The sequence below is a fragment of the Streptomyces sp. NPDC001502 genome, from assembly GCF_042894785.1.
Taxonomy (GTDB): domain Bacteria; phylum Actinomycetota; class Actinomycetes; order Streptomycetales; family Streptomycetaceae; genus Streptomyces; species Streptomyces kutzneri.
The window spans coordinates 1-112,475 of the sequence record NZ_JBIAVW010000008.1 but is presented as its reverse complement, the minus strand read 5'-3'; the positions used below and the strand labels follow the sequence as shown (position 1 = coordinate 112,475).

Annotated in this window: 101 protein-coding genes, 1 tRNA gene, 3 pseudogenes and 1 riboswitch (1 of these 106 running past the window's edge); of the genes and pseudogenes, 49 read left to right on the top strand and 56 right to left on the bottom strand. The window is 72.4% G+C overall.

The genetic code is table 11. From position 1 onward, the window contains the following. On the bottom strand, window positions 1-495 hold the 5' end (the start) of the coding sequence (locus ACFY0D_RS16035; RefSeq protein WP_390798907.1) for a glycosyltransferase family 2 protein. 525 nt of this gene lie to the left of the window's left edge; 495 of the gene's 1,020 nt are visible here — the first part of the coding sequence; the start codon lies at window positions 493-495; the stop codon falls past the left edge of the window. Between the two features lie 276 nt (window positions 496-771). Here ACFY0D_RS16035 and ACFY0D_RS16030 point away from each other — a divergent pair, with 276 nt between their 5' ends. Further along, window positions 772-1,272 (top strand): NUDIX domain-containing protein, encoded by a 501-nt coding sequence (locus ACFY0D_RS16030; RefSeq protein ID WP_390798906.1) that lies wholly within the window; start codon window positions 772-774, stop codon window positions 1,270-1,272. A gap of 50 nt (window positions 1,273-1,322) precedes the next feature. Beyond that, on the top strand, window positions 1,323-1,751 hold the full coding sequence (locus tag ACFY0D_RS16025) for a hypothetical protein (protein WP_390798905.1): 429 nt from the start codon (window positions 1,323-1,325) through the stop codon (window positions 1,749-1,751). A gap of 15 nt (window positions 1,752-1,766) precedes the next feature. Here the strand turns inward: ACFY0D_RS16025 and ACFY0D_RS16020 are convergent, their stop codons facing one another. The 12 genes from ACFY0D_RS16020 to ACFY0D_RS15965 all read right to left on the bottom strand — a co-directional run bounded on the left by ACFY0D_RS16020 (window position 1,767) and on the right by ACFY0D_RS15965 (window position 15,899). Continuing rightward, window positions 1,767-2,153: an SHOCT domain-containing protein gene (locus ACFY0D_RS16020; protein ID WP_390798904.1), complete on the bottom strand. Its 387-nt coding sequence runs from the start codon at window positions 2,151-2,153 to the stop codon at window positions 1,767-1,769. A 113-nt stretch (window positions 2,154-2,266) separates the two neighbouring features. After that, complete coding sequence (locus ACFY0D_RS16015; protein ID WP_390798903.1) at window positions 2,267-2,776, bottom strand: methylated-DNA--[protein]-cysteine S-methyltransferase; 510 nt, start codon at window positions 2,774-2,776, stop codon at window positions 2,267-2,269. A 12-nt stretch (window positions 2,777-2,788) separates the two neighbouring features. Next, window positions 2,789-4,273, bottom strand: a complete 1,485-nt coding sequence (locus tag ACFY0D_RS16010; RefSeq protein ID WP_390798902.1) for an AlkA N-terminal domain-containing protein — start codon at window positions 4,271-4,273, stop codon at window positions 2,789-2,791. Between the two features lie 586 nt (window positions 4,274-4,859). Then, a complete protein-coding gene (gene pssA, locus ACFY0D_RS16005) occupies window positions 4,860-5,720 on the bottom strand; it encodes a CDP-diacylglycerol--serine O-phosphatidyltransferase (protein ID WP_301364983.1) in 861 nt (286 codons plus the stop codon). Beyond that, window positions 5,707-6,363: a phosphatidylserine decarboxylase gene (locus ACFY0D_RS16000; protein WP_030010161.1), complete on the bottom strand. Its 657-nt coding sequence runs from the start codon at window positions 6,361-6,363 to the stop codon at window positions 5,707-5,709. Before ACFY0D_RS16000 ends, pssA begins: the two co-directional genes overlap by 14 nt. 186 nt (window positions 6,364-6,549) lie before the next feature. Further along, window positions 6,550-7,755: an acyl-CoA dehydrogenase family protein gene (locus ACFY0D_RS15995; RefSeq protein ID WP_189967951.1), complete on the bottom strand. Its 1,206-nt coding sequence runs from the start codon at window positions 7,753-7,755 to the stop codon at window positions 6,550-6,552. 2 nt (window positions 7,756-7,757) lie between these two features. Continuing rightward, a complete protein-coding gene (locus ACFY0D_RS15990; RefSeq protein ID WP_030010163.1) occupies window positions 7,758-8,270 on the bottom strand; it encodes a MaoC family dehydratase in 513 nt (170 codons plus the stop codon). Between the two features lie 16 nt (window positions 8,271-8,286). Then, window positions 8,287-9,261, bottom strand: a complete 975-nt coding sequence (locus tag ACFY0D_RS15985) for an HpcH/HpaI aldolase/citrate lyase family protein (RefSeq protein WP_390798901.1) — start codon at window positions 9,259-9,261, stop codon at window positions 8,287-8,289. Continuing rightward, on the bottom strand, window positions 9,258-11,339 hold the full coding sequence (locus tag ACFY0D_RS15980) for a protein meaA (RefSeq protein ID WP_390798900.1): 2,082 nt from the start codon (window positions 11,337-11,339) through the stop codon (window positions 9,258-9,260). Before ACFY0D_RS15980 ends, ACFY0D_RS15985 begins: the two co-directional genes overlap by 4 nt. A 31-nt stretch (window positions 11,340-11,370) precedes the next feature. After that, the gene (gene ccrA, locus ACFY0D_RS15975) at window positions 11,371-12,708 is read right to left on the bottom strand and encodes a crotonyl-CoA carboxylase/reductase (protein WP_053169246.1); all 1,338 of its coding nucleotides are present in this window, start codon (window positions 12,706-12,708) and stop codon (window positions 11,371-11,373) included. A 415-nt stretch (window positions 12,709-13,123) separates the two neighbouring features. After that, window positions 13,124-13,936: a TetR family transcriptional regulator gene (locus ACFY0D_RS15970; protein WP_301364974.1), complete on the bottom strand. Its 813-nt coding sequence runs from the start codon at window positions 13,934-13,936 to the stop codon at window positions 13,124-13,126. A 163-nt stretch (window positions 13,937-14,099) separates the two neighbouring features. Next, window positions 14,100-15,899: a 3-hydroxyacyl-CoA dehydrogenase family protein gene (locus tag ACFY0D_RS15965; protein ID WP_382541337.1), complete on the bottom strand. Its 1,800-nt coding sequence runs from the start codon at window positions 15,897-15,899 to the stop codon at window positions 14,100-14,102. A 394-nt stretch (window positions 15,900-16,293) separates the two neighbouring features. Between ACFY0D_RS15965 and ACFY0D_RS15960 the strand changes: the two genes are divergently transcribed. After that, window positions 16,294-16,848, top strand: a complete 555-nt coding sequence (locus ACFY0D_RS15960) for an adenylosuccinate lyase (RefSeq protein WP_390798899.1) — start codon at window positions 16,294-16,296, stop codon at window positions 16,846-16,848. A 10-nt stretch (window positions 16,849-16,858) separates the two neighbouring features. Here ACFY0D_RS15960 and ACFY0D_RS15955 read toward each other — a convergent pair whose 3' ends face one another. From ACFY0D_RS15955 to ACFY0D_RS15945, 3 genes are all read right to left on the bottom strand, one after another. Beyond that, window positions 16,859-17,278, bottom strand: a complete 420-nt coding sequence (locus ACFY0D_RS15955) for a RidA family protein (RefSeq protein WP_390798898.1) — start codon at window positions 17,276-17,278, stop codon at window positions 16,859-16,861. Window positions 17,279-17,324: 46 nt separating this feature from the next. Further along, complete coding sequence (locus ACFY0D_RS15950) at window positions 17,325-18,917, bottom strand: alpha/beta hydrolase (protein WP_390798897.1); 1,593 nt, start codon at window positions 18,915-18,917, stop codon at window positions 17,325-17,327. Between the two features lie 112 nt (window positions 18,918-19,029). Beyond that, window positions 19,030-20,061 carry an Rv2578c family radical SAM protein gene (locus ACFY0D_RS15945; RefSeq protein WP_390798896.1) on the bottom strand — a complete coding sequence of 344 codons (1,032 nt, stop codon included), beginning with the start codon at window positions 20,059-20,061 and terminating at the stop codon, window positions 19,030-19,032. 640 nt (window positions 20,062-20,701) lie between these two features. Here ACFY0D_RS15945 and ACFY0D_RS15940 point away from each other — a divergent pair. The 5 genes from ACFY0D_RS15940 (at window position 20,702) to ACFY0D_RS15920 (ending at window position 26,144) form a co-directional block, all read left to right on the top strand. Next, complete coding sequence (locus ACFY0D_RS15940; RefSeq protein WP_390798895.1) at window positions 20,702-20,983, top strand: hypothetical protein; 282 nt, start codon at window positions 20,702-20,704, stop codon at window positions 20,981-20,983. A gap of 75 nt (window positions 20,984-21,058) precedes the next feature. Further along, window positions 21,059-21,502 carry an SRPBCC family protein gene (locus ACFY0D_RS15935; RefSeq protein ID WP_030729835.1) on the top strand — a complete coding sequence of 148 codons (444 nt, stop codon included), beginning with the start codon at window positions 21,059-21,061 and terminating at the stop codon, window positions 21,500-21,502. A gap of 344 nt (window positions 21,503-21,846) precedes the next feature. Next, the gene (locus ACFY0D_RS15930; protein WP_390798894.1) at window positions 21,847-22,680 is read left to right on the top strand and encodes a M55 family metallopeptidase; all 834 of its coding nucleotides are present in this window, start codon (window positions 21,847-21,849) and stop codon (window positions 22,678-22,680) included. Window position 22,681: 1 nt separating this feature from the next. Further along, on the top strand, window positions 22,682-24,109 hold the full coding sequence (locus ACFY0D_RS15925; protein ID WP_390798893.1) for a M20/M25/M40 family metallo-hydrolase: 1,428 nt from the start codon (window positions 22,682-22,684) through the stop codon (window positions 24,107-24,109). 13 nt (window positions 24,110-24,122) lie between these two features. After that, complete coding sequence (locus ACFY0D_RS15920) at window positions 24,123-26,144, top strand: prolyl oligopeptidase family serine peptidase (RefSeq protein ID WP_390798892.1); 2,022 nt, start codon at window positions 24,123-24,125, stop codon at window positions 26,142-26,144. Here ACFY0D_RS15920 and ACFY0D_RS15915 read toward each other — a convergent pair. Beyond that, entirely contained in the window at window positions 26,141-26,689 is a 549-nt protein-coding gene (locus ACFY0D_RS15915; protein WP_390798891.1) for a hypothetical protein, read from the bottom strand. The two genes, ACFY0D_RS15920 and ACFY0D_RS15915, sit on opposite strands and share 4 nt — an antisense overlap. A gap of 24 nt (window positions 26,690-26,713) precedes the next feature. Next, window positions 26,714-27,433, bottom strand: coding sequence for a hypothetical protein (locus ACFY0D_RS15910; RefSeq protein ID WP_390798890.1), 720 nt, complete (start codon window positions 27,431-27,433; stop codon window positions 26,714-26,716). 113 nt (window positions 27,434-27,546) lie between these two features. On the opposite strand from ACFY0D_RS15910, the gene ACFY0D_RS15905 reads away from it, so the two are divergent. The 4 genes from ACFY0D_RS15905 to ACFY0D_RS15890 all read left to right on the top strand — a co-directional run bounded on the left by ACFY0D_RS15905 (window position 27,547) and on the right by ACFY0D_RS15890 (window position 31,704). Then, a complete protein-coding gene (locus ACFY0D_RS15905; protein WP_390798889.1) occupies window positions 27,547-28,101 on the top strand; it encodes an Imm50 family immunity protein in 555 nt (184 codons plus the stop codon). Between the two features lie 3 nt (window positions 28,102-28,104). Next, entirely contained in the window at window positions 28,105-28,500 is a 396-nt protein-coding gene (locus tag ACFY0D_RS15900; RefSeq protein ID WP_390798888.1) for an Imm50 family immunity protein, read from the top strand. 265 nt (window positions 28,501-28,765) lie between these two features. Beyond that, window positions 28,766-29,665, top strand: coding sequence for an arginase family protein (locus tag ACFY0D_RS15895; RefSeq protein ID WP_390798887.1), 900 nt, complete (start codon window positions 28,766-28,768; stop codon window positions 29,663-29,665). A 65-nt stretch (window positions 29,666-29,730) separates the two neighbouring features. Further along, entirely contained in the window at window positions 29,731-31,704 is a 1,974-nt protein-coding gene (locus ACFY0D_RS15890) for a DUF5107 domain-containing protein (RefSeq protein ID WP_390798886.1), read from the top strand. On the opposite strand, the gene ACFY0D_RS15885 is transcribed toward ACFY0D_RS15890, so the two are convergent. Together ACFY0D_RS15885 and ACFY0D_RS15880 are read right to left on the bottom strand one after the other, a co-directional pair. After that, complete coding sequence (locus ACFY0D_RS15885; protein ID WP_390798885.1) at window positions 31,691-32,125, bottom strand: hypothetical protein; 435 nt, start codon at window positions 32,123-32,125, stop codon at window positions 31,691-31,693. The genes ACFY0D_RS15890 and ACFY0D_RS15885 overlap by 14 nt on opposite strands. Before the next feature lie 89 nt (window positions 32,126-32,214). Next, window positions 32,215-33,066 carry a methyltransferase domain-containing protein gene (locus ACFY0D_RS15880; RefSeq protein WP_390798884.1) on the bottom strand — a complete coding sequence of 284 codons (852 nt, stop codon included), beginning with the start codon at window positions 33,064-33,066 and terminating at the stop codon, window positions 32,215-32,217. A 200-nt stretch (window positions 33,067-33,266) separates the two neighbouring features. Here ACFY0D_RS15880 and ACFY0D_RS15875 point away from each other — a divergent pair, with 200 nt between their 5' ends. The 3 genes from ACFY0D_RS15875 to ACFY0D_RS15865 all read left to right on the top strand — a co-directional run bounded on the left by ACFY0D_RS15875 (window position 33,267) and on the right by ACFY0D_RS15865 (window position 36,419). Further along, on the top strand, window positions 33,267-33,839 hold the full coding sequence (locus ACFY0D_RS15875; RefSeq protein ID WP_390798883.1) for a TIGR03086 family metal-binding protein: 573 nt from the start codon (window positions 33,267-33,269) through the stop codon (window positions 33,837-33,839). Between the two features lie 194 nt (window positions 33,840-34,033). After that, window positions 34,034-35,251 (top strand): aminotransferase class I/II-fold pyridoxal phosphate-dependent enzyme, encoded by a 1,218-nt coding sequence (locus ACFY0D_RS15870; RefSeq protein ID WP_390799092.1) that lies wholly within the window; start codon window positions 34,034-34,036, stop codon window positions 35,249-35,251. Window positions 35,252-35,282: 31 nt separating this feature from the next. Continuing rightward, window positions 35,283-36,419: an MBL fold metallo-hydrolase gene (locus ACFY0D_RS15865; protein ID WP_390798882.1), complete on the top strand. Its 1,137-nt coding sequence runs from the start codon at window positions 35,283-35,285 to the stop codon at window positions 36,417-36,419. A gap of 16 nt (window positions 36,420-36,435) precedes the next feature. Here the strand turns inward: ACFY0D_RS15865 and ACFY0D_RS15860 are convergent, their stop codons facing one another. After that, window positions 36,436-36,897, bottom strand: coding sequence for a MarR family transcriptional regulator (locus ACFY0D_RS15860; protein WP_390798881.1), 462 nt, complete (start codon window positions 36,895-36,897; stop codon window positions 36,436-36,438). Window positions 36,898-37,320: 423 nt separating this feature from the next. Here ACFY0D_RS15860 and ACFY0D_RS15855 point away from each other — a divergent pair, with 423 nt between their 5' ends. Together ACFY0D_RS15855 and ACFY0D_RS15850 are read left to right on the top strand one after the other, a co-directional pair. Beyond that, window positions 37,321-38,256: an SMP-30/gluconolactonase/LRE family protein gene (locus ACFY0D_RS15855; protein ID WP_390799091.1), complete on the top strand. Its 936-nt coding sequence runs from the start codon at window positions 37,321-37,323 to the stop codon at window positions 38,254-38,256. Between the two features lie 167 nt (window positions 38,257-38,423). Beyond that, entirely contained in the window at window positions 38,424-38,855 is a 432-nt protein-coding gene (locus ACFY0D_RS15850) for a hypothetical protein (protein ID WP_390798880.1), read from the top strand. Between the two features lie 8 nt (window positions 38,856-38,863). Here the strand turns inward: ACFY0D_RS15850 and ACFY0D_RS15845 are convergent, their stop codons facing one another. Together ACFY0D_RS15845 and ACFY0D_RS15840 are read right to left on the bottom strand one after the other, a co-directional pair. Next, entirely contained in the window at window positions 38,864-39,493 is a 630-nt protein-coding gene (locus tag ACFY0D_RS15845) for a DedA family protein (RefSeq protein WP_373041630.1), read from the bottom strand. Further along, window positions 39,490-40,266: an MBL fold metallo-hydrolase gene (locus ACFY0D_RS15840; protein ID WP_390798879.1), complete on the bottom strand. Its 777-nt coding sequence runs from the start codon at window positions 40,264-40,266 to the stop codon at window positions 39,490-39,492. The genes ACFY0D_RS15845 and ACFY0D_RS15840 overlap by 4 nt, the downstream gene beginning before the upstream one ends. Window positions 40,267-40,389: 123 nt before the next feature. Between ACFY0D_RS15840 and ACFY0D_RS15835 the strand changes: the two genes are divergently transcribed. The 6 genes from ACFY0D_RS15835 (at window position 40,390) to ACFY0D_RS15810 (ending at window position 48,011) form a co-directional block, all read left to right on the top strand. Further along, window positions 40,390-40,794 carry a hypothetical protein gene (locus tag ACFY0D_RS15835; protein ID WP_314246320.1) on the top strand — a complete coding sequence of 135 codons (405 nt, stop codon included), beginning with the start codon at window positions 40,390-40,392 and terminating at the stop codon, window positions 40,792-40,794. A gap of 169 nt (window positions 40,795-40,963) precedes the next feature. Further along, on the top strand, window positions 40,964-43,093 hold the full coding sequence (locus tag ACFY0D_RS15830) for a phage holin family protein (RefSeq protein ID WP_390798878.1): 2,130 nt from the start codon (window positions 40,964-40,966) through the stop codon (window positions 43,091-43,093). Between the two features lie 75 nt (window positions 43,094-43,168). Further along, complete coding sequence (locus tag ACFY0D_RS15825; RefSeq protein WP_390798877.1) at window positions 43,169-44,554, top strand: amino acid permease; 1,386 nt, start codon at window positions 43,169-43,171, stop codon at window positions 44,552-44,554. 41 nt (window positions 44,555-44,595) lie between these two features. Further along, entirely contained in the window at window positions 44,596-45,036 is a 441-nt protein-coding gene (locus ACFY0D_RS15820; RefSeq protein WP_266377403.1) for an SRPBCC family protein, read from the top strand. A gap of 99 nt (window positions 45,037-45,135) precedes the next feature. Then, complete coding sequence (locus ACFY0D_RS15815) at window positions 45,136-46,197, top strand: MoxR family ATPase (protein WP_314246328.1); 1,062 nt, start codon at window positions 45,136-45,138, stop codon at window positions 46,195-46,197. Window positions 46,198-46,199: 2 nt separating this feature from the next. Then, on the top strand, window positions 46,200-48,011 hold the full coding sequence (locus tag ACFY0D_RS15810) for a hypothetical protein (protein WP_390799090.1): 1,812 nt from the start codon (window positions 46,200-46,202) through the stop codon (window positions 48,009-48,011). A 115-nt stretch (window positions 48,012-48,126) separates the two neighbouring features. Here the strand turns inward: ACFY0D_RS15810 and ACFY0D_RS15805 are convergent, their stop codons facing one another. Then, window positions 48,127-49,722 carry an RNA polymerase sigma factor gene (locus tag ACFY0D_RS15805; RefSeq protein ID WP_390798876.1) on the bottom strand — a complete coding sequence of 532 codons (1,596 nt, stop codon included), beginning with the start codon at window positions 49,720-49,722 and terminating at the stop codon, window positions 48,127-48,129. A gap of 215 nt (window positions 49,723-49,937) precedes the next feature. Next, window positions 49,938-50,699 carry a class I SAM-dependent methyltransferase gene (locus ACFY0D_RS15800; RefSeq protein WP_390798875.1) on the bottom strand — a complete coding sequence of 254 codons (762 nt, stop codon included), beginning with the start codon at window positions 50,697-50,699 and terminating at the stop codon, window positions 49,938-49,940. 57 nt (window positions 50,700-50,756) lie between these two features. Beyond that, a riboswitch (ZMP/ZTP riboswitch) is annotated at window positions 50,757-50,859 on the top strand. Window positions 50,860-50,943: 84 nt separating this feature from the next. On the opposite strand from ACFY0D_RS15800, the gene ACFY0D_RS15795 reads away from it, so the two are divergent. Continuing rightward, a complete protein-coding gene (locus ACFY0D_RS15795) occupies window positions 50,944-51,789 on the top strand; it encodes a bifunctional 5,10-methylenetetrahydrofolate dehydrogenase/5,10-methenyltetrahydrofolate cyclohydrolase (RefSeq protein ID WP_327388424.1) in 846 nt (281 codons plus the stop codon). A gap of 138 nt (window positions 51,790-51,927) precedes the next feature. Here the strand turns inward: ACFY0D_RS15795 and ACFY0D_RS15790 are convergent, their stop codons facing one another. From ACFY0D_RS15790 to ACFY0D_RS15775, 4 genes are read right to left on the bottom strand one after another with little or no spacing between them, the layout of a single operon-like run. Then, a complete protein-coding gene (locus tag ACFY0D_RS15790; RefSeq protein ID WP_390798874.1) occupies window positions 51,928-53,136 on the bottom strand; it encodes an MAB_1171c family putative transporter in 1,209 nt (402 codons plus the stop codon). Then, window positions 53,133-54,659 (bottom strand): NAD(P)/FAD-dependent oxidoreductase, encoded by a 1,527-nt coding sequence (locus tag ACFY0D_RS15785; RefSeq protein ID WP_390798873.1) that lies wholly within the window; start codon window positions 54,657-54,659, stop codon window positions 53,133-53,135. The genes ACFY0D_RS15790 and ACFY0D_RS15785 overlap by 4 nt, the downstream gene beginning before the upstream one ends. A gap of 16 nt (window positions 54,660-54,675) precedes the next feature. Next, on the bottom strand, window positions 54,676-55,311 hold the full coding sequence (locus ACFY0D_RS15780) for a toxin-antitoxin system, toxin component (RefSeq protein WP_390798872.1): 636 nt from the start codon (window positions 55,309-55,311) through the stop codon (window positions 54,676-54,678). Then, window positions 55,308-56,333, bottom strand: coding sequence for a hypothetical protein (locus ACFY0D_RS15775; RefSeq protein WP_390798871.1), 1,026 nt, complete (start codon window positions 56,331-56,333; stop codon window positions 55,308-55,310). Before ACFY0D_RS15775 ends, ACFY0D_RS15780 begins: the two co-directional genes overlap by 4 nt. Before the next feature lie 252 nt (window positions 56,334-56,585). Here ACFY0D_RS15775 and ACFY0D_RS15770 point away from each other — a divergent pair, with 252 nt between their 5' ends. After that, the gene (locus tag ACFY0D_RS15770) at window positions 56,586-57,032 is read left to right on the top strand and encodes a hypothetical protein (RefSeq protein ID WP_390798870.1); all 447 of its coding nucleotides are present in this window, start codon (window positions 56,586-56,588) and stop codon (window positions 57,030-57,032) included. 139 nt (window positions 57,033-57,171) lie between these two features. Further along, window positions 57,172-57,594: a hypothetical protein gene (locus ACFY0D_RS15765; RefSeq protein ID WP_390798869.1), complete on the top strand. Its 423-nt coding sequence runs from the start codon at window positions 57,172-57,174 to the stop codon at window positions 57,592-57,594. On the opposite strand, the gene ACFY0D_RS15760 is transcribed toward ACFY0D_RS15765, so the two are convergent. After that, window positions 57,580-58,368: a helix-turn-helix domain-containing protein gene (locus tag ACFY0D_RS15760; RefSeq protein ID WP_390798868.1), complete on the bottom strand. Its 789-nt coding sequence runs from the start codon at window positions 58,366-58,368 to the stop codon at window positions 57,580-57,582. The two genes, ACFY0D_RS15765 and ACFY0D_RS15760, sit on opposite strands and share 15 nt — an antisense overlap. Before the next feature lie 24 nt (window positions 58,369-58,392). Next, a complete protein-coding gene (locus ACFY0D_RS15755) occupies window positions 58,393-60,174 on the bottom strand; it encodes an FAD-dependent oxidoreductase (protein WP_390798867.1) in 1,782 nt (593 codons plus the stop codon). A 174-nt stretch (window positions 60,175-60,348) separates the two neighbouring features. Between ACFY0D_RS15755 and ACFY0D_RS15750 the strand changes: the two genes are divergently transcribed. Together ACFY0D_RS15750 and ACFY0D_RS15745 are read left to right on the top strand one after the other, a co-directional pair. Then, window positions 60,349-60,654: a 4a-hydroxytetrahydrobiopterin dehydratase gene (locus ACFY0D_RS15750; RefSeq protein ID WP_301364906.1), complete on the top strand. Its 306-nt coding sequence runs from the start codon at window positions 60,349-60,351 to the stop codon at window positions 60,652-60,654. Continuing rightward, window positions 60,654-61,418 carry a class I SAM-dependent methyltransferase gene (locus ACFY0D_RS15745; protein ID WP_390798866.1) on the top strand — a complete coding sequence of 255 codons (765 nt, stop codon included), beginning with the start codon at window positions 60,654-60,656 and terminating at the stop codon, window positions 61,416-61,418. Before ACFY0D_RS15750 ends, ACFY0D_RS15745 begins: the two co-directional genes overlap by 1 nt. Before the next feature lie 106 nt (window positions 61,419-61,524). On the opposite strand, the gene ACFY0D_RS15740 is transcribed toward ACFY0D_RS15745, so the two are convergent. The 6 genes from ACFY0D_RS15740 to ACFY0D_RS15715 form a co-directional block, all read right to left on the bottom strand. Continuing rightward, entirely contained in the window at window positions 61,525-62,373 is an 849-nt protein-coding gene (locus ACFY0D_RS15740) for an aldo/keto reductase (protein WP_390798865.1), read from the bottom strand. Window positions 62,374-62,501: 128 nt separating this feature from the next. Next, window positions 62,502-63,278: an ABC transporter ATP-binding protein gene (locus ACFY0D_RS15735; RefSeq protein ID WP_390798864.1), complete on the bottom strand. Its 777-nt coding sequence runs from the start codon at window positions 63,276-63,278 to the stop codon at window positions 62,502-62,504. Next, window positions 63,275-65,956, bottom strand: a complete 2,682-nt coding sequence (locus ACFY0D_RS15730) for an ATP-binding cassette domain-containing protein (protein WP_390798863.1) — start codon at window positions 65,954-65,956, stop codon at window positions 63,275-63,277. The genes ACFY0D_RS15735 and ACFY0D_RS15730 overlap by 4 nt, the downstream gene beginning before the upstream one ends. Window positions 65,957-65,965: 9 nt before the next feature. Beyond that, the gene (locus tag ACFY0D_RS15725; RefSeq protein WP_390798862.1) at window positions 65,966-67,234 is read right to left on the bottom strand and encodes an ABC transporter substrate-binding protein; all 1,269 of its coding nucleotides are present in this window, start codon (window positions 67,232-67,234) and stop codon (window positions 65,966-65,968) included. A gap of 159 nt (window positions 67,235-67,393) precedes the next feature. Further along, on the bottom strand, window positions 67,394-69,217 hold the full coding sequence (locus ACFY0D_RS15720; RefSeq protein ID WP_390798861.1) for an AMP-dependent synthetase/ligase: 1,824 nt from the start codon (window positions 69,215-69,217) through the stop codon (window positions 67,394-67,396). Window positions 69,218-69,320: 103 nt separating this feature from the next. Further along, window positions 69,321-70,178, bottom strand: coding sequence for a LysR substrate-binding domain-containing protein (locus ACFY0D_RS15715; protein WP_390798860.1), 858 nt, complete (start codon window positions 70,176-70,178; stop codon window positions 69,321-69,323). 126 nt (window positions 70,179-70,304) lie between these two features. Between ACFY0D_RS15715 and ACFY0D_RS15710 the strand changes: the two genes are divergently transcribed. From ACFY0D_RS15710 to ACFY0D_RS15700, 3 genes are read left to right on the top strand one after another with little or no spacing between them, the layout of a single operon-like run. Next, a complete protein-coding gene (locus ACFY0D_RS15710) occupies window positions 70,305-71,345 on the top strand; it encodes a bile acid:sodium symporter family protein (protein WP_390798859.1) in 1,041 nt (346 codons plus the stop codon). Window positions 71,346-71,354: 9 nt separating this feature from the next. Then, window positions 71,355-71,783: a (2Fe-2S) ferredoxin domain-containing protein gene (locus ACFY0D_RS15705; RefSeq protein ID WP_390798858.1), complete on the top strand. Its 429-nt coding sequence runs from the start codon at window positions 71,355-71,357 to the stop codon at window positions 71,781-71,783. Between the two features lies 1 nt (window position 71,784). Beyond that, a complete protein-coding gene (locus tag ACFY0D_RS15700) occupies window positions 71,785-72,261 on the top strand; it encodes a hypothetical protein (protein WP_390798857.1) in 477 nt (158 codons plus the stop codon). Here ACFY0D_RS15700 and fdhD read toward each other — a convergent pair. Beyond that, window positions 72,251-73,105, bottom strand: a complete 855-nt coding sequence (gene fdhD, locus ACFY0D_RS15695; RefSeq protein ID WP_390798856.1) for a formate dehydrogenase accessory sulfurtransferase FdhD — start codon at window positions 73,103-73,105, stop codon at window positions 72,251-72,253. The genes ACFY0D_RS15700 and fdhD overlap by 11 nt on opposite strands. A 217-nt stretch (window positions 73,106-73,322) precedes the next feature. Here fdhD and ACFY0D_RS15690 point away from each other — a divergent pair, with 217 nt between their 5' ends. Further along, window positions 73,323-74,264, top strand: coding sequence for a beta-ketoacyl-ACP synthase III (locus ACFY0D_RS15690; protein ID WP_327412547.1), 942 nt, complete (start codon window positions 73,323-73,325; stop codon window positions 74,262-74,264). Here ACFY0D_RS15690 and ACFY0D_RS15685 read toward each other — a convergent pair. Further along, window positions 74,248-75,438, bottom strand: coding sequence for a low temperature requirement protein A (locus ACFY0D_RS15685; protein ID WP_390798855.1), 1,191 nt, complete (start codon window positions 75,436-75,438; stop codon window positions 74,248-74,250). The two genes, ACFY0D_RS15690 and ACFY0D_RS15685, sit on opposite strands and share 17 nt — an antisense overlap. Window positions 75,439-75,729: 291 nt before the next feature. On the opposite strand from ACFY0D_RS15685, the gene ACFY0D_RS15680 reads away from it, so the two are divergent. Further along, window positions 75,730-75,814: transfer RNA gene (locus tag ACFY0D_RS15680), tRNA-Leu, on the top strand. 414 nt (window positions 75,815-76,228) lie between these two features. Here the strand turns inward: ACFY0D_RS15680 and ACFY0D_RS15675 are convergent. Both ACFY0D_RS15675 and ACFY0D_RS15670 read right to left on the bottom strand, forming a co-directional pair. Then, window positions 76,229-76,948, bottom strand: a pseudogene (locus ACFY0D_RS15675) (IclR family transcriptional regulator C-terminal domain-containing protein); the annotation flags it as partial. A gap of 812 nt (window positions 76,949-77,760) precedes the next feature. After that, window positions 77,761-78,327 (bottom strand): sigma factor-like helix-turn-helix DNA-binding protein, encoded by a 567-nt coding sequence (locus tag ACFY0D_RS15670; protein WP_390798854.1) that lies wholly within the window; start codon window positions 78,325-78,327, stop codon window positions 77,761-77,763. Between the two features lie 508 nt (window positions 78,328-78,835). Between ACFY0D_RS15670 and metG the strand changes: the two genes are divergently transcribed. From metG to ACFY0D_RS15655, 3 genes are all read left to right on the top strand, one after another. Continuing rightward, entirely contained in the window at window positions 78,836-80,551 is a 1,716-nt protein-coding gene (gene metG, locus ACFY0D_RS15665; RefSeq protein WP_390798853.1) for a methionine--tRNA ligase, read from the top strand. Window positions 80,552-80,746: 195 nt separating this feature from the next. Continuing rightward, window positions 80,747-82,039, top strand: coding sequence for a glycosyltransferase 87 family protein (locus ACFY0D_RS15660; protein ID WP_390798852.1), 1,293 nt, complete (start codon window positions 80,747-80,749; stop codon window positions 82,037-82,039). Window positions 82,040-82,079: 40 nt separating this feature from the next. After that, a complete protein-coding gene (locus tag ACFY0D_RS15655) occupies window positions 82,080-84,677 on the top strand; it encodes an MFS transporter (RefSeq protein ID WP_390798851.1) in 2,598 nt (865 codons plus the stop codon). Window positions 84,678-84,719: 42 nt separating this feature from the next. Here the strand turns inward: ACFY0D_RS15655 and ACFY0D_RS15650 are convergent, their stop codons facing one another. The 4 genes from ACFY0D_RS15650 to ACFY0D_RS15635 all read right to left on the bottom strand — a co-directional run bounded on the left by ACFY0D_RS15650 (window position 84,720) and on the right by ACFY0D_RS15635 (window position 90,200). Next, window positions 84,720-85,388, bottom strand: coding sequence for a response regulator (locus ACFY0D_RS15650; RefSeq protein ID WP_390798850.1), 669 nt, complete (start codon window positions 85,386-85,388; stop codon window positions 84,720-84,722). Then, a complete protein-coding gene (locus ACFY0D_RS15645) occupies window positions 85,376-86,686 on the bottom strand; it encodes a sensor histidine kinase (RefSeq protein WP_390798849.1) in 1,311 nt (436 codons plus the stop codon). The genes ACFY0D_RS15650 and ACFY0D_RS15645 overlap by 13 nt, the downstream gene beginning before the upstream one ends. A gap of 61 nt (window positions 86,687-86,747) precedes the next feature. After that, entirely contained in the window at window positions 86,748-88,355 is a 1,608-nt protein-coding gene (locus tag ACFY0D_RS15640) for a YfcC family protein (protein ID WP_390798848.1), read from the bottom strand. Between the two features lie 105 nt (window positions 88,356-88,460). Next, entirely contained in the window at window positions 88,461-90,200 is a 1,740-nt protein-coding gene (locus ACFY0D_RS15635) for a protein kinase (protein WP_390798847.1), read from the bottom strand. A 112-nt stretch (window positions 90,201-90,312) separates the two neighbouring features. Between ACFY0D_RS15635 and ACFY0D_RS15630 the strand changes: the two genes are divergently transcribed. Next, window positions 90,313-90,909, top strand: coding sequence for a hypothetical protein (locus ACFY0D_RS15630; RefSeq protein WP_390798846.1), 597 nt, complete (start codon window positions 90,313-90,315; stop codon window positions 90,907-90,909). A 70-nt stretch (window positions 90,910-90,979) separates the two neighbouring features. After that, on the top strand, window positions 90,980-91,762 hold the full coding sequence (locus tag ACFY0D_RS15625; RefSeq protein WP_301364873.1) for a DUF4239 domain-containing protein: 783 nt from the start codon (window positions 90,980-90,982) through the stop codon (window positions 91,760-91,762). Between the two features lie 75 nt (window positions 91,763-91,837). Here ACFY0D_RS15625 and ACFY0D_RS15620 read toward each other — a convergent pair whose 3' ends face one another. From ACFY0D_RS15620 to ACFY0D_RS15610, 3 genes are all read right to left on the bottom strand, one after another. After that, the gene (locus ACFY0D_RS15620) at window positions 91,838-93,007 is read right to left on the bottom strand and encodes an MAB_1171c family putative transporter (RefSeq protein WP_390798845.1); all 1,170 of its coding nucleotides are present in this window, start codon (window positions 93,005-93,007) and stop codon (window positions 91,838-91,840) included. Beyond that, window positions 93,004-93,561 carry a toxin-antitoxin system, toxin component gene (locus ACFY0D_RS15615; RefSeq protein WP_390798844.1) on the bottom strand — a complete coding sequence of 186 codons (558 nt, stop codon included), beginning with the start codon at window positions 93,559-93,561 and terminating at the stop codon, window positions 93,004-93,006. Before ACFY0D_RS15615 ends, ACFY0D_RS15620 begins: the two co-directional genes overlap by 4 nt. Before the next feature lie 64 nt (window positions 93,562-93,625). After that, window positions 93,626-94,294: a helix-turn-helix transcriptional regulator gene (locus ACFY0D_RS15610; RefSeq protein ID WP_030010986.1), complete on the bottom strand. Its 669-nt coding sequence runs from the start codon at window positions 94,292-94,294 to the stop codon at window positions 93,626-93,628. A gap of 217 nt (window positions 94,295-94,511) precedes the next feature. Here ACFY0D_RS15610 and ACFY0D_RS15605 point away from each other — a divergent pair, with 217 nt between their 5' ends. The 4 genes from ACFY0D_RS15605 to ACFY0D_RS15590 all read left to right on the top strand — a co-directional run bounded on the left by ACFY0D_RS15605 (window position 94,512) and on the right by ACFY0D_RS15590 (window position 99,944). Then, window positions 94,512-95,501 (top strand): helix-turn-helix domain-containing protein, encoded by a 990-nt coding sequence (locus tag ACFY0D_RS15605; RefSeq protein ID WP_390798843.1) that lies wholly within the window; start codon window positions 94,512-94,514, stop codon window positions 95,499-95,501. A 133-nt stretch (window positions 95,502-95,634) separates the two neighbouring features. After that, a complete protein-coding gene (locus ACFY0D_RS15600) occupies window positions 95,635-97,002 on the top strand; it encodes a 6-phospho-beta-glucosidase (RefSeq protein ID WP_390798842.1) in 1,368 nt (455 codons plus the stop codon). A gap of 198 nt (window positions 97,003-97,200) precedes the next feature. Further along, the gene (locus ACFY0D_RS15595; RefSeq protein WP_390799089.1) at window positions 97,201-99,183 is read left to right on the top strand and encodes an MDR family MFS transporter; all 1,983 of its coding nucleotides are present in this window, start codon (window positions 97,201-97,203) and stop codon (window positions 99,181-99,183) included. A 98-nt stretch (window positions 99,184-99,281) separates the two neighbouring features. Next, entirely contained in the window at window positions 99,282-99,944 is a 663-nt protein-coding gene (locus ACFY0D_RS15590; RefSeq protein ID WP_390798841.1) for a GPP34 family phosphoprotein, read from the top strand. A 64-nt stretch (window positions 99,945-100,008) separates the two neighbouring features. On the opposite strand, the gene ACFY0D_RS15585 is transcribed toward ACFY0D_RS15590, so the two are convergent. Beyond that, window positions 100,009-100,500: an NUDIX hydrolase gene (locus ACFY0D_RS15585; protein ID WP_390798840.1), complete on the bottom strand. Its 492-nt coding sequence runs from the start codon at window positions 100,498-100,500 to the stop codon at window positions 100,009-100,011. Then, the gene (locus tag ACFY0D_RS15580) at window positions 100,497-101,114 is read right to left on the bottom strand and encodes a helix-turn-helix domain-containing protein (protein WP_390798839.1); all 618 of its coding nucleotides are present in this window, start codon (window positions 101,112-101,114) and stop codon (window positions 100,497-100,499) included. The genes ACFY0D_RS15585 and ACFY0D_RS15580 overlap by 4 nt, the downstream gene beginning before the upstream one ends. Window positions 101,115-101,180: 66 nt before the next feature. On the opposite strand from ACFY0D_RS15580, the gene ACFY0D_RS15575 reads away from it, so the two are divergent. Both ACFY0D_RS15575 and ACFY0D_RS15570 read left to right on the top strand, forming a co-directional pair. After that, window positions 101,181-102,158, top strand: coding sequence for an NAD(P)/FAD-dependent oxidoreductase (locus ACFY0D_RS15575; protein ID WP_390798838.1), 978 nt, complete (start codon window positions 101,181-101,183; stop codon window positions 102,156-102,158). Window positions 102,159-102,370: 212 nt separating this feature from the next. Beyond that, on the top strand, window positions 102,371-103,771 hold the full coding sequence (locus ACFY0D_RS15570; RefSeq protein ID WP_390798837.1) for an FAD-dependent oxidoreductase: 1,401 nt from the start codon (window positions 102,371-102,373) through the stop codon (window positions 103,769-103,771). 56 nt (window positions 103,772-103,827) lie between these two features. Here the strand turns inward: ACFY0D_RS15570 and ACFY0D_RS15565 are convergent, their stop codons facing one another. After that, window positions 103,828-104,934, bottom strand: a complete 1,107-nt coding sequence (locus ACFY0D_RS15565; protein WP_390798836.1) for an ATP-dependent DNA ligase — start codon at window positions 104,932-104,934, stop codon at window positions 103,828-103,830. A gap of 75 nt (window positions 104,935-105,009) precedes the next feature. Between ACFY0D_RS15565 and ligD the strand changes: the two genes are divergently transcribed. Continuing rightward, window positions 105,010-106,029 carry a non-homologous end-joining DNA ligase gene (ligD, locus tag ACFY0D_RS15560; RefSeq protein ID WP_301364855.1) on the top strand — a complete coding sequence of 340 codons (1,020 nt, stop codon included), beginning with the start codon at window positions 105,010-105,012 and terminating at the stop codon, window positions 106,027-106,029. A 13-nt stretch (window positions 106,030-106,042) separates the two neighbouring features. Here ligD and ACFY0D_RS15555 read toward each other — a convergent pair whose 3' ends face one another. Genes ACFY0D_RS15555 through ACFY0D_RS15545 form a run of 3 tightly spaced genes read right to left on the bottom strand, consistent with a single transcriptional unit; the run spans window position 106,043 to window position 107,162 of the window. Next, a complete protein-coding gene (locus tag ACFY0D_RS15555; RefSeq protein WP_390798835.1) occupies window positions 106,043-106,450 on the bottom strand; it encodes a hypothetical protein in 408 nt (135 codons plus the stop codon). Continuing rightward, window positions 106,447-106,881, bottom strand: a complete 435-nt coding sequence (locus ACFY0D_RS15550; protein WP_390798834.1) for a MarR family winged helix-turn-helix transcriptional regulator — start codon at window positions 106,879-106,881, stop codon at window positions 106,447-106,449. Before ACFY0D_RS15550 ends, ACFY0D_RS15555 begins: the two co-directional genes overlap by 4 nt. 53 nt (window positions 106,882-106,934) lie before the next feature. Then, window positions 106,935-107,162: a hypothetical protein gene (locus ACFY0D_RS15545; RefSeq protein WP_390798833.1), complete on the bottom strand. Its 228-nt coding sequence runs from the start codon at window positions 107,160-107,162 to the stop codon at window positions 106,935-106,937. Between the two features lie 354 nt (window positions 107,163-107,516). Between ACFY0D_RS15545 and ACFY0D_RS15540 the strand changes: the two are divergent. Beyond that, window positions 107,517-108,134 (top strand): annotated as a pseudogene (locus tag ACFY0D_RS15540) (transposase family protein); the annotation flags it as partial. Window positions 108,135-108,210: 76 nt separating this feature from the next. Here the strand turns inward: ACFY0D_RS15540 and ACFY0D_RS15535 are convergent. Continuing rightward, complete coding sequence (locus ACFY0D_RS15535; protein WP_390798832.1) at window positions 108,211-109,356, bottom strand: SMI1/KNR4 family protein; 1,146 nt, start codon at window positions 109,354-109,356, stop codon at window positions 108,211-108,213. Between the two features lie 631 nt (window positions 109,357-109,987). Between ACFY0D_RS15535 and ACFY0D_RS15530 the strand changes: the two genes are divergently transcribed. The 3 genes and pseudogenes from ACFY0D_RS15530 (at window position 109,988) to ACFY0D_RS15520 (ending at window position 111,861) form a co-directional block, all read left to right on the top strand. Then, entirely contained in the window at window positions 109,988-110,353 is a 366-nt protein-coding gene (locus tag ACFY0D_RS15530; RefSeq protein ID WP_390798831.1) for a hypothetical protein, read from the top strand. Window positions 110,354-110,775: 422 nt separating this feature from the next. Continuing rightward, window positions 110,776-111,416 (top strand): annotated as a pseudogene (locus ACFY0D_RS15525) (IS256 family transposase); the annotation flags it as partial. Between the two features lie 79 nt (window positions 111,417-111,495). Next, window positions 111,496-111,861 (top strand): DUF4288 domain-containing protein, encoded by a 366-nt coding sequence (locus tag ACFY0D_RS15520; protein WP_390798830.1) that lies wholly within the window; start codon window positions 111,496-111,498, stop codon window positions 111,859-111,861. Window positions 111,862-111,952: 91 nt separating this feature from the next. Here the strand turns inward: ACFY0D_RS15520 and ACFY0D_RS15515 are convergent. Beyond that, the coding region (locus tag ACFY0D_RS15515; protein ID WP_390798829.1) for a hypothetical protein at window positions 111,953-112,475 on the bottom strand (523 nt) is incomplete at its 5' end.

The window sequence follows — 112,475 nt, the reverse complement described above, 5'->3', positions numbered from 1 at the left end:
GTTCTTGCCGACGAGCTTGCGCATCAGCCAGTAGTAGACGCCGGCCGTGCGCCGCTTGAAGAAGGTGTCGGTGCCACGGTCGCCGCGGACGCCGTAGACGATGTCCAGGTTCTTCTCGCGGGCCAGCTCGTACATCTCGACGATCTTCTCCGGCGGGTCCTGGAGGTCGGCGTCGATGCTCACGACGTACGCGCCGTAGGCCCGGTGGATGCCCGCGGTCAGCGCGGCCTGGTGCCCGGAGTTGCGGGCGAAGCGCACGATGCGCAGCTCGGGCCACTCCTGGCGGATCTTCTGCATGATCATCGGAGTGGCATCGGTGCTGCCGTCGTCGATGCCGACCACCTCGTAGCTGATCCCCATGCCGTCCAGGATCGGGCGCAGACGCGCCACGGTCAGGGGCAGGGCCTCCTGCTCGTTGTAGATCGGGATCACGACGGACAGCACGGGTGCCGACCGGTCGGCTGCGTCGCGTGCCGGGGCTGCTGCGTTCTGCATGGAGGGGCTTGTCTTCAATCTCCGAGTGCGGAAGACCGCCGGCGGGTGCCTGACGATCTGACCTGCCGAGAGCAGGACGTCGGCAGTGGACACCAGGCCGACGACGCGGAGGCGCACCAGCTACCGGAGCCCTTGGTGCCACAGGGCAGAAGCAAGTGACCCGGGCGAGCGGCAACAATATCATCAGTAAAGCAATCATCATTTGGCCATCTTCGGTCCCCGAGGGGACCGAACACCCCGCACCGCCCGGCCACGACGCCTCGGTAGGGTTGCGGCGTGACCACCGCAGATGACTACGCCACGTACATCGCGAGCCTGCCCCGGGTGCTGGCCGGCGCGGCCGCCCTCTACCGGGACGCCGAGGGCCGGGTCCTGCTCGTCGAGCCCAATTACCGCGAGGGCTGGGCCCTGCCGGGCGGCACCGTCGAATCGGACCAGGACGAGTCGCCGCGCACCGCGGCCCGGCGCGAGAGCGCCGAGGAGATCGGCCTCGACCTCCCCCTCGGCCGTCTCCTCGCCGTCGACTGGGTGCTGGGCCCCGGCCGCCCGCCGCTGGTCGCCTACGTCTACGACGGCGGCGTACTCGACGAGGCCCAGCTCGCCTCCGTCACGCTGCAGGAGGAGGAACTGATCTCCTGGCGGCTGGTCGAGCCCGCCGAACTCACCGCCTACCTGCCCGAATCGCTCGGACTGCGCGTCCAGGAGGCGTACCGGACCGTGCAGTCGGGCGAGGGCACCGCGGAGCTGGAGAACGGCCGGCGCCCGGTCACCTCGTGACCGGGCGTGCCGTAACACCGGACTTACCCCGACCAGGACAGAATCAGCAGATGATCACGATGTACGCCTGGCCCAGCACCGCCGACGGGCCCGACGCCCTTCCCATGGTGCACTTCACCACCGACCAGCAGGCCGGTGGTGAGGTCACTCCGGAGGGGACCCCGGTCTGGCTCTTCGACACCGCGATACGCGAGGGCGGCTGGGCACAGTTCACCGATTTCGAGGGCTGGTCCGTCCCGGCCGCCGGCTGGCAGGCCTTCTACCGCCGCGAGGACGACCTCCTCGCCGTCACCGGACCCGGCTCCTGCGAGGGCTGGTACCAGGGCAACCTCGGCGCCGACGCCGACTGGGTGGCGGCCGCCACCACCCAGCAGAGCGTGGTCCTGCTCGCCGCCCCGGTCCAGCACCCCTCGCTGTACGGCTACGCCGTGGAGGCCGGAGCCGCCTTCGCGCTGCTCGTTCCGCTCCTCGTCGTCTGAGCCGGCCGGGTCGGGTCAGGCCAGGAGCTTGGCCTTGGCGCGGTCGAACTCCTCCTGCGTGATGTCGCCCTTGTCCTTGAGCGCGGAGAGCTTGTGCAGCTCGTCCGCGCTGCCGCCGGAGCCCGCTGTCTTCTGGACGTAGTCCCGGAAGGCGGCCTCGTTCTCCTGGACCTGCTTCAGGTCGCGCTCGCCCATGCTCTTGCCCCGTGCGATGAGGTAGACGAACACGCCCAGGAAGGGCAGCAGGAGTACGAAGATCAGCCATCCCGCCTTCCCCCAGCCGCCGAGGCTGTGGTCACGGAAGATATCCGTGATGATCTTGAAGAGCAGGAAGAACCACATGATCCACAGGAACAGGTACAGCATCGTCCAGAAGATGTTGAGAAGCGGATAGTCGTCCATGCCCGACTCCGATCATGTAGCGGTATTCCATTCATACAACCGCTTCAAAAACTCCGCATTTCGGAATGGGGCAGGGCCGGACCGGCCTTCGGGACCGTCCTTCAGGACAGAACTCAGGCCTGTTCTCCGGACTCGAAGGCCAGCAGCCGGACCTTGCGGTCGAGCCCGCCGCCGTAGCCGGTCATCCCGCCCGACGCGCCGATCACCCGGTGGCAGGGCACGATGATGCCGACCGGGTTCTTCCCGTTCGCCAGGCCCACCGCGCGCGAGGCGTTGGGCTTGCCCAGCCTCGCCGCGAGCTCCCCGTACGACCACGTCTCGCCGTACGGGATCCGCGCGAGCTGGCCCCAGACGCTGCGCTGGAAATCGGTGCCCTCCAGTCGCAGCGGGAGGTCGAACTCCGTGAGCTCCCCGGCGAAGTACGCGGTCAGCTGTCGCGCCACCTCGGGGAAGGGCTCCTCGGCGGCGGCCACCCGCTCCCCGAAGGACTCCTCGGCCGGCCGGTGGCGCTGCCCGGTCATGTAGAGGCCGCTGAGGACCCCGTCCGTGGCGACCAGGGTCAGCGGGCCGTAGGGGCTGTCGACGACGGTGTGCGTCTTGGTGCTGTTCATGGTGGATCGCATCGCTGGTGCTCCTCAGGCGGGCAGGTGGTTGATGGGGTGGGCGTCGGTGGCCCACAGGTACTGGACGGCGTACGCGCGCCAGGGCCGCCATGAGGCCGCCCGCGCGGTGAGCGCCGAGGGGGTGGACGGCAGCCCGAGCCCCTGCGCCGCCCGCCGGATCCCCAGATCGGACGGCAGGAAGGCGTCCGGGTCGCCGAGCGCCCGCATCGCGATCACCTCGGTGGTCCACGGGCCGAAGCCGGGCAGCGCCGCCAGCTGGGCCCGCGCCGCCTCCCAGTCGCTGTCGAGGCCGAGCGCCAGCGAGCCGTCGGCGAGCGCCGAGACCAGGGTGGTCAGCGTGGCGCGCCGGCTGCGCGGCAGGGCCAGCGCCTCCGGGTCCAGCCCGGCGAGCGCCTGCGGGGAGGGGAACAGGTGGGTCAGCCCGCCCAGCGGGTCCTCGACCGGCTCCCCGTGCGCGGCGACCAGCCGGGCCGCGTGCGTGCGCGCCGCCGCGGTGGAGACCTGCTGGCCCAGCACCGCCCGTACGGCGAACTCCGGCGCGTCGACCGTACGGGGCACCCGGCGCCCGGGGGCCTTGTCCACGAGCGGGGCCAGCAGCGGATCGGAGCGCAGCTGCTCGTCGACCGCCTCGGGGTCGGCGTCCAGGTCGAGCATCCAGCGGCAGCGGCTGATGGCGATGGTGAGGTCGCGCAGGTCGGTCAGGGCCAGCCGGCAGCCGATGTGGTCGGGCTGCGGGGTCAGGGCGACGACACCGGTGCCGTAGGGCAGGCGCAGGGTGCGGCGGTAGGCGCCGTCGCGCCACTCCTCGACCCCGGGGACGGCGGTCGCGGCGAGGTGCCCGAAGAGGTTGTCGGGGTTCAGCGGGGCCCGGAACGGCAGCCGCAGACTGATCGTCCCCGGGATCCGGGGCGGGGCGTTCCTGCTGCGGCCGGCCTTGACGGCCCGCTCCCGCAGCTCGCTCGGGGACAGGGCGAAGACCTCGCGGACCGTGTCGTTGAAGGTCCGGATGGAGGAGAACCCTGCGGCGAAGGCCACATCGCCCATCGGGAGCTCGGAGGTCTCGATGAGCAGCCGGGCGGTCTGGGCGCGCTGGGCCCGGGCCAGGGCCAGCGGACCGGCCCCGAGCTCGGCGTTCAGCTGCCGCTCGACCTGGCGGGCGGAGTAGCCCAGCCGCGTGGCCAGGCCCGGCACGCCCTCCCGGTCCACGACCCCGTCCTGGATCAGCCGCATCGCGCGCGCGACGGCGTCGGCGCGGGCGTTCCACTCGGGGGAACCGGGACTCGTATCGGGCCGGCAGCGCTTGCACGCACGGAACCCGGCCTGCTGGCAGGCGGCCGCGCTGGGCAGGAAGGTCATGTTCTCGACCTTCGGCGGCACGGCGGGGCAGCTGGGCCTGCAGTAGATCCGGGTGGTCAGGACGGCGGTGAAGAACCAGCCGTCGAAGCGGGCGTCCTTCGACTGCACGGCCCTTACGCAGCGCTCGGTGTCGGTGTGCATGGCTCTAGGATCCGGTGTCGCGGAACCGCCGGCTGGCGGTTTTCCGACATCAAGGCTAGCCGTGTCCCTGGCCGTGTCCCTGGCCGGGGGCTCGGCGGCGGGCCGGGCGGGGCCGGGTCCGGCGGCGGGGCGGGGGTCGTCCGGGGTAGGCATGATTTATGGCCCCACAGCGGAACGAGAACGTGCCCGGCGGTCCGGGCCAACAAATCACGTTTCACACCCCGGACAACCCCCACCCCACCACCGGCCCCGCCCCCGCCCTCGGGGGGCGGTACGGAGCCAGGAGCCGGGAACTGCAGGAGGGGGCGGCGGCGGGGCGGGGAGTGTCCGGGGTGTAAAACGTGATTTGTGGCCCATGCTCCGAGTCCTGTGCAACTCGCCCCGGGGGCCATAAATCATGCCTACCCCGGACACTCCCCGCCCCGCCGCCGACCCCGGCCCCACCCCGACCCCGGCCCCACCCCGACCCCGGCCCAGAACACGCCAGGCACGGCAGAAGGCCCCCCAGAACGGCAGAGGCCCCGGCCCCGGAAACGGCAGAAGGCCCCCGGATGCCGATGGCATCCGGGGGCCTTCTCCGGTACAGCTAGCGCAGCGTCGTGGCGCGGGCCTCGCGGCGGTTGTGCCGGAAGGTGTTGGCCTTCCGGGTCGTCGCGAAGAGCGGAATGGTCGCCGCCATCGCGATCTGCAGGGCGCAGCCGGTCTGGAGCAGCAGCTGACCGCCCGGGGCGTCGAACGCCCAGGCCGCCAGCAGCCCCATCGCGCTGACGATCCAGCAGAGCATCGCCACGGCGAGAACGCCCCGCGGCTTGGGGTACTCGACCCGGCTCACCATCAGCCAGGCCACCCCGATGATCGCCAGCAGCGTCGGGACGAACGGCAGCTCCAGCAGCACGATCGAGACGACCGTGAGCGCGCCGAAGGGGCTCGGCATGCCCTGGAACATGCCGTCCTTCATCGTCACGCAGCTGAATCTCGCGAGTCTGAGCACCACGGCGAGCAGCACGACGATCGCGGCCAGCGCCGACATCTTCTGGTGCGCGTCGACGGCGACCATGCCGTAGACGAGCACGAAGTAGGCCGGCGCGAGGCCGAAGCTGATCAGGTCGGACAGGTTGTCCAGCTCGGCACCCATCGGCGAGCTGCGCAGCTTGCGGGCCACGATGCCGTCGAAGAGGTCGAAGACCGCGGCGAGCAGCATCAGTATCACCGCCGTCGCGGCACTGTTACGGGCCATGCCCGACTCGCCACTGCCGGTGAGGTGCGGGATGAGGATTCCGGTGGTGGTGAAGTACACCGCCATGAATCCGCACGTCGCGTTACCGAGCGTGAGGGTGTCCGCTATCGACAGCCGCAGCGAGAGCGGCATGTCGTCCTCGGCGGACTCCTCCTCGGCAGGTTCGGGAACCCAGCCGGCGGCCGGAGTCTCAGGGTCAGTCACGGTCAATTCGTGTCACCCCCGCGGTGGTGGCCTGACCGACCTCGACCGCGACCTCGACGCCCTCGGGGAGGTAGATGTCGACGCGGGAGCCGAAGCGGATCAGACCGATGCGTTCGCCCTGCTCCACCTTGGTTCCGGCCGGCAGGTACGGGACGATGCGACGGGCGACGGCGCCGGCGATCTGCACCATCTCGATGTCACCGAGTTCGGTGTCGAAGTGCCAGACAACGCGCTCGTTGTTCTCGCTCTCCTTGTTGAACGCCGGGACGAATCCGCCGGGGATGTGCTCCACGGACGTCACCGTGCCCGCGAGGGGCGCGCGGTTGACGTGGACGTTCAGCGGGCTCATGAAGATCGCGACCCGGGTCCGTCCGTCCTTCCACGGCATGATGCTCTGCACCACACCGTCGGCGGGCGAGATGACACGGCCCTGAGCGATCTCACGCTCGGGGTCGCGGAAGAACCACAGCATGCCCGCGGCGAGCGCGGTGGCGGGCACGGCCGCCGCGGCCCAGCGTCCGGACTTGCGGGCCCGGGTGAGGCTGAGCGCCGCGGTGGCGACGGTCGGCAGAAGCCACGGCGATGCTCCGCGCGCGAGGCGTACGCCAAGGAGGCTGTCGCGAGGTGCAGAGGTTTGGCTGTGGGGCATGGATGACCTTCGTAGCGGGTGATTGCCGCGCCGTAAACGGGGGGACGGGACGGCGGCTTTACTGGAATGCTATCGGTTGCGCGCAACAACTGGGCAAGCCAGAAGCCGAGTCGATGACGGTCAGCCAGTTACTGCCAGTGATCCTTTCGCAACGAACCCATGGATGATTCGCTGCAAAAGGGACTTTCAGCCCTGAAGCCGGTACTCCTCAAGCAGGCGTCGCCCGATGATCATTTTCTGGATCTCGGCGGTACCTTCACCGATCAGCAGCATCGGGGCCTCCCGGTAGAGACGCTCGATCTCGTACTCCTTCGAGAACCCGTATCCACCGTGGATACGGAAGGCGTCCTCGACGACCTCCTTGCAGTACTCGGAGGCGAGGTACTTCGCCATCCCTGCTTCGAGGTCGTTTCGTTCCCCGGAGTCCTTTTTGCGTGCTGCATTCACCATCATCGCATGGGCGGCTTCGACCTTGGTAGCCATCTCGGCCAGCTTGAACTGAATCGCCTGGTGTTCTGCGATCGGCTTGCCGAAAGTGTGACGTTGCTGGGCATAGGAGACACCCAGCTCGAAAGCACGCTGAGCGACGCCGCAGCCACGCGCCGCCACGTTGACGCGGCCGACCTCGACCCCGTCCATCATTTGGTAAAACCCTCGGCCCGTCTGACCGCCGAGTACCCGATTGGCCGGAATGCGCAGTCCGTCCATGATGAGCTCGGTCGTGTCGACGCCCTTGTAGCCCATCTTGTCGATCTTGCCGGGGATGGTCAGGCCGGGGCGGACCTCACCGAAGCCGGGCTCCTTCTCGACGAGGAAGGTCGTCATCGACTTGTGGGGCGCGGTGCCCTCGGGGTGTCCTTCGTCACTCCGGACGAGAACGGCCACCAGGGTGGAGCTGCCGCCGTTCGTCAGCCACATCTTCTGGCCGTTCAGGACGTACTCGTCGCCGTCCTTCACCGCCTTGGAGGAGATGGCCGACACGTCGGAGCCCAGCGCCGGCTCGGACATCGAGAACGCGCCGCGCACCTCGCCCAGGGCCATGCGGGGGAGGAAGTGGTCCTTCTGCTCCTGCGTGCCGTGCTGCTTGAGCATGTACGCCACGATGAAGTGGGTGTTGATGATGCCCGAGACGGACATCCAGCCACGGGCGATCTCCTCGACGCACAGGGCGTAGGTGAGGAGCGACTCACCCAGGCCGCCGTACTCCTCCGGGATCATCAGGCCGAAGAGGCCGAGTTCCTTGAGGCCGTCGACGATCTGCTGCGGGTACTCGTCACGGTGTTCGAGCTCGGTCGCGACCGGGATGATCTCCTTGTCGACGAACTCCCGGACGGTCTTGAGGATCTCCCGCTGGACGTCGGTCAGCCCGGCGGTCTGGGCGAGTCGGGCCATGGCTACTTCCCCTGTTCCTTCAGCGTGGGGCGGCCGGGCTGCTCGCCGCCGCGCTCCTTGATGTACGTCTCGGTCGGGACCATCACCTTGCGCCGGAAGACGCAGACGAGGGTGCCGTCCTGCTTGTAGCCCTTGGTCTCCACGTAGACGATCCCGCGGTCGTTCTTCGACTTCGACGGGGTCTTGTCGAGGACCGTGGTCTCGCCGTAGATCGTGTCGCCGTGGAAGGTCGGCGCCACGTGCCGCAGGGACTCGATCTCCAGGTTGGCGATGGCCTTCCCGGAGACGTCCGGCACGGACATGCCGAGCAGCAGCGAGTAGATGTAGTTGCCCACGACCACGTTCTTGCCGAAGTCGGTCGTGTTCTCCGCGTAATTGCTGTCCATGTGGAGCGGGTGGTGATTCATGGTCAGCAGACAGAAGAGGTGGTCGTCGTACTCGGTGACCGTTTTTCCGGGCCAGTGCTTGTAGACCGCCCCGACCTCGAACTCTTCGTACGTGCGTCCGAACTGCATCGGGATCAGGGCCTTTCTAGTTGACGGGGGTCTCGAACTTGGTGGTGCGCTCCATGCCTGCGGCCCGGCCCTTGCCGGCGATGACCAGGGCCATCTTGCGGCTGGCCTCGTCGATCATCTCGTCGCCGAGCATCGCGGAGCCCTTCTTGCCGCCGGCCTCCGAGGTGCACCAGTCGTACGCGTCGAGGATCAGCTCGGCGTGGTCGTAGTCCTCCTGCGAGGGGGAGAAGACCTCGTTGGCCGCGTCGACCTGGCCCGGGTGCAGCACCCACTTGCCGTCGAAGCCCAGCGCGGCGGCCCGGCCGGCCACCTCGCGGTAGGCGTCCACGTCGCGGATCTGGAGGAAGGGACCGTCGATCGCCTGCAGGTTGTGCATGCGGGCCGCCATCAGGATCCGCATCAGGATGTAGTGGTAGGCGTCCGCCGGGTAGCCGGGCGGCTGCATGCCCACGACCAGGGACTTCATGTTGATCGAGGCCATGAAGTCGGCCGGGCCGAAGATGATGGTCTCCAGCCGCGGCGAGGCGGCGGCGATCTCGTCGACGTTCACCAGGCCCTTGGCGTTCTCGATCTGCGCCTCGATGCCGATCTTGCCGACCTCGAAGCCCATGGTCTTCTCGATCTGGGTCAGCAGCAGGTCCAGGGCCACGACCTGCTGGGCGTCCTGGACCTTCGGCAGCATGATGCAGTCGAGGTTCTGGCCGGCGCCCTCGACCACCGTGACGACGTCGCGGTAGGTCCAGTGCGTGGTCCAGTCGTTGACGCGCACGACACGGGTCTTGCCGGTCCAGTCGCCGTTGTTCAGCGCGTCCACGATGGTGTGGCGGGCGCCTTCCTTGGCGAGCGGCGCGCAGGCGTCCTCCAGGTCCAGGAAGACCTGGTCGGCCGGCAGGCCCTGGGCCTTCTCCAGGAACCGCGGGTTCGAGCCGGGCACCGCGAGGCAGGAGCGACGCGGGCGAAGGCGGTTCACCGGGTGGACAGGCGTGGTCATGCGGGGACCTCCGTGCTTGCAACGAATTCGTTGTCGATGTCGAGGGGGGCGAGCTTGTTTGCCTTGCGGATCTCGTCGACGATACGGCCGATGATCTCCGTGATGCCGAAGTCCTTGGGCGTGAAGACCGCGGCGACACCCGCGGCCTTCAGGGTCACGGCGTCGGCGTTGGGAATGATGCCCCCGACGATGACGGGGATGTCACCCGCCCCCGCCAGTCGCAGCCGTTCCAGGACGTCCGGGACCAGAGCGCTGTGCGAGCCGGACAGGATGGACAGTCCCACGCAGTGCACGTCCTCGGCCAGCGCCGCGGAGGAGATCTCCTCCGGCGTCAGCCTGATGCCCTGGTAGACCACCTCGAAGCCGGCGTCGCGGGCCCGGACGGCGATCTGCTCGGCGCCGTTGGAGTGCCCGTCCAGGCCGGGCTTGCCGACCAGCAGGCGCAGCCGGCCCGAGCCGAGCTCGTCGGCCGTACGGGACACCTTCTCGCGGACCTCGTGCATCGGCGTACCGGGCTCCGCGGTGACCGCGACCGGGGCCGAGGAGACTCCGGTGGGGGCGCGGAACTCGCCGAACACCTCGCGCAGGGCGCCGGCCCACTCGCCGGTGGTGACACCGGCGCGGGCGCACTCCAGCGTGGCCTCCATCAGGTTCTCGGTGCCCGCCGCGGCCTCCTTGAGGCGCTCCAGCGCCTGCTGGGTGGTGGGGAAGACGAAGGGATCGCCGTTCCCCTGGCGGTCCGAGGACTCCTGACGCTCCGCCCGCCAGCGGCCGATGCGCTCGACGGTCAGCGCCTCCGTTGCCGGGTCGACCGTCATGATGGCGCCGTCCAGGTCGGAGGTGAGCGGGTTCTCCTCGGTCTGCTGGAAGCAGTTGACACCGACGATCTTGTCCTCGCCGGCCTCGATCCGCGCCCGCCGCTCAGCGTGCGAGGAGACCAGCTCGCCCTTCAGGTACCCGGACTCGACGGCGGCCATGGCGCCGCCCATCTCCTGGATCCGGTCGATCTCGGCCAGGCAGTCGGCGACCAGGGAGTCGACTTTGGCCTCGATGACGTGGGATCCGGCGAAGATGTCGTCGTACTCCAGCAGGTCGCTCTCAAGCGCGAGGACCTGCTGGATGCGCAGCGACCACTGCTGGTCCCAGGGCCGGGGCAGACCCAGCGCCTCGTTCCAGGCGGGCAGCTGCACGGCGCGGGCGCGGGCGTCCTTGGAGAGGGTGACCGCGAGCATCTCCAGCACGATGCGCTGGACGTTGTTCTCCGGCTGGGCCTCGGTCAGCCCCAGGGAGTTGACCTGGACGCCGTAACGGAAGCGACGCTGCTTCGCGTTCTCGATGCCGTAGCGCTCGTGGGTGACCTTGTCCCAGATGCGGCCGAAGGCGCGCATCTTGCACATCTCCTCGATGAAGCGGACGCCCGCGTTCACGAAGAAGGAGATCCGGGCGACGACCTCGCCGAAGCGCTCCTGGGGCACCTGGCCCGAGTCGCGCACCGAGTCGAGGACCGCGATCGCCGTGGACATCGCGTACGAGATCTCCTGGACCGGGGTGGCCCCGGCCTCCTGGAGGTGGTACGAGCAGATGTTGATCGGGTTCCACTTGGGGATGTGGTTGACCGTGTACGCGATCATGTCCGTCGTCAGCCGCAGGGACGGCCCCGGCGGGAAGACGTGCGTCCCGCGCGAGAGGTACTCCTTGACGATGTCGTTCTGGGTGGTGCCCTGGAGCTGGGCGATGTCCGCGCCCTGCTCCTCGGCGGCCACCTGGTAGAGCGCCAGCAGCCACATGGCCGTGGCGTTGATCGTCATCGAGGTGTTCATCTGCTCCAGGGGTATGTCCTGGAACAGCCGCCGCATGTCGCCCAGATGGGAGACCGGGACCCCGACCCGGCCCACCTCGCCGCGGGCGAGGATGTGGTCGGGGTCGTATCCGGTCTGGGTCGGCAGGTCGAAGGCGACCGACAGACCCGTCTGGCCCTTGGCGAGGTTGCGGCGGTACAGCTCGTTGGACGCCTCGGCCGTGGAGTGGCCGGCGTACGTCCGCATGAGCCACGGACGGTCCTTCTGGCGCTCTGTCATCTCAGGCTGTCCCTTAGGCCTTTGAACGGTCTCAGACGTTACGGAAGCGGTTGATCGCGTCGAGGTGCGTCGCGCGCAGCTCGTGGTCGCGCACGCCCAGGCCCTCCTCGGGGGCCAGCGCGAGAACGCCGACCTTGCCCTGGTGGAGGTTGCGGTGGACGTCGTAGGCGGCCTGTCCGGTGTCCTCCAGGGAGTAGACCTTCGACAGGGTGGGGTGGATCTTGCCCTTGGCGACCAGGCGGTTCGCCTCCCACGCCTCGCGGTAGTTCGCGAAGTGCGAGCCGACGATCCTCTTGAGGGACATCCACAGGTAGCGGTTGTCGTACTCGTGGTTGTAGCCGGAGGTCGAGGCGCAGGTGACGATCGTGCCGCCCTTGCGGGTGACGTAGACGCTCGCGCCGAAGGTCTCGCGGCCCGGGTGCTCGAAGACGATGTCCACGTCCTCGCCGCCGGTCAGCTCGCGGATGCGCTTGCCGAAGCGCTTCCACTCCTTCGGGTCCTGGGTGTGCTCGTCCTTCCAGAACTTGTAGCCCTCGGCGTTGCGGTCGATGACCGCCTCGGCGCCCATGGCCCGGCAGATGTCCGCCTTCTCGGGGCTGGAGACCACACAGATCGGGTTGGCGCCGCCGGCGAGCGCGAACTGGGTCGCGTACGAGCCGAGGCCGCCGCTGGCGCCCCAGATCAGGACGTTGTCGCCCTGCTTCATGCCGGCGCCGTTGCGGGAGACCAGCTGGCGGTAGGCGGTGGAGTTGACCAGACCGGGGGAGGCGGCCTCCTCCCAGCTCAGGTGGTCGGGCTTCGGCATCAGCTGGTTGGACTTGACGAGGGCGATCTCCGCCAGGCCGCCGAAGTTGGTCTCGAAGCCCCAGATGCGCTGCTCGGGGTCGAGCATCGTGTCGTTGTGGCCGTCCGAGGACTCCAGCTCGACGGAGAGGCAGTGGGCGACGACCTCGTCGCCCGGCTTCCAGGCGTTGACGCCCGGGCCGGTGCGCAGCACGACGCCCGCGAGGTCGGAGCCGATGATGTGGTACGGCAGGTCGTGGCGCTTGGTCAGCTCCGACAGGCGCCCGTAGCGCTCCAGGAAGCTGAAGGTGGACACCGGCTCGAAGATCGAGGTCCACACGGAGTTGTAGTTGACCGAGGAGGCCATGACGGCGACCAGGGCCTCGCCCGGGCCCAGCTCCGGCACCGGGACGTTGTCCAGGTGAAGGGACTTGCGCGGGTCCTTCTCGCGTGTCGTCAGCCCCGCGAACATTTCCGCCTCGTCCTTGTGCACGGTGATCGCGCGGTACGAGTCGGGCAGCGGCAGGGCCGCGAAGTCTGCGGCGGTGGCGGACTGCGACTGAATCGCGTCCAGGATGTCCTTCACGGTAGAGCCTCCGGCTAGCGCTGATGAGGGTGCGCTGAGGGGAACGGGGGTGCGTGGTGCAGGTGTGGTGTGCCGTCGGTCCGGCTGGTGCGGTGAAGCTGGGCGACGCCCGTGGTGAGGCGTGCGGTGCCTGGTGACGCAGGCGATCCGGGGCGCGTTCCATACCGGGTGGGCGTGGGTCGCGGGGACATCCGGACGACTTCAACGTATGGCACCCCGTGTCACCCGGCAAGGCACCGCGTGCCAAAACTTTCTCTCATTTGCCGATTGACCTGCACCGATGAGCGATGATCGATCAGAGTTACCCGCGAGTAGGGGCAAGCCGGACATACGAAAGCGGCCGCCCCCGGATCGGGAGCGGCCGCTGTGACCGGGAGCACCCCCGGCGGTATCCGGGGGAGTGACGTCTGCTTGGCTACTTGGCGCGCAGGGCTTCTTCGATGGTCCGCATGACCTCGTCCAGCGGGGCATCCGTGCGGGCCACCGCCACCAGCACCTCGCCCTGCGTACGGACGGCCGCCGGCGCGGCCGGAGCCGTGCTCAGGGTGCGGCCCGCGCCGATGCCCGAACCGAAGGTCTTCCGGACGATCGAGAAGGCGTGGTCGAGCTGCGCCTCCACGTCCCCCTGGCCGCCCGCGCGCAGCCAGCGCCGCAGCACGTGGTTGTGGGCGGTCACCACCGCCGAGGCGGCCACCTCGGCCAGCAGTGGGTCGTCGTTGCCGTCGTGGTGGTCGTGCTCGTCGAAATGGGCCAGCAGGTAGCGGGTGAACAGCCGCTCGTACCGGGCCACCGAGGCGATCTCCCGCTCCCGCAGCGCCGGCACCTCACGGGTCAGCCGGTAGCGCTCCACCGACACCGCCGGCGAGGCGGCGTACATCTTCATGACTTCCTTGATCCCGCGGCACACCGTGTCGAGCGGGTGCTCGTGCGCCGGGGCCACGTCCAGGACGGCCTCGGCGCGGGTCAGGGTGTCGTCGTGGTCCGGGAAGATCGCCTCTTCCTTGGACCGGAAGTGCCGGAAGAAGGTCCGCCGCGCCACCCCGGCGGTCGCGGCGATCTCGTCGACCGTCGTCGCCTCGTACCCCTTGGTCGCGAAGAGCTCCATGGCCGCGGCGGCGAGCTCGCGGCGCATCTTGAGCCTTTGAGCGGCCGCCTTGGTGCCGGCCGGGCTCTCCGGGGTGTCGGAGGACGCGGCGGCGCGAGGCGAGGTCTTGGCGGGCTGGGACATAGACCGAAAGTACTTCATTCGAGCAGGGGAGCGCGCCTGCGGGGGGTGGGAGAGGGGTGGATGCGGGGGAGAGCCCGCACTGGGCTCGTGAGGGTTGGCCCGCCGTGAGGGTCCGGCGGGCCCGAGCAGCCCTCCCCACGCATCCGGCTCGTGGCCCGACGGATTACCGGCGGGCGGCGTACTCACGGAATCCGCGGCCGGTCTTCCGGCCCAGGCAGCCCGCCGCCACCAGGTGCTCCAGCAGCGGGGACGGGGCCAGACCCGGGTCGCGGAACTCCTTGTGCAGGACCTTCTCGATGGCCAGCGAGACATCCAGGCCGACCACGTCGAGGAGCTCGAACGGGCCCATCGGGTAGCCGCCGCCCAGCTTCATCGCCGCGTCGATCTGGTCGATGTCGGCGTAGTGCTGCTCGACCATCTTGATCGCGTTGTTGAGGTACGGGAACAGCAGCGCGTTCACGATGAAGCCGGCCCGGTCGCCGCAGTCCACCGGGTGCTTGCGCACCTTGAGACAGATCTCGCGGACCGTGGCGTGGACGTCGTCGGCGGTCAGGACGGTCCGGACCACCTCGACCAGCTTCATCGCCGGGGCCGGGTTGAAGAAGTGCATGCCGATCACGTCCTGCGGACGCGAGGTCACGCGGGCGACCGCGATCACCGGCAGCGAGGAGGTGGTGGTGGCCAGCACCGCACCCGGCTTGCAGACCTTGTCCAGGGCCGCGAACAGCTCCTGCTTGACCGCCAGGTCCTCGGCGACGGCCTCCACGGCCAGGTCCACCTCGGCGAAGGCGTCCAGCGAGCCGGCCGGGGTGATCCGGTCCAGGGTCTGGGCCGCACCCTCCTCGGTCAGGCGGCCCTTGGACACCGCACGGCCCAAGGACTTCCCGATCGCGGCCTTGGCGGCCTCGGCCTTCTCCTGGCTGCGGGCGGCGAGCACCACGCTGTAACCGGCCTGCGCGAAGACCTGGGCGATCCCGCTCGCCATGGTCCCCGAGCCGGCCACGCCGACCGAGCTGACGGGACGGCCGCTGCCGACCAGGGACCCGTCGAGCGGGGTCTGCAGGTCGCGGACGATCACCGAGCTGCCCGGCGCCTCGTACGTGTAGAAGCCGCGGCCGGACTTCTGCCCGGTCAGGCCCGCCTCGGCCAGCTGGCCCAGGATCGGGGCCGGGGCGTGCAGACGGTCGCCGGAGGAGGCGTACATGGCCTCCAGGACGGTACGGGCGGTGTCCACGCCGATCAGGTCGAGCAGCGCGAGCGGGCCCATGGGCAGCCCGCAGCCCAGCCGCATCGCCGCGTCGATGTCCTCGCGGGAGGCGTACCGCGCCTCGTACATGGCGGCGGCCTGGTTGAGGTAGCCGAAGAGCAGGCCGTCGGCGACGAAGCCGGGCCGGTCGCCGACCGGAACGGGCTCCTTGCCGAGCTCGCGGGCCAGTTCGGTGACCGCCTCGACGGCCGGCGGGGCGGTCAGGACGCAGGAGACGATCTCGACCAGCTTCATCGCCGGGGCCGGGTTGAAGAAGTGCAGGCCCAGCACGCGCTCGGGGCGCAGGGACTCGGCGGCCATGCGCGTCACCGACAGGGCGTTGGTGCCGGTGGCCAGGATGGTGTCCGGCCGCACGACCGCGTCGAGCTCGCGGAACACCTGCTGCTTGATCTCGTACGACTCGGGGACGACCTCGATGACCAGATCGGCCTCGGCGGCGGCGCCCAGGTCGGTGAAGGTGCGGAAGCGGGCGAGCACGTCGGCCCGCTCCTGCTCGGTGAGCCGTTCCCGGGCGACGGAGCGCGCGGTGGCGGCGGCGAGGGCGGTCGCGGCCCGGTGGGCGGCGGCCTCGCTGATGTCGATGCCGATGACCTCGCGGCCGGCCCGGGCGAGGACCTCGGCGATGCCGGTGCCCATCGTGCCGAGGCCGACGACGGCGATGGTCTGGAGGGTGGACTGACTGGACTGACGGTCCATCGAGGGACTCCAGTGGAAGAGGGTGACGACTGAGGGGCGCGCGGCGCACGGCGCGCGCGGATGCCGTACGGAAGAGCCGTGCGGTGAAGGACCCGGGGTGAGGGGGCCCGAGGAGAGGAGCCCGCGGGGAGCGAGTCCCCGGGGCGGAAACGGCGGAACCCTGTCCCGGGGTCACACCGTGAAGAAACGAACCGACCGTCACGAGGCGGCTGCGTCACCAGGCCGCCCTCGTACGTGTTGCAACGACAGTAACCCGCCGGTAACTGGTCCGCCAGAGCGCGGAGATGTGACCTGTACCGCCCAAATGTACCGATCATCGATCATCGATCAACCGGCTGTCTCTGATGTCCCGAAACCCGGCACGGCGACCGCTGTGTCCCCCTAGGGTGGCCGGGTGAACGACGTGCTGGAGCGCCTGCGGGCGGAGGCGGGATCCTCACCCGAGTACGAGGTGCTGCTCACGGCCGCCCCCGACGGCCTGGCCGCCTCCCTGACCTCGGCCGGGCTGCCCCTGTGGGCCCGCGAACTGGCCGCGTACCGTCTGGGCCTCGCGGGAGACCGCCGCGCCTTCGAATCCCTCGTCCTGCTCCTCAACCACCGGGACCCGGCCCGCTGCGCCGCCGCCGCGGAGGCGCTGGCCGTCCTGGACGACCCGCGCACCGCCCGCGCGGCGGCGGCCCTCGCCACCAACGGCCTGCGCACGGCCTACGCCCTGCAGCCCGTGCGGCTGCTCACCGCCCTGCGCGCCCCCGAGTCCGTACCGGCCCTGACGGCCACCCTGGCGCGGCTGCTGTCCCCGCACGACCCGTACTGGCGGGTGGCCCTGGCCTGCGTCGAGGGGCTCGGCGCCCTCGCCGACCCCCGCGCCCGCGAAGTGCTCACCCGCGCCCAGTCCCACCCCCGGCTGGCGGTGGCGGCGACGGCCGCGCTGCGCAACCTGGGCCGGTGATCGCGGCCCGCTATCCGGCGGTGACCGCGAAGGCCTCTATCTCGACCATGAGTTCGGGCCGGAACAGCGCCGAGACCTGCACAGCCGAGGAGGCCGGGAGGCGGTCGGCCGGGATCACCGCGTCCCGGGCCTCCCGTACCGCCGGGAGGTAGGCGACGTCCGTGACGAAGTAGGTGAGCTTCACGACGTCGTCGAAGGTCGCCCCGGCCGCCGCCAGGCACCGGCGCAGGTTCTCGAACACCTGCCGGGCCTGGGCGGCCGGGTCCCCCTCGCCCACGACCTCGCCCCGCTCGTCGAGCGCGCACTGTCCGGACACGGCGACGAAGCGCCCCGTACCCAGGACGACGTGGCTGTAGTGGGGGCTCGGGGCGACTCCTTCCGGCGCGGCGATACGGGTGAGAGGGCTGCTGTGCGACGGTGTCGTGGTCATGGGCACGATCTTGCCCGGTTGCCCTCCGGCCCCGGCCGGTGGGGCGTCAGCCCCGGAAGCCGAGCAGGCCGTGCAGGGCCGCGCCACCCGCGGAGGCGGGCACGGCGCGGGTCGCCGTGGTCGGCTTCGGGGCTGCCTGCGCGGGGCAGGTGGCGTCCGTGGCCTTGCCCGTCGTCAGATAGGCCGACACCTTCTCGTCCAGGCACTTGTTGCCGCTCAGCGCGATGCCGTGGTTGCCGCCGCCCTCCTCCACCACGAGGGCCGAACCCGACAGCTTCTCCCGCATGCTGAGCGCCCCCTCGAAGGGGGTCGCCGCGTCGTCCGTCGCCTGGAGCAGGAGGGCGGGCGGGAGATCCGCGTTCGTCACGTCCGGGGCCTGGAGCGGTTCCGTCGGCCAGAACGCGCACGGGGCGTTGTACCAGGCGTTGTTCCAGGTCATGAACGGTGCCTTGGCGTGGGTGCGCCACATGTCCGCGCGCCACTGGTTCCAGTCCTTCGGCCAGGCCGAGTCCCGGCACTGGACCGCCGTGTAGACGCTGTAGCCGTTGCCCGCGGAGGGCTCCACCGCGCCGAACCGCTCGTAGGCGGCCACCAGCGGCTTCGGGTCCTTGGCCACCGCGTACGCGGCGAAGGCCTCGGCCAGGTTCGGCCAGTAGCCGTTGTAGTACCCGCCCGGCATGAAGGTGTCCTCCAGCTCCGCCGGGCCCACCTTGCCTCCCGCCGGACTCTCGCGCAGCGCGTCGCGCATCGCGTACCAGGCCCGCTCGACCGCCGCCGGGTCGGTGCCCAGCTTGTAGGTGGCGTCGTACCGGGCCACCCAGGCCAGGAAGGCCTTGTGGCGGGCGTCGAAGGCGAGATCCTGGGAGAGGTTGTCCTCGTACCAGACCCCGCCCGGGTCGACCACGGAGTCCAGGACGAGCCGGTGCACTCGGCCCGGGTGGAGCTTGGCGTACACCGCGCCCAGGTAGGTCCCGTACGAGTAGCCGAAGTAGCTGATCCGCTCCGCGCCGAGGGCGCCGCGCAGCGCCTCGATGTCCCGGGCGGCCGAGACGGTGTCGATGTACGGCAGCACGTCCGCGTGCTTGGCCCCGCAGGACTCGGCGAAGGAGCGCACCCGGTCCAGGTTGGCCTGCTCGGTGGCCTCGTCCATGGGGACGGAGTCCGGCCGGGCGGGCTTGAAGTGCCCGGCCGCGCAGTCCAGGGCGGGCTCGCTCTTGCCGACGCCCCGGGGGTCGAAGCCGATCACGTCGTACTGGGCGGCCACCTCCTTGGGCAGTGCGGAGGCGATGTAACCGGCCAGGCTGCGGCCGCTGCCGCCCGGGCCGCCGGGGTTGACCAGCAGCGGGCCCTGGGAGGTGGGGCCGGTGTGGGGGACCCGGGTCAGGGCGAGGGTGATCTGCCGGCCGTCCGGCCGTGCGTGGTCGAGGGGCACCTTGAGGGACGCGCACTGCAGTGTGGGGTACCGCGGGGTGGCGCAGCCGGTCCAGCGCAGTGCGGCCCGCGCCGGCGCCTGGGCGGCAGGATCGGCCGGGGCGGCGGGCGCGGCCGTGACCGGGCTCGCGAGGGCGGCGGCGACGGTGGCGGCAACGGTGGAGATCGACAGCAGGACAGCGGCGCGCTTCTTCAAGGGGTGGAGCATGGGGCCTCCCAGCCGAGGGTTCTGGGCGGAATCGTCCCGGAAACCACGCCTGGAAGGCGGGATTGGGCCGCCGATTGGCCCGATGTGATGACCGTTCAGGTGGCGCCGGCCGTCACAGGAGGCTGAGCTGCGTGGCTTCGGCGGGCGCGGAGCCGTCCGGACGCTCCGGTGTGACGATCTTGCGGGCCTCGCCCCGCCGGGCCGGGCCGATGCCGAATTCGGCCGCGAGTTCGTGGACTTGGCGGGTGATCCGGCGCTGGTACCAGGTGGGCGCGTACGACCCGCCCGCGTACATCCGCTCGTACCGGGGGACCAGGTGGGGGTGGTGGGCGCCCAGCCAGGCGGTGAACCACTCGCGCGCCCCGGGCCGCAGATGGAGTACCAGGGGTGTCACGGAGGTCGCGCCGGCCTCGGCCACGGCCCGTACGGTCGCCCGCAGCTGCTCCGGGGAGTCCCCGAGGAAGGGGATCACCGGGGCCATCAGCACCCCGCACTCGATCCCGGCGTCGGTGAGCGTCCGTACGGCGCCCAGCCGGGCGGCGGGGGAGGGGGTGCCCGGCTCGACGGTCCGCCAGAGCCCGGTGTCGGTGAAGCCGACCGAGACCGAGATGCCGACCTCGGTGACCTCGGCGGCCTCCCGCAGCAGGGGGAGGTCGCGCAGGATCAGCGTGCCCTTGGTGAGGATCGAGAAGGGGTTGGCGCGGTCGCGCAGGGCCTCGATGATCCCGGGCATCAGCCGGTAGCGGCCCTCGGCGCGCTGGTAGCAGTCGACGTTGGTGCCCATGGCGATGTGCGCGCCGGTCCAGCGGGGCGAGCCGAGTTCGCGGCGCAGCAGTTCGGGGGCGTTGGTCTTGACGACGATCTGCGAGTCGAAGCCGATGCCGGTGTCGAGGTCGAGATAGCTGTGCGTCTTGCGGGCGAAGCAGTACACACAGGCGTGGCTGCATCCCCGGTAGGGGTTCACGGTCCATTCGAACGGCATGCGCGAGGCGCCGGGCACCCGGTTGACGATCGACCGGGCGCGTACCTCGTGGAAGGTGATCCCCCGGAACTCCGGAGTGTCGAAGGTCCGCGTCACGACGGCCGCGGCCCCGAACAGCGCGGCCGGCCCCGCGGACCCCTCGGTCAGGTTCTCCCAGCGCATGATGCGCCTCCCTCGGTAGCTCTGGGGCCCGAGAATAGAACAAACGTTCCCATGATCGTGCGGACCGGAATTCCCTGGATCGCGCCGGTGCGGGTGTGCGGTGCTCCGGCCATGGCCGGAATGCGGATCGTGGTGTGCCTCCCCGGCGAGGCCCGGACCAGGGTCGGCGAGGCTCTCGCCGAGGCGATGGCCCCCTTCGAGATCGACTTCACCCGGGGCGAGGACGTGGACATCTGGGACTCGTGGGGCATCTGCGGCAACGGCACCTACCGCGACGGCTTCCAGCTGCTGCCGGGGTATGAGCACGACCCGCGGATCGTGCGCGACGGCAGCGATGAGGGCGTGCCCGGCTGGTGCGCGGGCGGGCCCCGTGAGGCGATGGCCATCGCCGAGATCCGGGCCGAGGCAAGGGACACCGCCGGGGCCGCCTGGGACCTGTGGCGGGAGCTCTCCCGGAGCCACCCGCCCGCCGAGCCGCGCCGCGTGGTGCCGGCCGCGCCCTGGCGCACCCCGGAGGAGTCCCGGGCCTGGCACGGGGCCGGCGAGGAGGCCGAGGCGGCCTTCGGCGCACAGCCGCTCGTCGCCGCCTACCGGGAGGGCGTGGCCGCTCTGCTGGAGGCCCGCCGCGGGTACGACCTCGGTGGGTTCCTCCACAGAGGAGCCGCCGCCGAGACCGTCGGCCGGACCGGCCGGGAGGAGTTCGCCGCCCGCGGAGAGCGCCGGGACCCCCTCGCACCGGCACGTGCTCACCCTCGACGGCTGGTGGTACGGGGAGGACGACCCCGTCCACGGCGACTGCGGCGGCCCGGACGCCTGCGTCCACCGCCCGCCCCTGCCCGGGCCCCGGGCCACCGCCACGACCAGGTACCTGGAGGAGCTGCCCGGGGACACCCTCCTGGTCTACCTCCGTTGCCACGTCTGATCCGGATTTGGGCCACCGCCCCGAAGGTGGTTGGCTTCGCCGTGACGAGCGATCACAACTGCTGGAGGAACAGCTATGGCGCAGGTCGAGGCCACCACGGAGCGGATCATCGCGGCAGACGCGGAGACCGTGTTCGACGCGCTGGCGGACTACACCGGGACCCGCGGGAAGCTGCTTCCCGAGCACTTCAGCGAGTACGAGGTGCGCGAGGGCGGCGACGGCGAGGGCACCCTGGTGCACTGGAAGCTCCAGGCCACCAGCAAGCGCGTGCGCGACTGCCTCCTGGAGGTCAGCGAGCCCACCGACGGTGAACTGGTGGAGAAGGACCGCAACTCCTCCATGGTCACCACCTGGCGGGTCACCCCGGCCGGTGAGGGCAAGTCCAAGGCCGTGGTCACCACCGTCTGGAACGGCGCCGGCGGCATCGGCGGCTTCTTCGAGCGCACCTTCGCGCCCAAGGGCCTCGGCCGGATCTACGACTCCGTGCTGGAGAACCTGGCCACCGAAGTGGAGCGCTGAGCAACGGTGTTGACGGTGAGGCCGGGACAGCGGCCTCACCGGATCGGGTGAACCGGGCGCGTCCGCGGGCCGCAGCTCCCGGGCCGACGGGCATCAGCCCTCGGGCCGGCGGGCATCAGCCCTCGGGCCGGCGGGCATCAGCCCTCGGGCCGACGGGCGACGGGCCGACGGGCGACGGGCCGGCGGGCGACCGACCGGCGGCCGGGGCCGGGGCGCCGCGTGCCGACGGGCCGCGTGCCGGGGGTCACCCCCCGCGCGCCGCGCCGGGGCGTGAGCCCCACGGCCACCAGGGGCCTCGGCGGCTAGGGTGGCACCCTGAGCGCAACCGACCGCCCGGGGGCCCGATGAAGATCCTCATCTCCGCCGACATGGAAGGCGCCACCGGCGTCACCTGGCCCGCGGACGTGCTGCCCGGAACGCCGCAGTGGGAACGCTGCCGCGCGATGTTCACCTCCGACGTCAACGCCGCCGTACTCGGCTTCTACGACGGCGGAGCCGACCAGGTCCTCATCAACGAGGCGCACTGGACCATGCGCAACCTGCTCCTGGAGAAGCTCGACGCGCGCGCCGAGATGATCACCGGCCGCCACAAGACCCTCTCCATGGTCGAGGGCGTCCAGCACGGCGACGTCGACGGCATCGCCTTCGTCGGCTACCACACCGGAGCCGGCTCCGAGGGGGTCCTCGCCCACACCTACCTCGCCAACTCCATCACCGGAGTCTGGGTCAACGGGACGCGCGCCAGCGAGGGGCTGCTCAACGCACGCGTCGTCGCCGAGTACGGGGTCCCCGTCATCCTGGTCACCGGCGACGACCTCACCTGCGTCGACGCCGCCGGATACGCCCCCGGAGCCGCGACCGTCGCCGTCAAGGACCACGTCTCGCGCTACGCCGCCGTGTGCCGCACGCCGGCCCGTACCGCCGCCGACATCCGGGCCGCGGCCAAGGAGGCCACCGCCCTGGCCGTGCGCCACGATCCGGTCCGTGGCGGCCCCTTCACCGTGGAGCTGGAGTTCGACGCCGCGCACCTGGCCATGTCCGCGACGGTGGTCCCCGGCGTGGAGCGGTCCGGGGAGCGCAAGGTCGCGTACACCAGCGAAACCATGTACGAGGGGATCCGGGCCTTCAAAGCGGTCACGACGGTCGTCTCGGCGGCCGTGGAGGAGCAGTATGGCTGACATGTGCGCAATCAACGCCGAGATCCCCGCAGGCGCGGGCGCCGGCGCCGTCGACACCGCGGACCCGGTGGACGCCGTGGGCGGGGCGGGCCCGGCGGGCGGGGTGGACGTGGTGGACGAGGTGGCTCTCGACGAGGCCGTCGAGTTCACCTCCGGCCTCATCCGGATCGACACCACCAACCGGGGCGGCGGCGACTGCCGCGAGCGCCCCGCCGCCGAGTACGTCGCCGAGCGGCTCGCCGCCGCCGGCCTGGAGCCGCTCCTGCTGGAGCGCACCCCCGGCCGCACCAACGTGGTCGCCCGGATCGAGGGCACCGACCCCTGCGCCGAGGCCCTCCTCGTCCACGGCCACCTCGACGTGGTCCCGGCCGAGGCCGCCGACTGGAGCGTGGACCCCTTCTCCGGCGAGGTGCGGGACGGCGTGGTCTGGGGGCGCGGCGCCGTCGACATGAAGAACATGGACGCGATGGTGCTGGCCGTCGTACGGGCCTGGGCGCGCGCGGGAGTCAAGCCGCGCCGGGACATCGTGCTCGCCTACACCGCCGACGAGGAGGACAGCGCGGTCGACGGCTCCGGCTTCCTCGCCGACCGCCACCCGCACCTGTTCGAAGGCTGCACCGAGGGCATCAGCGAATCCGGGGCCTTCACCGTGCACGGCGGGCCCGGCGGCCGCGCTCTCTACCCGATCGCGGCGGGGGAGCGCGGCACCGCCTGGCTGAAGCTGACCGCGCACGGCACCGCCGGTCACGGCTCCAAGCCCAACCGGGCCAACGCCGTCAGCCGGCTCGCCGCCGCCGTCTCCCGGATCGGTGAGTACGCATGGCCGGTCCGGCTCACCGACACCGTCACCGCCTGCATCACCGAACTCGCCTCTCTGCAGGGCCTGTCGGTGGACCCCCGGCGGCCGGGCCTCGACGTCGACGAGCTCCTCGACGCACTCGGACCGGCCGGCGCCCTGGTCCGCGCCACCGTGCGCAACAGCGCCAACCCGACCATGCTCAGCGCCGGTTACAAGCTCAACGTGATCCCCGAGCACGCCACCGCCTACGTCGACGGCCGGACCGTGCCCGGCGGCGAGGCCGAGTTCGCCGCCACCCTCGACGCCCTCACCGGCCCCGACGTGCGGTGGGAGTTCCACCACCGCGAGGTCGCCCTCCAAGCCCCCGTCGACGGACGGACGTTCGGGATCCTGCGCGAGTCGGTCGAGCGGTTCGACCCGGCCGGCCACGTGATCCCCTTCTGCATGGCGGGCGGCACCGACGCCAAGCAGTTCTCCCGCCTCGGCATCAACGGCTACGGCTTCTCCCCGCTGAAGCTGCCGCCCGGCTTCGACTACTGGGCCCTCTTCCACGGCGTCGACGAGCGGGTGCCCGTCGAAGCCCTGCACTTCGGCGTCCGCGTCCTCGACCGCGCGCTGCGGACCCTGTGAACGGGGCCCGGCGATGACGGCGGCGACCCGGCCCTACGGCAGCTGGCCCTCACCCATCGACGCGGGCCTCGCCGCCTCCCTGGACGGGCGGCCCGAGTACCTCGGCACGGTCGGCCCCGAGGTGTGGTGGACCGAACCCCGGCCCGAGGAGGCCGGCCGCCGCACCCTGGTGCGCCGGCGCCTCGCCGACGGCGGGCCCGAGATCACCGAACTGCCCGCCCCGTGGAACGTGCGCAGCCGCGTCACCGAGTACGGCGGCCTGCCCTGGGCCGGGGTGCAGCGGCCCGCGGGCGGCCCCCTGCTGGTCTTCGTCCACTTCGCCGACCAGCGGCTGTACGCGTACGAGCCCGACGCCCCCGGCGGCCCCGGGCCGTGGCCCCTGACGCCCCTCTCCCGGACCGGCGGCGGCCTGCGCTGGGCCGACCCGGTGCTGCGCGGCGGCGAGGTGTGGTGTGTGCTGGAGGAGTTCACCGGGCCCGCGCCGACCGATGTGCGCCGGGTACTGGCCGCCGTACCGCTGGACGGTTCGGCGGCCGGCAACCGCGGCGCGGTGCGGGAGCTCACGCACGACCGGTACCGGTTCACCACCGGGCCCCGGCTCTCCCCGGACGGCCGGCGGGCCGCCTGGCTGGTGTGGGACCACCCGCTGATGCCGTGGGACGGTACCGAGCTCAGGGTGGCCGAGGTCACCGGGGACGGGGAGCTCGCCGACGCCCGGACCGTGCTCGGCGGCCCCGACGAGGCCGTCGCCCAGGTCGAGTGGACGGCCGAGGGGACCCTCCTCGCGGTCAGCGACCGCGGCGGCTGGTGGAACCCGTACAGCGTGGACCCGCGGACCGGCTGGGCGATCAACCTCTGCCCGCGGGAGGAGGAGTTCGGCGGCCCGCTGTGGAAGCCGGGGCTGCGCTGGCTCGCACCGCTCCCCGGAGACACCCCGCACCCGGCGGGCTCGGGGTCCGGGCTCGTCGCCGTCCTGCACGGACAGGGCTCCTCCGTGCTCGGCATCCTCGACCCGGAGAGCGGCGACCTGGTGGACGCCGCCGGGCCGTGGACCTCCTGGCAGCCGACCCTCGCCGTGCACGGCACCCGGGTCTACGGGGTCGCCGCCAGCCCGCGCAGCGCGTACGAGGTGGTCGAGCTGGACACCGCCACCGGGCACGCCCGGGCGGTCGGCGGGCAGCGCCCGGACCCGGTGGACCCGGCCTACTACCCGGAGCCGCAGAGCCGCACCTTCCTCGGCCCCGACAACCGCCACATCCACGCGCACGTCTACCCGCCGCACCACCCGGCCTGCCGGGCCGCCGCCGACGAACTGCCCCCGTACGTGATCTGGGCCCACGGCGGACCCACCGACCACGTGCCGCCCGTACTCGACCTGCACATCGCCTACTTCACCTCGCGCGGCATCGGCGTGGCCGAGGTGAACTACGGCGGATCCACCGGCTACGGCCGCGCCTACCGGGAGCGGCTGCGCGAGCAGTGGGGCGTGGTGGACGTGGAGGACTGCGCGGCGGTCGCCCGCGCGCTGGCCGCCGAGGGCACCGCCGACCCCGCCCGGCTCGCCATCCGGGGCGGCAGCGCGGGCGGCTGGACGGCGGCGGCCTCGCTGGCGGCCACCGACCTGTACGCGTGCGCCGCGATCATCTACCCGGTGCTGGACCTGCTGGGCTTCGCCGGGGAGACCCACGACCTGGAATCCCGCTACGTCGAGAGCCTGGCCGGGCCGCCGCAGACCCTGGCCGTGCTCAACCGCGAGCGTTCCCCGGTGGCCCGTGCCGAGGGCATCACGGCGCCGTTCGTCCTCCTCCAGGGACTGGAGGACCCGGTCTGCCCGCCGGCCCAGGCGGAGCGGCTGCTCGACGCCCTGCGGGGCCGGCCGGTGCGGCACGCGTACGTGACCTTCGAGGGCGAGGGCCACGGCTTCCGGCGGGCCGACACCATGATCCGCGCGCTGGAAGCCGAACTCTCCCTGTACGCACAGGTCTTCGGCATCGAACGCACCGACGTACCACGGCTGGACCTGGAGACCGGCTAAGGGGTGCGCAGGCTCCACCGGACGGAGCCGAGCAGCAGGGCTCCGGGGGCGATGCCCGCGACGGTCGCGATGACGGCGAGGGAGGCCCCGCCGGCGGCCAGGACCAGACCCGCGGCGCCGCAGGCGGCCATCGCGGCCGCCAGCAGCCGGAGCGCCGGCATCCGCCAGACGACCGCGAGACCGAAGAAGTGCAGGCCGACGACCAGGGAGATCCAGGCCACCGTGGCCTGCGGGACGTGCAGCACGAGGTTGATGACGAGGACGCCGGCCAGCGCGGCGGCCACCTCGGCGGCCACCACGAGGACGTAGCCCCGCCCGAACATCCTCGACATCCTCGGCGCCGCACCGGGGCGGGCGTCGCCGCCCACCACGCCGGCCGGGGACGTACGGGCCCGCCGCAGTGCGATGAACAGCCAGATGAACGAGGCGATCGCGAGGAGGCGCAGGGGAACGGCGGCGGCCGTGGGCAGGGCTGCGGCATTCGCCACGACGAAGACGAGTCCGAATATGGCGCCGATGAGCCGGCTTGTCTGATGCGATGTCACGGCGCCAGTCTCACCCGAAGTTGATCACTGGGCAAAAAGCCAGACCCGCAGCGGACCGATGGGGGCGAAGCCGCACCGGACCGCCGCCTCCAGGTCCTCCCCGTGCTCGTAGCCGACCACGTCCAGCTCCGGCCACCGGGCGGAGACCGCGCCGAGGACACCCGCCCAGGCCGCCCCGAACAGGTTGGACACGCCGACCACGCCCCCGCCGGTGCTCGCCACGGCCCCGGCGACGATCCGGCCACCGGCGCGCCCGGCCAGGAAGACGATCCCCTCGCCGAGCAGGGCGGGCCGGAACGGCCCGGCGCCCTCGACGCTTTCCCCGCCGTCGAAGGCGGCCTCCCAGGCCGCCAGCTCCTCGGCGCCCGAGACCTCGGACCACTCCAGCCCGGCCGCCTCCGCCTCCGCCCCGGGGAGCGGCGCCCCGGCGGGCCGATGGATCCACTGCGCCTCGAACAGCACCTCGAAGCCCGCCCCGGCCAGGTCCAGGTCGGCGAAGCTGTCCTTCACCGAACAGCCGGGGGAGGCGGTGTCGATGCCCCGGACCACGCTCCCCGCCGGCACGGCCGGTTCGAGGGTCACGGCATCGGGATACATCGGCGGAGTCCGCCGCGCACTGGACCAGAGCTGCTCGCCGTCGTACCGCGGCGCCAGCCCGTGCGCACGGCACACCGCGTCGCACCAGGCGGCGTTGTTCAGTGCGGCCCTGCGGAGCAGCGTCGTCATCGTCCCGTCCGTGATCATGCGGGCGATGCTGCCACACGCTCCGGCGACGGTCTGGCATCAGGCCGGTGCGCACATCGAGTTACTGTTGCCTCTTTGCGTGTGCCTCGTGCCCGGACCATCAGATGTCTTCCATGGGGAAGACGTCCGGCCGGGCCGCGATGAGCGTAACGACGCCAATGAGGGTACGGAGACACGCCATTCCCATGACTTGGAATGAACTCGTAGTTAACGCGGATCTCGGTTCGTACTACGACCAAGTCCCTGCCCTGGAAGGCGTGCGACTGCGGTCGGTGCACTTGGACGGCTGGGACCCGACCGTGACCTTGCGACTCGACATGCCGAGGTTCCCCGACCGCTGGAGCGGCGGAGCGGGTGACACCATGCAGCTCCACATTCAGTTCTCCATGGTGCAGGACCTCAGGATGGAGGGATGGCGGCCACCGGTCACCGCGGCCATCGCGCTGCGACAGCTGCCGGAACACCGGCTGTCCGTGGACGTGACGGCTCCTGGAGTAGCGCTTTCCTTCACGTCGAACGCCTCACTCGTCGCGGGAAGGTTCAGCGTTTTCACGCGCGATGCGGACGGCGGCGACAGCGGTCGTCACCATTTCGCCCGGCCCCTTGGGAACAGGCTGCAACCCGTGATCCCGCCGACCTGTGTGAACACCTTCTACGAGCGTGTGTGAAGAATGAGTGAAACGATCGTCTGGCCGGAACTCCAGGCGCTGTACGGCGCGTCGCCCGTACCTGACCTGGACACCTGCCACTTCTTCTACCTGCACATCGACGAGCGCGGCACGTCGGTGACCTTCGGATTCGAGACCCGGCAACTACCGTCACATCCCGGGCCGGAGTGGTCCCAGAAGGCCTACAACACCCTGCGCTTCTGGATCGAGTTCACCGGAGTCACCGAACTCAGGGTGGCAGGCATTCTCGCAGAAGCAGAACGCACGGTTCGAATTGCGGAAGACGGCTCGTCGACGGGCCTCAAGGTCTCCGTGGAGAGCGAAAGGCGCTCCGTCTCCTTCGCTGCGACCTCTGCGCAGGTCTCACACACCAGGGTCTACCTTCAGGGCCCCCTGTAGAGATCGACACCGAACGGAACCGGACAGAACGGCGAGCGGCACCGCCGTCGGCTGGAGCCTGACCGACCCGGCCGCACTGGCCAGGCTCCGGGCCGTCGACGAGGCCCTGCGGACCCAGCGCGAGGACCGGCACCGGGCCGGTGCTCTGGCCGCGCCGATCGCCGACCTGATGGAGGACTGCGCGAACCGGTGACGCGGCGGGGCCTGTGGGGCGGCGCCGGGGAAATGCCGGGCCCTGCCGGGTGGCATCGCACAGGATGAGGGCATGCGAACCCTCGTGCTTCTCGACGCCCCCTCCAACCTCGGGCTGCGCCCGCCCGCGCCCGGCACCGTGCCGGGCGTCTACAAGCTCGCCGGGGCCCTGCGCGAGCAAGGCCTGCTGGCCCGGCTCGGTGCCGTCGAGGGCGGGGTGGTGGTGCCGCCGCGCTACGACCGCGGCGACTGGCGGGAGGGCGACGGCGTGTTCCACGCCGAGGCCCTCGCCGCCTACACCGTCACCCTCGCCGACCGCATCGAACGGCACCTGCGGGCGGGGGAGTTCCCCGTCGTGCTCGGCGGTGACTGCTCCATCCAGCTCGGCGCGGCCCTCGCCATGCGCCGCCTGGGACGCTACGGCCTGGCCGCGATCGACGGCTCCGCCGACTTCCGCCACCCCGGCAACGAGGCCGTGAACGGACCCGTCGGCGCCGCCGGCGGCGAGGAGCTGGCCCTGTCGACCGGCCGCGGCCAGGCGGATCTCGCCGACCTGGAGGGGCGCGGCCCCTACCTGCGCGACGAGGACGTACGGCTCTTCGGGCTGCGCGACGGCGACCCGGACCTCGCCGAGCTGCACGCGGCCCGGATCTCCGTCGCCACCGTCGGGGAGATCCGCCGACGCGGCGCGGGACCGGTGGCCCGGGCGGCCCTGGACGGCCTGCACCCGCCGGAGACCGCCGGGTTCTGGGTGCACCTGGACGCCGACGTGCTCGACCCGGCCGTCATGCCGGCCGTGGACAGCCCCGACCCCGGCGGCCTGCTCCCCGACGAACTCGCCGAACTGCTCGCCGTCCTGGTGGGCTCGCCGCGCTGCGCCGGGCTCAACGTCACGATCTACGACCCGGACCTGGATCCGGACGGACGTGCGGGCGCCCTCCTCGCCGACCTGGTCGCGGGCGCCTTTGCGTAATCCTGACCGGTGGTGATCCGCGGAACCCCTGTGCACCGGCCGCCGTGGCGTGTTCCATTTCCCTCATGGCCACCACCGTCCGACGCGCCGTACTGACCCTTCCCGCAGCCCCGTTGGGCTCGGACAACCCGCTGCCCGCCCTGCGCGCGCCCGACGAGGCGCACGTACTGGACGAGCGTGCGCGCGAGGGGATGCCACGCGACATGGCACGGCAGATCGGCTACGAGCCACTGCGCTCGCTCTTGCCCGTACGGATCCGCGACGGGTACGGACGGGAGCGCGCGGAGCGGGAGTTCGAGGCGATCGTCATCGAGAACGACCACCTCCGGGTCACCGTGCTCCCGGGCCTGGGCGGGCGCGTCCACTCGCTCGTGCACCTGCCGACCGGCCGTGAACTCCTCTACCGCAACCCGGTGTTCCAGCCCGCCAACTTCGCGCTCAACGGGGCCTGGTTCTCCGGCGGCATCGAGTGGAACACCGGTGCGACCGGACACACCACCCTGTCCTGCGCCCCGGTGCACGCCGCGCTCGTCCCGGCACCCGACGGGGGCGTGATGGTCCGGCTGTGGGAGTGGGAGCGGCTGCGCGACCTGCCCTTCCAGGTGGACCTGTGGCTGCCGGAGGACTCGGAGTTCCTCTACGTCGGCGTCCGCGTGCGCAACCCGCACGAGCGGCCCGCCCCCGTGTACTGGTGGTCCAACATCGCCGTCCCGGAGGACTCCGGCACCCGGGTGCTCGCCCCCGCGGACGAGGCCTGGCACTTCGGCTACGAGCGCGCGCTGCGCCGTATCCCCGTACCGGAGTGGGAGGGCACGGACCGCACGTACCCGCTGCGCGGCGAGTATCCGGCCGACTTCTTCTACGAGGTCCAGGGCGGGGCCCGGCCCTGGATCGCAGCTCTGGACGCCGCCGGGCACGGGCTCGTGCAGACCTCCACCGCGCGGCTGCGCGGGCGCAAGCTGTTCGTGTGGGGCGCGGGCGGCGGTGGCCGGCGCTGGCAGGAGTGGCTGACCGAGCCGGGCACCGGCGGCTACGCGGAGATCCAGGCCGGACTGGCCCGGACCCAGCTGGAGCACGTACGGCTGGAGGGCGGGGCGGAGTTCAGCTGGCTGGAGGCGTACGGGCCGCTGGCGGCGGATCCGGCGCGGGTGCACGGCGCGGACTGGGCGGCGGCCCGCGGCGCGGCCGAGGGCGCGCTGGACGCGGTACTGCCGCGGGAGCGGGTGGACGCGGCGTACGAGGCGTGGCGCGGCCGTGCCGACACCGAGCCGGGGGAGCGGCTGGCCCAGGGCTCCGGCTGGGGCGCGCTGGAGCTGCTGTGCGGGGGCTTCAGGCTGCCCGGCACCCCCTTCGCGGAGGACACGCTGGGGGAGGAGCAGGAGCCGTGGCTCCAGCTCTGGCGCACCGGCGTCCTGCCGGCCCCGCGCCGGGTGGTTCCGCCGGGACCGAGCCTGGTCGCCGCGCACTGGCGGGACATGCTGGAGACGGCCCCGGCGGATCCGCTGACGGAGTACCACCTGGGCGTGGCCCAGTGGCATGCCGGGGACGTGGCCCAGGCGGTACGCAGCTGGGAGCGCGGGCTGGCGCTGGCCCCCTCGCGGTGGCCGCTGCTGCGGTGCCTGGCGGTGGCGGACGCCCTGGCGGGCGACGCGGAGAGGGCGGCCGACGGATTCGCGGCGGCCTTCGAGGACCTGGCCGTGGAGAGCCGCGGCAGCGAGCCGTGGACGGCCGCCGAGTCGGCGCTCGGACAGGAGGCGATGGCCGCCCTCCTCGCGGCGGGCCGGCTGCCGCAGGCCCGCGCCGTCTGGGACCGGCTGCGGCCCGCCCTGCGCGAACAGGGCCGTTTCCGGCTCCTCGCGGCCCGGCTCCTCGCGGCGGAGGGGCATGTGCGGGCGGCCCGCCGGGTCTTCGAGGACGGCTTCGAACTCCCGGACCTGCGGGAGGGTGAGGAGACCCTCGCCGAGATCTGGTCCGCCCTCACCGACTGCCCGCTGCCCGCGCGCTACGACTTCCGGATGCGGCCGCCTACTTCTTCTTGATCCCGTCGAAGCAGAGCACGAACCGCTTGCCGGACTTGTGCCGGGCCCTGTCGGCCTGCTCCTCGTAGCCGATGTCCGACACTCCCTGGCACCTGGCGGTGTCCACCGTGTCGTGGAGCACCTGGACCACCTTGTACTCGGCGTCGGCGTCGCCGCAGTCGACCACGCGCAGGTCGGGGAAGATCGGGTCCCCGTTGTTCTTGAGGCAGTCGCCGGCCTCGGCGCGGTCGGCGCCGTCCTGGCTCAGGAAGTAGCCGACGGCGACGGCGGCGAGGACGACCACGGCCCCGATGATCCCCAGGGCCTTCCGGACGCCGATGCCCCCGCTCCGGGACGGCGCCGCCGGCGACTGCTGGGGCGAGGCTTCCTGCGGCGGCTGCCGGAGGTGAGGGCCGGTGCCCGGCTGCGGCGGTTGGGTCATGGGTCTGTCCCCCGGTGTGCGTGGCCACGTATTGACGCGTGCACGCTATATCAGCCGGTGATTCCCCCGCCCGGCAAGGCCGCCCGTCGTCAGGCCCGGCACAGGATCTCGGCGTTCAGGACCGAGAACCACGCGTCGGGGTCCGCGCCCCAGGCGTGCCAGGCGTCGGCGACGGCCGCCAGGTCCGCGGCCGTCGTGTGGCCGCCGCGGGTGGCGACGGAGGCGTACGCGGAGGCCTGCGTACGGTCCGCCCACAGGGCCGACCACCAGGCCGTCTCCTCCGGGGTGGCGAAGCACCAGGCCGTCGCCGATGAGGTCACGTCCGTGAAACCGGCCTGCCGGGCCCAGGCCCGCAGGTGGCGGCCGGCGTCCGGTTCGCCGCCGTTGGCGCGGGCCACCCGCCGGTACAGGCCCAGCCATTGATCCAGGCCAGGCGCGGCCGGGTACCAGGTCATCGCCGCGTAGTCCGCGTCGCGCGCGGCCACGATCCCGCCCGGCCGGCACACCCGCCGCATCTCGCGCAGCGCCTGGACCGGATCGCCCACGTGCTGCAGCACCTGGTGGGCGTGGACCACGTCGAAGGAGTCGTCCGGGAAGTCCAGGGCGTGGACGTCCGCGGTGGCGAAGGACACGGCGTCGCCCAGGCCGCGCTCCTCGGCGCACGCGCGGGCCTGCTCCAGGACGTCCTCGGCGGCGTCCACGGCCGTGATGTGGCCGCCCGGCGCGACCAGCTCCGCCAGGTCCGCGGTGATCGTGCCCGGGCCGCAGCCGACGTCCAGCACCCGCATCCCGGGGCGCAGCTCGCCGATCAGGTACGCGGCGGAGTTCCCGGCGGTGCGCCAGCGGTGCGAGCGCAGCACCGACTCGTGGTGGCCGTGCGTGTAGACGGCGGTCTCCTTGGCGGTGGCTTCCGTGGCGGCGGTTTCCCTGGCGGCGGTCATGGCCGGACCCCTCCTCGTTTCCTCGTCGAAGCGTTGTCCCCACCGTAGACGATCAGTTCGTCATCTGAGATGGGCGTTTTGATATGTGGACAGAGGTGGTGCGCGCCAAGGGGATCGGGTGGGGCGGTGGCAGGCCGATGCGGGTGCGAGGAGAGTGGCTGCAGGGGGACACATCACCAGGGCAGAGGGCGGTGAGGGTCATGACGGACACGCTGCTCGAACGGCACGCCGAGGCGCTGAGGCTCTTCGGCGAGCGGGTGCGTGACGTCCGCGGCTCCCAGTGGGGGGAGCCGACCCCGTGCACGGAATGGAACGTGCGGGAGCTGGTCAACCACGTCACCGCGGAGCAGCTCTGGATCCCGCCGCTGGTCACCGAGGGCCGGACCGTCGAGGAGCTGGCGGGCAGGTTCTCCGGCGACGTGCTGGGCGACGACCCGGTCGCCGCCTGGGACCGGGCCTCGGCCGCCGCGCACGCCGCCTTCGCCGCGTCCGGCGCGATGGACCGGACCGTGCGCCTGTCGTACGGGCCCGCGCTCGGATCGGCGTACTGCTCGGAGCTGACCGCCGACTGTGTCGTGCACACCTGGGACCTCGCCCGGGGCATCGGCGCGCAGGACCGGCTGCCCGACGGCCTCGTCGAGTTCTCGATCAAGGAGATCATGCCGTACGCCGACGGGCTCGCGGCCAGTGGCGCGTACGCCGAGCCGGTGGAGGTCCCGGCGGGTGCGGACGCGCAGACCAGGCTCCTGGCGATGGTGGGCCGCAAGGGCTGACGCGCGGGGTGGGGTGCGCGGGGTGGGATGCGCGGGGCTGACGTGCGGGGGCGGGCATCCCTCATAACAGGCATGCAGCGCCAAATAATCGTATAAAGGTCAGGTCTGGCGGGGTGTCGTGAGGCATCGCGGTGCGTCGCGAGGCCCGGCGGGCGTGGCACGGCGAGCGCGGAAGGCGGGAAGCGGTGGCGGGGATCCAGCGCACGGCGGCGGAGGGCCGCGGCCCGGTCCGGTACGGCCCGCCCGCCCCCCAGCCCGGCCTGCCCGTGCTCCCCGAGCTGCTCTCCGTCCTCGCCGCGGCCGCCGGACGCGCCGCCCCCGAGCCCCCGGGCGGCGGCGAGGCCGTACGGGCGGCCGCCTGCCGGCACTGGGGACGGCGGGGGCTGGCCACCTCTCCCGAGAACGTGGCCGCGGGCCCCGGAGCCCCCGCGCTGCTCCTGGCCCTGCTCGGGGCGTACGGGGGAGACGTGATGCTGCCCCGGCCCTGTCCCGCCTGGTGGACCCCGCAGGTCCGGCTGCTGGGACGGCGGGCCTACCACGTGCCGACCCCGGCCGAGTGCGGCGCAATTCCCGACCCCTACGCCCTGCTGGAGACCGTCCGGCGGGTGCGCGCCGAGGGCGGTGACCCGCGCGTGCTGCTGCTGTCGGTCGCCGACGACCCCACGGCGACCGTGCCGCCGCCCGAGATGCTGCGCGAAGCCTGCGAGGCCGCCGAATCCGCCGGACTGTTCGTCGTCAGTGACGAGAGCTGGCGCGACACCGTCCACCGGCCCCACGACACCCTGGTCCTGAGCCCCGCCGAGATGCTCCCCGAACAGGCGGCCGTCCTCATCGACCTGTCCGGGGCGATGCTGCCGGCCGGCTGGCCCGCCGCCGTCGCCCGCTTCCCCGACACCCCGCGCGGGACCTGGCTGCGCGCCCGTACCCTCGACGTCCTCACCGCCACCGGGGCGATGGTCGCCGGGCCCGTCGCCGGGGCCGCCGCGCACGCCCTCGACGAACCCGAGGCCGTCGCCGGGCGGGCGTACGCCGCCGCCGCCCTGCACGGCGTGGTGGCCGCCGCCGCGCACCGGCGGCTGCTGGAGGCCGGGGCACTGGCCCGGCCCCCGCAGGCCGGCCGGCACCTGTACGCCGACCTCACCCCGCTGCGCGCCGGACTCGCCCGGCACGGGGTCGGCGACGCCATGGAACTGGAGGACTGGCTCGGCGGCCGGCTCGGCGCGCCCACGCCCGGCGGGCAGCGGTTCGCCGACGAACTGGGCGCGCTGCGCGTGCGGTTGTCCACCGGGCCGCTGCTGGGCGCCACCCCGCAGGAGCGGCTGGCCGCCCTCACCGCCCGCGATCCGCTCGCGCTCCCGCACGTACGCGACTCCCTTGAACTCCTCGGATCAGTCCTGGCCGGGCTGGCCTGACCACCCGACCCCGGTGAACGGAGACTTCGCGATGAGGGACCGGACGGATGCCGCCGCCCCCGCCCATGCCCCCGCTCGTGCCCCCGCCCCCAGCCGTCCCCCCGCTCCCGCTCCCGCCCATGCCCCCGCCCCCGACTCCGCACCCGACCCGGCCCCCGCGGCGCCGGAGCGCGCGTCCGCGCCGCGCGCGCTCGGTGCGCACCGCCGTTGGCCCGGCTCGTTCGCGGACCGGCTGACCACCCCGCTCCCCGGGGTCCGCGGCTACGCCCGCCTCGCCCGCGAAGGCGCCTTCCGGCCCGGCCCCGAAGGGCTGCGCGGCATTCCCGATCTGCCGTACGAGCCCGGCCCGCTGCCCCCGGCGCCCTCCGGCACCGTCTGCGTCACCTGGGCCGGACACGCCAGCTGGGTCCTGCGGACCGGCGGGCTGACCGTACTGACCGACCCGGTCTGGTCCCGGCGGATCCTCGGCACCCCGGCCCGGATGACCCCGGTCGGAGTGCGCTGGGAGGATCTGCCGCCGGTGGACGCGGTGGTGATCAGCCACAACCACTACGACCACCTCGACGCCCCCACCCTCAAGCGGCTGCCCCGGCACACACCCCTGTTCGTACCGGCGGGCCTGGCCGGCTGGTTCCGCCGCCGCGGCTTCACCCGGGTCACCGACCTCGACTGGTGGGAGTCGGCCGAACTGGGCGGCGTACGTTTCGAGTTCGTCCCCGCCCACCACTGGTCGAAGCGGTCGCTGATCGACACCTGCCGGTCCCTGTGGGGCGGATGGATCCTCACCGACACCCTGAGTGCGGCACCGCGGAAGCTCTACTTCGCGGGTGACACGGGCTATGGGCACTGGTTCGGCGAGATCGGCCGCCGCCACCCCGGCATCGACCTCGCCCTCCTGCCCGTCGGCGCGTACGCCCCGCGCTGGTGGCTCGGCGACGTGCACGCCGACCCGGAGGAAGCCGTCCAGGCCTGCCTCGACCTCGGCGCCCGCCGGATGGCTCCCATGCACTGGGCCACCTTCGTCCTCTCCGCGGAGCCGGTCATGGAACCCCTGCACCGCACCCTGGCCGCCTGGCACCGGGCCGGCCTGCCCCGCGAAAACCTCTGGGACCTGCCGATCGGGGCCTCCCGCACGCTGGCCCCGGAGGCCTCCCGGACCGGCGGGTGAGCGGCGCCGCCCGGGCTCAGTGGTGCCAGGCCTGACCGCCCACGTTGTGGATGAACCGCTGGAGCACCTTGAGGGTGATCAGGTACTCCTCGTCGGAGATTCCCGAGTGCCGCTCGTCCCACAGGTCCTTCTGCAGGGCCGCGGCCTTGTCGAAGAACTCCCGCCCCTCGGCGGTCATCTCCAGGCGCCCTCCGGCGTCCTGGGTGATCCAGCCCCGGACGATGACCGTGTCCATCTCCTCCGACAGCACCTCCTCGCCCACCGCGAGGTAGCCCCGCAGGGTCTCGGTCAACCCGTCCCGGGTCCTGACCTCGTCGCCCGCGAGGGCGACCCGGGCGAGGATCCACCACTGCGGCTGGGTGGTACCGAGCTCGGCGAGCGCGCCGCGGGTGCGGCTCACGATCGCGTCGTAGGCGGCCCAGCTCCAGTAGCCGATGGGCTGGCGGATCAGTTCGGCGTCGTCGTGCGAGTACTCCATGGCGGATCGACTCCCCGTCGGTGGTGCGGTGTGGTGCGGTGTGGTGCGCTGGACAAGACCCTATGAACTCAACCGCACTTGAGGTCCAGCCCCCGGCGCGGACGGCGGTGAACTCCCGGGCTTCCACTCCTTCATCGGCCACGACCCGGACAACGACGTCACGCTCGTCGTCTGGACGAACCTGACCCTTTCGCCCGACCGCCGGACCACGGCCCAGGCCATGCTGCCCACCCTCCTCAACCAGATCCACACCGGCCTCGGCCTCCCCACGGCCTGACCCCCCGCTCCCCGGGCCATCGGAGTGGCCGCCGGCCGCTCCGATGGCGTGGCTCCCGCACCGGAGCCCGCCGCTTCCTAGGGTCGGCGGGGGTACGGCACCGGGCCGTCCGACCGTCCGGATCAGGTGGGTGAGTCGTGGAACGCATGACGGCCGAGTCACGAACGCAAGCACCCCCGGCCGCCCGGCGGTGGACCCGGCGGCTGGCCGCCGCGGTGGCCTTGCTGATGCTCGGCGCGCTCCCCGCCGGCGCCGCGCAGCCCGCGGACGTACGGTCGCCCGCCGGCCCGCCCCTGTACGTGTCCGACTACGGCAACAACCGGGTGGTGACCCTGCCCGCGGACGGCGGCGACCAGAACACCGTCCCCTTCGACGGCCTGGTGCGGCCGACCGGCCTGGCCTGGGACGCCGCGGGCCGGCTCTACGTCTGCGACACCGGCAACAACCGGGTCCTCGTACTGCCCCCGGACGGCGGCGAGCAGGCCGTCGTTCCCACCACCGACCTGTCGCGCCCGCTGGGGCTCGCCGTCGACCCGGCCGGGAACCTCTACATCGCCGACAGCTTCAACGACCGGATCGTGAAGGTGCCGGCCGGCGGCGGGGGCCAGACGACCGTCCCCACCACCGGGCTGCTGCACCCCTGGGGTCTGGCGTGGGCGCCCGGCGGGGAGCTGTACGTCTCCGACTTCGTCAACGACCGCGTGGTCAAGGTGGCCGTGGACGGGAGCGGCCAGAGCACCGTGCCCACCACCGGCCTCTCCCAGCCGACCGGACTGGCCCGGAACGCCGCCGGTGACCTCTACATCGCCGACAGCGGGAACAACCGCGTGGTGAAGGTGGCCGCGGGCAGCGGTGCGCAGAGCACGGTGCCCACCACCGGCCTCAGCTCCCCGCTGGGCCTCGCCCTCGACGGCTCCGGCCACCTCTACGTGGCCGACGGCTTCAACAACCGGGTGGTGCGGGTCCGCGAGTCGGGCGGCGGACAGGTCACGCTCGCCTCCACCGGCCTCAACACGCCGACGGGCCTGGCGTTCCCACCGCCCGGCGCCCGGCCGGGCCACGACCCGGACCGCGACCGGTAGGGCCCCGCACGGGCCGGGCCGGAGCCTGGGCTCAGCGCCACGCGGTCACCCGGCCCCACGCCTGCCGTGCGTCTCCTGGCCCGTGCGACGATGCGTGGGCCGACAGAGCCACGAGCGGGGGGCGAAGGACGATGGAGTACGTCGATCTGAATGCACAGGTCGGGAACGTGTCAGGCGTCCTGTCCCCTGCTCGGTACCTGGAGCACCTGCCCTCCCTGGCTGACCATCTTCCGGCCGGGGCCCGGGGCTTCGCCACAGCCCCGGAGCACTACGACTTCTCCAGCCAGCGGTGTGTGAAGGACCTGGAAATCCAGCACGTCCGAGGTGTCGGAGCTGCCGACCGGCAGATGGAGATCCAGTTCCGGCACAACTGCTGGAAGCACGACGAAGACCTGGTCGTCCGCTACACAGGCGTCTCCAGCTTCGATGCCGCAAGCGCCGGGGACGGGGATTGGGCAGCTCTGGGGACCGTGATCCTCGACGAGGTCCTGCCTCACCGGAACGGCTGCAGCCACGAGATCGCGTTGTGGAACGGCTCGCTCGCCGTCGTCTGCCGCGACCTGGTCGCGACCTGGACCGAGGCTGACTGCCCCGGCTGACGGCCGGCTCAGGGGCGGGGTCGCAGGCGGCGCCAGAGCGAGGGGCCCGCGCTGATCGCGAGGGCCAGGCCGACCGCCAGGGCCACCCCCTTCCAGGGCTCCGCGAAGAGGGTGCCGCCCAGGATGCCGATCAGACCGTACGTCGCCGCCCAGGCCAGACAGGCCGGGGCGTCGCCGCGGGCGAAGCGGCGCAACGGCATCTGCGCCAGGAGACAGGCCAGCATCACCGGGATCCGGCCCGCCGGGACCAGCCGCGACAGGACCAGGACCAGCACCCCGTGCTCGTCGAGCCGCGTCCGCGCCTGCTCCAGCCGCTCCGGTGTGGCCCGGCCGCGCAGCGTCTCCAGCCAGCGCGAGCCGCCCCGTGAGCGCACCCCGCGCTGCCCGAGCCAGTACAGCGTCATGTCCCCGGTGAACGCCGCCAGCGCCGACACCGCGAACACCAGCAGCACCCCGTAGGGCGGCGACTGGTGGTGGAAGGCCACCACCGCCGCCGAACTCACCAGCGCACCCGTCGGGATGACGGGTACCAGCGCACCCAGGGCCACCAGCAGGAACAGCGCCGGGTACCCCACCGCCTGCTGGGTGCTCTCCGGCGGTACCTGGCCGGCCGCCGCCGCGAGCTCGCGCCACGTCACGGCAGTCGCACCCGCTCGCCGTGCTGCGGCACCCGTACGGTCACCTTGGGCGCCAGGTGCCGCGCGAGCCGCTCGAACTCCTCGCCCGGCGCGTGGAATTCGTGCGGCCGCACCGCGTCCATCCCGACGGGCCAGTACGTCCCGTAGTGCACCGGGACCGCCGCCGCGGGCGCCAGCCGGGCCAGCGCCTGTGCCGCCCGCCCCGCGTCCAGGTGCCCCGGGCCCAGGTACGGTCCCCAGCCGCCCACCGGCAGCAGGGCCACGTCCACCGGACCGACCTCCTCGGCCATCGTGTCGAACAGCCCGGTGTCCCCGGCGAAGTAGGTCCGCGCCGCGCCCCGCACCACGTAGCCGAGCGCCGGGCACCGGTGCGGCCCGAACGGCAGCCGCCGTCCGTCGTGCCGCGCGCCGACCGCCCGGATCCGTACGCCGTCCCGTACGGGGACCTCCTCGCCCGGCACCACCTCCGTCACGGCCAGCCCGAGCAGCCCGGCGACCCGCGCCAGCCCCGGCACGGCCCGGCGCGCCCCGCGCGGCACCAGCAGCCGGGTGCCGGGCGCGAGCCGGGCCAGCGACGGCAGGTGCAGGTGGTCGGCGTGCAGATGGGAGACCAGCACCACGTCCGCCACCGCGGCCTCGGGCGGGGGCACCGCCCCGCGCCGCCGCCGCAGGTGCGCGAGCCGCCGCGCGAACAGCGGGTCCGTGAGCAGCCGGACCCCGGAGTCCTCGACGGTGCACGTGGCATGACCCCACCAGGTGATCTCCACCGGCACCCGGCCTCCCTCCCTCGCGCCTCGCTCACGAGCCTAGGGGGTGTCTGCCCCGCGCGGCCGCCCGGAACCGGATCTCGGCCGCCCCCTCCTCTACGGCGGAGTATCGGAGTAGGGTCCGGCGGCATGGAAGAGTTGCGCGTGGCCGCGATCACCAGCCTGGCCCCGCTCGAAGACCTCGACGCCGACCCCTTCGCCGTGGACACCCGCGGCCAGCACGCCATGTGCGCGCGCTGGGCCGCCGACCGGGGCTACGTCGTGACGAAGCAGTTGCTGGTCTACGGGCTGCGCGCCGACCACTGCGGGCTCTGGTCCGACGTCGACACCGGGCAGGTCGACCTCTTCGTCGCCGCCAACCACCGGGTGCTGGCCCGCGCGCTGCGCTCCGTCGAGGAGTTCACCGCCGAGTGCGAGCGGCGCGGCGTACGGCTGGAGACCGCCGGGGGCGAGGAACCCCGGTACACCTCCGCGATGAAGGCCGAGGTGCACCGCAGGCTGTCCATGCCGACCGCCGGCTACGACGGCACCTGACCGGGCCGGGACGCGCGGCCCGCCCCATGCGGCCCGATCCGCCCCGATCCGCCCCGCCCCGATCCGGCCCGCCCGCCATGCGCCCCTGTGCGCCGTCCGCTTCGCCCGACCGGGTGCGCCGGGCTGTGCGAGCCTGGAAGGCGGGACCGGGCGCGCGGGAGGTGGCGGCGTGGGGCGAGGACGGTGGCGGACCGCGGGCAGCGCCCTGGTGCGCGTGCTCATCGTCTGGGCGGTGTCCACCCTCACGATGCTCGCCCTGGCAGGGATCCTGCCGGACTTCCGGCTCCAGTCCGACGACGGTGACAGCATCACGCAGATCGGGCTGACCGCCGCCTGGGCCGCCGGGGCCTTCGGTCTGCTGAGCGCGCTGGTCTGGCCGGTGCTCGTCCGGGCCCTGCTGCTGGTCCCCGCCCTGGTGCTCGGGCTGCTCGTCTTCTTCCTCAACGGCTCGCTCCTGCTGATGGCGCTCAGCCTGCTCCCGGACGGCCGCAGCGAGGTGGCCCCCGAGACCGCGGTGGTCGTCGCCGCCGTGATGTCCGCGGTGGCGTCGGCGACCTCCACCGCCCTCGCCGTGCGCGACGACGAGGCCTACCGGCGCCGGCTCTACCGGCTCGCCGACCGGCGCCGCCGCAGGCAGGGCAGGGCGGGCCCGTCCCGGGCCGCCGAGGCACCGCCGGGCCTGCTCATGCTCCAGCTGGACGGGCTGGGGTACCAGGAGTTGCGCCGCGCGTGCGGCAGCGGGCTGATGCCCACCGTCGCCGGCCTGCTGGAGGGCAGCCACCGCGCCCGGCCTTGGCGCACGGACTGGTCGAGCCAGACCGGTGCCAGCCAGCTCGGGATCCTGCACGGCTCCAACTTCGACGTGCCCGCCTTCCGCTGGTACGAGAAGGACACCGGCGAGGTGATGGTCTGCAACCGGCCGACCAGCGCCGCCGAGCTCCAGCGGCGGGCCATCGCGCGCACCGGGGACGGGGGACTGCTCACGCTGGACGGGGCGAGCCGGGGCAACCTGTTCAGCGGCGGCGCCGACCAGCTGGCGCTGGTGCTGTCGGTCTCGGCCCGGCGGGGGCGGGCCAACCGGTCCCGCGCGGGCTACTTCGCGTACTTCTCCGATCCGGCCAACGCCGTCCGTACGGCCGGGTCCTTCGCGGCCGAGGCGGTCCGGGAGGTCGTCCAGTCACTGCGGGCGCGGATCCGCGGGGACCGGCCACGGGTGTCGCGCGGCGGGCTGTACCCGCTGATCCGGGCCTTCGCGACCGTGGTCGAACGGGACGTGGTCGTCGCGGCCGTGATCGGCGACATGCTCGCCGGGCGTACCGCGGTCTACGCCGACCTGGTCGCCTACGACGAGGTCGCGCACCACTCGGGCCCGCGCGGGCGGGACACCGACCGGGTGCTGCAGCGCCTGGACCGGAGCCTCGCGCTGATCGTCCGGGTCGCCGAGCACGCGCCGCGCCGGTACCGGATCGTGCTGCTCTCCGACCACGGCCAGAGCCCGGGGGAGACCTTCCTCGGCCGGTACGGGCTGACCCTCAAGGACCTGGTCCGGGCGGGCTGCGGGCTGCCGGTCCCGCGCCGGGCCGGCCGTACCCGCAGCGGGGCAGAGGCCCGGGCGGCCGTGCTCGCGGCGCTCCACCGGCCGGTGGAGGAGGGCGAGGAGGCGCACCCGGGCCCGGGCTCCGATCCGGTGGTGCTGGCCTCGGGCAACCTCGGCCTGATCTCCTTCCCGGGCATCCCCGGCCGGGCTTCGAGGGCGCGCGTCGAGCGTGCGCACCCCGCCCTGCTGACCACGCTGGCGAACCATCCGGGCGTGGGATTCCTGCTGGTGGACGGGGTGGTGCTGGGCCGGGACGGAAGGGCGGCCCGGCTGGACGTCCCGGGGGAGGCGGAGGAGCTGCTGGCTCCCTTCGGCCCGGGCGCGGCGCAGGCCGTCCGCCGGACCGACGCCTTCCCGCACGTGGCGGACGTCATGGTGAACTCGGCGTACGACCCGCGGACGGGCGCGGTGCACGCCTTCGAGGAGCAGATCGGCTCGCACGGCGGGCTGGGCGGGGAGCAGGGGAACCCGTTCCTGATGTGGCCCGCGGAACTGTCGGATCCCGGGCCCGGCGAGGAACCGGCCGGCGCGGAGGCGGTGCACGCCGTGTTGCGGCGCTGGCTGCGGGAGGCGGACGGGCCGCAGGTACCGGTGGCCGCGAGCGAGCCCGCGGGGCGGCCGGTGGAGGAAAGCCCGCCCGGGGACGAAAATAGCGGAAGCCTTCCTTCCGCAGGGGTGCCCGCGCGGGACGAAATCCGCTGATTTTGTGGCGCATTCACGGTGGTCAACCATGTGTTGACCTGCCCAGCATGTGAGACATCCAGAGGCGCACCACCGATGACCAGCACCGCAACCCTGCCCGCCGAGGCCGCCGCACCCGCCGAGCAGGGCCGCGACCCCCACGCGCGCCGCTTCGGCCTCCCCGTCGCGACCTGCCTGGTCATGGGCAACATCATCGGCGGCGGGATCTTCCTGCTCCCTGCCTCCGTGGCCCCCTTCGGCACCATCAGCCTCGTCGCCTTCGCCGTCCTCACCGCCGGCGCGATCGCCCTCGCCCTGGTCTTCGGCCGGCTCGCCGAACGCCACCCGCAGACCGGCGGCCCCTACGTCTACGCCCGCGCCGCCTTCGGCGACTTCGCCGGTTTCCTCGCCGCCTGGAGCTACTGGATCACCGCCTGGGTCTCGAACGCGGCCCTGGCCGTCGCGGCCGTCGGCTACCTCACGGTGCTGTTCCCCGCCGCGGGCGAGCACAAGTGGTCCATGTGCCTGGCCGCCCTCGCCGTCCAGTGGCTCCCGGCCCTCGCCAACCTGGCGGGCACCCGCTACGTCGGAGCGGTCCAAGTCGTCGCCACCGTACTGAAGTTCGCCCCGCTGCTCCTGGTGGCCGTGGGCGGGCTGTTCTTCTTCGACCCCGCCAACCTCGGCCCCTTCCGGGCCACCGACCAGAGCGCGGCCGGCGCCGTCTCCGCCTCCGCGGCGATCCTGCTGTTCAGCTACCTCGGAGTCGAGTCCGCCAGCGTCAGCGCGGGCGAGGTCCGCGACCCGGCCCGCAACGTAGGCCGGGCCACGGTCCTGGGCACCGTGGGCGCCGCCACCGTGTACCTGCTCGGCACGGTCGCCGTCTTCGGCCTGGTCGCCCACGACCGGCTGATCGCCTCCACCGCCCCCTTCACCGACGCCGTCAACGCCATGTTCGGCGGCACCTGGGGCGGCACCGTGGTCGCCTGCGCCGCCGTGATCTCGATGCTCGGCGCCCTCAACGGCTGGACCCTGCTCAGCGCGCAGACCCCGTACGCCGCCGCCAAGGACGGGCTCTTCCCGAAGGCCTTCGAGACCAAGAAGCGCGGCGTCCCCGTCGTCGGCGTGATCGTCACCGTCTCCCTGGCCTCCGCCCTCACCGTCTACAACTACACGGCCGGAACCCAGGGCGTCTTCGAGAGCCTGGTCCTGATCACCACCTTCACGGCCACCGTCCCGTACCTGCTGGCCACCGCCGCGCAGATCTACTTCCTGCTCTCCGGGCAGCGCGAGCGGGTCCACCCCGGCCGCCTGGCCCGCGACGGCGTCCTCGCCGCCCTCGCCTTCGGCTTCTCGATGTGGCTGGTCGCGGGCTCCGGCTACGCGGCCGTCTACCAGGGCGTGCTCTTCCTCTTCGCGGGCGTCCTCGTCTACGCCGCCATGTCCGCGAGGAAGCACCGCGCCGCCGCGTCCCCCGCGGAGTAGCGTGGATGAAGGGGCCGGCCAGGGGGCGCCAAGGAACCATCATGTCCGCGATGAGGAAGAGCATCGACATCGACCGCAGGCCCGAGGACGTCTACGCGTACCTGACGGACCCGACCCACCTGCCGGAGTGGCAGGACAGCGCCGTATCCGCCGTCCCCATCGGCGATCTCCCCGTGCACGTCGGTTCGAGGGTCCTCGTCACCCGGCAGATCGGCCGCCGGCGGGTCCCCACGACCATGGAGTTCGTGGAGCTCGACCCGCCGAGGAGCTGGCACGTGCACGGGGTCGACGGGCCGGTACGACCCGATGTGCGCGGCACCGTCGAACCCCTCGACGGCGGCACCCGCTCCCGCCTCACCCTGGACGTCGACTTCGAGGGCCACGGCGTGGGCCGGGCCCTCGTACCCCTCGTGGTCAGGCCCATGGTCCGCAAGGAGATGCCCCGGGGCGAGGAGAAGCTCAAGCACCTCCTCGAAACCTGACGGCCCCGCGGCCGGGGAAAACCGGATGCCCCGCGGTGTGCGGTGCGGCGACACTGGCCGCACCACACACCCGCCGCACCCCCGAGGACATCCACGCCCGTGCAGGCTGCCGTCACCGTCACCCCCGCCCAGATCCCCGAACTGCTGCTCGGCCTCGCCACCGTCCGGCCGGTGTTCCTCTGGGGGGCTCCCGGCATCGGAAAGTCCTCGCTGGTAAGGAAGTTCGCCGACGCGCTGGGGCTGGAGTGCGTCAGCCTGCTCGGCACCCAGCTCGCGCCCGAGGACCTGATCGGCGTCCCGCAGATCCGCGACGGCCGGTCCGTCTTCTGCCCGCCCGAGGCCATCGCCCGCGACGAGCCGTACTGCCTCTTCCTCGACGAACTCAACGCCGCGAGCCCGGACGTCCAGAAGGCCTTCTACTCGCTGATCCTCGACCGCCGGATCGGCTCCTACGAGCTCCCGGCCGGCTCCATCGTCATCGGCGCGGGCAACCGGGCCACCGACAACGCGCTGGCCCGGCCGATCGCCTCCGCGCTGGTCAACCGCCTCACCCACGTCCACCTCCAGGCGTCCGCACAGGACTGGCTGGTCTGGGCCGGCGAGCACGGCATCCACCCCTGGGTGACCGACTACCTCACCGACCGCCCCGACCACCTCTGGTCGCAGCCGCCCAAGACGGAGGAGCCCTTCTCCACCCCGCGCTCCTGGCACATGCTCTCCGACGCCCTGCACTCCTTCGGCACGGAACTGGACGAGCAGACCCTCAAGGTGATCGCGCACGGCACCCTCACCCCGGCGCACGCCGTCTCCTTCTGCGGCTACGCCAAGATCGTGCGGCACAGCTTCGGCATCGAGGCGATCATGAAGGGCGACGCCTCCTGGCCCACCCGCCCCGCCGACCGCGACCTGCTCTACTACCTCGCCGAGGCCTTCCGGGGCCGCCTGGTCAAGGAGCTGCCCGCACAGCGCGAGCACGTCTCGCCCGCCCTGCGCCAGACCGCCTACCGGGCCAAGGCGCTGCTGGTCCAGCTCGCCGAGATCTCCGTGGAGGTGGCACAGACCGTCATCGCCGACGACGCCGACGGCCTGCCCGTGCTGCCCTCCTGGTTCCTCGTGGAGGCCGCCCGGGACATGCCGCGCCTGGTCGAGGCCCGCCGGTGAGCGTGTCGCGCCCCCGGCCCAGGAAGAAGACCCAGCCCGACCCCGCCGCCCAGGCCTTCGCCGAGGGGCTCGCCCTGGTCAAGCGCAACCCGGCCCTCGCCGCCGTCGGCGGGAGCGTGTGCGAGCAGCCCAAGTGCCCCGGGACCCCCGCCGCGGGCCTGGTCGCCGTGGACTCCAACGGCGTACTCCACGTCCGCTCCGGCCTGCGCGCCGAGCCCGGCACCTGGGCGTGGGCCCTCGCCCACGCCCTGCTCCACCTCGGCTTCGGCCACGTCCCGGCCGCGGCCGACCGGCACCGCGCGCAGCCCGACCGCTTCGACCTCGCCGCCCGCTGCGCCGTCGTCAACCGCTTCCTGCTGACCCAGCCGTCCGTCCGGCCCCCTGACGACCTCCCGGCCGAGTACCCCGGCGGTGACGAGGAACTGCTCGCGGCCCGCTGGCGCCGGGACGGCATCCCCGCCGCCTACGAGCTCTGCGGCACCGCCGGCGACCACCCCGACCAGCTCCTGGTCACCTGGCAGGCATGGAACTCCACCCCGGTCCCCGACTGGGAGACCGCCTTCGCGCACGCCCTGACCCGCAGCGTCTCCGCCGCCATGGAGGTCGCCGGCGGGCGCCGCGACCGGGTCACGGGGGAACGCGTGGCGCAGCGCCCGTGGGACCGCGCCCTGAACTGGTTCGTCTCCTCGTACCCGCTCCTCGGCGGCCTGGCCAGCGGCCTGAAGATCGTCGCCGACGCCGAGCTGGCCCGTGCCCAGGACATCGACATCGCCGCGGTCAGCGCCACCGCCGGGGAGATCTACGTCAACCCGCTCCGCAGCTTCGAGGAGGGGGAATGGCGGTTCATCCTGGCCCACGAGATGCTGCACGCCGCCCTGCGCCACGGCGAGCGCCGCGGCGCCCGGGACCCGTACCTGCACAACGTCGCCGCCGACTACGTCGTCAACGGCTGGCTCGTCGAGATGGGCGTCGGCGAGATGCCCGCCGGGCTGCTGTACGACCCCGAGCTGAAGGACCTCTCCGTCGAGGAGGTCTACGACCGGATCACCACCGACCTGCGCCGGATGCGCCGCCTCGCCACCCTGCGCGGCAAGGGCCGCGGGGACATCCTGGGCGACCCGCTGCCCCACCGGGGCAGCGCACCGTACGCCGACCTGGACGAGTTCTACCGGCGCGGCCTGGTCCAGGGCTTCGACCTGCACACGTACGGGGAGCGCGGCCTGCTGCCCGCCGGGCTGATCCAGGAGATCCGGGCCCTGGCCCACCCGCCCGTGCCGTGGGACGCCCGGCTCGCCCGCTGGTTCGACGAGTACGTGCCGCGCACCGAGCCGGTACGGAGCTTCGCGCGCCCGGCGCGCCGCCAGGCGTCCACCCCGGACATTCCGCGCGCGGGCCGTTACTTCCCGCCCGAGGAGGTCGCCCGCTGCACCTTCGGCGTGGTCCTCGACACCTCGGGGTCGATGAACGCGGCCCTGCTCGGCAAGGCGCTGGGCGCCATCGCCTCGTACGCGCAGGCCCGCGACGTACCGGCGGCACGCGTCGTCTTCTGCGACGCCGCGCCGTACGACGCGGGCTATCTGCCCCCGACCGAGATCGCGGGCCGCGTACGGGTCCGCGGGCGCGGCGGGACCGAGCTGCAGCCGGGCGTCGACCTGCTGCAGCGGGCGGAGGACTTCCCGCCCGGGGCCCCGGTCCTGGTGATCACGGACGGCTGGTGCGACACCCTGCGCATCCGGCGCGAGCACGCCTATCTGATCCCCCAGGGTGCCTCCCTGCCCTTCACCCCCAGGGGACCCGTCTTCCGCCTGACCTGACCTGACCTGGCCTGGCCCAGTCCGGTCCGGTCCGGCCGGTCCCGGCCCGTGGCCGGATGCAGAACGCCCCCGACCCGCGGGTCCGCAGGTCAGGGGCGTGCCGGAGGAGATCGGCTCAGTCGAGGTAGTCGCGCAGCACCTGCGAACGCGACGGGTGGCGCAGCTTCGACATGGTCTTGGACTCGATCTGGCGGATGCGCTCACGGGTGACCCCGTACACGCGGCCGATCTCGTCCAGGGTCTTCGGCTGGCCGTCGTTGAGGCCGTAGCGCATGGAGACCACGCCCGCCTCGCGCTCCGAGAGCGTGCCCAGGATGGACTGGAGCTGCTCCTGGAGGAAGGTGAAGGAGACCGCGTCCGCCGGGACGACCGCCTCGGAGTCCTCGATGAGGTCACCGAACTCGCTGTCGCCCTCCTCACCCAGGGGGGTGTGCAGGGAGATCGGCTCACGGCCGTACTTCTGGACCTCGATGACCTTCTCGGGGGTCATGTCGAGTTCCTTGCCCAGCTCCTCCGGGGTGGGCTCACGGCCCAGGTCCTGGAGCATCTGGCGCTGCACGCGGGCGAGCTTGTTGATGATCTCGACCATGTGCACGGGGATGCGGATGGTGCGCGACTGGTCGGCCATGGCACGCGTGATCGCCTGCCGGATCCACCAGGTCGCATACGTGGAGAACTTGAAGCCCTTGGTGTAGTCGAACTTCTCGACCGCGCGGATCAGGCCGACGTTGCCCTCCTGGATCAGGTCCAGGAAGAGCATGCCGCGGCCGGTGTAGCGCTTGGCGAGGGAGACCACGAGGCGGAGGTTGGCCTCCAGCAGGTGGTTCTTCGCGCGGCGGCCGTCCTCGACCAGGATCTCCAGCTCGCGCTTGAAGGCGGGCTTGTGGTCCTCCTCCTCTTCGAGCTTGTACTCGGAGAACAGGCCCGCCTCGATGCGCTTGGCGAGCTCCACCTCCTGCTCGGCGTTGAGGAGCGGCACCTTGCCGATGAGCTTGAGGTAGTCCTTGACGGGGTCGGCGGTGGCACCGGCCACCATGACCGTCTGCGCCGGGGCGTCGTCCTCGTCGTCGTCGGACAGGACGAAGCCCTGGGTGCCGCCGGCCTTGGGCGCCTCGTCCTCGGCCTCGTCGGCGAGGTCCTCGGCAGCCCAGTCCTCGCCCTCGACGGCGGGAGTCTCGCCCTCGTCGGCGTCCTTGGCGCTGGTCTTCTTCGCCGCGGTCTTCTTCACGGCGGTCTTCTTGGCGGCGGTCTTCTTGACCGTGCGCTTCTTCGGCTCGGCGGCGGCCTCGGCCGACGCCTCGTCCCCGATGGCTGCGGCCGACGAAGCGGATATCGCCGTGGCGGTGGTGGTGACGGCCGTCGCCGCGGCGGTGGCCGCGGTCTTGCGGGCGCCGATGGGGCGCGGCGCCGCGGCGGCCTTCTTGGCGACGGTGCGGGCCGGGGCGGCGGCAGCCTTGCGGGGCTTCTTGGCGGCAGCCTTGGTGGCAGGGGCCGCGCTGACGTGGAGGGCGACACCCTCCTCGTCCAGGACCTGGTTCAGGCTGCGCAGGACCCGCTTCCACTGGTCCACCGGGATGCGGCCGGCCTCGAAGGCCTGGCGCACGTCGTCACCGTTGATGTGACCCTGCTCGCGGCCGCGCTCGACGAGCGCGACAAGGGCCTCGGATTCGGCGATCTCCGGAGGGAACGTACGGGACGGGCTGAGCGACACAAGGAGCCTCTCGTTGCGAACAGATTAAGGGTGGGCGGGACATCATCGCGCGAACTCGGGAAACAGACCCGAGGGGGGTCTGTATTCCGGGCCGCGCGAGGACACCTGTCGGTTCATCGCATGCCCGAGTCGATTCGTTACGCGCTGAATTGAGTGACCTGCGCCACGCTGTGGCCACGCAACCCGATCCGGCGCAGATCCGTCCGCCCTTCAGATCAGCCCGTTTTGCGGGCCTCGATGAGGAAGCGGGCGGTGTGAGCGACGAACGGACCTTCGCGTTCGATCCGTTCGTGGAGCTCACGCAACCGGTCCCGGTACTGCCCGACCGTGAAGCCGGGCACCATCCAGATCACCTTCCGTAGAAAGTAGATCACGGCTCCGATGTCGTGGAACTCCGTGCGCAGACGTTCGGAGCGCAGATCGAGGACTTCGAGGCCGGCCGCGGTGGCGTCGGCGACCGCGTCGTCGGGGTGCCGGGAGCGCCGGATCCCTTCGGGCTGCGGGCCGAGGAAGTACTCGACGAGCTCGAAGACGCTCGCCGGGCCGACCTGCTGCGAGAGGTAGCTGCCGCCCGGCGTCAGCACCCGCGCGATCTCCTCCCACCAGATGGTCACCGGGTGCCGGCTGGTCACCAGCTCGAAGGCCGCGTCGCCGAAGGGCAGCGGCGGCTCGTCGGCGTCGGCGACCACCACCGCGCCCAGCGGGTGCAGCAGCCGCGTCGCCTTCTCCACGTTGGGCGGCCAGGACTCGGTGGCCGCCGTCAGCGGCGGCAGCGGAGCGCACCCGGCCAGGACCTCGCCGCCACCGGTCTGGATGTCCAGCGCGGACCGGACCTGGGCCAGGCGCTCGGCCATGAGCCGCTGGTACCCCCAGGAGGGACGCTGCTCGGTGGCCCGGCCGTCGAGCCAGGAGAAGTCCCAGCCGTCCACCGAGACGGACTCGGCCTCGGCGACAAGATGGTCGAAAGTACGCGTCATGCATTGATCGTCCCAGGTCGGACGCCCGACAACCACCGGATATGTCGACTACAGTGGTCGGCGGGCCGTGACTGGCGTTCGGGTGGATCACCACCGGGGAGCGGCCCGGCGTACCTGTGGACCTCCGGTACGTCGGCTGCCGCGCGCCTGGGCGAACCGCGATCCGCAGCGACGTTCAGGAGACCCCGTGACGACTGCCCAGACTGCCTCTGCCACCGCCTCTGCCGCCGGCTCCGCCCAGCTGATGGACGGCACGGCCCTCGCCCGCCGCATCTCGGAGCAGACCGCCGCCTACGCGGCGAAGATCACCGAGCGCACCGGCACCGCGCCCTGCCTCGCGACCGTGCTGGTCGGCGAGGACCCGGCCTCCGTGACCTACGTCCGCATGAAGCAGAACCGCTGCGCCAAGGCGGGGATCACCTCCCGCCACGTCGAGCTTCCGGCCGAGACCACCACCGAGGAGCTGGTGGCCACCCTCACCGCGCTGTCCGAGGACCCGGAGATCAGCGGCATCCTGCTCCAGCACCCCGTCCCGCACCACATCGACGAGCGCGCCGCCTTCGAGGCCATCGCCCCGGGCAAGGACGTCGACGGGGTCACCATGCACTCCTTCGCCGCCATGGGCTTCGGGCTGCCGGGCTTCGTCTCCTGCACCCCCGGCGGCATCATGCGCCTGCTCGCCGCCTACGACGTGGACCTGACCGGCAAGCACGCCGTCGTCGTCGGCCGCAGCGCGATCCTGGGCAAGCCGGCCGGAATGCTGCTGCTGGAGCAGAACGCCACCGTCACCTACTGCCACTCGCGCACCCAGGACCTGCCCTCGATCGTGCGCCAGGCGGACGTGCTGGTCGCCGCCGTCGGCAAGGCCGAGTTCATCCGCGGCGAGGACATCAAGCCGGGCGCGGTGGTCCTCGACGCCGGTTACAACGAGGGCAACGTCGGCGACGTGCACTTCGAGTCGGCCGCCGCCCGGGCCTCGTTGATCACTCCGGTGCCGGGTGGTGTCGGCCCGATGACCATCGCCGTACTGCTGGAGCAGACCGTGCAGGCGGCCGCCGCGCAGGCCGGGCTGGACCTCGCGGAGCTCTGATCCCACCGCGCGGATCCCGCGTACGACGCACGCCCGCGCTCACACGCGCACGCACGCCCCGGCCGGCCCTCGGTCCGGGGCGTCGCGTTTTCCCCGGGTGGCCGGTCCGCACGCCCGTGGCGTGCGGACCGTGGGCCCTCAGGCGCCGACCGGGCCGGGGTTCAGGTCCGGCGTGCCGGCGGTGGCCGCGTCACGGGCCCCGGCGACGATGTCGGAGGTACGGAACGCGTCCGCCAGGGCGGTCAGGGGCCGCCGGCCCAGACGGTAGGGCTCCGGGATCGCGGCCGGCCCCGGCACGGATCCGCGCGCGGCGGCGGCCTTGCGGTGGCAGGCGGCCGCCAGGACGGCGGCGTCCGCGACCGTGGCGGCCCGCGCCTCGCCCATGCCCCGGCCCCGGGCCTCCTCGTACGCGGCGCCGTGGACCTGGGGGTCGAACCAGCCGGCCAGCGCCAGGATGCCGTCGTCGATGACCGACTCGCGGTGGATGAGCCGGATCCCCACCGGGGACCACCAGGCCAGCGGGACGGTCCGCCCCTGGGCCGCGGCGAATCCGCGCAGCGCCTTCCACAGCGGGCGCAGCCGCCGGTACTGGCTGAGGGCCACCCATGTCGCCGACCCGCCGACCAGCGGCACGACGAATCCGGCACCGAGCAGCAGCCCGGCGGCCCCGGCCAGTGGCGGTGCCACGTCCGTGGACAGGAACACCCAGTCGTGGCCGGCCCAGCGGGCCACCACCGAGGCCCACTTGGCGGCCAGGTAGGCCAGGTCCATCAGCCCGGCGACCACGATCAGGGCCAGCCCGGTGCGCAGCGGGCGCAGCGCGCGGTCCGCGCGCGCCAGCCACTTGCCGCACAGCCAGGTCAGGGCCGAGGTGCCCATGGTGTGCGCCACGAGGAAGCAGACGATCATCTCGCGGATCCAGGGCGTGGTCGCGTAGTACGTGTCCAGGTCCTGGAGCCGCTCCACCGGCGCGTCGCCGATCACGAACAGGACGACGATCGCCGCGGTCGCCGTGCCGAACAGTGCCGTGGTCAGCCGGGTGGCCCGGCGCACGGCCGCGGGCGGCCCGCCGCGCCACTGCAGGACCAGGACGACGCACAGCCCGGAGAACACCGTGGCAAGGCCGAACACCAGGGGCGCGGAGAAGTTGACCACGCCGGTGCGGCGGTTGACCGCGGCAATGGTGGACGGCGATGCCAGGAAGTTGATGGGAGCCCCGACGACGAGCAGCGCGCACGCGGTCCGGTTCAGCGGCTGGTCCCAGTCCCGGCGCAGGGTCGGCACCTTGATCAGCAGCGCCAGGACCATCAGGGAGGCGGGCAGGAGCGGCAGCATTCTGCCGCTCATCGGGCCTGTCCGACGGCGTCGGCGGGGCCGACCGGGTCCGCCGACGGGCCGGTGCCCGTGCCCGTGTCCGTGTCCGTGCCCGTGCCGGTGTCCGTGCCCGTGCCGGTGCCCGGCTTGGTGCCGGGCGCCCGGTCGAGCCCGGCGACGGCCCGCTCGGCGGCGGTGAGCGGCGGCGCCTTCAGCGCGCCCCGGTCCGAAGCACGCAGGACGTGCCAGACCACCGACGGGTGGAGCCAGTGGGTGGGAGCGGTGCTCATGGTGAGGACCTTGAACAGGGCGGCGGTGAGCACCTCGTCCGTGGTCGCTCCCGTCATCAGCCTGTTGACGTACACGTTGAGCAGACCGGTGCCGGCACGCGGCTTTACCCCGGTGGCTCCCGGATACAGGATGTCCTGCGACGTGGCCAGCTCCCAGGCGGTGCTGACCTGCGGCGCGATGACGCGCTGCGCCTCGCGGCCTATCCCGGGATGCTCCAGTCCCTTCGCCCGCAGCAGGGTGCGTACGGCCAGGATCCCCTGGGCCGCGACGGTCATGCCCTGTCCGTACAGCGGGTTGAAGGTGGCGACGGAGTCGCCGACGGCGAAGAAGCCGTCGGGCAGCTCGGCCTTCTCGAAGTAGATCCGGCGGTTGGCGGTGCCCTGGGTGACGGCGACGTCCGTCAGGGGCTTGCGGCCCTCCAGGAGCTCCCCGACGATCGGGTCGCGGACGGCCTTGGCGAACGGGATGAACGCGTCGGGGTCGCCGGTCGGCTGGCCGCCGCGGGTCCCCGAGAGGGTGGCCTGCCACTGGCCGTTCTCGATGGGCACGATCGTGGCCGTCTGGCCCGGGACGGGCACCCTGGGGTCGGACTGGACGTTGACGATGGGGAAGCCCATCTCGTGGGCTCCGGCCGGGGCTTCGAAGATCCTCGTCGCGTAGACGAGGCCCGAGTCGACCTCGGCCTGCCGGATGCCGTTGACGCCGAGCGCCTGGAGCCAGGTCCGGGCGCGCGAGCCGCGACCGCTCGCGTCGATCACGAGGTCGGCGGTCAGCAGCCGGCCGGCTTCCTCCGGGGTGTCGACGAGGACGCCGGTGACCCGGGACGCCGTACCCTCCAGGGCGCGTACCCGGCTCCGCTGCAGCGTGGAGACCCCCTTCAGGCCGGTCACCCGGGCGCGGACCACCGAGTCGAGGAGATCGCGGCTGCAGGAAATGTTGAACTGCTTCTCCCCGCACCGCGGGATCCATCCCTGGGCGGACTTCGAGACGAGGTCGGTGGGCAGGCTGCGGCGGATGGCGCCCGCCTTCGTCCAGTCGGCGGTGATGCCGGGCAGGATCCGCTCGATGGCCCGGGCGCCGCCCGACCACAGCAGGTGGGTGTGCCGGGCCTGCGGGAGCCCACGGCGCGGGGCCGGGCCCTCGGGCAGCGGGTCGGCGTCGATGACGGTGACCGTGGCGTGCTCGGCGAGGACAGCGGCCGCGAGGAGGCCGGCCAGACTGCCGCCTATGACGACGGCGTGGCGGGGCGGGGTGGACTGGTTCATCGTGGCGTGCTCTCTGTCAGGGCCGTGCTGAGGGCATCGGCGTGAGGGGTGCGGCGACCGGCTGGTGCGGGTCACGGCGTGGCACGGGGTTTCCCCAGCCGAGTGAGGACTTGATGCGCTCGATGGCCTCGGGGAGCTGCTGTTCGCGGGGCGAGGGCAGGTAGGAGCGCAGGGTGTTGCCGAGGTGCAGGCCGAAGGTCTCGGCCCGGATCTCCGCCGGATCGCCGTGGTCGGCGCGGGCGGCGGCCTGCCGGACCACCGCGTCCAGCCCGGAGCCGGAGGTCAGCAGGTCGGCGAGACGGCCGGGGTGTCCGGCCAGCCGGGCAGCCACCAGCATGCCAGGACCGAGGCTTTCGCAGGTGCCCTCGTCCAGGTGCCACAACTCGTGGCACGCGATGACGAGCTGGTGTTCGGGCCGGGTGTGCTGCTCGACGACGATCAGGTCGACGTCGTCCAGCTCCAGCCACAGCCCGCTCGCGGTGTCGGGCGGGAAGGAGGTGAAATGGACATCGACCTTCCGCTCTCCGCCACGCCGCTCGGAGTAGGCGGCGCACAGCGCCCCGATGATCTCCCTGGCATCGGCCGGCGGCGTCAGGCGCGCTCCCTCCAGGAGTTCGGAGCCCAGCTTGCGCATGGCCCGTGTGGTCCTCATGGTGTTTCTCCCTCGGCGGCGGCGCCCTCGGTCGGCGCCCCGCTCTTCGTGCCCGGAACTCCGAGCTGCCCCTCGCGCGCGAGGAGGTCGTCCAAGTGGTCGGCCAGCGACTTCCAGCCCTGGGGCGACAGCCGTCCGGCCCGCGTGACGATGCTGCGCACGTCGTGCGCCCGCAGCACCGCCAGCATCGGGTTCTCCCGGTCCCGCACCGCGGACTCCAACTCCCCCTCGATCAGGGCGAGGGCGCTGGAGAGCGCCTCGGTGTCATCGGCCAGCAGGAAGCCGCCCTCGACGCCGTAGAAACGCTGGATCCCGGCGGCCGCGGCGAGGTTCGGCAGGCCCTCGCCCTGGGCGAGGCGGGTCAGCGACTGCCCCGACGCGTCGAAGGACTTGGCGATGGCCGCCAGTGAGTGGGGCTGGCCGTCCTCCCGTACGCGGGTGCGGCGCAGGTGCTCGAACCGCAGGTGCACCTGCTCCTTGAGCGGGAGCCGGGGCGGCCTCCCGTCGAGGGTGAGCCGGATGGCCTGCGGGGTCATGCCGGTGAGGTACGACAGGTGCTCCAGGTCGTCCCGGCCGTCCGAGACGGTGGTGGCGGACAGGGCGAGGGCCCGTTCCACCGCGCTCTTGCTGTCGGCCAGGAGGAAACCGGCATGGACGCCGAAGAACCGCTGCACACCGGCCGCGTGACCCATCCGGGGCAGCCCGGTACCGGCGTTGAGCGGCCCGAGAGAGGCGCCGGGGGCGTCGAAGTCGTCGGCGATGGCCGCCAGCGACCACTCCCGGCCGTGCTTGTCGCGCCGGGTCGCGCGCAGCCGCAGGAACCGCTGGTGCACCCGGCGCTCCAGCGGCGCCTCCACGGCGGTGCCTGCCACCACCTGGGGTACGCGCCAGGGTTCGACTCCGGACAGATGACTCAGCCGCTCCATCGCCAGCACCTCGGCCGGATCCTGCCCGTGCTCCTGTGCCAGTACCCAGGTGCGGCGCCAGATGGCGGCGAGATCGGGTCGGGCGGCGGCTCGCACCGGCGGATTCTCCATATGTCGACAAGGCGTTCGATTGATTCGGGCTCCGTGAAGCGTAGCCTCCCGCCCCTGGCCGAACCAGGGGAGCCCCAACGTTTCCTGCCGTACAGCTCAAAAAGGGTTGGCATCCCTGCGCCTGTGAGGCCGTACGCCAAACTCCGTCCGGGCGCCGCGTGTTGGACGGGAGCGCGGCCGACGGACCGGGCGCGGCGCGCAGCCGCTAAGATCGCGCCATGACCTCACATCAGGCGGATGCCGCGTAGATCCCCGCGTGCGCTGAGGGCCACCGCGCCCGACAGGCAGAGCGACAGCGAGAAGAGCACGCTGCTCATCAGCGCGTGCCCCGGGCCGCCGGTGTGCGCGGCCGTCCACACCTACCTCTTCGTCGACGGCCTCGACGTGGTGGCGCGCAGCGACAGCGGCATGGCCGGTCTCGGCCCGAGGCAGCTGCTCCGCCCGGGCGGGCCGCTCTATCCGACGGACATGCCGCGCAGCGCGGCCGTGGCGACCGGGGAACCACCCGAATCAGGGTCGCCCCGGCTGACCATCGAGATCCGGCTCCGTGGCGAGACGGTCATCTGGTCCGACCTCATGTACGCGGGCCGCGACGACACCACCGTCGAGGAGGTCCGCTTCGGCCTGGAGCAGTACCTGGGCGAGATCGAGCGAGCCTACGCGGCGCTGAAGGACCACCCTTGAGGGGCGCTCGTTACCCCGGAGGTAATCGACCCTCCCCGCGGGCCCCGGCACAGTGGACGCATCGGGTTCCGGGGCCGCGCACTCGGTCCCGGGATCCGTGTCCCACCTGGCCGTTCGACCTCGATGGAGGCTGATTCCCATGTCCGCGACCCCGCTCGCCGGCTTCGCCCGCAACCGCGTCCCGCAGACCGCGCTGCGCCGGTTCCTCGCCCTCGACTCCGTCGTCACCACCGCCAACGGGATCGCGTACGTCGCCCTCTGCGCCCCGCTCGGCCGGCTGCTCGGGGTGGGGCAGGGGCTGCTGTCGGCACTCGGCATCCTCCTCGTCGCGTACGGGGCCGCCGTCGGCTGGCTCGGCTCGCGGCGGCAGCCGCCCGTCCTTGCCGTGAAGCTCGTCATCGAGACGAACTACGTCTGGGCCGCCCTCAGTCTGGCGTCGCTGGTGCTCTGGTTCGAACCCACCACCGCCGGGCTGCTGTGGATCCCGGTGCAGGCCGCCACCGTGGCCGGCTTCGCCGTGCTCCAGCAGCTCGCCCTGCGCTCGGGTTCAGCCGCCCAGTGAGCGCAGGTATTTCACCGTCGCCGGGTCGGCCGGGAGCATCGTCTCGATGGCCAGCTCGGCGACGGTCACGTCCATCGGCGTGTTGAAGGTCGCGATGGACGACACGAAGGACAGCAGGTGCCCGTCGTGCTCGATGACCAGCGGCAACGCGATGTACGCGGCGGGTTCCTCCGGGGCGCTGCCGCCCGGGCGCTCGGCGACCGGATAGGCCGACACCTCCTCGTACAGGGCGCGCAGCGGCTCGGAGCGGGCCAGCGCGATCTGCCGCTCCATCTGCGCCAGCAGGTGCCCGCGCCACTGGTTGAGGTTGTGGATCCGCGGGGCCAGGCCCTCGGGGTGCAGGGTGATCCGCATGGCGTTCAGCGGCGGGGTCAGCAGGTGCTCCGGCAGGCCGTCCAGCAGCATCGCGATGCCCCGGTTGGCGGCGACGACGTTGTACACGGCGTCCACGACCAGGGCGGGATAGGGCTCGTACCCCGTCAGCAGGCGGGCGATGCCCTCGCGCAGCGTCTCCATCGCCGGGTCGTCCAGCGCGGTGTGCGCGTAGCGCGGGGCGTAACCCGCCGCGAGCAGGAGGGAGTTGCGCTCCCGCATCGGCACGTCCAGGTGGCCGGCGAGGCGCAGCACCATCTCCTCGCTCGGCCGGGACCGGCCCGTTTCGATGAAGCTGATGTGCCGGGACGAGGAGTCGGCGCGGCCCGCCAGCTCCAGCTGGCTGATGCCGCGCCGCTCCCGCCAGGCGCGCAGCAGGGTGCCCACACTCGTCGTCGTCATGCGCACGACGTTAGCCGAGGAGGGTCAGCCCAGGTCGAAGACGTTCCGCAGGCCGAGACGGTAGCGCCACCGGTCGTGCCGTTTGGCGGGCTCCAGTTCCGGCGCCCGGTACATCGGATGGACCGTGCACCGTGGCGCGCCGGAACCGTCCCGGTCCAGCAGGGAGTTGACGGCCGCGCGCGCCGACGCGTTGGCCCCTTCCATCGTCGCGAGGTCGATGTCGACGGCGACGTAGTCCCCGCTGAGGAAGAAGTTCGGGATACGGGTGCCCGCGCTCGGCCGGTTGTGCAGGGTGCCGACCGGGTGGATCAGCAGCTCGTCCTGGTTGGTGGGGTGCGGGGTGCCGAGCCCGTCCACGCCCGGGTCCAGGAACCACGAGTGCAGCGTGGAGTCGGTCAGCAGGGTCCGCCCGGTGTCGTTGAGGGAGGCCTTCAGCTGCGCCCACACCTCGCGCGCCACCTCCTCGCGCGTGCACTGTTTGGCCGTCTTCCCGTACAGGATCCCCGGCTTGTCCCACTCGGAGATGTCCACCGACAGGCAGTCGACCGCCGTCCCGTCGCCGTAGTCGGCCGGGAAGTCGCGGGACGGCCAGTGCTCGGCCTGCTGGATCGCCGTCAACGACCAGGGGGAGTCGATGCAGTTGAGGTGGCCGTGCACCAGCTCGGCCCGCTCGGTCAGATAGAACTGGATGCCGGTCATCCAGTCCGTCTCCAGCTTGTCGCAGCGCCCCAGCATCGGATCGGCGGCCCGCAGCGCCGCGCTCCACGTGCGGCGGGCGTGCTCGACGGGCAGCGCGCTCACGTAGTGGTCGGCGGTGACGGTCTGCGCGGCGCCGTCCGGCCCCTCGACGGCGACGCCGCTCACCCGGCCGCCCGCGTACCGCACCTCCCGCACGGTCCAGCCGATCCTGAACTCCACGCCGAGGGAGCGCAGATGGGCCTCCCATGGGTCGATCCAGGCCTCGTTGGTCGGCAGGTTGAGGATCCGGTCGGGCGGGCCGTCCGCCCCACGCCCCAGCAGGTTGAGGACGAAGGCCTCGCCGAGGGTGCCGACCGTACGGGTGGAGGCCTCCTCGGCCTTGGTCGCCACGATGTTGCGGGTGATGCCGACGGCGAGGATGCGTCGGTACTCGTTCGACATCCGCTCCGCGCGCACGAAGTCCCACCACGGCGTCCGCTCCCAGACCTCCTCGCGCCGCTCGTCGCAGCTGGTGAGGAAGACCAGCACGCGGTCGGCGAAGTACGCCGTCTCGTGCGGCGGGAGCCGGACCAGTGTCTGCAGGATGCCGGCGAGGGCCCGCCGGATCTCCTCGGGCGTCAGCTCGGCGGGGGAGTGCCCGGGCCAGGGGATGGGTCCGCGCAGGTCCTCGCGCCCGGCCGACCGGGCGAACATCATCTCGCGCGGGGCGACGAGGTTGTCCCACACCCCGGCCGCGTTCCCGGGGAAGGGGATGCGCCGCATGGTGTCGGGCAGGTTGTGGTAGATGCCGGGGATGAAGCGGAAGCCGTGCTCGGCGGGCAGTGGCCGGCGCCCGCCGCGGGCGCTGCCGGGTACGTCCATGCTGCGGGCCTTGCCGCCGAGGGCCCGGCGCTCGTACACGGTCACGGCGTAGCCGCGCTCGGCGAGTTCGTGCGCCGCCGTCAAGCCCGCCACCCCGCCGCCGAGCACCGCGACACGCCGTCCGGCGGGCGGTGGTCCGGCGGCCGCCGCCGGGGTCGCCCCGGCCCCGGCCAGGACCGCCCCGGCGGCGGCCGCCGCACCCGCGCCCGCGATGAACGTACGCCTGGAACTTCCTGTGCCCGTCATGGCGAATGCCCCCTCGTTACCGCTGGTAACAGTGCGTTCGGCGCAGGAGCATATGGGGGGTGCGGCGGAGCTGGAAGGCGTAGAAGCACCCGAGCGCACTATGGCGCGAAAGGATTGGTCAGGCGTGCACTGTGGGAACCTTGACTACACGTCACGGGGAAAAGGAGCCGGTGCATGCCGAGTGAGCCGCTGTCACAGAAGGAGATCGAGGACCGGTTGCGGGAGCTCCCCGGCTGGTCCTTCGAGGACGACCGGATCTTCCGCACCTACCGGCTGGGCACGCACTTCGCCGCGAGCGCCCTCGTCGTCCATATCGCCACGGTCCAGGAGGAGTTGAACCACCACTCCGACCTGACCCTCGGCTACAACACGGTCCGGCTCTCCGTGAACAGCCATGACGCCGGCGGTGTGGTGACGGAGTCCGACTTCGCCCTCGCCGAACGCGTCGAGGCCCTCGCCCCGGCCCACGGCGCGAGCTGATGACCACGCACATACCGTCCGTGAGATCCCTGCTCGACTACGACGCCGAGGCCGAGGCCTACGACTCCACCCGTGGCGGCATCCCGCGCGCCGAGGCGGCGGCCGCCGCCGTCCTCGAACTGCTCCCCGCGGACGCGCACACCCTCCTCGACCTCGGCTGCGGCACCGGCATCGTCACCAGCCGGATCAGCCGCCCCGCCCTGCGCGTCCTGGGCGCGGACGCCTCCCACGGCATGGCCGCGATCGCGGTGGGGCGCGGCATCCCGGTGACCCTCGCCGACGCGGCCCGGCTGCCGGTCCGCTCGCAATCCCTGGACGCGGTCAGCGCGGTGTGGCTGCTGCACCTGCTGCGCGAGCCGGGACTGGTGCCGGCGGTGATCGCCCAGGCCGCCCGGGTGCTGCGGCCCGGCGGAGTCTTCCTCGCCACCGTGGACAAGGACTCGGCGCACGACGTCGGCAGCGACATCGACGCCGTCTTCGCCGCGCACCTGACCCCGACCCCCTCGGACGCCTCCGGGGAGGTCGAGGCCTACGCGGCCCGGGCGGGCCTGCTCGCGGTCGGCGAGGCGCTTTTCACCGGCCACGGCCAGGGCCGTACCCCACGCGGCTCCGCCGAGTCCCTGCTCGCGGGCCGGTACGCCTCCCGGATCGTCCCGCGCGGCATCACCGCGCAGGAGCTGGCGGCCCGGCTGGAACTGCTGCCGGACCAGGACGTCCCGCGCGCGGAGCCGACGTACCGCATACGGAGCTTCGTGCGCGTCTGACCCGCGGGAAGGGCCGCCCGGGCCCTCGCCCCGACCCGGGTCCGGGAGCCGTACGCGTACCCGGACCCGGACCCCGACCCAGACCCCGACCCCGACCCGGATCCCGTCACACGTCGAATTCGGCCGGGTCCGGCCCGATCCGACGGCCCGCCGCACCCGCGCCCAGGGCGTCGAGCGCCGCCATGTCCGCGGCCGCCAGCTCGAAGCCGAACACGTCCAGGTTCTCCCGGATGCGCGCCGGGGTCACCGACTTCGGGATCACGATGTTCCCGTGCTGCAGGTGCCAGCGCAGCACGACCTGCGCGGCGCTGCGGCCGTGCGCGGCGGCGATCGCCGCCACGGCCGGGAGGGTCAGCAGCTCCTTGCCCTGGCCCAGCGGCGACCAGGCCTCGGTGGCGATTCCGCGCCGGGCGTGCACGGCGCGCAGCTCGGCCTGCGGGAAGAGCGGGTGCAGCTCGACCTGGTTCACGGCCGGGACCAGCTCGCTCTCGGCGGCGATCCGCTCCAGGTCGGCCGGGCGGAAGTTCGACACGCCGACCGCCTTGGCGCGCCCGCTCGCCGCGATCTCCTCGAAGGTCTTCCAGATGGCGACGAAATCGTCGCGCATCGGCCGCGGCCAGTGGATCAGGTACAGGTCGACATGGTCGAGGCGCAGCTTGGTGAGGGAGTCGTCGAAGGCGCGCAGCACCTGGTCCCGGCCCCACTTCTGCTTCGGGCCGTTCCACAGCTTGGTGGTGACGAACAGCTCCTCACGGGCCAGCCCGGAAGCGGCGACGGCCTTGCCGGTGCCCGCCTCGTTGCCGTAGATGGCGGCCGTGTCGATGCTGCGGTAACCGGCCTCCAGGGCGGTCCCGACGGCGCGCTCCGCCTCCGCGTCCGGCACCTGCCAGACGCCGTAGCCGAGCTGGGGCATGAGCGTGCCGTTGTTGAGCTTGATGGCGGGGACCTGGTTCACGTCTGGTCGTTCCCTCACGTCGGTTCGTCGGTCGTGGTTCGTCGGTGCGGCGGTGGTGGAGCGTCGCACGAGGGGCGATAACCGGCCCCTCGTGCGACGTATTCCCGCCATCGGTTCCGTACGCACCTTCACGCGGACCCGAGGTACGCCTCCCGCACCAGCGGGTTCGCCCGGACCTCGGCCGCGGTCCCCTCGGCCAGCACCGTTCCGAGGTCCAGTACGACGACCCGCGCACACAGCTCCATCACGAAGGCCACGTTGTGCTCGACCAGCAGCACCGCGCAGCCCTCCCGCTCCGCCAGCCGCCGCACGACCTCCGCGAGCCGGTCGCGCTCGGGCGCGGACATGCCCGACGCGGGCTCGTCCAGCAGCAGCACCCGCGGCGGATCGGCCACCGCGCGGGCCAGCTCCACCATCCGGGCCTGCCCGACCGGCAGCCCGCCCGCGTACGAGGCCCCGAGCGCGCCGATCCCGCAGTCGGCCAGCACCCGCTCGCCTCGGGCCCGGCGCTCGCGCTCCCGCGCCCGCCGGGAGGGCAGGGCGAGGAGATCGGCGGCCGGCCCGCCCCCGCCGCCCCGCCACTCCTGCGCCACCAGCACGTTGTCGGCCACGCTCAGCTGCCCGAACAACTGCTGCCGCTGGAAGGTCCGGCGGATCCCGTGCCGGGCCCGCCAGACGGGGGAGCGGCGGGTGACGTCCGCCCCGTCCAGCAGCATCCGCCCCTGGTCGGGGCGGCGGATCCCGGACAGCACGTCGAACAGCGTGGTCTTCCCGGCGCCGTTCGGCCCGATCAGCCCGCACACCTCGCCCGCGCGGACCCCGAGATCCACCCCGGTCAGCGCCCGGACGCCGCCGAAGCGCACGCCGACCCCGCGGGCCTCCAGTACGTACCCGCCCTCGCTCATGTCGCCATCCCCAGGTAGGCCTCGGTGAGCCGGTCCGCCTCCACCTCGGCCCGGGGGCCGCACCAGGAGACCCGGCCCTGGGAGAGGTAGGCCACGGTGTCGGCGATCCCGAGGATCTCGGCCGCCTTCTCCTCCACCAGGAGCAGCGCCGTCCCGGCGTCGCGGAGTTCGGTGAGCAGCGCGTACACCTCCTCCACCACGCGCGGGGCGAGCCCGAGCGAGGGTTCGTCGGCGATCAGCACCGCGGGCGGCCGCTGGAGCAGCGGAGCCAGCGCCAGCATCTGCTGCTCCCCGCCCGAGAGCGCCCCGGCGGGGATCCCGCGCCGTTCGGCGAGCCGGGGGAAGCGCGCGTAGACGGCGGCCCGGGCATCGGCGTCCCGGAGGTACAGGGCCAGGTTCTCCTCGACGGTGAGCGCGGGGAAGATCCCGCGGCCTTCGGGGGCGAGCAGCACCCCGGCCCGCGACCGGCGTACGGCCCCGTCCCGGGTCGCGTCCCGCCCGCCCACGTACACCGCCCCGCCCGTGGCGGGCAGCAGCCCGGCGGCGACCCGGCAGGCGGTGCTCTTCCCGGCCCCGTTGGGCCCGAGCACGGCGAGGATCTCGCCCGCGCGGACGGCGAGATCGACCCCGTGCAGCACGAGCCCCCCGTCGTACCCGGCGGTGACCCCGCGCAGCTCCAGGGCAAGTTCAGCCCCGCCGGTGTTTGAGGCGCGGGGGTCCGGGGGCGGAGCCCCCGACGGGTCCGGGGCGGAGCCCCGCGAGGAGGAGGCGGCGGCGCGCCGACGCGCCAGCCGCACCGGTACCGCCGCGCAGTACCCGTCCGGGTCATTGGCCAGGGCCAGCCCGGCCAGGCCGAAGAGGATCACCGGCAGGTGCGCGGACTCGGTCACGTACTCGGACAGCAGCCGCGGGGCGACGGCGAACACCAGCCCCGCCACCACCGCGTACTGCGGCCTGCGCACACCCGCCGCCACGACCACCGCCAGCCACACCAGCCCGGTCATCGCCGTGAAGTCCGTCGCCGTGATCCGGGTGTTGTACGACGCGTACAGCACGCCCCCGAACCCGGCCAGCCCCGCCGACAGCGTGAACAGCAGCAGTTTCGTGCGCAGTAGGGAGACCCCCGAGGCGACCGCCGCCGCCGGGGCCGAGCGGACCGCCAGCATCGCCCGCCCCGACGGGGAGTTCCGCAGCGCGGTCAGCCCCGCTGCCACCAGCGCGACCAGGACCACCAGGGCCACCCCCAGCGCCCGGTCGTCGGAGAGGTCCACCGGCCCGAACACCGGCCGCGGGATCGGCCACCCCGCATCGCCGTTGCGCAGCCAGCGCAGCTGGAACAGCACCTGATCGGCCAGGAAGGCCAGCGCCAGCGTGGCCAGGGCCAGCGACCTGCCCCCCAGCCGCAGCGCCGGCAGCGCGACGAGGGCCCCCAGCACCGCCGCCACGCACGTGCCCACCGCCAACGCGGCCACGAAGGGCCAGCCCCGGCTCATCAGGAGCCCGGCGACGAGCGCGGCGCCGGTCACGAAGGTGCCCTGCGCCAGCGACACCATCGCCCCGAGCCCGGTCACCACCGTGAAGGACATGAACACGAGCGCGATGGCGAGCCCCTGCGCCAGCAGGCCGCTCCAGAAGGGGGTGGTCACGGTGTAGAGCGCTACGCACAGCGCCGCCGCGCCCGCCGCCCACACCCCCCAGCGACGCCCCCACGAGGCTCCGGCCAGATGGTCGACCGGCGGCGCGTCCACGGCCGCGACCCCCGCCGTACGTGCCGTACGGGTCAGCACCAGCAGCCCGCCGAACAGGATCAGGAAGGGCACGGCCGTCCGGAAGCCGGTGACGGACTCGGCGAAGGACGCGTACCCGGCCACCAGGTTCTGCAGCACCCCGAGACCGAGTCCGCCCGCGAAGGCGAGCGGCACGGAAGCGAACCGTCCGATGACCGCCGCCGTGGCCGACACGAACAGGAACAGGGTGAAGTCGTGCGCCGACAGCCCCAGCAGCGGGGTGGCCAGCACACCCGCGAGCCCCGCCAGGCCCGACGCGATCATCCAGGCCACCGACGACAGCCGGTCGGCGCTGATGCCGCGCAGCTCGGTCAGCGAGCGGTTGTCGACGGCGGCCCGCAGGTGCAGCCCCAGCCGGGTGTGCCGCATCAGCACCCACAGGGCCACCGCCACCAGCGCCGTCACCACCCAGGTGATCAGCTGGTCGGAATCGATGCCGACGCCGTCCGCGAGCTGCCAGGACCTCGCCGGGCTGGGCCCCACTCCCGGCAGCCCGAACTGGTTCTCCGCCGGTTTCACCGGCGCGCCCGCCTCCGCCAGCAGTTCCACCGCCCACAGCCCGGCGGCCGGCAGCGCCACCAGCAGCCCGATGGTGGCCACGATCTGCGCGGTCTCGCCGACCCGGGCGAGCCGCCGGAACATCAGCCGGTCCAGCCCCCAGCCGAGACCGGGGGCCAGTACGAGGACCACCAGCAGGGCGGCCGGGACGGCGGGCCAGCCCAGCCCCGAGTGCAGCTCGTAGAAGGTGAGCGCGCACAGGTAGGCGGTGGCCCCGTGCGCGAAGTTGAACAGTCCGGACGCCGAGTACGACAGCACCAGCCCGGTGGCGAGCAGTGCGTACAGGGCGCCGGAGACCAGACCGCTCAGCACGAAGACGAGCAGATCCCCCATGCCGCGCCCCTACTTGAAGGGGATGGGTTCGTAGCACTTGAACGGTACGGAGACCTCGTACGCGCCGTTCTTCAGCTGTACGAGCGCCCCGCAGCCGAAGCTGTCCTTCTGCCCCTTGGGCTCCGCGCGGTCGCCGACGAGCGTGCCGGTGTCGGAGAAGCCCTGCGCGGCGGCCTGGAAGGACTCGACGGTCAGGTTCTTGCCGGCCTTCTGCGCGATGGAGAGGAAGAGGTCGGCCGACATGTACCCGGTCAACATGTGCATGTTCAAAGGCACGTCCTGGCCGCCCGCGGCCGCCTTGATGTCGGCCTTGAACTGCGCCATCTTCGGGTCGGCCGACTCGAAGGGCTGGAACTGCAGCAGCACGTGCACCCCGTCGAGGGCCTGCTTGGTGGCTTCCTTGGCGAGCAGCCCGGGGTCGTAGTCGGTCGGGTCGGAGAGCAGCCCCTGGTAGCCGCCGCGCTTGAGCGCGGTGAACAGTCCGATGTTGTTCGGGGTCTGCATGACGGAGACGACGGCGTCCGGGGCCTTGCCGTCGTTGCCGGTGAGGATCTCCTTCACGTACGCGGACCAGTCGCTCGGGACGGCGGTGGCGGGCACGGAGGCCTTGGCGTAGGAGACCTTGAACCCGGCGCTGGTGAAGCCCTGCTGGAAGGTCCGGATGCCGAACTTGCCGGCGTCGCTGTCGTTGGCGATGATCGCAACCGTTTTGCCCTGGGCCCCGCCGAGGATCTGGCCGATGCCCTCGGGCCAGGTCTGGTTGAGGGTGCCGCCGGGGGTGGGGACCAGGCAGCCGTTGAAGCCGTAGATGTGCCGGGGGCCGCAGAAGGCGGGCAGGGTGCCCCAGCCGAAGGTGGGGACCTTCTCCTGCTCCAGGAAGTCGGCGCCGGAGAAGGTCACCGAGCTCATGGGGGAGACGGCGAAGACCTTGTCCTGCTGGACGAGTTTGCGGGCGGCCGCGAGGTTCTTGGCGGGGTCCTGGCCGTCGTCCTCCGCGCCGAGGTAGTCGATCTCGCGTCCGTTGATCCCGCCCTCGGCGTTGGCCCGGAGGTAGCGGGCCCTGGCGCCGAGGTCGGTGTCCTTCTTGCTGTAGCCGCTGGCGCTGGTCATCGACACGATCCCGCCGACCTTGATCGAATCGGCGCTCACTCCCCGGGAGTTGCCCGGCGCGTCGCCGGGTTTGCCGGGGGAGGTCCCGTTGGTGGAGGCGGAGTTGCAGGCGGAGACGAGCGCGAGGGCCGCCGCCGCGGCGGCCAGGGTGCGGATCGGTCGCAACATGTCGGGGATCCCCTCCGGTTGGAATCCCCGCATTCTGTGCGTGACCTGACGGATCGTCAATATTGTCGGCGAACTGAAATGACGATCCGTCAGTTACGTGTACGCGCGCCCGGCGGACGGCCCGGACCTGCACCGCGACGCTCGGCCTCCGGACCCGGATCAGGAGGAGTACAGAGCTGCGACCTCCTTCGCGTACGCCTTCTCGATCGCCCGGCGCTTGAGCTTCAGCGAGGGGGTCAGCAGCCCCCGCTCCTCCGTGAACTGCTCACCCAGGACCCGGAAGGTGCGGATCGCCTCCGCCTGCGAGACCAGGGTGTTCGCGGCCACCACCGCCCGGCGCACCTCCGCCGTCAGCTCGGGGTCGCCCACCAGCCGCGCGGCCGGCAGCTGCGGCCGGCCGCGCATCGACAGCCAGTGCGCCATCCCGTCCATGTCCAGAGTGAGCAGCGCCGCGATGTACGGCCGGTCGTTGCCCACCAGTACGCACTGCGACACCAGCGGATGCGAACGGACCCGCTCCTCCAGCGCGGCGGGCGCGACGCTCTTGCCGTTGGAGGTCACCAGGATGTCCTTCTTGCGCCCGGTGATGGTCAGGTACCCGTCCGCGTCCAGCCGGCCCAGGTCCCCGGTGGCCAGCCAGCCGCCGCGCAGGACCGCCTCCGTCCCGCGGGGGTCGTTGAGGTACCCGGAGAAGATGTGGCTGCCGTGCAGCCAGACCTCCCCGTCGTCCGCGATGTGCACCGTACTGCCCGGGATCGGCCGCCCCACCGTGCCGTACTTGGTCGCACCGGGCGGGTTCGCGGTGGCCGCCGCGCAGGACTCGGTCAGCCCGTACCCCTCGAACACCGTGATCCCGGCCCCGTCGAGGAACAGCCCCAGGCGGCGCGACATCGCCGACCCGCCCGACATGGCGTGCCGCACCCGGCCGCCCATCGCCTCGCGGACCTTCCCGTAGACGAGCCGGTCGAAGAGCTGGTGCTCCATGCGCAGCGCGGCCGAGGGCCCCGGCCCGGCTCCGAAGGCCTTGCGCTCGCGCGCCTCCGCGTAGCGCACGGCCGTCTCCACCGCCCGGTCGAAGGGGCCCGTACGCCCCTCCGCCTCCGCCTTGCGGCGGGCGCCCGCGAAGATCTTCTCGAAGACGTACGGGACGCCCAGCACGAAGGTCGGCCGGAAGGCGGCGAGGTCCGGCAGCAACTCGGCCGCCGCCAGCACCGGTTGGTGGCCCAGCTTCACCCGCGCCCGGATGGCGGCCACCTCCACCATCCGCCCGAACACGTGCGCCAGCGGCAGGAAGAGCAAGGTGGACGGCTCCTCGCCCTGCCGGGCCTGGAAGACCGACTCCCACTTGCTGACCAGGGTGTCGGTCTCGTACATGAAGTTGGCGTGCGTGAGCACGCACCCCTTCGGCCGGCCCGTCGTCCCGGAGGTGTAGATGACGGTGGCGGTCGCGTCGGGCGTCACGGCACCCCGGTGGCGGTGCACGACGTCCTCGGCGACCCCGCGGCCGTCGGCGACGAGCCCGTCCAAGGCCCCGGCGTCGAGCTGCCACAGCCGGCGCAGGTGGGGGAGCCGGTCGATGACCGACCCCACCGTCATGGCCTGGTTCTCGTCCTCGACCACGCAGGCCGTGCAGTCCGAGTCGAAGAGGATCCAGTGGACCTGATCGGCGGAGGACGTCGGATACACCGGGACGGGCTGGGCACCGATCGCCCACAGGGCGAAGTCGAAGAGGGTCCACTCGTACCGGGTGCGGGACATGACGGCGACCCGGTCCCCGAAGCGCACCCCCTGGGCCAGCAGCCCCCGGGCGAGCGCGAGCACCTCGGCGGCCAGCTCCCGGGACGTCACGTCCCGCCAGACCCCTTCGGTCTTCCGGCCGAGAACCACCCGGTCCGGATCCTCGCGAGCGTGCTGGAAGACGATGTCGGCCAGGCCGCCGACGGGTGCGCCCGTGACGACGGGTGGGACGGTGATCTCGCGCAAGGCCCCGCTCCTCTCCGCGCGCCGCGGTGAACGTACCGCATGGTCAACAGGGGGTGACCGGCCTTCGGATACCTCCACAAGACCTCCCCAGTGATCACGGTGTTCACGCCGTTGACGTGCGACTGAGCCGGTCCGCGCCGGAGAGCACGGCCGCGGCCAGCGCCTCGGCCGCGGCCGACGGACGCGGCCCGCGGAGCAGGGCGAACTCCACCGGCCCGAGCTCCGGCAGCCCGCCGACCCGCACCAGCCCCGGCGGGATCAGCCCCCGGGCGTGCGCCATCACGCCGAGCCCGGCCCGGGCCGCCGCGACCAGGCCGCTCAGGCTGCCGCTCGTGCACGCGATCCGCCACGCCCGCCCGTCCCGCTCCAGCACCTCCAGCGCCCGGGCACGGGTGATGCCCGGCGGCGGGAAGACGATCAGCGGAACAGGGCGCTCCGGGTCTACCCGCAGCCCGTCCGCGCCGATCCACACCATCCGGTCCCGCCAGACGAGCCGGCCCCGCTCGTCCCCGGGCCCCCGCCGTTTCGCCAGCACGAGGTCCAGACGCCCCGCGTCCAGCCGCTCGTGCAGCGTCCCGGAGAGCTCCACCGACAGCTCCAGATCCACCTCGGGGTGCTCGTGCCGGAACCCTTCGAGGATCTCCGGAAGGCGTGTCAGCACGAAGTCCTCGGAGGCCCCGAACCGCAGCCGGCCGCGCAGCCGCGTCCCCGCGAAGAACACCGCCGCCCGCTCGTTCGCCTCCAGGATCGTCCGCGCGAAGCCGAGCAGCGCCTCACCGTCCTCCGTCAGCCCCACGCTGTGCGTGTCCCGGACGAACAGCGGCCGCCCCGTCGCCTCCTCCAGCCGCCGCACGTGCTGGCTGACCGTGGACTGCCCCACGCCGAGCCGCCCCGCGGCCTGCGTGAAGCTGAGCGTCTGGGCCACCGTGAGGAAGGTCCGCAGCTGGACAGGGTCGTACATACCGCCACGGTAGCCGCTCATCACGGACCACGATGGCAGTGAGTGCGGTGTGCGGGTTTCCCGATGAACACCCACCGCCGACCATGAAGGGAGCACCCCGCCCCGACAGCAAGTGAGCACCCCCGCATGCGCCGCCCGCACCTCCCCGCCCGGCTGCCCCTGGACCCGTACATCCTGGCCCTGCTCGCCACGGTGGGCCTCGCCGCCCTGCTCCCCGCCCGCGGCCCGGCCGCCACCGCCGCCGACCTCGCCTCCACCGCGGCCGTGGCCCTGCTCTTCTTCCTCTACGGCGCCCGGCTCTCCACCCGCGAAGCCCTCGACGGCCTGCGCCACTGGCGGCTCCACCTCACCGTGCTCGCCTGCACCTTCGTACTCTTCCCGCTCCTCGGCCTCGCCGCCCGCGGCCTCGTCCCCGGCCTGCTCACCGCCCCCCTCTACGGAGGCCTGCTCTTCCTCTGCCTGGTCCCCTCGACCGTGCAGTCCTCCATCGCCTTCACCTCGATCGCCCGCGGCAACGTCCCCGCCGCGATCTGCGCCGGCTCCTTCTCCAGCCTGGCCGGCATCGTCCTCACCCCCCTCCTGGCCGCCGCCCTGCTCGGCGGCGACGCGGGCGGCTTCTCCCTGGACTCCCTCCTCAAGATCACCCTCCAGCTCCTGCTGCCCTTCCTCCTCGGACAGGCCCTGCGCCCCTGGGTCGGCGGCTTCCTCGTCCGCCACAGGCAGGTCCTCGGCTACGTCGACCGCGGCTCGATCCTGCTCGTCGTCTACGCCGCCTTCAGCGCGGGCGTGGTCGCGGGCATCTGGCACCAGGTGAGCCTCCCGCGGCTCGCCGCCCTGATGCTGGTGGAGGCCGTACTCCTCACCGTCATGCTGCTCGCCACCTGGTACGGCGCCGCCCGCCTCGGCTTCGGCCGCGCGGACCGCATCGCCATCCAGTTCGCCGGGTCGAAGAAGAGCCTGGCCGCCGGACTCCCCATGGCCAGCGTGCTGTTCGGGGCCCACGCCGCCCTCGCCGTGCTCCCGCTGATGCTCTTCCACCAGATGCAGCTGATGGTCTGCGCGGTCATCGCCCGGCGCCGTACCCAGGACCCGCTGCCCGAACTCACCGCCGACCGTGTGGCGGACGTCTCGCCCGCGCGCCAACGGCCCGCGCCCCGGGCCCGTTAACGTTCGGTGGTGACCTGGATACGCCCGCTCGCCGCCCACGCCGAACGCCCCTGCACGCTGGTGGTCTGCCGCGGCTGCTGCTGCGGTGACCCCCGCAAGAACCCCGGCTCCGACCACGCAGGTCAGCTGGCCCGGCTGCGCGAGGCCGCCGCCTCCGGGGGCCGCCTGGCCGTCCGTACGAGCGAGTGCCTCGGGCCCTGCGCCCAGGCCAACGTCATCGTGGTCCAGCCCACCACCGAGGCCCGCCGCCGAGGCGCCCGCGCGACCTGGTTCGGCTGGGCCCTGGACGACACCGCGACCGACGAGATCATCGCCTGGGCCGAGTCCGGCGGCCCGGGCACCACCCCGGTCCCGCCCACCCTGGACCTGCACCGCATCGACCCCCCGGCCCCGAAGCCGGCCGCGCAGTCCGGCCGCCGCGGCCGCCGGGGGCGCTGACGTGCAGAACCTCGCCCGCACGGTGCTCGTGCTGTTCGGCCTGCTGGTCGCTCTGGCGATCCGGCTGGCCCTGTCCCTCGACCTGGAAGACAGCAAACCCTCCGTGCCGCTGACGGCGCAGGACGTCACCGGTGCGTGGCAGGGCGACCGCGGAGGCCGGCTCGAAGTGCTGGCCGACGGCCGGGTCCGCCTCGCGGAACTCGAGGGCTGGAATTGCGGCCAAGGCCCGCAGCCGGGCACGTTCACCGGCGAGGGCAGCTGGACCATCGATCGGCACTCCGACGAGGATCCGGGAATCCGGATCCTGATCAAGTTCCCCGTCGGGGGAACGCCCGCGGTACAGGCCTGCGACGGTTGGTTCACGCTCCACGGCATCGGCAAGGGGGGCGCCGCAGAAGACGGCAGCGACGTGTGGGCCTCGTTCCTGGGCAGCTACGAACATGGCAGGGAGGTGTTCCGGCGTACCCCTACAGGGTGATCCGTTCCTCGCCCGCGTAGATGTTCATGTCCGGCCCCCGCAGGAAGCCGACCAGCGTCATCCCCGACTCCAGCGCCAGGTCCACCGCCAGTGAGGACGGCGCCGAGACGGCCGCCAGCACCGGGATGCCCGCCATCACGGCCTTCTGTACGAGCTCGAACGAGGCCCGGCCCGACACCAGCAGGACCGCGCCCGTCAGGGGGAGCCGCCCGGACTGGTACGCCCGGCCCACGATCTTGTCCACCGCGTTGTGCCGGCCGACGTCCTCCCGCAGGTCGAGGAGCTCGCCCTGGGCCGTGAACAGCCCGGCCGCGTGCAGTCCGCCCGTACGGTCGAAGACCTTCTGGGCAGCGCGCAGCCGGTCCGGCATCGCGCTGAGAACCTCCGCGGGCACCCGTACCGGATCGGCGGCGATACCCGGGAAGCGGGTCGCCGTACGGACCGCGTCCAGGCTGGCCTTCCCGCACAGGCCGCAGGAGGAGGTGGTGTAGACGTTCCGCTCCAGCGTGATGTCCGGCACCGGGACCCCGGCGGCCAGCTGCACGTTCACCACGTTGTAGGTGTTCGAACCTCCCCCGGCTACCGCTGGGAGGGGCCCCCTGTCGGTCGCCCCCTCGCAGTAGGTGACGGCCTGCACGTCCGCGGCGGCCCCAAGCACCCCCTCGCTGACCAGGAAGCCCACCGCCAGGGCGAAGTCGTCGCCCGGCGTACGCATCGTGATGGCCAGCGGTTTGCCGTTCAGACGTATCTCCAGCGGCTCCTCGGCCACCAGTGTGTCCGGCCGGACACCCGCCCCGCCGTTCCGGATCCGGACGACGCGACGGCGCTCGGTGACCCGTCCCATGGTGATCAGCCCACCCCTTCTGTTCTCGCCTCTGTTTTCGCCGGTGCCCGACAAGCTCATTGTCCCGGTTCCGCTTCCCGCGACGCCCCCGGCAGGTGGATCCTCGGGAAGCTCCAAAATCCGGGGCCGGAATCCTGTCGGGTCACACGCACACGTACCCACCAGTAGCAGGCAAAGCTGGGTGATCCTGACTTCCGTACAAGGGGGGACCCCGCCCATGACCGGTTCACGCGTGGTGGCGCTAGGGCACTACCAGCCCGCGAAAGTGCTCACCAACGAGGACCTCGCGGCCATGGTCGACACCACCGACGAGTGGATCCGGTCCCGCGTCGGCATCCGCACGCGCCACATGGCGGGACCGGACGAACCGGTGGACGAGCTGGCCTACCAGGCGGCGGGCAAGGCGCTGGCCGGCGCCGGCCTGACCCCGGACGACATCGACCTGGTGCTGGTCGCCACCTCCACCGCGATCGACCGTTCGCCCAACATGGCCGCGCGCGTCGCCGCCAAGCTGGGCATGGGCGGCGGCCCCGCCGTCATGGACATCAACGTCGTCTGCTCGGGCTTCACCCACGCCCTGGCCACCGCCGACCATGCCATCCGGGCCGGCTCCGCCACCCGCGCCCTGGTCATCGGCGCCGACAAGATGACCGAGATCACCGACTGGAGCGACCGCACCACCTGCGTGCTCACCGGCGACGGAGCGGGCGCGGCCGTCGTCGAGGCCTGCGAGGAACCGGGCATCGGCCCGGTCCTGTGGGGTTCGGTCCCGGAGATGGGCAACGCGGTCCGGATCGAGGGCTCGCCGCCGGTCTTCGCCCAGGAGGGCCAGTCCGTCTACCGCTGGACCACCAGCCAGCTCCCGCCGCTCGCCCGCAAGGTGTGCGAGAAGGCCGGGATCACCCCGGAGGACCTGGCCGCGGTCGTCCTCCACCAGGCGAACCTGCGGATCATCGAGCCGCTCGCCGCGAAGATCGGCGCCGTCAACGCCGTCGTCGCCCGCGATGTCGTCGACTCCGGCAACACCTCGGCCGCCAGCATCCCGATGGCCCTGTCGAAGCTGGTCCAGCGCGGAGAGATCCCCTCCGGCGCCCCGGTCCTCCTCTTCGGCTTCGGCGGCAACCTCTCCTACGCGGGCCAGGTCATCCACTGCCCGTGACGGTTCCCACGGCAGCTCCCGTTCCCTCCGCCGGTTCGGCGGGGGAGCGGAGGCCCTCGGCGGCCAGCGCGCCGACCAGGACACACGCCAGGGCCACCAGCTGGCCGGCCCCCGACCAGCCCGTGCCCACCGGGACGGTGGCGAGCGCGAGCAGCAGGGCCGCCGCCCGGTAGCGGGCCGGTCCGATGCCCAGCGCCGCGCGGAAGACCAGGTCCCCGGCCAGGTAGAGGACGACCCCGCCCGCCAGCGCGACCGCCGGGCCGGTGTGCAGGTGCTCGCCGAGGTGGCCGATGGTCTTCTTCACGCCCGCCGCGAAGACGGCGATGCCCAGGAGCATGGGCAGGAACGCGTAGTAGTACGCGGTCATCGCCAGCTTGAAACGCCGCTCCGGCGGGGTCTGTGCGAACACCTCCTCGGCCCGGCCCTCCTCGCGCACGAAGTACATCCACCACATCGCCGACGCGATCGTCAGGGCCAGGAACGCGCCGCCGGCGATACCGGGCGACAGCGGCAACGAGCCCACCCCGATGCCGATCGCGATCACGGACTCGCCGAAGACGATGATCAGCAGCAGGCCGTGCCGCTCCACCAGGTGCGCCGCGTTCATCCCGCCGAGCTGGTCGCCGACCGTCTGCTCGGGCACCTCCGGCTCCGCCGCGGCCCCGCTCGCCGTGACCCGCTGCACGACCATCGGCGTCAGGAACTGCAGCAACAGCGCCAGCATCCACAGCCCCCAGGCGGGCAGCCCGTCGAAGAACCCGGCTGCCGTCACCGCCAGCGCGCACAGCACGTTGGGCAGCGCGAACCACAGCACCCCGCGCCCGTGCGCCTGCGTGAACAGCGTGCCGTGGACCAGGACGGTCAGCAGGTACCCCAGGCCGAAGGCGACCCCGCCCGCCCCGAAGGCCGTCGGCACGGCCAGGGCGCACACCATGAACGCACCCATGGCCAGCATCAGCAGCACCCGCCGGACCGTCCGGTCCGGCGGCACCTGATTCGTCAGGTGCGCGTAGCCCCCGTACATCCAGAACAGGACGGTGAAGATCAGCACCACCTGCCCCGCGCCCCGCAGGCTCAGGTCGTCCGCCAGAAGCACCGTCAACTGCGTGATGGTGAAGACGAAGACGAGGTCGAAGAACAGCTCCAGCGTGCTGACGCGGTGCTCGGATTCCATGCGCGGCTCCCCCCGGATGTGTGCGAAGCCATCCGACCGCCCGGCTCCCCTGATGTCCAGCCGGTATTAGCATCCGGAAGCGGCCGCGTGGCACCCCCGCGCCCCGCCGCCGTGGACCGGGGGGTGCCACGCGGCAGCAGCGAGACGATCCGTCTCGCTACGGCCTTCGGTGCATGCGTGCAGGTCAGCCCGGCGTGGCGGAGGATCACCGCCCGGATAAGTGGTCGGAACCCCGCCGATCCTTTGCTATTGTTGTCCATGTCGCCGCGGGAAACCGGGGCCGACCACCTGGTCCGGGTGGCGGAATGGCAGACGCGCTAGCTTGAGGTGCTAGTGCCCTTTATCGGGCGTGGGGGTTCAAGTCCCCCCTCGGACACAAGAAGCAGGAGCCCCACACATCGTGTGGGGCTCCTGCCGTTTTCCCGGACCGGCCCGGTAGGACCGGGCGCGACCGGGGCGGTCACGGACCCAGGACCACCAGACCCGTCGGGGTGGTCAGGCTGCCAGGGACGACCGACGTGAACGTGTGGGGCAGCGACAGGCGGGGCTGGTCGGAGTCCGGGGCGGCGTCGAAGAGATACGCCGCGGCGGCGAAGGTGTCACTGACCAGGTGCGGGCCGCCCGCCGCGGCCGTGCCCCCGGTCAGCGGGGTACGGAAGAGCCGCCGCAGGTGCCGCAGGGTCTCCGGGGTGACCGGCGTGACCGGGGCCTGCAGTGGCCCGGGCCGGCCGGCCGGAGTCTGCTCCCCGGCGGCGGCCGCCGCCGGGGCGTCCGGGGGGATCGCTCCCGTCAGGAGCAGGGCCAGCAGCACCGGGACGGCCTTGCGGCGCAGGGTCTCGGTGGCCGCACCCAGCCGGTGGGCATGGCTCGCGGGCAGCGAGAGCGCGAGGCTCCCGGCGGCGTCCCCGGTGGCGATCGGGACCGCCGCGCAGACGACCCCGGGGGAGTACTCGCGCAGGTCGAACACGGGCGCTCCCGGAGCCACCGCGTCCAGGGCGCTGAACAGGACCCGGCTGTCGGTGATCGTCCGCCGGGTGAGCCGCGCGGGCCGGTGCCGGGCCACGTGGTCGGCGCGGCCGTCGTGGTCGAGCTGGGTCAGCAGGCATTTGCCGACCGCGCTGGCGTGCGCGGCGGCCCTGAAGTCGACCCACTCCCGCACCGGCGGGGTCGCGGGCCCGTCCGCCATCTGCGTGATCCGGACCTCGCCCTCGGCGTACCGGCCGAGGTACACCGCGGCGCCCGCGCTGTCCCGGGCCAGGGCCAGGGTGCGCTGGAGCTGCCCGGCCAGGCCGTGCCCGCCGGGGGCGGCGAGTCGGTCCAGCGCGGGGCCGCGCCCGTACACCCCGAGGGCCGGGCGCACCGCGTACTCCTCCTCGCACAGCATCGCCAGCAGGGGCCGCAGTTCCTCTTCGGCGAGGCCGGACTCCCGGGAGAGCCGGTCGGCCCGGACCCCCAACGGGTGCCGCTCCAGGACGCGTACGACCGCCAGCGCGCGGCGCGCCTCCGTCAGGGCCTCGCTCGTTCCGGCCCGGGCGGCGGTCCCGCGGTTCGCCGCCGTCAGCGCGGGGTGGCGCAGCGGTCCGGCCGCCGGGCGGAGCGCGGCCACCGGCCGCGGCGCCGAGGCCGCCACCGTGACGGGCTGCGGCCGGAACGCGGCCAGTACTCCCGACAGCCCGGGCCTCGGCAGTGGCACCGGGCCCAGGTCGGGATCCTCGAGCTGGTCGACGTAGCGCAGCACGGCCGCCTGCGTGCACAGCCGGACCTCCCGCAGATCCCGTCGGCCGCCCGGCCGGAAGCCGCGCCGGCCCAGCTCGCGCGCCCAGTGCCGGGCGTCGTGGTGCTCGCCGCGCCGGGAGTGGTCGAGGAAGAGGCAGTACGCGGCCGCGGAGGTCCGCGGGCTCCCGGACCCGGCGGCGAACTGCCACCAGAAGCGGGCCCCTTCGCGCAGCCCGGCCAGGTGCAGCAGACAGCCGAAGACGACCGCCCCGGCCAGGTCGGTGTGTCCGTCGGTGAGGAAGGAGTCGAGGTGAGCCCCGGCCTTGGGCGCGCACGCGGAGGCGAGGCAGACGGCCTTGAGGTCGCGCCGGGCCCGTTCGGCGTCGAGCGGGCAGTCCCGGGAGGGGTCGCTCCAGCCGTGCACCGACCGGCGCCGGGCGCGGTGCCCGGAGGCCGGCGGGTGTGGTGTGGCGCGCAGCAGCCGGGCCTCGGCTGCGCCGAGGTCGTAGTGCCGGTAGCGGTCGCGGACGCCCGCCCGGGCGAGGAACTCGGCCAGGGAGCGGGGGACCGGGTCGCCGTCCTGCAGCTCCTGCCGTTCGAAGCGCCTCATGAGTCGGCTGATTCGGCTGATTCGGCTGACTCGGGCGATGTGGCGGAGGTGGCGAGCAGGCGGGCGAGCCGCCGGTGGGCCTGCCCGAGGTAGGAGCGGATCGTGGCCTCGTCGACGCCCATCACGGCTGCGGCCTCACCGGGGGTGCACTGGAGTCCGTACCGCAGCAGTACGGAGTCGCGTTGCCGCTCGGCGAGCCGGGAGACGGCGGAGTAGAAACGGATGGTGTCGGTCAGCACCTCGCACTGATCGGAGTGGGCCTCTTTGAGAGCGGCCTCGAAGGCGCTGATGTCCATCGGCTCCGGCCGCTGCTGCCACGGATGGCGCCGGCGCTGCCGGTCGACCAGGCAGTGCTTGAGGACGGCCCAGGCGTAGGCGTCCAGGCGGTCCATGTGAAGCATCCGCAGCCACTCACCCATGATCGAGTCGAAAGCGGCGTCCACCGCCTCCTCCGCCGCCGCGTCGGAACCCAGCTGCAGATACGCGAAGCGCATGTACGCGGGCCGCCGATTGGCGTGGAAGGCCCAGTACGACAGGCGCGCCGTCGGATCCCACTGGCTCATGGGAGTCGGCCGCCGACGCCGGCTCGGTAGTCCCACGGCCCCACCGGACTCCTCCGGTCCGCCATCGTTCACCGCTCCACCTCATCCCCTGTGCGCTGAACAGGAAAGCAGCGCGGGCGCACTCGGAGGGCGCAGAGAAGAAACCTGGAAGCAATGCGTCGTGGATGATCGACCCGTGATCGATCTCGATCGCGCACGGCTCCAGCCAGCACGTATGCATATGCCCGCTGCCGGTGCCACCGCAGGTGCCGCTGTCGTCGCGGTCGTCGCTGCCGTCGCCGTCGCCGCCGCAGTCGTCGCCCGGGCACCGGTCGGGTGCGCCGCGGCCCGGCTGTAACATGGGCCCGATCGCGAGGGCCGTGACGGAGAGGTCACTGCCCTCGCTTTTGCTTTACGTCCACCCATGAACAAATGCGGCGCGTGGCTTCGCGGCGGTTCGATACGATGAACCGCACTCACAATCCGTTACGTCACGTCGTACCGCACATAGGAAATGGAGCATCCGAGGATGGCTCGACACCTGATCACCAGCGCGCTTCCGTACATCAACGGGATCAAGCACCTGGGCAACATGGTCGGGTCGATGCTTCCGGCGGATGTGTACTCCCGGTACCTCCGCCAGCGCGGCCACGACGTCCTGTACATCTGCGCCACCGACGAGCACGGCACCCCCGCCGAACTCGCCGCCAAGGAGGCCGGCATCTCGGTCGCCGAGTTCTGCGCGCAGGCCCACGACGCCCAGAAGGCGGTCTACGACGGCTTCGAGCTGTCCTTCGACTACTTCGGCCGCAGCTCCTCCGCGCAGAACCGCGAGATCACCCAGCACTTCGCGCGGAAGCTGCAGGAGAACGGGTTCATCGAGGAGCGCGCGATCCGGCAGGTGTACTCGCCGGTCGACGGCCGCTTCCTGCCGGACCGCTACGTCGAGGGCACCTGCCCGCACTGCGGCTACGACAAGGCCCGCGGCGACCAGTGCGAGAACTGCACCCGCGTCCTGGACCCCACGGACCTGATCGAGCCCCGCTCGGCCATCTCCGGCTCCACCGAGCTGGAGGTCCGCGAGACCAAGCACCTCTTCCTCCTGCAGTCCAAGCTCCAGCACGAGGTCGAGGCCTGGGTCGCCGAGCACGAGGAGGAGTGGCCGCAGCTCGCCTCCTCCATCGCCCGCAAGTGGCTGACCGAGGGCCTGCACGACCGCGCCATCACCCGCGACCTCGACTGGGGTGTTCCGGTCCCGGCCGACACCTGGCCCGAGCTCGCCGCCGCGGGCAAGGTCTTCTACGTCTGGTTCGACGCCCCGATCGAGTACATCGGCTCCACCAAGGAGTGGTCCGACCTGGACCCGGCGAACCGCGACTACAAGTCTTGGTGGTACGAGGCCGAGGACGTCCGCTACACCCAGTTCATGGCCAAGGACAACGTCCCGTTCCACACGGTGATGTTCCCCGCCACCGAACTGGCCACCCGCGAGCCGTGGAAGAAGGTCGACTACGTCAAGGCCTTCAACTGGCTGACGTACTACGGCGGCAAGTTCTCCACCTCGCAGAAGCGCGGCGTCTTCACCGACCAGGCGCTGGAGATCCTCCCGGCCGACTTCTGGCGCTACTTCCTCATCGCCAACGCGCCCGAGTCCGACGACTCGTCCTTCACCTGGGAGCACTTCCAGGCCACGGTCAACAAGGACCTCGGCGGCACCCTCGGCAACTTCGTCAACCGCGTGCTGACCTTCTCCCGCAAGAAGTTCGGCGACGAGGCCCCTGCGGGCAGCCCCGCCGGCGAGGCCGAGGCCAAGCTCGGCGAGCAGATCGCCGAGCTGCTGGCCGAGTACGAGAGCCACATGGACTCCCTCCAGTACCGCAAGGCCGCGGCTGCGCTGCGCGCCCTGTGGTCGGCCGGAAACGCCTACCTCGACGAGAAGGCCCCCTGGACGGAGGTCAAGACCGACCTGGAGGGCGCCGCGCTCACCCTGCGCACGGCGATGAACCTCATCCACCTCTACTCGGTGGTCTCCGAGCCGTTCATCCCGGCCTCGGCGCGCACCATCCGCTCCTCGTTCGCGCTCGCCGACGACACCGCCACGTGGATCACGCCGGAGCAGGCCCGGTCCCTGGACGCCGTGCCGGCCGGCACCCCGTTCACCGTCCCGCCCGTGCTGTTCGCGCGGGTCACCGAGGAGGACCTGGAGTCCTACCGCGAGCGGTTCGGCGGCAACCCGGAGGCCTGAGACCCGAGGACCGAGGGCCGAGGCCCCCTCAGGGCCCGGTGACACCTGCGTGAGGGGCACGACCCGATGGGGTCGTGCCCCTTTCGCATGCCCGCGGGGAGGGCGGGGGTCGGGGAAGAGGTAGGGGAAACCCCACCGCGGACCGTCCACCTGGCCGTGCAGACCCGGCCGGGGCCGCGCGGCTGGAATGGGCTCATGACCCTTTCCCGTACCGCCCGGTGGGCCACCGGCTGGCTGCTCGCCGCCGCGTGGGCGCTGTCCTTCCCGCTGTTCTCCTCGCTGGCGCCGCACCGGCTGTGGGGCTGGTGCGCCGCCGCCGGATACCTCGGGGCCGCGGCGGCCACCGCACTCGGCCGCCGTCGCGCGGCGCTCGCCACCGCCCTGCTGGGTGCCGTCGCCGTACCACTGCTGTGGCTGGTCCTGACCGGGCAGGGGCAGTCGGAGGTGACCGTCATCGAACGGTCCGCGCGGCTCCTGCTGGAGTCCGGCCGGCTCTACGTCGACCGGCCCGCGCGCGTCGAGGACTACACCCCGTACCTGCCGGGCATGGCGCTGCTCGGCATACCGCGGGCGCTGCTCGGGGGTGACGGCAGCGGTGACGGCTGGGCGGTGCGGCTGCTGGGGGACGCCCGGATCTGGTGCGCGGCCGTGCTGTTCGGCTGCCTGTGGGCGGCCCGGCGCCTGCTGGGCGGGCCCTGGGGTGCGCCGGGCCGACTGCTGGGCGGCGGGCCCGGCGGTGCACCGGGCCGGCTGCTGCCGGTCCTGGTGGCCTCGCCGGTGGTGGCGCTGCCCCTGGCGGTGAGCGGGGTGGACCTGCCGCTGGCCGGGCTCTGCTGCCTGGCGCTGGCGGCCGCGGCCGCCGGGCGGCCCGCCCTGGCCGGGGCGGCCCTCGCCGGGGCGTGCGCGCTGAAGTGGACGGCGCTGCCCGCGGTCGCGGTGGCCGTCGCCCTGCTCGCGGTCTGCCGGGGCGGGCGGGCGGCGGTGCGCTGCGCGCTGGTGGCGGCCGGCGGCACGGCCCTGCTGGTGCTGCCGGCGGCGCTGCTCCAGCCCGCGGAGCTGTGGCGCCAGGTGTTCGCCTTCCCCACCGGGCGGGCGGAGGTGCCGACCCCGGCGAGCAGCCCGCTGCCCGGGCACCTGCTGGCCGAACTCGGCCCCTGGGGCTGGTACCTGACGGTGGGCCTGCTGCTGGCGGGAGGCCTCGCGGTGGCCCTCTCCCTGCTCGCCCGGCCGCCGCGTACGGTGGCGGCCGCCGCCGACCGCCTCGCCGTCGGCCTCACGCTGGCCTTCCTCCTGGCCCCGGCCGGCCGCTTCGGCTACCTGGCGCTGCCGGTCCTGCTGTCGGTCTGGGCCCGCTCGGTGGCCGTACCCGGCGTCTCGCGCGTGGTGACGGGCTCGTTCCGGCTCCGGCTCCGGCTCCGGCACCGGGTCCGGCCGTCGGACGGGCGGCCGGGCGTGCGCAGTGAGCGGCCGGGAGGGCATTTCGCCTGATGCCCCCCGCACATTGGATAGTTGCACTATCCTTCGGTCCGTGGATCAGCTGACCGCCGAAGACCCGAGCCGTATAGGACCGTACCGCCTGATCGCCCGGCTTGGCGCGGGTGGCATGGGCCTGGTCTACCTGGGCCGCTCCGAGGGCGGCCGTACCGTTGCCGTGAAGGTGGTCCAGGCGGAGTTCGCCGGCAACCCGGAATTCCGCCGGAGGTTCGCCCGCGAGGTGGCCGCAGCGCGGCGCGTGGGCGGCAGCTGGACGGCGGCGGTGCTCGACGCCGACACCGAGGCCGCCGTGCCCTGGGTGGCGACCCAGTACATCCCGGGGCCCGACCTGCAGACCGTGGTCGCCCGTCAGTTCGGTCCGCTGCCCGAGGACTCGGTGCGGACCCTCGCCAACCGGCTCGCCCTCGCCCTGCGGGCCGTGCACGAGGCGGGCCTGATCCACCGCGACCTGAAGCCCTCCAACGTGCTCGTCACCGTCGACGGGCCCCGCGTCATCGACTTCGGCATCGCGCGGGCGATGGACAGCCTGACCGGGGACAGCCTGCACACCCGTACCGGCATGCTGATCGGCTCGCCGGGGTTCATGTCCCCGGAACAGGTCCGCGGTCTCGAACTGACCCCCGCCAGCGATGTCTTCTGCCTCGGTGCGGTCCTCGTGTACGCCGCCACGGGACGCATGCTCTTCGGCGCCAAGGACACCGGTCTGAACGCCCACCTCTTCCGGATCGCCGAGGAGGAGGCGGACCTGACCGGGGTACCGGAGTCGCTGGCCGGCCTCGTCGGCGCGTGCCTGCACAAGGACCCGGCCCGGCGGCCCACCCCCGATGAGGTGGCGGAGCGTACGGCGGCGGACGCCGCCGGGGAATGGCTCCCGGGCAAGGTGCTGGCCCAACTGGGCCGCCATGCGGCGCAGTTGCTGGACTACGCCCCGGCGTCTCCCGTACCGGCCGGAGCCGGAGCCGGAGCCGGAGCCGGAGCCGGTGGCGGGGCTCCGATCGAAGAGACTCCCGCAGCGAAGACTTCGGCAGAGAAGATCCACGTCGAGAAGACGCCGGATCCCCGCCTCGTGCCGTCGCAGTCCCGGCAGGACGCCTCCCCGTACCGGACACCGCCCCCGCCGCCCGCGTACGCCCCCACGGCCCCCGGCCACTTCGGTCCCGCGGACGGCTTCGGCCCGCCCCCGGGCCCGGTCCCCGGCGGCCCGTCCGTCCCCGCGCCCCCGCACCCGAGGCGTTGGTGGGGCCTCGCGGTCCTCGCCCTGACACAGCTGCTGGTGCTGGTCGAAGCGGCGCAGTTCAACCTGCTCGGACCGCGGATCCATACCGAATTCGGCCTCAGCGCCGACGGTCTCGGCCCGCTCTTCAGCGCCTACCTGGTCGCCTTCGGCGGACTGCTGCTGCTCGGCGGGCACCTCGTCGACCTGCTCGGGGCCCGGCGGATGCTGGTCATCGGACTGATCGGATGCGCGGCGGCCGCCGTACTGGGCGGCGCGGCCGGGGGCTCCGGGCTGCTGATCACCTCCCGTGCCCTGCAAGGCGCCTTCGCCGCCCTGCTCGTCCCGGCCGCGCTGTCCCTGGTGGCCACCGGATTCACCGACCCACGGGAACGCGGCCGGGCCTTCGGGATCTACGCGGCGGTCGCCGCGGGCGGCGGCGCACTCGGCGTGTTCACCGGCGGGTGGCTCGCCGAGACCCTGGACTGGCGCTGGGCCCTGTGGTCGGTCGTTCCGCTCGCCGTGCTCGCCCTGATCGGCGCGCTCACCCTGCTGCCCGACCGTCCGGGCCGCACCGGCGCCCGCTTCGACGGACTCGGCGTACTCCTCGGCACGGCGGGATCCGCCGCCCTGACCTACGGCCTCGCCGAGGTCGAGACGGTCGGCTGGAGCGCCGCCCTGAGTCTGTTGCTGATCGTGGGCGGCATCGCGCTGCTCGCCGCCTTCCTGTGGTGGCAGACCAGGACGTCCGGCGCGCTGCTCCCGGCGTACGTCCTCGCCGACCGGGGCCGCCTCGCCTCCCTCCTGGTCCTCCTCGGCACCGGCGTCGCCGTGGTCGCCCTCCTCCCGGCCCTGGGCTTCTTCGCCCAGCAGATCCGCGGCGAGGGCCCGGGCGTGTCCGGGACGGCCCACCTGCCCCTGGCCGCCGCAACCCTCGTGGCCGCCACCCAGATCTCCGCGCGCCTGCTGCCCCGCCTCGCGCCGCGCGGCCTGATCCTGCCGGGCCTGGTGGTCACGGCCCTCGGGCTGGCCCTGCTGGCCGGTGTGGGTGGCGCCGCCACGTACGCGACCGGCGTGCTGCCCGGCATGCTGCTCACCGGCGTCGGCCTGGGCCTGACCCTCGTCCCGCTCTACGCCCTCGCGACCGCCGGAGTGGCCCCGCAGCACGCGGGCGCGGCCTCGGCGGCCCTGGGCGCGGCCCACCACCTGGGGCAGTCGATCGGCGGGGCGGTGCTCGGCACCGTCCTGATGAACCGCATGAACCAGGTCTCGGACGACACCGACGTGTTCGCCCGGCTGCTCGACTCCTACACCACCACCCTCTGGTGCGCGGTCGGCGCCCTCCTGCTCGCGGCCCTGCCGGCCACCCTGCTGATCAGAACCGGCGCCCCGCGCCGGGGCCCGCGCACGACCGGCTAGGCCGTGTCCGCAATGTCCCGCCTGCCCCGCGAGCGGCCGGCGCTACGTTGCGGACACGTCCTCCTGGCCCGACAGGTGGGCCAGGACGGCCAGGACCCGGCGGTTGCCCTCGGTGGCGTCCAGGTCGAGCTTCATGAAGATGCTGGACGCGTGTTTGACGACGGCGGCCTCGGTGACGAACAGCCGCGCCGCCAAGGCCTGGTTGTTGAGGCCCGAGGCCATCAGGGTCAGCACCTCCCGCTCGCGCGGGGTCAGCCGGGCCAGCGGCCGTTCCTCGGACTGCCGGCTGAGCAGGACCCGTACCACCTCCGGGTCGATGACCGTACGGCCTTCGGCGACCTGCTGGAGGGCGTCGAGGAACTCGGCCACCTCGCCGACCCGGTCCTTGAGGAGATAGCCCAGCCCGGCCGCCGAGGCACCCGTGAGCAACTGGGTGGCGTAGGCCGTGGCCACGTACTGCGAGAGCACGAGCACGGGCAGCGAGGCGTCCCGGGACCGGAGTTCGAGCGCGGCCCGCAGGCCCTCGTCGCGGAAGCCGGGCGGCATCCGCACGTCGGTCACGACGGCGTCCGGCCGCTGCGCCTCCACCGCCCGCACGAGCTCCTCGGCGCTCCCGACGGCGGCGAGGACCTGGTGCCCGCCCCGGGTGAGGAGTTCCGTCAGCCCCGCGCGCAGCAGTACGGAGTCCTCGGCGAGGATCAGCCGGAGCACGGGACCTCCACCCGGAGTCGGGTCGGTCCGCCCACCGGACTGGACACCACCAGCCTGCCCTTCAACATCGCCACCCTGTCCGCGAGTCCTGCCAGGCCCGCTCCCGCGCCGGGATCGGCGCCGCCGCGGCCGTCGTCGGTGACGGTGAGAGCGAGCCGGTCACCCTCGACCCTACCGACGACGGCGACGCGCGAGGCACCGCTGTGCTTGGCCGCGTTGGCGAGCGCCTCGGTGACGGTGAAGTACGCCGTGATCTCCACCGGTTCGGCCAGCCGGGGCACGTCGAGGTCCACGGTCACCGGTACGGGATGACGCAGGGCCACCTCGGCGACGGCCGCCGCGAGTCCGTGGTCGGTCAGGACCTGCGGGTGGATACCCCGTACGAGGTCGCGCAGTTGCTCCAGGGCAACCTTGGCCTCTCCGCGCCCCCGGGCCACCAGGGCGGCGGCGCCGGCCGCCTGCGGGATTGCGCGCAGTTCCAGCTCGGCGAGGCCCAGGGTCATGCTGAGGGCGACCAGCTGCTGCTGCGCACCGTCGTGCAAGTCCCGCTCGATGCGCCGCCGTTCGGCTTCGAAGGCATCGACCAGGCGGACCCGGGAGCGGGTGAGCTCCAGGATCCGGTCGGCCTCCACACGAGGTCCGAGCAGCAGGCGGGCGGTCTTCACCTGAGCGCCGGCGAGCAGGGCGCCCGCGTACGCCGCCACCACCGTCCCGGCCAGTCCGACGGCCGTGCCGCCCAGGGCCTCCAGCGGCCCGGAGACCGGCCGGCCGGGGATCAGCATCACCGTGTCCGGGGCGATGGCCCACACGATCGCCGGGGTCGCGACGAGGATCAGGGCGAAGGCCAGCAGCGTGACCACGGCGAACCCGGCCGCCCCGAAGACCGGCCCGAGCAGGGTGGCGTACGCGAACTCCCGCCAGGTGGCCCGCTCACGCAGCCGGGTCCGCAGCCAGGCCGCGGGGCCGGCTCCGGCGAGGGAGGCATGCGGGTCCGGCACGGGCTCGGGCTCCACGCACCGCAGCCGCCACCGCTCCAGCACCCCCAGCGGCACCACGGCGACGACGGCGCCCAGCAGGAGCAGCAGCCCGATCCCGACGGCCGCCAGCGCCACCCCGAACCCGAGGAGCAGGACGAGGACGACCAGTACGGGATAGCCGATGAGGAACCCGCTCCCCAGGTACGCCCAGCACCGCCAGGGCCACCACGAGCCGAGGAACCGCAGGGGCCGGCGCATCGCGGTCAGGACGGTGACCGGTAGCGGGTCGGCGGGTCGGGGGAGGGGCGGGGAGTCGGACATGTCTCCCCAGCCTAGGGGGTGTCTTGCCGATCAGGCCGGGCCGCAGGGCGCTGACGTGCCGTCACATGGCTGCGCCCAGGGCCAGGAAGCCGCAGATCAGCACGAGGAGGATGGCCAGCAGGGGCCAGACGAAGCGCAGGTACTTGTCGTAGCCGACCTTGGCCAGGGCCACACCGCCGATGGTCACGGCCGAGGTGGGGACCCACAGGTTCATCCAGCCGCTGGCCGACTGCCAGGCCGTGACCACCAGCGCTCGGGAGACGCCCGCGAAGTCGGCGAGCGGGGCCAGGATGGGCATGACGAGGGTGGCGTGGCCGGAGGTGGAGGGGATCAGGAAGGCCAGCGGGAGGTTGACCAGGAAGACGATCACCGCGAAGAGCCCGGACGAGGTGCCCTTCACCACGTCCTCGATGGAGTGCAGGACGGTGTCGGTGATCCTTGAGTTGTTCATGATGACGGTGACCCCGCGCGCCAGCATGATGACCAGGGCCGGAGAGATGAAGTCCGCGGCGCCCTGGATGATCGTGGCGCTGATCTTCGCCTCCCCCATCCGTGCCACCAGACCCACCAGCACCGAGGCACACAGGAACAGCGCCGAGAGCTCCGGGAAGGACCAGCCCAGCTCCCAGGCGTACGGGGCCGCGCCCGCCTCGCCGGTGAGCGCGCCGGCCCACGGGACCACCGAGAAGATCATGAAGCCGAAGACCACGGTGACCAGGACCAGTACCAGCCGGTGCAGCCGGGTCAGTTCCGGAGCCACCTCCTCGGCTCCCGTCGCCTTCTGCTCCCGGTCGCCCGGGAGGAACCCGCACACGGACCTGGCCGGGTCCTTCTCGACGCGCTTCGCGTACCGGACGACGTAGAGGATGGTCACGGCCGTCAGGACCACCCACATCACGAAGCGCAGTGCGATGCCGTCGCCCAGCGAGATGTCGGCGGCGGCCGAGGCCACGCCGGTCGCGAAGGGGTTCACGGTGGAGCACAGGACACCGATCCCCGCCCCCAGGATGGCCGTGCCGACGGCGACCATCCGGTCGTAGCCGAGGGCCAGCATCATCGGCACCAGCAGACCGTAGAAGCCGAGGGTCTCCTCCGCGAAGCCCTCCACGGTGCCGAGGACGGAGAAGACCAGCATCACGGCGGCGATCAGCAGGGTGCCGCGGTCGCGCAGCCGGTGGGCGAGGCGGGCGATGCCGCGGTCGAGGGCGCCGGTGGCGAAGACGACGGTGATGAACGCGCCGATGGCGAGGACGAAGAGGAAGACGCCCGCGCTGCCGTACAGCTCGCCGCTGAAGGTGGGGCCGACCTCGCCCGTCTTCTCGTCCCGGATGCCGTAGAGGCCGTTCACGGGGGCGAGGAAGAGGTCGTTCAGCCGGTCGGTGAAGCTCTGGGTGTCCGGGACCTGGTGGTAGGTGCCGGAGACGGGGGCACCGTCGGCGTTGCGGTCGTACCGGCCGGCCGGGACGAGGAAGGCCAGCAGCCAGACCGCCACCGTGACCGCGGCCAGAACGGTCAGCGCGCTCGGAAAGCCGAACCCCTTGCCCGCGGGCTCCTCCGGGGCCGGGGACGGAGCCGGATCGGCGGGAGCCGGGGGAACCGGGGGAACCGGGGGAACCGGGGGAGCCGTGCTCAACGGGTGCCTCGGCTGTCCGGTTCCATCCGCCACCATCCCTGAGAGGGTCCGCCGGTCCGCTCCCCCGATCATGGAGCGGGGGAGGGGCGGGTGCCGTGGTGGGATGCGCCTGGCGGGTGAACCCGGGCGCGGCCGCCGGTGTCAGCCCCCGGTGCGTACGAAGGTCCGCACCGCGGTGTCGAAGTAGCCCCGGGCCTCGTCGCCCTGGCGGACCGGTGAGGACACCCACACGTCGTAGAGGCGGCCGTCCTCCTCCCAGCACAGGTCGCGGGTGTGCCGGGGGCCCTCGGCCGTCGAGAAGCCGTCCCACGTGAACAGCCACAGGGCGGCCTGCCGGCCGTTCTGCGAGGTGGTCACGACCTCGGCGTCACGGTAACCGGGGTTGGTCCCCGGCCCCTTGGCGTGGGCGCGCTGATGGACGGCGAGCGGGCCGCCCGACTCGGGATCGGCCACCTTGATGCCGATGCGGAAGGTCTCACCGGGTGACATGTAGAAGATCCGCGGACCTTCCACCTTTCGGGTGAAGCCGAGCGGGACCGCGAGCGAGAAGCCCTCCGGATCGGTGACGACGCGATAGCCGGCGGGTGCGGGCTTGTCGTCGGACGAGGGGGAGACCGTGTCGATCTTCTCGCCGGTCGAGGCGGAGGTGGGTGCGTGCGGCCGGCCGGCCGCCCCGCTCGTGGACGTCTGCCCTCCGTGCTCGCCGTTGTTCATGAGCAGCGCGGCGGACACGCCCGCACCGGCGATCGCGGCCACCAGCAGACCGGCGATCAGCGCCGCCCCCGGCCGCCGCTTCCCGGGGGCGCGTACGGGCCCGGGCGCGGGCGCCGATACGGGGGCCGAAACCGGCGTCGGCGCGGACTCCGGGGCCGCGCCGGGCTGCGTCGGACTGTGCGGGACCGGAGGGTGCGGGGCTGGGTTCTGCGGGGCCGGGGCCGGGTTCTGTGGGACCGGGGTCTGTGGGGCGGAGTCCTGCGGGGCCGCAGCGGACTGCGCAGGGCTGTGAGGGGCCGGGGCCGGGGTGTACCGCGTCGGCGTGTACCGCGCCGCCGCATCCGCGCACTCCCGCAGCATCTGCTCGGCGCGCTCCGCGCCGAGCCGCCCGGCCGGATCGCGCTCCAGCAGCCCCCGCACCACCGGCAGCAGCGGGCCGCACGCCTCCGGGGGCCGGATCTCGTCGAAGACCACCGCGTGCAGGATCCCGCCGAGCGAGTCCCGCCGGAAGGGCGAGGCGCCGCTGAGGGCCGCGCACAGCAGGGCGCCCAGCGACCACAGATCGGCCTCGGGCCCCGCCGGCGTCTGGCCCGACATCCGCTCGGGCGCGGTGTATTCGGGGGAACCGACGAAGGATCCGGTGGTGGTCAGCGTCGTGGCGCCCGACACCTGCGCGATGCCGAAGTCGGTGAGCACGGGCCGCCCGCCCGGCGCCTCCAGCAGGACGTTCGCCGGCTTGATGTCCCGGTGCAGCACCCCGGCCGAATGCGCCGTGCGCAGCGCGCCGACCAGCGCGATCCCGATCCGGGCCGCCTCGGCGACGTCCACCGGGCCGGTCCGGGAGAGCCGGTCGGCGAGGGAACCTCCCTCGACCAGTTCCATGACGATGTACGGGAGTTCGCCGTCCTCGACGATGTCGTGCACCACGATGATGTGGGGGTGCTTGAGCTGCGCGGCCGCCCGTGCCTCGCGGAGTGTGCGCTCACGCTGGTGCCGGGCCTCTTCCCCGGACAGCGCGGGGTCGAGCGCGACCTCCTTGACGGCGACGTTCCGGCCGAGCAACAGGTCGGTGGCGCGCCACACGATGCCCATGCCACCGCGTCCGAGCTTGGCGTCCAGCCGGTAGCGCCCTGCGATCAGACGGGCGTTCGCCCCCTCGGTCCCCATGGCGACATCATGCCGCATCGCGGATCAGCACCCGTCCGCGGCGTGTCGAAGCCGCCCCTTGATCGTTTCTTCAGCGGTAGCCCTTACTTCTGCGGATTTCGGGAGGCGCGCGGTGACCGCTTGGCAGTACTTCGCCGGGGCGGGCCTGGTGGCGGCGCTCTGCCCGCTGCACGGCCATGTGGCGGTCGCGGGCGAGGACGACGGTGACGGCTACGGAGCCCGCGTCGACCTGTGCGTGCCGTCCGGGGAGCCGGAGAGGCCGGTCTTCCGGCCGCCGTCCGGGTGGCCTTCGGTACGGGTGGCCGTGCCCGGCGCCGAGCGGCCGACCGTGCGTCACCCGGGGCGGCCCGCGGAGTCCGCCACCCCCACGGTGCGGCCCGTGCGGCCGGCCGAGCCCGCGCGGCCGCGTCCGCCGGGCGCGGTCGTGGAGCGTTCAGCGGAGGCGAGGGCCGGGGGGTCGGAGCCGCCGGAGCCCGCGGCGGGTCCCGAGGTCCGGGACGAACCGGCGTCGGCCGACGCCCCCGCCCCGCCCGCGGCCAGGGCCGCCGCCGCACGGGTGAGCGCCTTCCACGTGCGTCCGTACCGCTCGGTGGCGCTGGAGCGGCGCGGCCCGGGCGGGATGTCCACCGTGATGCTCATGGTCGTCGTCACCACCCCGGCCGTCCTCGCCGCCGCCGCACTGCGCCCCCGCTCCAAGAGCCGCAGCTGACCGCTGCGGCCCCTTCACACCCCCGTCCGTCCGATCCGCCGATCCACCGATCCACACCGGGAGAATCCACGTGTCCGAATGGCTGGTCCTGGCCATCGCCATGGCGCTCGTCTGCGCCCTCGTCCTCGCCATCACCGCGATCCGGCACCGCCGGGCCGCCGACGACGAGGACACCAGCGAAACCCCCGATGTCATCGAGTACATGACGATGATGGTGGGCGTGGTCTACGCGATCGTGCTGGGCCTGGCCATCGCGGGCGTCTGGGAGGCGCGCGGCGCCGCCGAGGACAGCGTGCGCCGTGAGGCCCAGGCCCTGTACGAGGTCACCCAGCGCGCCGACGTCTACCCGGCGGCCGTCCGCGACCGGATCCGGGGCGAGGTGGACGCGTACGTCTCCCACACCGTCGCCGTGGACTGGCCGCGGCTGACCTCCGGCGACAGCGCCTCGGCCGAGGGCGCCGCACTGCTCGGCAAGCTGCGCACCGACGTCACGCACCAGAGCCCGGCCAACGAGCTCCAGGCGCAGGCCTACCAGCCGCTGCTGGACCACATCGCGGCCGCCGACGACGCGCGGCACTCGCGGACGCAGAGCTCCGAGTCCACGCTGCCGGGCGTGGTGTGGTTCGGGCTGCTGGTCGGCGGGCTGGTCACGGTCGGGCTGATCTTCACCCTGCAGATCCGCCGCTCCGGCCGGGAGCTGCTGCTCGCCGGGCTGTTCAGCGCGCTGATCGTGTTCCTGCTCTTCATGGTGTGGAGTTTCGACGCGCCGTACGGGCGGGAGGGGATCGACTCGGCCGCACCGTTCCAGGACCTGTTCCCTGCCACGGCGGCGGCGTCCGTCGCCAGCCGCTGAGGGACGGCCGACGGGCGCCTGGGGGGTCTTGCCGGTCGTGCCGGGCTCGATCGGCGAGGCACCCCCCGGTCGCCGCTAGACGGTCACCTCTCGCCGGACGGCCTGCACCACCGGCGAGTGCCGCAGCGCGTCGGAGATCCGCAGCAGGTCGCGCGGACCGTCGGCGGTGTCGAGCAGGGTCTCCTCGTCCTCCCCGATGATCTTTCCGTCGGGGTCGGCGGAGCGGGCCTGCACGGCGGCCGTGACCATGGCGGCCTCGGCGACGGCGCGGGCCGTCTCGTCGTCGGCACCGTCGGCGACGGCGCTCTCGTAGGCGTCGTCGCCGAGGCCTTTGTCGAAGTACGGCCCGAGGTGCAGGAAGCCGTCGTGGATGTCCGACTCGCGCTGGATCACCCGCAGTTCCGCGGCGGACCACCAGGCCATCTGCACGGAGGGCGTGCCGCTGGGCGCGGAGATCTGCACCTCGTGCCAGAGCGGGCCGAGCCGGCGGTACGTCGCCCAGGTCTGCCAGTGGTCCGACAGCCGCTGGCAGACGAGCGGGACCACGAAGCCCATCGCGCTGATCAGTGCCCCGAGGGAGGCGAGCGGTGGAGCGACGAAGGTGCTGAGGTCGTCCAGGTTGTGACCGGACCAGCGGGCGACGACCGCGGTCATCTTGGTGGCGTCGTAGGCGAGGTTGAAGATGTAGCCGACGACGATGATCGCCAGGCCGACCCGCAGCCAGCCGCGGACCTGGAGCGACCAGCGCCAGCACAGGACCACCATCACCACCGCGGCCACGAAGTGCGCCATCAGGTAGAGGGCGATCATGTGGCCGATGTAGGGCGTGTTCGCGTAGTAGGTGTCGAAGTCGCGCAGCCGCTCCGCCGGGGTCTCACCGAGGGCGAAGAGCACGATCAGGGCGACGACCACCACGCTGTAGCCCTGGATCCAGCGGCGCGAGACGCGTCGGGTCTGTTCGGGCGGGCCGCCCCGCCAGTTGACCATCAGGATCAGGCAGGAGGCGCTGAAAGCGGTGATCAGGCAGTAGACCAGGGGGGCCGAGACGTTGACGATCCCGGTCCAGCGGTTGACCGCGGCGATCGTGGGCGGCGCGGCGAAGGCGAACACCGCTCCCGCCAGGGTCAGCAGGGCGACCACCGATCGAAGCAGCGGGTCGCGCCAGTTGTGCCGCAGGGCCGGCAGCTTGAAGGCGAGTGAGACCGCCATCGCGGCCGCCGGTATGTAGTAGTCCTTGCCGTTCAACGCTCGTTCCTGTGCCCCCGGTAGCCCAGCGAAGCCTCGATCCGGCCCGCCAATTGATCACGCTGGACCGGAGCGCGGTGGCCGGCTGATCCGGCCAGCCAGTTCCGACACCGACTACCCAGCAGTAAGCCGAAGGTTTCGGCCTCGGTCTCCTCCTGGACGTCGGCGCGCGTGCGCGCGGCGACGCGGCGCACGGTCTCGCCGATGTCGGCCTCGTCGGTCAGCAGCCGCGCGGCGACGGCGGCGCCGTCGACGTGGTGGCTGCAGTGGCCGGCCTTCATGTGCCACAGCTCGTGGCCCAGGATCACCAGTTGGTGGTCCGGCGCGGTGCGCTCCTCGATGACCACGAGATCGCGGTCCGCCATGTCGAGCCACAGGCCGCTGGCCGTCCGCGGCGGGAACGAGGCCATCCGGAAGTCCACCGGGCGGCCGCGGTGTCTGCTCATGCCCTCGCAGAGGGCAGCGTAGAGGTCCACGGGCTCCACGGGCGCGGTCAGCCGGATCCCGGCCACCAGCTCCCCGCACAACCGCCGCTGCTCTCTGCCTATGCTCACCGTTCTCCCCGTCGGCGCGGATCCGGATCAGGACTCAAGGATCAGACCCAGACTTTCGACTGGGTCAGGATTCGTTCGGTTTGACGCTTTCGAGGAGCATGTCCAGCCATTCGGTCACCTTGTCCCGGTGCTTGTCGCTGGGCAGTTGGGCGGCGCGCCAGGCGATGCCCCGTACACCGTGGTTCTGGAGGAGTCTTGCCAGTGGATCGCCCGCCGATGCGGCCGAGGCCGGTACGGTTTCCCGCGCCCGCCCCGCGAAGTCCTGGAGCAGCTGTTGTTCGGTCCGCTGGAGCGCGTCGGTGAGGGCGTCGGAGTCGTGCGCCGTGAGGAACCCCGCGTGCACTCCGAAGAACCGCTGGATCGCGTCGCAGTGTTCCATGGTGGGGCGCCGGTCGCCGTTGATCAGTGCTCCGGCCTGCTGCCGGGACATGCCGGCGCCGTCCGCGATCTCCTGCTGCGTGTAGCGGCGGCCGTTCGGTTTGACACGTGTCCGCCGGAGCAGGTCGAGACGCTGGAGGAACCGGGTCTGGAGATCGGGTTCGCCGGCCGGCCTGCCGTCGAGCAGGGTCCTGACCACGTCCGTGGGTACGCCGGAGGCCTCGGAGAGCCGCCGCAGGTCGAAGACCTGGTTCAGGTCGCGGCCCATCTTGCCCGCGAGTTCGGCGACCCGCGTGATGGTGGCTGCCATGGGTGCGTCGGCCACCGCGACGGGAGCCGGGAAGCCGTCTGTCACCAGTGGTTCTCCTAGATCGCGCGAAGTCGGTATGGGCACATGGTCGGCTTCTGGAATCTAGCCGCTCTCGCCCGGAAGGGCTAGAACGTGCCACAGCTGTGGCGGGAATGAGCTGTCAAGAGGCTGGAATTGCCACAATAGTTGACACTCGAATGAAGTCGGTAGCAGGATCGCCACACGGAAATGAAGATCCAGACCGGAGGAGGGGGAGCTCTCAGTGCCACATCTCGCAGCGGTGGGCCCGTCCGATGGACTCGCCCGAGCCGGTGAAGAGCGCCTGGCGGGCGAGGAACCCGCCCGCGGCGCCGTGCGGTCGGAGCGACGCAAGGAGATTTTGCGCCAGCGCCGCGAGGAGCTGGGCCTGAGCCAGGAAGACCTTGCCGCCCGGCTGCGCATCAGCGTCCGCGCGTACGGGAACTGGGAAAGAGGTCTGGTCAAGGAGTGGACGGACCGTAAACTCCTCGCCCTGGCCGAGGCCTTGGAGATGAGCGAGCGCCAGTGCTTCTGGCTGTTCCGCGTCATGGTCGACCGCGATCCGCCGCCCACGTGGCGGGCCGCCGAGGAGAACCGGCTGCCCGAGGATCCGGCGCAGCGCGACTACCTGTGCGACTACGCGGCCCTCATGGAGTCCGTGCCGTACCCGAGCTTCCTGGTGGACCACCGCTGGGACGTGGCCCTGACCAACTCGGCCTTCGACCAGCTCTTCCAGTCGGTGAGACCGCACCCGACGGCCCTGCCGGACGACAACTTCCTGCGCTTCGTGCTGTTCCACCCGGACGCCGCTGCCGTGCTGGAGGACCACGAACCGGCCTGGTGCGTACCGCTGCTGGCCCAGTTCGCGACCGCGCTGGCCGGGGCTCCCGAGGACGAGGGGCTGCGCAGCATCCGCCAGGAGGTGGCCCGTGACCCGTTCATGGAGGCCGCCTACCGGTACGGGGTGCCGCACTGGCTGAGCACGCACGGGACCGACGCCGCCGAGCTCGACGGGGCGGTGCGCACCGTGCGCCACCCCGACCCGCGGTGGGGGCTGGTGCGGTGCCGGATGGTGGCCGAGACCAGCCGGATGCTCGGCGAGATGGGGCTGACCCGGATCACCCTGATCCTCTCGACGCCCACGGGCGCACCGAGGGGCCCCGTCCGCGGCGGCGCCGGCTTCCCGCAGCAGCAGGGCGCCAGGCTGCGCGCCGTGCCGTCGCCGGTGGAGTGACCGACCGGGGCAGACTGGTGCCGGCGGTCGCGTGCCGTGGCTTTTCGTGTCACCGATCGTGTCATCGATCGTGGCACCGGCCGTCACGGTGGCGTCGGCAACGGGATCTGCACTGGCGAAAGGCGGTAGGGGCGTGCGGCTGACGATCCTCGGCGGGGGCGGCTTCCGGGTACCGCTCGTCTACGGAGCTCTGCTCGGCGACCGCGCCGAGGGCAGGGTCTCCCATGTGACGCTGTACGACGAGGACCCGGCGCGGCTCACCGCCATGGCCCGTGTGCTCCGCGATCAGGCCGCTGCCGCGTCCGCGGCCGATCCGGCGGTGGAAGCCCCGGCCGTCACGGTCACCGCGGAGCTCGACGAGGCCCTGCGTGGGGCCGATTTCGTGTTCTCCGCCATCCGCGTCGGCGGCCTGGACGGGCGCGCCGCGGACGAGCGGATCGCCTTGGCCGAGGGAGTCCTGGGCCAGGAGACGGTGGGCGCGGGCGGGATCGCGTACGGCCTGCGGACCGTGCCGGTGGCGCGCGCGATCGCCCGCAGGATCGCCCGTACCGCCCCTGAGGCGTGGGTCATCAACTTCACCAACCCGGCCGGGCTGGTCACCGAGGCCATGGCCGAGGAGCTCGGCGAGCGGGTGATCGGCATCTGCGATTCCCCCGTGGGCCTCGGCCGGCGCATCGCCCGGCTGCTGGGCGCCCGCCCGCAGGAGGCCTGGATCGACTACGTCGGCCTCAACCACCTGGGCTGGGTACGCGGGCTGCGCATCGGCGGCCGTGACGAGCTGCCCCGGCTGCTGGCCGACACCGAGGCCCTGGAGTCCTTCGAGGAGGGCCGGCTCTTCGGGGCCGAATGGCTGCGCTCGCTCGGTGCGATCCCCAACGAGTACCTGCACTACTACTACTTCAACCGTGACACGGTACGGGCGTACCAGGAGGCCAAGCAGACGCGCGGGGCCTTCCTGCGCGACCAGCAGCGCGGCTTCTACGCCGAGGCCGGCCGGGCCGGGGCACCGGCCGGGGCGGCGCTGGCCGCCTGGGACCGTACCCGGGCCGAGCGCGAGGCCACGTACATGGCCGAGAACCGCGAGGCGGCCGGTGCCCCGGAGCGCGAGGAGAGCGACCTCGAATCCGGGGGCTACGAGAAGGTCGCGCTCGCGCTCATGCGGGCCATCGCCCGGGACGAGCGGGCCACGCTGATCCTGAACGTCCGGAACCGCTCGACGCTGTCCGTCCTCGACGCCGAGGCCGTCATCGAGGTGCCCTGCCTGGTCGACGCGAACGGCGCCCACCCGGTGGGCGTCGCACCGCTGCCCCTGCACGCGGTGGGGCTGGTGACGGCGGTCAAGGCGGTCGAGCGGGAGATCCTGGCGGCGGCCGCGAGCGGTTCGCGGGCGGACGCGGTCAAGGCCTTCGCGCTCCATCCGCTGGTCGACTCGGTGGGGGTGGCCCGGCGGCTGCTCGACGGGTACGCGGCGGAGCACCCGGGCCTTGCCTACCTGCGCTGATCCCGGCGCACACGGCCCGCGCGGCCGGGGCGGCGGGCATCCTCCGTCCGGCCCGGCGCGCGTCCCCCGTTCGGCTCGGCGCCGCATGCGCCCCGGCGGGCGCGCTGTGACAGTGCGAGGGTGACCACTGCCCCCGCCACGGCCCCCGCGCCCCCCGAGATCGACCGGCGGCGGCGCAACGTCATCTTCGGCACGATCATGCTCGGCGTGCTGCTGGCGGCGCTCGACCAGACGATCGTCGGGACCGCGCTGCCCACGATCGTGGGGGACCTGGGCGGCGGCGACCACATGTCGTGGGTGGTGACCTCCTACCTGCTCGCCGAGACCGTGGCGACGGTCCTGGTCGGCAAGTTCGGCGACCTCTTCGGCCGGAAACTGATCTTCCAGATCTCCGCCATCGTCTTCATCAGCGGCTCCTTCCTGTGCGGCCTGTCCGGCAACATGACCTTCCTGATCGTGTGGCGCGGAGTCCAGGGCATCGGGGCCGGCGGCCTCATGGTCACCGCGATGGCGCTGATCGCCGATGTGGTGCCCCTGCGCGAACGCGGCAAGTACCAGGGCATGATCGGCGCCGTCTTCGGGGTCGCCACCGTCATCGGCCCGCTGCTCGGCGGCTTCTTCACCGACCAGCTGAGCTGGCGCTGGTGCTTCTACGTCAACGTCCCGATCGCGATCCTCGTCGTCATCGCGGCGGCCAGGACGATCCCGGCGGTCCGGGCCTCGGGCAAGCCGGTGATCGACTACCTGGGCATCGCGCTGGTCGCCGTCGGCGCCGGCGCGCTGATCCTGGCCACCAGCTGGGGCGGGAACGAGTACGCGTGGACCTCGCCCGTCATCATCGGCCTGTTCGCGGGCGGCGCGGTCGCGCTGGCGCTGTTCTGCCTGGCCGAGACCCGCGCCGCGGAACCGATGCTGCCGATGCGGCTCTTCCGCAATCCGGTCTTCTCCGTGTGCTCCGTCCTGAGCTTCGTCGTCGGATTCGCGATGCTCGGCGCGATGACCTTCCTGCCGACCTACCTCCAGTACGTGGACGGGGACTCGGCCACGATCTCGGGCGTCCGGACCCTGCCCATGGTGATCGGCCTGCTGATCGCCTCGGTCTTCAGCGGCAACGTCGTGAGCAAGACCGGCCAGTACCGGATCTTTCCGATCGTCGGCAACGCGGTCATGGGCGTCGGCCTGTACCTGCTGTCGCGGATGGGGCCGGGGACCGGCACCCTGCTCGAATCGCTGTACATGTTCGTGCTCGGTGTGGGCATCGGCCTGTCCATGCAGGTGCTGACCATCGCCGTGCAGAACACCGTCGACTACGCCGACCTGGGCACGGCCACCTCCGGCGTCACCTTCTTCCGTACGCTCGGCAGCGCCTTCGGGACGGCGGTCTTCGGGACGATCTACGCGAACCACCTGGGGCCCGGACTGGAGGCGGCCTACGTGGAGGCGGCGCGGCTCTCCGGGCAGGATCCGGAGCAGCTGGCCAGGGCCGCGTCCACCCCGGAAGGGGTGCACCGGCTCGATCCGGCGGTCGCCGCCCCGGTGATCGACGCCTACGCGCAGGCCCTGCAGACCGTGTTCCTGTACACCGTTCCGGTCGCCGTGTTCGGTTTCGTCGTCGCGCTCTTCCTCAAGCAGGTGCGGCTGCGCGACAGCGCCCGGGCCGGGTCCACGGACATGGGCGACGGGTTCGGCTCACCGGCCACGGCCTCGGGGGATTCGGCCAAGCTGCTGGAGCTGGCCGTCGGCAAACTCGTACGGAACATGGGCGCGGACACGGCGCGGGGGATCGTCGAGGCCTCCGACACCCGGCTGGACATCGCGGGCGCCTGGGCGGTGATGCAGGTGGAGCTGATGACCCGGACCGTCGGCCACGCCAGCCTCGGACTGATCGCCGGACGCCGGTCCCTGCCGCCGGAGGTGCTGATCCCGGTCTACGAGCGGATGGCGGACGAGGGCTTCGTCAGCAGGGAGAACGGCTTCGTCACCCTCACCGCGGCCGGGCGGCGGGAGGCCGACGTCATCTCGAAGGCGTGGGCCCAGTGGCTCGGGGACCAGTTGGAGAAGGACCGGGGGCGGCCGCGGAGCGCCGAACTGCGGGTGGCGGCGGACGCGATCGCCAAGCGGTTGCTCGCGGAGGACCTGGGGGAGGGCAACTTCGCGCCAAAGGTGGTGGTGCGGCGGTAGACCCGGGCCCGGAGGGGAACCTCGAGGGTCGGTCACTCGTCATCCCCTACGAGGCAGTAGGACAGCCGGACCGGCAGACGGACGACGGGGGGCCGCTCGTGAGGATCACACTGGCCGAGGAGATCATGCTGCTGTCCCTGGACGACGAGTCCGGGGCGGCGCGGCAGCGGCAGTCGGCGGGCTGGGCCGTGGCGGGCGCGCTCCTGCTCGAACTCGTCATGGCGGAGCGGGTGTCGGTCTCGGGCAAGTACCTGGAGCTCAGGAACACCGAGTCCACCGGGGAAGAACTGCTCGACGGCCGGATCCGGTTGATGGAGGCCTGGCTGCGGGGCCGCGGCAAGCGCCGGGTGACGGACTGGCTGACGAAGGACCAGCCCAAGGCGGTCAACGCCGCCCTGGAGAGGCTGGGCGAGCGCGGGCTGGTGGTCGCGCAGGTGCACAAGGTGTTCGGGGTGTTCCCGCAGCGCCGCTACCCGGAGGCGGACGGCACGGTCGAGCGCGCCCTGCGCGAGCGGCTGCGCGAAGTCGTCCTCGGCGGCGCCGAGCCGGACGAGCGCACGGCGGGCCTCATCGCCCTGATCCACTCGGCCAAGCTGCACAGGCTCGCCTTCCCCGGCCGGCGGTCCGACGAGGTGACCGCGCGGACGGCGGAGATAGCCGCCGGCCGGTGGGCGGCCGAGAGTGTCCGGGTGGCCATCCGGGACATGCAGGCCGCGATGGTGGCGGTGACCGCGGTGACGGTCCTGACCGCCACCAGCTAGGCCGCCTCTTCCGGATCTTGCCGGTCACGGCACCGGGCCGTCCGGGCGGGCGCGCGGCGGACGTTCAGGCGGTCGGCGCCGGGCCCGAGACCGGGTAGTCGTACGAGGGGACGGGTGGCAGCGTGGTGAGGTCCGGGCGCCAGGCGCGCAGCACGGCCGCCGACGGGACGTAGAGCGCCGAGGGGATGTCGGCGGGGGCGAACCACTGCCAGCGGGTGATCTTGTGGGGCTCGGTGACGGCCGGGACGCCCTCCGCCGAGGTGGTGACGGCGGCCGCCGTCAGCCGGGTCAGGCCGGCCTGCGCCTCGATCTGCACGGACAGGACCCGGATCGCCTCGGGGGCCGCCCGCAGGGCCGTCTCCTCGGCGAGTTCCCGGGCGGCGGCCTGCTCGAAGCCCTCCCCGGGGTCGACCTTGCCGCCGGGCAGCTCCCAGCGCCCGTCGTGCGCCTGGCCGAGCAGCACCCGGCCGTCCGCCGCCAGGACGACCAGTCCGACGCCGACCACGGCATGGGGCTGCGGCACGGCCCGCTCGGGGCGTTCGGGGGTGGTGCTCATGGACGTCCTTCCGATGGAGGGGTGGGCCGGGCCCGGACATGGATCCGCTCGCCCTGGGGACCGAAGAGGCTGAGGAACTCCGCCGGCTGCGGACCCGCGTTGAAGAAGGCGTGTGGGGTGCGCGTGTCGAACTCGGCGGCCTCGCCGGGGCCGAGGACGAGGTCGTGCCCGCCGAGCAGCAGCCGGATGCGTCCGGAGAGCACGTACAGCCACTCGTAGCCGTCGTGGACCTGCAGCTCGGGCTCGGGCGGCGGACCTTCGAGGGGCGGGAGGATCTGCTTGAAGGCGTGCACCCCGCTGAACTTCCGCGTCAGCGGCACATAGGTGCTGCCGTGCCGGACGAAGGGGCGCGGGCGGATCCGGGGGTCCCCGGTCTCCGGGGCGCCGACCAGCTCGTCGAGCGCCACCCGGTGCGCCCTGGCCAGCGGAAGCAGCAGCTCAAGTGTCGGCCTGCGCTGCCCGGACTCCAGCCGGGAGAGGGTCGAGAGCGAGATGCCGGTGGTCTCGCTGAGCTGGGCCAGCGTGGTGCCGCGCTGCCGGCGCAGGGCGCGCAGCCGCGGGCCCACGGCGGTGAGTACGCCGGCGAGTTCCTCGTCCTGCTCCTCGGTGGCCATGGATCCATTTGCCGCTTCGGCAACAACATTTGTCAAGCGGGCAGCCGTGGGCGGACCCTCGCAGGTATGGACAACGCAAGGGACAGCTCTTTCGACGTGGTGGTCGTGGGCGGTGGGGCCGCCGGGCTGGCCGGGGCACTCACCCTGGTCCGGGCCCGCCGTTCGGTACTGGTCATCGACTCCGGCAGTCCGCGCAACGCCCCGGCCGCGCACATGCACGGGTACCTGGGGCAGGACGGGGAGAGCCCCGGCGCGCTGCTGGCGAAGGGGCGCGCGGAGGTGACCGGCTACGGCGGGGAGATCCGGCCGGGCACGGCCGTCGCCGCGGACCGGCTGCCCGACGGGAGTTTCCTGGTCCGCTGCGGGGACGGCAGGACCGTCCGGGCGGGCCGGCTGCTGGTCGCCACCGGCCTGGTGGACGAGCTTCCCGCCGTGCCGGGCCTCGGGGCGCGCTGGGGGCGGGACGTGCTGCACTGCCCGTACTGCCACGGCTGGGAGGTCCGGGACCGGCCGATCGCGGTGCTGGCCGACGGGCCCCTCGCCGTGCACCAGGCCCAGATCTGGCGGCAGTGGAGCGAGCGGACCACCCTGCTCGCGCACACCTGGCGGCTCACCGCCGAGGACCGGGAACTGCTGGCCGCCCTCGGTGTCCGGGTCGTCGAGGGCGAGGTGACCGGGCTCGCGGTCCAGGGCGACCGGCTGACCGGCGTGACCCTGGCGGGCGGCGCCGTGGTGGAGTGCCGGGCCCTGGTGGTCGCCCCGCGGTTCACCGCCCGTTCGGGTGTCCTGACCGGCCTCGGTCTGCCGACGACGGTGGTGGAGCGGGACGGCCGGGCGATCGGCACCTGCGTCGCGTCGGATCCGGACACCGGAGCCACCGCCCTGCACGGGGTCTGGGCCGCGGGCAATGTGACCTCCCCGCTGGAGAAGGTCCCGGGCGCGGCAGCCCAGGGGGTGCGGGCGGCGATTGCCATCAACACCGACCTGATCGAGGCGGAGACCCGGCGGGCCGTTCAGGCCCACCGCGCGGGCGCCGGCGTCTGAGCGGGTGCGTGCGGTGAGTGGGACGAGCGGGGACCGGGCGTCTGGGTCGTCTGGGTCGTCTGGGGCGTCCGGGATGTGCGGGGCGTCCGGGGCATCGGGGACGTGCGCTGGATCGATTCTCGGACATCTGTGCGGGTTTCGGTCGGCTTCCGTTCGCGCAGGCTCTGGGCGGTGTGATCGTCGTACGGTCCAACGGCTCGGGGGGACGTTCCATGGCACATGTGCTGGTCATCGGCGGAGGCGTCGCGGGAGCCGCCACCGCGCTGCTCGCGGCGCGGCGCGGACACACGGCGGAGGTGTTCGAGCGCGATACGCGGGCCCCGGGCACGGCGCTCGACCGTGACTTCTTCGGCTGGCGGCGGCCGACCGTACCGCAGGCGGCCCAGCCGCACGTGCTGCTCGGAGCCGCCCGCAACGTCCTGCGCGGTGATCTGCCCGACGTCCACGAGGAGATGCTCCGGCTCGGCGCCCGCGAACGGCACGAGCTGGACTGGTTCGACGTACGTCCGCCCGCGCGGCCGGGCGACGAGGACCTCGTGATGCTGCAGGCCCGGCGCATCGTGCTGGAGAGCGCGCTGGCCACGGCGCTGCGCGCGGAACCGGGGGTCGTCGTCCGGTACGGGGAGCCCGTCACCGGGCTGATCACGGCTCCGGATGCGTCCGAGGGTGCCGGGATCCAGGTGACGGGAGTGACCACCGAGAGCGGGAGCCACCCGGGGGACCTCGTCGTGGACGCCGGCGGGCGGCGCGGCGGCACCGAGCGCAGGCTGGCCGAGGCGGGCTGCCGGCCGCCCGTCGTGGAACGGCACCGCACCGGGCTCGCGTACTTCTGCCGCTGGTACCGGCTGCCCGCGGGCATGGACGAGGGGCCGCGTCGGCCGTGGGCGGTGACCGGCGGGCCCTTCGCCGGATGCGCCGTCTTCCCGGCCGACAACCGGGTGTTCGCCGTGACCCTGTTCGTGCACACCGCCGACTCCACGCGCTCGGCGCTGCGCGACCCCGCCGTCTTCGAGGCGGCGGCGCGCGCCTTCCCGCCCGGCGGGGCCTGGCTGGGACTGGGCGCCGAGCCGCTGTCGGGTGTCCTGGCCACGGCGAGTCTGGACAACCGGTGGAGCGCGCTGGTCGACGAAGCGGGCCCGGTGGTGAGCGGGCTGGTGCCGGTCGGGGACTCGATCACGCACACCAACCCGACCCTCGGGCAGGGCACCTCGCTCGCGCTGTGGGCCGCGCGCAGGGTGGCCCGTACGGCGCACCGGGACCCGGGATCGGCGCGGTACGCCGCCGATCACCACGCTTGGGCGGAGCGCACCCTGAAGCCGTGGTTCGACTTCCAGGTCGTCGCGGACGCGGCCATCGGGGAGCGCTTCGCGACCCGGGCGGTGCGCGGCGGGACGGCGCGCGAGGTGTCCGCGCTGTTCGACTGCGCGCTGGAGGATCCGGAGGTGATGCGGGCGCGGGCGAGGGTCCGGCACCTGGCGGATCCGCCGGAGCGCGCGTACGCGGATCCGGAGATCCGCGCCAGGGTGGCGCGCTGGCTGGCGGCCCGGCCGCACTACGCGCCGAACGCGACGGGTCCGGACCGGGAGGAGTGGGAGAAGCTGACGGCGGGCTGAGGCGGGCTGACGGCGGGCTGAGGCGCGGTGGCGGAAGCCCGCGTGGTGGCGGCCGCTCAGCCGGGGGCGCCGTCGGCGTCGTCGGCATCGGTGGCGCCGGCGGTGGGGCCGAGCACCTCGGCGAGGTCGTACCCGACGACCTCCTCCAACTGGGCGTAGGTGCAGCTCTCGGGCGTCCGGTCGGCCCGCCAGCGGTGGAACTGGGCGGTGTGCCGGAAGCGGTCGCCCTCCATGTGGTCGTACTTCACCTCGACGACCCGCTCGGGTCGCAGCGGCACCCAGGACAGGTCCTTCTTGCCGGTCCAGCGGCTCTGCGCGCCGGGCAGCCGGGCACTCTCGTGGGCGGACTCCTCGGCCCAGGCGGCCCACGGGTGGCCGGTCGGGTCGGGCATCCGCAGGGGTTCGAGTTCCTCCACCAGCTCGGCGCGGCGCTTCATGGGGAAGGCGGCGCACACGCCCACGTGCTGGAGGGTGCCGTGGACGTCATACAGGCCGAGCAGCAGCGATCCGACAATCGGACCGCTCTTGTGGAAACGGAATCCGGCGACGACGACGTCGGCGGTACGTTCGTGTTTGACCTTGAACATGAGGCGGGCATCGGGCCGGTAGAGGAGATCGAGGGGTTTGGCGATCACCCCGTCGAGCCCGGCGCCCTCGAATCGCTCGAACCACTCCTGCGCGAGCGCGGGATCGGTGGTCGCGGGCGCGAGATGGACGGGGGGCCGAGCGGTGGAGAGGGAGCGGACGAGGGCGGCGCGGCGGTCGGCGAGCGGGGTGTCGAGCAGCGCGTCGTCGCCCAGGGCGAGCAGGTCGAAGGCGACGAAGCTGGCGGGGGTCGTCTCGGCCAGCAGGGCGACGCGGGACTGCGCGGGATGGATCCGCTCGGTCAGCCGGTCGAAATCGAGGCGCCCGTCATGGACGATGACGATCTCACCGTCCATGACGCAACGGGCGGGCAGATTCTTCTTGAGAGCCGTGACCAGCTCGGGAAAATACCTGGTCAGGGACTTGCCCGTGCGGCTGCCCAGCTCGACCTCGTCGCCGTCGCGATGCACGATGGCCCGGAAGCCGTCCCACTTGGCCTCGTACTGCATCCCCGGCGGGATCTTTGCGACGGACTTGGCGAGCATCGGTTTCACGGGCGGCATCACTGGCAGATCCATGCCTTCGATTCTGCGATGGTACGTCCGGACCTGCCCGGTATGCGCGCATGACCGGGCCCGCCTACCGTGGCGCACATGGGTGCTGCCGGTAATGCGATCGAGTTGGACGCGGGCGGGCGGAAGGTACGGCTGTCCAGCCCGGACAAGGTGTACTTCCCGGAGCGCGGCCTCACCAAGCGGCACGTGGCCGAGTACTACCTGGCGGTCGCGCCCGGCATCACGCGCGCCCTGCGCAACCGGCCGACGACGCTGGAGCGCTTCCCGGACGGGGTGGAGGGCGAGTCCTTCTTCCAGAAGCGGGCACCGAAGAACCTTCCCGACTGGATTCCCACCGCCCACATCGCCTTCCCGAGCGGCCGCACGGCCGACGAGATCTGCCCCACCGAACCGGCCGCCGTCCTGTGGGCCGCCAATCTGGGGTGCCTCACCTTCCATCCCTGGCCGGTGCGGCGCGAGGACACGGACCGTCCTGACGAGCTCCGGATCGACCTGGACCCGCAGCCGGGCACCGACTATCACCACGCGGTGGCGGCCGCCCATGAACTGCGAGCCCTGCTGGAGGAGTTGGGTCTGCGCGGCTGGCCCAAGACCTCGGGCGGCCGGGGACTGCACGTCTTCGTGCCGATCGAGCCGCGCTGGACCTTCACCGAGGTCCGGCGGTGCGCCATCGCCCTCGGCCGGGAACTGGAACGCCGCATGCCGGGCAAGGTCACGACGGCCTGGTGGAAGGAGGAACGCGGCGAGCGCATCTTCGTCGACTACAACCAGACGGCACGCGACCGCACGATCGCCTCCGCCTACTCCGTCCGCCCCCGCCCGCACGCGCCGGTATCGGCGCCGCTGCGCTGGGACGAGGTGGACGACGCGGAGCCCCGCGACTTCGACATCGTGACGATGCCGGCCCGCTTCGCCGAACTGGGCGATCTGCACGCGGACATGGACGAGCACGCCTTCGCCCTGGACGCCGTACTGGAACTCGCGGCCCGCGACGAACACGAGCACGGCCTGGGGGACATGCCCTACCCCCCGGACTACCCGAAGATGCCGGGCGAGCCCAAGCGCGTCCAGCCCAGCCGGGCGAAGCACGAGGACTGACGGGCGGCGGGCGCTACGCGGCGGCGTCCTGCCCGGGGAAGGGGGCGAGGTCGGGTTCCACCCAGCCGCCCTTCGCCCGCGGGGCGGCGAGCGTGGCCGGACGGTAGTAGTGCGTCAGCAGGCGCTTGTCGAGCAGTGCGGGGTGGTGGTCGACGAAGGCGGCGTAGTCGTCATCGCCGGACTCGGCCGCGTGATACCCGACCAGCTCCACCCAGGCGCGGCTGACGGTCGCGTGGTACTTCTGCGGCGCACCCGCGTAGCGGGCGGTCCGTTGGATGCCGTCGCTGACCAGGTCGATCGCCGCGGGTATGCCGCAGCGGCGCACGGCCAGCCAGGTCAGGTGGACATGCTCCCGGTGGCCGAACCGCTCGGCGGTCGCCATCACTTCGGCCATCAACGCGTCAAACGCGGGTTCGGTCATCGGGTCACCTCGGTCAGGGCTTGCAGTGCTGCGCGCAGCCCGGCGACCGCCTCGGCGGACATGCCGCCGAGCGCGCGGCGCTCCAGATCGGCGATGGCCCGCCGGATCGTCGCGGCGGCCAGCACCCCGGAGTCGGTGAGCTCGACGAGCACTGCCCGGCGGTCTCCGGGACGGGCTCCCCGGGAGATGTGCCCACGCCGCTCCAGGCGGTCCAGCACGCTGGTCAGCGTGCTGGGCCGGGTCCCCACGGCGGTTCCCAGCTCGGACACGGTACGCCTGCGGCCGTCGGCGAGATTGGCCAGCGCGTTGATCTCGGAGGCGGTCAGGTTCAGATCGGCCAACTCGGTGGCGAGCACCTGCAGGGTGGCATGGGTGGCCCGCTGGAGCGCCAGCAGGGCCGACCAGTCGGTTGGTGCGGTTTCGGACTTCACGTTTTCGGACTATACGATTTCGATGTATCTGCTGCAAGCGGGCCGGTCTCGCGTTAGGCGGCCTGCCGGTGCTCGGGCGTCTTCCGTGTCTTCACTCCGCCGGCGATGAGCGCCAACCCCACGGCGATGACGCCGAGGTAAGCGGTGGACGGAAGGTCGACGACCTTGTGCATCCAGCCCCACTCCGTGCCGAAGAAGGTCTGCGAAGCGAAGCTGACGAGCCCCTGGGCTCCGATGACGTAGCCGATGCTTTCGACGGTGTATCCGATGGTTGTTCGCACGGATCAACCCTCTCGCGGCGGTGCCGCAGGATCGTCCTCCGCAGGGGCGAAAACGCAGTAGGCCAAAGGGTGCAGTCGCGTGCGCTACTCGGCGCGCACTTCGCTGAGGTCGGCCCCTGTCCGTTCCCGGGCGAAGTGATCAGGCAGTGTGCGGCTGAGCAGGAGGTCTTCGCTTCCCCCGGGACGTTCCGGACGTCGGCAGTCCCGGCGGGAGTGACCGGGCGATGGTGCCCGTCACTGAGCTTCTTCGAGTTGGTCACCGATCGGGTGATGGTCGTGAAGCGCAACGAACGAGGCCCCCGAGGTGTTGATCGAGATGTCTGACGTCTCAATCACGTTGCTCGGGGGGCCTCGTTGGTCATCCATCCTGCCGCACTTGACCTGCCGCATGCGCTCGTGGAGTGGGTCGCCATGTTGGTTGTCACTCGTGAGGGCGACCGGCGCTGCAAGCTCCGTCCGTCCCAGCGGGCGATGGTGGCACTGGTGTACCTGCGAGAGCACACCACTCTGGCGAAGATCGCCGCCGGGTTCGGGATCAGCGAGTCCACCGCCCACGCCTACACCCGCGCGGTCGTCGCCCTGCTCGCCGAACGAGCACCGGGTCTACTCAAGACGCTGCGCGAGCACGATCCTGACTTCATCCTGCTCGACGGAACCCTCGCCGAGTGCGACCGGGTCGGCGACGGCCGGGCCGACTACTCCCACAAACACCGGCGCCACGGAGTGAACGTGCAGGTCGTCACCGACCAGGGCGGCCGGCTGCTGTGGCTGACGACCGGCATCAAACGCAAGCCACTCCAGGAACTCACTCCCACCGAAAAGACCCTCAACCGGGCGCTGGCCGCAGCACGAGCGCCCGTTGAACGCGGTGTCGCGAGCCTGAAGTCCTGGCGGATCTTCCGCAGGTCCCGGTGCAGCCCCAACCGCATGACGTCAATCGTCAAGGCCATCCTCACGCTGGAGCGGCAGCGCTGGAGATCCTTAGTGAGCGCTTCGTCTGGCGATAACCGCCACATGAAGCGCTCACGCGGAACCGAAACCCCTGGGGTCAGTCCTGATCTTGGCTGTACTGGGCCGCGTACCAACTGGAGTCGATGGCGGGGTTGCGCAGCGCCCCCCAGAATCGGTCGTCAGGTATCGGTGGCAGGGGCTGATTGCCCAGGTCCGCATGCAGATCCGCACGCCAGTCGAGAGTGAAGTGACTCCGGGTCTCCGCGCTCTCGCACACGGACCTGTACGGGGACCCCCAGATCCCGAGGGCTATCTTCTCCGCGGCCCACCTGCGCGTGTGGTCTCGGCCGGTGTCGGCCTGTGCGAGCACCGCGCGGAGTCGCAAGGCGAGCGGGCCGGTCTGGTCAGGCTGCGGCAGGGCCACACCGCACTCCCACGCGTCCAGGGCTGTCTTGACCTCCGGGTAGTTGTTCAGACCCGTTTCGACCGCCAGTCTGCGCAGCTGCTTCCGCGCGGCGTCGACCACCTGCTCATACGGCAGGACTGCGATCAGCGCACCGAGTTCCTCATGCCCGTCCAGGTGGCTCACGTGGAGGAGGTCGGTGGGACTGTAGGACAGGTCCAGCTCTGGCAGCTGCTCATCCGGTGCGGGAAGGGGCTCGTCGGCACTGTACTGCGGCCTGGCAGGCGGACGCGCCTCCCAGAACAGCCGGCCGTTGAAGGTGACGACACCGGCGTCCTGGCCGCGCTCAAGCGTGCCGGCCAGTTCGGCCAGATACTCACCCAGCGAGTCGGCCTGCCCGAAACTGGTGCCGGTCTCGTCGAAGAACCGTCCGATCACACCGAAGGAGTCCCGCCCGGTACGGCAATCCATCAGAAGACCGTCCGACGTCACGTCGTAAGAACCGAACTTCACGTAATCGTGAAGCCAGTAGCCCTCGGTCTCCCCGTCGAGGCCCTGGCCGATGCCGCGCATGAACCCGGTGTCCCCGAGGATTCCGCTCACTCCGAGCAGCCGGTCGCCCGTGCTGAAGCGGAAAGCCTCAGGTCCCTCCAGCGCCCCGTTGTGCCGGAGGAGTGAAGCGACCAGGTCCGGAGGAAAGGTGACACCCAGTTCCTGTTGCGCTGCTGCGATCTCCTCGCCGCCTGCAGGCGGCCGAAGCGTGGCAAACGTGCGGGGCGCGTGCTCGCGCAGCCACGCGTCGATGCGAGTCCATGAGTCCTGGACCAGGTCTGATGTCATAGGGCCGACCTTAGAACCAGGGGCTGACAACAGCTTGATCGTCGCTCACCGGCCTTGCCGCCGGGTTGGCGTTCAGGCCGGCAAGCTTCGAGCGGCCCCTTGTCCAGGCTCACCAAGCTGCTGGCACCGGATGCTGCAGCCGCCCACTCGACACTGAAGCCGTGTCCCTCGCTGGTCGTGTCGCTCTAACTCGGGCTCGACCTCTCGCTCCACGGAGCCCACGAGCTAGATCGCGTGTCTCGTTAACCAGCAGATGAAGTGGCAGATGCCACACCCAGATTGGATCGCCATAGGGCTGTAAAGGCGCGGAGCAACGGCTCCTTCACGTCGCACCGCCCCCGCCCCGGCGCGTAGCCAAAAGCGCCACGAAACCTCAACCGTCGAACCAGCAAGCGGATCACTCAGGGCGACTCCCCCGCCAACGGCTGGGCGCGGGGCCCCGCCTACCCGCTGAGCGTGATGTCGAAGCTGGGGCAGCACTTGCCTGAGGGAGCACAATGGTCCGACGGCAGAGCGACAGCAGCGGTCGAGGCCGCTCGTTCATCCGAAGCCCAAGGACAGCACGGTCAAGCAGCTGTATGGGACAGCCTTTCGGTGCGCGAAACCGGGATGCTTGAGGCCGCTGTACCGGATGAATGACGAGACCGGTGAGTGGTTGTTGAACAGCAGTGTCGAGCACATCCATGCCCGCAGCGAAGGCGGGCCGCGCTGGAACCCACATATGTCTGCCGAGGAGAACCAAAGCGCGTCGAATCTGATCCCACTATGCAACGATCACGCCGCCGAGATTGATGACACACCCGAGCACTACCCTACGGAGTTGTTGCGGGAGTGGAAGCAGGCCCAATTGCAGGAGCGTCTCGATCTGAATCGCTCATGGCCTGTCGACGATGCCCAGGCCGCCGAAATCACTTCGGTCTCCTTCGACCCTAATCAGGTTGGTATCTCTATGCCGGCGCAGCGGCGGTGGTCACCGTGGTCCGCCATTCAGGACTGATGATTGAGTCAGCCCGCACGAAACGCCGCAAGGCCGCTCAAGTTGTGGACGCCTGGAACTCTGCCCGGGATCAGGCAACTCGCATGACGCCTGTGTTTGACGCAAACGGCGAGCGTCTAAGAGTGGAGCCGCCACACGTGGAAGTTGAGCCACTGAGAGAGGCTCTGAGGCAGTCCCTACTTGAGGCAAAATCTTCCCTGGAAGAGGCAAATTTGCCCGCTCGTTGGTGAATTGCGCGCCGTACATGCAGCGTGCCCGCGGCTAGGTCCGTGGTGCGATTGGGTTGAGGATGCAGCGCGGCACCTTGCGCACGCGGGCGGTCTCTGGCCGAGCCCACCTGGGCCCGACGACGAAGTATTGCCCGAGGCGATGCTCGAATTGCGTCGAGCGGCTCAGGCGCTAGCTGATGGCTGGCGCGCACGAAGGAGCTCATCGCCCTGGCCGAAGGCCTGCGCGAGTCCACCGAATCGTGGACCGATCTGCTGCGCGACTGCCGCCGATGCGGCATGTGCGACCCCGAACTGGTCATCGGCGACGGCGCCATGGGCTTTTGGCGGGCGCTGGCGGAGGTGTTCCTGGCAGCCAGGCCGCATAGGTGCTGTGTTCACAAAGCCCGCAACGTCACGAACTGCCTGCCCAAGTCCGCCCAGCCAGGGGCGACGAAGGCGATGCAGGAGATCTACAACGCCGAGTCCCGCACCCACGCCGAAAGGCTATCGAGGCGTTCGTGAAGACCTACGGAGCAAAGTTCCCGAAGGCCGTCGCGAAGATCACCGAGGACCGGGACGAACTGCTCGCTTTCTACGACTTCCCCGCCGAGCACTGGATCCACCTCCGGACGACCAACCCCATCGAGTCGACCTTCTCCACGGTCAAGCTCCGCACCAAGGTCACGCGAGGCGCGGGCAGCCCGGCCGCCGCGCTCGCGATGGTGTTCAAGCTGGTCGAGTCCGCCCAGGCGCGATGGCGCGCGATCACTGGAGCCCACCTCGTCCCACTCGTCCGAGCGGGTGCCCGGTTCGAGGACGGCGTCTTGGTCAAGCGCGAGGAGCAAGCCGCATGACCGTCCACAACATCCCGCAGAACCCGGAGCCCTCGAATATTGCTCCGAACGCATGCGACCGCAGTACTAGGGTGCCCTCGTGATCTCTGCAGACCCTGCCTCCGGCCCCATTTGGTTCAGCTGCCGCATCCGCTTCGCACACATGTCAAGCGGCAGCAGCGTGCTTCTCTACTCGGTATCGGTGTTCCTGATCCAAGCTGACGACTACGCGGCCGGCCTGCAGACGGCGCTGGCCCGAGGGCGACGGGAGGAGAAGATCTACACCAATGCGGAGGGCGGCACGGCCAGGATCGCCATGGTGGAGGTGGAAGCCCTGGACATGCTGAACGCCATCGAAGACGGCGTCGAAGTCGCCTGCCTTTGGTCCGACGACATCGTTTCGAATCCGTTCCCGATGGACTTCACGTTCCGGCCAGCAGCATCCAGGCCCACCAACTCCGTGTGATCCAATGCCTCCCAGACGACCGAGAAGTCGGCGTAGTACTCAGCGCCTCATCCGCAAGTCTTGACTATTGCTCATCACGTTGCCCGATAGGTCACTGGAGGAAGTTACTGCGGCGCCGATCATAGAGCTCGAAGCCCTCTTTGGTCATGATCATCACTGCGCTGGCTGCCAGGCCAAGATTCTCAGTCGTTGCCGTCGTGCGCCCCCAAAGGCACCCGTCAGCCTCCTCGATCAGGCTCTCAGTATCGATCTGGAGGTAGCGGGTGTAGGCGTGACCGTGGGCATGCCCGCCACCCATCCGCCACAGGTGCATCGCGTATTCCGCTTCCCGACCACCCGTCGTGGCCAGGGCCTTACTCGCCGCCTCCTTGATCACGTCTGTTGCGACGAGTTTGATCTTGCTTGCCTTGGCTGGCTCGCAACCGATCTGCACCGCAGCTGCAGTGACATCACTAAGTCGATCTTTCATCCTCGCCACGGCCTGATCCAGGTCTCGCTGCTGCTCTGCGTCGGCTGCAGTAACAACGGCTAACACAATGAGGTGGATCGGCTCTGACAGCAGTGCCCTGGGTGGAAGTTGAGCGTTCACCCCGGCGTGGGGAACTTGCCGTGGA

What these genes read in the sequence shown, in the direction of transcription:
- ACFY0D_RS15595 (WP_390799089.1), top strand. Translation starts at nt 97,201, where the DNA reads ATGCTCGGCGTGCTGCTGGCGGCGCTCGACCAGACGATCGTCGGGACC.
- ACFY0D_RS15785 (WP_390798873.1), bottom strand. Translation starts at nt 54,659, where the DNA reads ATGAACCAGTCCACCCCGCCCCGCCACGCCGTCGTCATAGGCGGCAGT.
- ACFY0D_RS15735 (WP_390798864.1), bottom strand. Translation starts at nt 63,278, where the DNA reads ATGAGCGAGGGCGGGTACGTACTGGAGGCCCGCGGGGTCGGCGTGCGC.
- ACFY0D_RS15820 (WP_266377403.1), top strand. Translation starts at nt 44,596, where the DNA reads ATGTCCGCGATGAGGAAGAGCATCGACATCGACCGCAGGCCCGAGGAC.
- ACFY0D_RS15645 (WP_390798849.1), bottom strand. Translation starts at nt 86,686, where the DNA reads ATGTCCGACTCCCCGCCCCTCCCCCGACCCGCCGACCCGCTACCGGTC.
- ACFY0D_RS15935 (WP_030729835.1), top strand. Translation starts at nt 21,059, where the DNA reads ATGGCGCAGGTCGAGGCCACCACGGAGCGGATCATCGCGGCAGACGCG.
- ACFY0D_RS15825 (WP_390798877.1), top strand. Translation starts at nt 43,169, where the DNA reads ATGACCAGCACCGCAACCCTGCCCGCCGAGGCCGCCGCACCCGCCGAG.
- ACFY0D_RS15790 (WP_390798874.1), bottom strand. Translation starts at nt 53,136, where the DNA reads ATGAGCGGCAGAATGCTGCCGCTCCTGCCCGCCTCCCTGATGGTCCTG.
- ACFY0D_RS15980 (WP_390798900.1), bottom strand. Translation starts at nt 11,339, where the DNA reads ATGACAGAGCGCCAGAAGGACCGTCCGTGGCTCATGCGGACGTACGCC.
- ACFY0D_RS15750 (WP_301364906.1), top strand. Translation starts at nt 60,349, where the DNA reads ATGCCGAGTGAGCCGCTGTCACAGAAGGAGATCGAGGACCGGTTGCGG.
- ACFY0D_RS15895 (WP_390798887.1), top strand. Translation starts at nt 28,766, where the DNA reads ATGCGAACCCTCGTGCTTCTCGACGCCCCCTCCAACCTCGGGCTGCGC.
- ACFY0D_RS15530 (WP_390798831.1), top strand. Translation starts at nt 109,988, where the DNA reads ATGAATGACGAGACCGGTGAGTGGTTGTTGAACAGCAGTGTCGAGCAC.
- ACFY0D_RS15765 (WP_390798869.1), top strand. Translation starts at nt 57,172, where the DNA reads ATGTCCGCGACCCCGCTCGCCGGCTTCGCCCGCAACCGCGTCCCGCAG.
- ACFY0D_RS15730 (WP_390798863.1), bottom strand. Translation starts at nt 65,956, where the DNA reads ATGGGGGATCTGCTCGTCTTCGTGCTGAGCGGTCTGGTCTCCGGCGCC.
- ACFY0D_RS15795 (WP_327388424.1), top strand. Translation starts at nt 50,944, where the DNA reads ATGGACGGCACGGCCCTCGCCCGCCGCATCTCGGAGCAGACCGCCGCC.
- ACFY0D_RS15760 (WP_390798868.1), bottom strand. Translation starts at nt 58,368, where the DNA reads ATGACGACGACGAGTGTGGGCACCCTGCTGCGCGCCTGGCGGGAGCGG.
- ACFY0D_RS16010 (WP_390798902.1), bottom strand. Translation starts at nt 4,273, where the DNA reads ATGCACACCGACACCGAGCGCTGCGTAAGGGCCGTGCAGTCGAAGGAC.
- ACFY0D_RS15920 (WP_390798892.1), top strand. Translation starts at nt 24,123, where the DNA reads ATGACGGCGGCGACCCGGCCCTACGGCAGCTGGCCCTCACCCATCGAC.
- ACFY0D_RS15770 (WP_390798870.1), top strand. Translation starts at nt 56,586, where the DNA reads ATGCCGCGTAGATCCCCGCGTGCGCTGAGGGCCACCGCGCCCGACAGG.
- ACFY0D_RS15575 (WP_390798838.1), top strand. Translation starts at nt 101,181, where the DNA reads ATGGACAACGCAAGGGACAGCTCTTTCGACGTGGTGGTCGTGGGCGGT.
- ACFY0D_RS15555 (WP_390798835.1), bottom strand. Translation starts at nt 106,450, where the DNA reads ATGACCGAACCCGCGTTTGACGCGTTGATGGCCGAAGTGATGGCGACC.
- ACFY0D_RS15580 (WP_390798839.1), bottom strand. Translation starts at nt 101,114, where the DNA reads ATGGCCACCGAGGAGCAGGACGAGGAACTCGCCGGCGTACTCACCGCC.
- ACFY0D_RS15660 (WP_390798852.1), top strand. Translation starts at nt 80,747, where the DNA reads ATGACCCTTTCCCGTACCGCCCGGTGGGCCACCGGCTGGCTGCTCGCC.
- ACFY0D_RS15900 (WP_390798888.1), top strand. Translation starts at nt 28,105, where the DNA reads ATGAGTGAAACGATCGTCTGGCCGGAACTCCAGGCGCTGTACGGCGCG.
- ACFY0D_RS15985 (WP_390798901.1), bottom strand. Translation starts at nt 9,261, where the DNA reads ATGACCACGCCTGTCCACCCGGTGAACCGCCTTCGCCCGCGTCGCTCC.
- ACFY0D_RS15860 (WP_390798881.1), bottom strand. Translation starts at nt 36,897, where the DNA reads ATGGAGTACTCGCACGACGACGCCGAACTGATCCGCCAGCCCATCGGC.
- ACFY0D_RS15670 (WP_390798854.1), bottom strand. Translation starts at nt 78,327, where the DNA reads ATGAGCCAGTGGGATCCGACGGCGCGCCTGTCGTACTGGGCCTTCCAC.
- ACFY0D_RS15745 (WP_390798866.1), top strand. Translation starts at nt 60,654, where the DNA reads ATGACCACGCACATACCGTCCGTGAGATCCCTGCTCGACTACGACGCC.
- ACFY0D_RS15570 (WP_390798837.1), top strand. Translation starts at nt 102,371, where the DNA reads ATGGCACATGTGCTGGTCATCGGCGGAGGCGTCGCGGGAGCCGCCACC.
- metG (WP_390798853.1), top strand. Translation starts at nt 78,836, where the DNA reads ATGGCTCGACACCTGATCACCAGCGCGCTTCCGTACATCAACGGGATC.
- ACFY0D_RS15950 (WP_390798897.1), bottom strand. Translation starts at nt 18,917, where the DNA reads ATGCTCCACCCCTTGAAGAAGCGCGCCGCTGTCCTGCTGTCGATCTCC.
- ACFY0D_RS15835 (WP_314246320.1), top strand. Translation starts at nt 40,390, where the DNA reads ATGGAAGAGTTGCGCGTGGCCGCGATCACCAGCCTGGCCCCGCTCGAA.
- ACFY0D_RS15955 (WP_390798898.1), bottom strand. Translation starts at nt 17,278, where the DNA reads ATGACCACGACACCGTCGCACAGCAGCCCTCTCACCCGTATCGCCGCG.
- ACFY0D_RS15965 (WP_382541337.1), bottom strand. Translation starts at nt 15,899, where the DNA reads ATGGACCGTCAGTCCAGTCAGTCCACCCTCCAGACCATCGCCGTCGTC.
- ACFY0D_RS15890 (WP_390798886.1), top strand. Translation starts at nt 29,731, where the DNA reads ATGGCCACCACCGTCCGACGCGCCGTACTGACCCTTCCCGCAGCCCCG.
- ACFY0D_RS15875 (WP_390798883.1), top strand. Translation starts at nt 33,267, where the DNA reads ATGACGGACACGCTGCTCGAACGGCACGCCGAGGCGCTGAGGCTCTTC.
- ACFY0D_RS15780 (WP_390798872.1), bottom strand. Translation starts at nt 55,311, where the DNA reads ATGAGGACCACACGGGCCATGCGCAAGCTGGGCTCCGAACTCCTGGAG.
- ACFY0D_RS15995 (WP_189967951.1), bottom strand. Translation starts at nt 7,755, where the DNA reads ATGGCCCGACTCGCCCAGACCGCCGGGCTGACCGACGTCCAGCGGGAG.
- ACFY0D_RS15865 (WP_390798882.1), top strand. Translation starts at nt 35,283, where the DNA reads ATGAGGGACCGGACGGATGCCGCCGCCCCCGCCCATGCCCCCGCTCGT.
- ACFY0D_RS15710 (WP_390798859.1), top strand. Translation starts at nt 70,305, where the DNA reads ATGCGCCGCCCGCACCTCCCCGCCCGGCTGCCCCTGGACCCGTACATC.
- ACFY0D_RS15800 (WP_390798875.1), bottom strand. Translation starts at nt 50,699, where the DNA reads ATGACGCGTACTTTCGACCATCTTGTCGCCGAGGCCGAGTCCGTCTCG.
- ACFY0D_RS15880 (WP_390798884.1), bottom strand. Translation starts at nt 33,066, where the DNA reads ATGACCGCCGCCAGGGAAACCGCCGCCACGGAAGCCACCGCCAAGGAG.
- ACFY0D_RS15685 (WP_390798855.1), bottom strand. Translation starts at nt 75,438, where the DNA reads ATGGAATCCGAGCACCGCGTCAGCACGCTGGAGCTGTTCTTCGACCTC.
- ACFY0D_RS15690 (WP_327412547.1), top strand. Translation starts at nt 73,323, where the DNA reads ATGACCGGTTCACGCGTGGTGGCGCTAGGGCACTACCAGCCCGCGAAA.
- ACFY0D_RS16000 (WP_030010161.1), bottom strand. Translation starts at nt 6,363, where the DNA reads ATGCCCCACAGCCAAACCTCTGCACCTCGCGACAGCCTCCTTGGCGTA.
- ACFY0D_RS16015 (WP_390798903.1), bottom strand. Translation starts at nt 2,776, where the DNA reads ATGCGATCCACCATGAACAGCACCAAGACGCACACCGTCGTCGACAGC.
- ACFY0D_RS15925 (WP_390798893.1), top strand. Translation starts at nt 22,682, where the DNA reads ATGTGCGCAATCAACGCCGAGATCCCCGCAGGCGCGGGCGCCGGCGCC.
- ACFY0D_RS15755 (WP_390798867.1), bottom strand. Translation starts at nt 60,174, where the DNA reads ATGACGGGCACAGGAAGTTCCAGGCGTACGTTCATCGCGGGCGCGGGT.
- ACFY0D_RS15930 (WP_390798894.1), top strand. Translation starts at nt 21,847, where the DNA reads ATGAAGATCCTCATCTCCGCCGACATGGAAGGCGCCACCGGCGTCACC.
- ligD (WP_301364855.1), top strand. Translation starts at nt 105,010, where the DNA reads ATGGGTGCTGCCGGTAATGCGATCGAGTTGGACGCGGGCGGGCGGAAG.
- ACFY0D_RS15715 (WP_390798860.1), bottom strand. Translation starts at nt 70,178, where the DNA reads ATGTACGACCCTGTCCAGCTGCGGACCTTCCTCACGGTGGCCCAGACG.
- ACFY0D_RS15635 (WP_390798847.1), bottom strand. Translation starts at nt 90,200, where the DNA reads ATGGGGACCGAGGGGGCGAACGCCCGTCTGATCGCAGGGCGCTACCGG.
- ACFY0D_RS15725 (WP_390798862.1), bottom strand. Translation starts at nt 67,234, where the DNA reads ATGTTGCGACCGATCCGCACCCTGGCCGCCGCGGCGGCGGCCCTCGCG.
- ACFY0D_RS15945 (WP_390798896.1), bottom strand. Translation starts at nt 20,061, where the DNA reads ATGCGCTGGGAGAACCTGACCGAGGGGTCCGCGGGGCCGGCCGCGCTG.
- ACFY0D_RS15885 (WP_390798885.1), bottom strand. Translation starts at nt 32,125, where the DNA reads ATGACCCAACCGCCGCAGCCGGGCACCGGCCCTCACCTCCGGCAGCCG.
- ACFY0D_RS15585 (WP_390798840.1), bottom strand. Translation starts at nt 100,500, where the DNA reads ATGAGCACCACCCCCGAACGCCCCGAGCGGGCCGTGCCGCAGCCCCAT.
- ACFY0D_RS15565 (WP_390798836.1), bottom strand. Translation starts at nt 104,934, where the DNA reads ATGGATCTGCCAGTGATGCCGCCCGTGAAACCGATGCTCGCCAAGTCC.
- ACFY0D_RS15905 (WP_390798889.1), top strand. Translation starts at nt 27,547, where the DNA reads ATGGGGAAGACGTCCGGCCGGGCCGCGATGAGCGTAACGACGCCAATG.
- ACFY0D_RS15535 (WP_390798832.1), bottom strand. Translation starts at nt 109,356, where the DNA reads ATGACATCAGACCTGGTCCAGGACTCATGGACTCGCATCGACGCGTGG.
- ACFY0D_RS15640 (WP_390798848.1), bottom strand. Translation starts at nt 88,355, where the DNA reads ATGGTGGCGGATGGAACCGGACAGCCGAGGCACCCGTTGAGCACGGCT.
- fdhD (WP_390798856.1), bottom strand. Translation starts at nt 73,105, where the DNA reads ATGGGACGGGTCACCGAGCGCCGTCGCGTCGTCCGGATCCGGAACGGC.
- ACFY0D_RS15855 (WP_390799091.1), top strand. Translation starts at nt 37,321, where the DNA reads ATGACGGCCGAGTCACGAACGCAAGCACCCCCGGCCGCCCGGCGGTGG.
- ACFY0D_RS16020 (WP_390798904.1), bottom strand. Translation starts at nt 2,153, where the DNA reads ATGGACGACTATCCGCTTCTCAACATCTTCTGGACGATGCTGTACCTG.
- ACFY0D_RS15990 (WP_030010163.1), bottom strand. Translation starts at nt 8,270, where the DNA reads ATGCAGTTCGGACGCACGTACGAAGAGTTCGAGGTCGGGGCGGTCTAC.
- ACFY0D_RS16025 (WP_390798905.1), top strand. Translation starts at nt 1,323, where the DNA reads ATGATCACGATGTACGCCTGGCCCAGCACCGCCGACGGGCCCGACGCC.
- ACFY0D_RS15970 (WP_301364974.1), bottom strand. Translation starts at nt 13,936, where the DNA reads ATGTCCCAGCCCGCCAAGACCTCGCCTCGCGCCGCCGCGTCCTCCGAC.
- ACFY0D_RS15910 (WP_390798890.1), bottom strand. Translation starts at nt 27,433, where the DNA reads ATGATCACGGACGGGACGATGACGACGCTGCTCCGCAGGGCCGCACTG.